Below are 112435 nucleotides of genomic sequence, written 5' to 3'. Positions count from 1 at the left end.
GCGGAATGCCCGCGTCATGTGGCTCTGGTCGGCGTAGCCCACGCCCGTGGCGATACTGGCCAGCGGCGCATCGCCGGCCAGGGCCAGCAGCGCGCGCCGCCAGCGCAGCTCGCCGCGCAGGGCCTGCGGCGCCTGGCCGTGGCTGCGCGCGAAGCTGCGGCTGGCATGCGCGAACGAGACGCCCAGGTCCGCGGCGATCTCGCCGACCGGCCGGTCGTCGCGCGCCAGCGCCTCGAGGAATGCGGGCTGCCAGCGCTGCAGCGGCCGCCGCGGCAGCGGCGCCGACGCCTCCAGGAGCGCGGGCAGGTGTTGCGGCGCGCGCAGCAGCAGCTCGCGCGCCTCGCGCGCATCCGGGGCGAGGAATGCGCCGGTCCCGCACCACACCGGCCCGGGCAGCTGCGCGTTCGCCACGCGCGCGCCGCCGCGGCCGAAGCGGTTGCCGTGGGCGTGCCAGGGCGGATGCACCACCAGGGTGCCGGGCTCGCAGTCCCAGGCCCCGTCGACGCTGCATTCCACGTGGCTGCCGTCGACCACCAGCGCGACGTAGGCAGCCCGGTGACGGTGCGTGGCCAGGGCGCCGCCGGCGTCGTGGCGGGTCTCGTAGCAGGGGCTGCACATGCCGCGGATCATCCCCCATGGCGGCGCCGGCGCCACCCTCCGGAAGTCACGGCCGGGCCCGGGCGAGGGGGCCAATGCGGGGCCGGACCCGAAAGTGCTGTAGAGTGCAGCCACTGTTCAAAGCGGGATCACGGTACATCGTGGCTCCGATGCGGTAGATCACCGGTTCCAGGGCCGTTGCCGGCCTTTCCAGACGATCCACTCCATCGCTTCGTGCTACCCCTTGCTCGATACAGTCCCGGCACCGCATTTCGCGGGCCGTGCTTCCCTCAATTGATCCAAGGAGTAACACCATGTCCGATCGTCAGACCGGTACCGTCAAGTGGTTCAACGACGCCAAGGGCTTCGGCTTCATCACCCCGCAGAGCGGCGACGACCTGTTCGTCCACTTCCGTTCCATCCAGGGCAGCGGCTTCAAGTCCCTGCAGGAAGGCCAGAAGGTCTCGTTCAAGGTCGCGCAGGGCCAGAAGGGCCTGCAGGCCGAGGAAGTCCAGGTCGAGTAACCGTCCAGCGACGCTTGCATCGCACCAGCGACACCGGGACCCCGGGCGGCGACGCCCGGGGTCTTTTGCTTGGCCTGCGGCCGCGAAGCCGAGACATCGTGCTCACCGGTCACCGAGTGCGTGGGGCGTCGCTTTCGGCGGGTTTCCTGTCCAGTTGGGTACGCATCCACTCCGGAAACTCGCGTTCCAGAAACGTCTTCCGGAAACGCGACTCGTCTTCGCTGCCGAGCCCGTCGCGGAGCGCGAATCGATACGTCCAGCTGACGAGGGTCCTGTCCGGCGCTGGTTGCGTGCGGACGAACTCACCCACGGCATACGCCACGTCGCGGAATTTCGGGCTGGTGTAGTTCCAGACCACATACCTGAAGCGTGACCCGGCGTCGCTGGATTCGGTAAGCAGTACTTCTTCGACGGCATGGGAGCCGTCGGTCTTGCAGACGAGTCTGCGTGCGCCGACGCTGCCGTAGGGGCCCTCCGAAAGCCTGTACGTGCCGCTGACGCCGGCCAAATGCTCGGTCGCGTCGATGCGCAGCGGCCGGTTGGCGGCCCGCATGACCGCTGCGAGGGGCTGGTCGATGACGTTCTCTTCCGTGACGCTCAGCAGTTCTTCGAATGGTGCGATATCGGGACGGGGAGGATCGACAAAGCCGGCGGGGGGCTCACACGCCGAGCCCGGGGCGGCGAACGACAGGCCGGCCAGCGTGAGGGCGATGACTCCGCGGTATTCCGGTTTGCGCATGCGAAGTATCTTAGGCAGACCCGGCGCCCCGTGACTATTCGCATATGAAGCGGAAGCGAACCGACTCGCTCGACCCCCGGAAAAAGCCCCAGCAGCGACGCTCGCGCTTGACCATCGACGCTATTTTCGAGGCGACCATTCAGGTTCTGCTCGCCAACGGGCTCGAAGCCATCACCACCGTGCAGATTGCCGACCGGGCGGGAGTTTCCGTCGGCTCGCTCTATCAGTACTTCCCGAACAAGCGCGCATTGCTGGCTGCCGTGGTCCAGCGGCACGTGGGCGAGGTGGTCGATGCCACGATCCAGGCCTGCCGGGCGGCACACGGAACCGACATTCGCGAGATGTGCGCGGCGATGATGTCCGCGTTCGTCGATGCCAAGACGCGCAGGCCGGAAGTGTCGCGAGCGCTTTATTTGCCCTCCGCAGCCGTCAATGCCGACGCCATCGTAAGAGAGGAATCGATCCGATGCGCGCAGGCCGTCCAGCAAATGCTGGTCACGGCGTGCGACGCTAGTTTCACGCAGGCGCCATTGGTCAGCAGAATACTGGTCGGCTCCATCGTGGCGCCCACACGGGCGGCCATCGAAGCGGGCGGCGATCGTGGAGACTTCGAGAGACTGAAGCTGCATCTCACCGCGCTCACCGTGGGTTACCTGAGAGAGGTGTCGGCAAAATGAAGCGGCCGCGCCCGCCAGGCATGAGAGGTCACGGCCAACGCACCCGGACCTGGGCACGGCGTTCCCTCGTCGCCGGACCCGTGGGGTGCGATGACTGCGCCCGGCCGATCTGCCAGACTGCGCGCCCTTCGCGACCCCGGCGGCGCCCCCGGCCATGCGCCTGAACAAGCACATCAGCGACACCGGCGCCTGTTCGCGGCGCGAGGCCGACCGCCTGATCGGCGCCGGCCGGGTGACGGTGAACGGCCAGCGCGCGCGGGTCGGCGCGGAGGTCGGCGAGGGCGATCTGGTCATGATCGACGGCCAGCCGCTGCAGCCGCGCGCGGCCGCCCCGGGCAAGCGCCGCCACGTCTACATCGCGCTGCACAAGCCGCCGGGCATCACCTGCACCACCGAGAGCGCGGTGAAGGGCAACATCGTCGACTTCGTCGACCACCGGGAGCGCATTTTCCCGATCGGCCGGCTCGACAAGGATTCGGAAGGCCTGATCCTGCTGACCAGCAACGGCGACATCGTCAACGCCATCCTGCGCGCCGAGCACAAGCTGGAGAAGGAATACCTGGTGACCGTGAACCATCCGCTCACCCAGGAGATCCTGCGCGGCATGGCCCGCGGCGTCCCCGTCCACGGGCAGCTCACCCTGCCCTGCCGGACCGGCCCGCTGGGCAAGTTCGGGTTCCGGATCACCCTGGTGCAGGGCCTCAACCGCCAGATCCGGCTGATGGCGGCGCACTTCGAACTGCGGGTGAAGCGGCTGGTCCGGGTGCGGATCGGCCCGGTCAAGCTGGCCCACCTCAAGCCCGGCCAGTGGCGCAACCTGACCGACGCCGAGCTGCGCGCGCTGCTGCCGGGCCAGGCGGCGTTCTGAGTCCGCATGCGCCGCCCGCCTTGACGGCCGGGTCACGCCGCAAGAACGATTCGTGCACCTGGCTAAACCGCAGGTGCGTCGCTCAGCGCGCCCGCCCTCCGCAACACGCACCGCTCACGCGGCGCAACGCAGCTTGGCGATCGGCAGACAGCCGATCAACCAGGAGCATCGCAATGACCAACGACAAGAATCGCGACCTGCACCGCGACACCAGCCACGACCCCGACCACGACGCCAACCGCGACCCGATCACCGGCACCCCGGGAGCACACCCCGTGGGCACCGGCGTGGGCGCCGCCGCCGGCGGCGTGGCCGGTGCCGCGGTCGGTTCGGTCGCCGGCCCCGTGGGCACCGCGGTGGGCGCCGCCGTCGGCGCGGTGGCGGGAGGCCTCGGCGGCAAGGCCGTGGGCGAGAAGGTGAACCCCACCGTCGAAGACACCTACTGGCGCGAGAACTACCAGAACGAGCCGTACCACAACAAGGAATTCGGCTACGACGACTACGCGCCCGCCTACCGCACCGGCTACCAGGCCCGCGAGCGTTTCGCCGACCGCAGCTTCGACGAGGCCGAACCCGAACTGCGCGCCGAGTACGAACGCGACCGCGGCGATTCGCGCCTGGACTGGGACGACGCCCGCAACGCCACCCGCGCCGCCTGGCACCGCGTGGAACGCGCCATCCCCGGCGATGCGGACCGCGACGGACGCTGATCCGGCCGGCCCCCGAGCGGTACCAACCCTGCTTCACCAGGAGGCCCCGCTTGCGGGGCCTCCTGCCGTCCGGGCGGCAGCGGTCCCGCGCAGCCGCCCGGCAACCTGCCCGCGCCACGACCGTTTCGCACCCCCTGCACGGGCGGCTCGTCACCCTGCTCCGCCCCACCGAGGAGGTCGCATGGCCAGCCGGATGTCGAGCGGCGCCCTGGGCAAACTGGCCGTCCGCCTGCGGTCGAGCTTCTGGTTCCTGCCCGCGCTGATGGTGCTGGCGGCGCTCGCCCTGGCGCCGGGGCTGATCGCGCTGGACCACCACCTCGGCAGCGGACCGGGCGAACGCTGGCCGGCGCTGTTCGCCATCGTGGATGCGGACGGCGCCCGCCAGCTGATGGCCACCATCGCCGGCTCCATGATCACCGTGGCCGGGGTGGTGTTCTCGATCACCATCGTCGCGCTGGCGCAGGCGTCCACGCAGTACACCCCGCGGGTGCTGCGCAACTTCATGCGCGACCGCGGCAACCAGATGGTGCTGGGCGTGTTCCTCGGCGTGTTCGCCTACTGCCTGGGGGTGATGCGCACCATCGGCGGCGACGACGGCGCCGACTTCGTGCCGCTGGTGGCGGTGACCGCCGGCCTGGCGCTGGCGCTGGTGGCGGTGGCCTACCTGGTCTTCTTCATTCACCACGTGGCCGCGTCGATCCAGTCCGGCCAGATCACCCGGGGCATCGCCGCCGACACCCTGGCCACGATCGACCGGGTCTTCCCCGACGCGCTGGAAGGCGAGGACACCCCGGCCGAGCGCGACCCTGACGGCGGCCTGCGCTGGCACCCGGTGGCGGCGCCGCAGATGGGCTACATCGTCAGCCTGGATCGCGACGCGCTGCTGGCGTTCGCGCGCGAGCGCGGCGTGGCGGTGCGCATGGAGCGCAGCCTCGGCGATTTCGCCAGTCCGGACCTGCCGATCGCCTGCATCGGCGCCGGCGAGCCGCCCGACGACGAGGCCAGGCGCTGCTTGGCCAGCCTGTTCGCCATCGACTCCTACCGCACCATCGAGCAGGACGTGGCCTTCGGCATCCGCCAGCTGGTCGACGTGGCGCTGAAGGCGCTCTCGCCCGGCATCAACGACACCACCACCGCGATCACCAGCCTCGACTATCTCTCGCTGATCCTGCGGCGCCTGGCCGGGCGCCGCATCGAGCCCCGCCCGATCCGCGACGGCGGCGCCCTGCGCGTGCTGCCGGCGGGGCCGGGGTTCGAGCGCCTGCTGGCGCTCACGTTCGATCAGATCCTGGAGAACGCGCACGGCAACACCGCCGTCCTGCTGCGCATGCTGCAGGCCATCGAGGAGGCGAGGAGCGGCACGGACTCGCCACGGCGGCAGCGCCTGCTCGACGACAAGCGCGCCGTGGTGGCGGAAGTTGCGCGGCGCACCGCATCGAGCGGCGATGCGCTGCGGCGGATCGAGGCGCAGCTGGCCGGGGCGGCGGGGGCGCGAGAGACGAACGGGGCGTAGCGGAGCGGATCGCTCGGCCGGGCGGGCAAACCCGACCCCGCTTTCGAAACCCGTCTGGCGCGGCGGTCAGCCGCCGCCGCGGTAGTCGCCGGCGCGCAGGGCGTTGACGCGGGCCATCAGGTTGCTGGCGGCTTGGTCGACGGCCTGCTGCAGGGCGGGGTTGCCGGCGACGAAGCCGGCCAGGTCCTCGGCGAACTGGGCGCCGTCCGCGTCCGAGGCCGGCGTGCGCAGCCCGCCGGTGTCGGGATCGCGCAGCGACTCCGGCAGCTCGACCGCACCGCTTCTCGCCGCGGCTTCCACGATCTGCACCGTCTGCGCCGCCACCAGCTCGCGGGCGAAGCCGGGCACCTCGTTCTCGAAGACCTGGGAGGCGTTGCTGGTGGGCCACAGCGCCTCGAGCAGCGCGCCTTCGACATGGGTGTTGTAGCCGGTGGCGAAGGCCGCGCGCGAGGCGCCGCCGGTGCCCAGGCCGATGCCGAAGCCGATGTAGTCGCTGATGACGTTCACGGCGTCCTGCCTGGCCTGGTGGTCGTTGTCGACATCGGTGGCGGCAATGGCATTGGCGCCGAACTGCGCCTGCACCAGCTCGGCGTCGATGTCGGCGATCTCGTCGGCCAGGTCTTCCAGGTCGATGTAGGGCGCGCCCTGCACGTCGGTCTCGCGCGGCGGGCCGTAGTCCTGCACCTGGGCGCGGTAGTGGTCGGTGGCGGCGTGGATCGCCTGTTCCCAGCTGTCGTAGCGCTCGGCCGGCACCATGAACGGCGGCGCGCCCTGCGGCTGGTCCAGGCGCAGCGGCGGGGTGCCGTCGGCGCCCAGCGCCGCCGTCATCAGGTTGGCGCCCGCGCCGGAATATTCGGCGCCGAGCCCGGCCAGGCGTTCGCCGAGCGGGGAGCTGGATGCCGGAAAGGCGGCGCTGCCTTCGCCGACGTTGAGGATCTCGCCCGGATAGGTCATGTAGAGCTGGCCGAGCGGCGCCTGCGCCCAATCGCCGACGCGGCCGTTGTGGGCGTGGCTGGCCAGCACCAGCGACTCGACCGCGGCGATCGCCGCCTGGTCGTTCGGATTGGTGGCCAGGTTGGTGCGCGGCGTATCGAGCACGGCACCGACCAGCGGCGAGATCACGGTGAGGCTGTCGGGCTTGATGCCCGGGTCGAGCAGGCGCTCGGCCACGCTGGCGTCGTGCGGGCCGTCGCCGCGGATGGCCAGCACCTCGGAAGCGGCCTGATTGCGGAGGATGCCGTGCAAGGCGGTGGCCCATGCCCCGGTGTTGTCCCAGCCGACATCGTGGCCGGCGGGCTTGAGCAGCGGCTCGCGATGCGCCGGCACCGGCAGGCTGCCTTCCGGGCGGTCCATGATCTGCGGCGGCTCGCCCTCCAGGAACACGTGCGCCCCCAGTTCGGCGGCGGTTTGCGGCGTGTAGTCGCCCCCGTTGAGCAGGATCGCCGCCAGCTCCGGGTCGAGCCCGCCGTCGGCGACGAAGCCGTTGTGACTGGCGATCTCCCGCACGAACGCGGCATCGATCGCGCCTTGCGGGCTGCGCGTGGCGGCACCGAGCGCCACGGCCAGCGACTGCAGCAGTTCGGTGGTGTCCCGGGTGACCTGCGGGTCGCTGCCGGGGAACTGCGTGTTCGGGATCTGGTCGACCGCGGCCACCAGCCGCGAGAAGCGCTCCGGCCCGAGCGCCTCGACGAAGCCGGCGGCGAACTCCGGATCGTTGCCCGCCTGCTCCAGCGCCGCGGTCAGGTCGCCGGAAAAGTGATCGACCAGCATCGGGATCTCGGTCGAGTTGTACTTCATGTTGGCGGGGACGAGTTCGGCGATCTCTTCGCCCGCCGCACGGCCGTCCTGATAGGAGGACGCCGAGGCCGGCGCCTGCTGGGGGAGCGCAAAGGTCTGCGTGGACGCGACGTGGTCGACGGGGATGCTCATGGTGGGGGCTTCCGAAGCAGGAGGGGGTCTGCCGCGCGCACGGTCCGGCGCGCGCGCCCATTGTTGTCGGCCCGGCCAGGGGCGACTACCTAGGGTTTTCCCCAGCCTCATCGGCGCCGGCGATGGCGTCCTCGGCGAAGCGGACCACCAGCCCGGCGCGGTCGTCGGTGGCCCAGATGGCGCCATCGGCGGCCACCGCCAGACCCACCGGCGAGCCCTGCGGCCGCACGCCCCGGCGCAGGCCCCAGCCCGGCGTCAGCACCACCGGCGTTGCCGCCGGGCCCGCGCCGTAGGCACGGAAACCCTGGCCGTACACCGGAAAGCGCGGGCGGGGGTCCGGCACCGGCACGCCGCGCGCGTCCACCGCGAAGCTGGCGATGCGACCGCCGACCGAGCGGTGGCCGTGCCAGCTCATCAACAACCGGCCCTGCAGCGCGGGAAACATCGCGCCCTCGTACCACAGCATGTCCAGCGGCGCCGCGTGCGGCGGCAGCAGCAGCGCGGGCGCCGTATGCGCGTCGGAGCGGCACCACGCGGCCTTCCCGGGCCAGGCCGGTGCCGGCTGCGCCGCATCGGCGCAGTACGGCCAGCCGTAGTGGCGGCCGGCCTCGATCACGTTGAGCTCCTCGAACGGCGCCCAGCGGCTGTCGAAGTCGTAGCTGTTCTCGGCCTGCAGCACGGTCCCCGACGGGTGCACCGCCAGCGCCAGCGAGTTCCGCAGCCCGCGCGCCAGCACCCGGTACTCGGGCGACCAGCGGCCATCGCCGCTGCGCGGGTACACCCGCAGGCTCGCGGCGTCCGCGGCGCCTTCGCTCTGCGCGCACAGGCCCGCCGCGGTCCGCGCCGCGGCACCCGCGCACTGGTCGCTGGGCGCGCCGACGTTGACCAGCAGATCGCCGCCGGGGAGGAACACGAACCTGGACAGGGGGTGGCGGTTGGCGTGCAGGCGGTTGTCGGGCAACCCGGTGACCACCGTCTCCACGCTCGCCGCCGGATCCTCGGCCGCCGGGTCGAAGCGGAAGATGCGGCTCATCTCGCCCACGTACACCCGGCCGTCCGGGCCGCGGGCGATCGCGTGCGGCAGGTGCAGGCCGTCGAGCACCCGCTCCACCGCGGCGGCCTCGCCGGGCCGGGTCCGCAGCCGCCACACCGCGCCGCGGGTGCCGTCCCACGCGCCCAGGTCGGTGACCAGCCAGGTCTCGGCGTCGAGCTGCAGCAGCGACCGCGGCAGCCGGACCGGGCGCGCCGGATCCTGCGTGGTGGGCCCGATCACCAGCCCTGCGCACATGCCGCGCAGCGTCTCGATCGCCAGGCGCGGATAGCCGCCGCACGGCGGCCCCTGCACGGCGTGGCGCTCGCGCGCCGCGCACGGCAGCACCGGGGACAGGCACAGGGCGATCAGCGTGCAGGCGAGGAGGCGGCGCATGTCAGCGGCCCTCGCGGCCCCAGCCCACTTCACGAGATCGCCCCACATTCGTGCCCTGCCGCTGCAATCGCGCGAAGCCATAGGCCTCGATCAAGGATTCCGCTGTGACTCCCCTGTCCTTGAAGTAGGCCGCTTGCGCCTGGACCAGGCTCGCGGCCTCGTCGTCTCTGCCCAGAGCGTATGCGAAGAGTGCTGGAAATCCCCAAGGAATCGCTCCAATCCAACCTGTCTGCTCGAAGTCCTCCACCGAGCAGACCAACGCCATCCGGCTCAACACTGGTTCCCTCAAGTGCGCAACCAGCTTGGCAGACGCCTCGGGGATGAACGTCGTGGCATCGACAGACCATTCGGAGGGTGCGTTTGGAGCGATCCGCTCCAAACGCACCATGAAATGACAATCGTCGTACCGGGGATAGCGCGGCGGATCGGAGCCGCCCCGCCACATCTGATCGAACATCAGCCCCACGTTGACGAAGAACGCTCCTTCGGAACCGCGATTCCAGCTCGACAGTTGAATCTGAATCAGCTGGCCCGTCCGGCCGCGGCGGCGGACGAATGTGAACGCCGTTTTCCGGAACGCTTCCTGCTTAAGCAGCGGCGCGACTTCCAGATTGACGATGGACTTGATGATCTCTTTTGACGCAAGCACCTTCGCCACCTGATCTCCAATCGCGGGCACGCCGAGCCCGCGCTTTCGCTCCCCTCTGATCGAGCGTTCCCTTACTGCGCCGCGCCTTCCAGGAAGCGGACCCGACCTTCCCCGCCCGCATCCAGGGCGTAGAAGCGGAACGCGTTGCCGACGAAGATCGCTTCCTTGTCCTCGGCCGGGATGGCGATCCGGTCGAGCGCGCGCGACAGCAGGACCGGATAGTTCTCCACGCCGGGCTCCTTGGCCAGCATCGACCAGTCCGAGCCGTACATCATCCTTTCGCGCACCACCGGTGTGGCGAGCGCCTGGGTCAGCCGCTCCAGCAGTGCCTCGTGACCGGCGCCGCTGGAAAGCAGACCGTCCAGGTAGCTGGTGTCGGCATACAGGCAGGGGTGAACCTCCATCAGCGCCGCCAAGCGGTCGGCCCAGCCGCGGGTATGCGCCGGCGTGCTGATGCCGCCGAAGTGGGCGATGCACACCTTGACCGCCGGGTCGCCGCCGCCGAAATACTCCGGGAACCGCTCGAACGTCCGCGCCCAGTTGTCGGGCCCGCCGAGCAAGGCCCTGGCCGCGTCGCCACCGGGCGAGTTGCTGGGCGAGCCGTGGGCCAGGATCGGCGCCCGGTGCCTGGCGCAGAGCGCGAAGAACCGCTCCATCATCGCGTCGAGCCTCGCGCCGGTCACGCGGGTGCCGCAGTCCAGGCGGCGCGCCATGCCGTCCGGGTTCTGCCAGGGCGAGAAGCCCATCGGCGGGTAGATCTTGAAGCCCAGGCAGCCGTACGTGGTGACGGCCCCTTCCATCAGATCGAAGTAGCCTTCGTCCACCGCCGCCCGCAGCGGGTTGAACGGGGCCAGGCAGCGGACCTGGTGATTCGTGGCCTGGGCAATCCGCGCCGAAAGGGCGATCTGGTCGGCGATGGGCGACGGCGTCGCCTCGCTGCAGCGGGCGGGCCCGATCCACAGGTCGAAGTCGACCATGGCCGGGGTGTACAGGCCGATCGGGCGTTCGCTGGAGCCGCCATGCAGGGCCATGAGCGTCATGGCGTTCTCGTAGCGGTAGCGCACGAACGTTTTCAGGAACGCCAGGATCGGCGCCGCCCCCGAGCGCGGCTTCAGCTCCTCGGTGACCAGGAAATTGGCCAGCTCCGGGTTGTCCCTTACGCCCTTGGCAAGCTGGTTCGAAGTGACGAACGCCGAGCCCGCCAGGCCGCTGCCGCGGATCGCCCGATCCTGGAGTTGCGCGTAGTCGTCGAAGAAGGCTTCGTAGGCATCCGGCTCCTCTTCGGCGATGGCCTCCCAGACTTCCCTGAACCGGTCGTCCGAGTCTTCCGCGGAGGCCTCCATCGCGTGCATGAACCGGCCCTGGGCCATCCACGCATCCGAGGGCGCCAGGGCCTGGGCGAGCGGCCGCCGCGCCAGCCATTTCATCTCCTCCCGCGCGGTGGGCGCGAACCGCTGGAACACCTTGGCCACCTTGCCCACCACGTAGCCCAGCGGGGAGTCGGGATTGGCCTTGGCCTCCACTTCGGAGACGAACGGCCCCACCAGCAGGTCGGAGGCGTTGAAGATGTGGCAATGGGCGTCCACGCCGCGGATGGCGTCCAGCGATGCGGTGGTCGCGCGCAACGCCTGCAACCCCGGGACATCGCCGCCTGCCTGCAACCCGGCGGCGCCGAGCCGCCCGAGCGCTCCCACGCCGCCAAGACCCATCACCCCGCCAAGCAACGCACGTCGCTTCATGGCCGTCCCCCTGCTCGCCTGCCCCCCCGGGCGGATACGCAATCAACGCACAAGGGCGGACCCGAGGCAATACTTCGAGGATTCGCGGTCGAAGCCGCGACCGGCTTCCGGCCGCATAGTTCCGGGCCCAGTCGATCCGTCAGCTCATTCCGAAGGACGGGGCCAGTTCACTTCGGAAGAACGGGGCGAAGAAGAACGGGGTGAAGCAAGGGGGCAGGTTCACTTTGCCCGCGGAAGAAACGCGCGGCGTAGCAGGGCCAGAAGTGAACCTGGCCCCGCTATCGATTCACTGCCGGGCGGACCGTGCGCGCCTTCCGGCGTTGCGTTGCGTCGTCGCGCGGCTCTGCGCGAACTCGGGGAAGGTCTCCGCGATCGGCGCCGCATCCGGCAAGATGTAGAACACCCCGCCGCGCTCGAACGTCGGGCGGATGATGCGCTCGTAGAACTCGGGCGAGACGTTGATGCAGCCATGGGTGACGCGGTTGTCGTCCGGCGAAGGCGAGGCGAGGCGTTCGGCGCGTCGCTCGGCCGGAACGCCGGTGGCGGTCGGGTGGATGGAGACCGAGGAATCGTAGTCCACCCACAGCACGCGCCCCGCGTCGATCGACGGACCGTACCCGCCCACGAAGCGGCCCGCAGGCGTGGTGCGATCCCGGCCCGGAATCTCGCCGAGCGCGAGGCCGGCGATGCCGGGGGCCGTGTGATCGCCGGTCGCCGAGCCGAAGAGCCCAGGGGCCGCGCCGCGAAGCCGGCCGTCGCCGCCGAACACCAGGATCTGTGCGGCGGCCTTGTCCATGACAGCGAACGGATAGCCTTGGTTGTCCTTGGCCGCGACCACCCAGCCCGCGAGCTCGATCACCGTGTCCGACACCTCCTGGCCCGGCGGAAGCTGGTCGACGGCGGCGACCGGTTGCGCGGCGGCCTCCTCGGCGCCGGCCACGCCGACACTCGCGAACGCCAGTGCCAACGCCAGCGCACCGTGAAGGCCGCGGATCGCAGGGTGTGTACACGTGCGGATGGGCGGTTCCTCGGAACGAAGACTTGGGGGAAGACAGGAAGCCCGGTGACCAGCACAGGCCACCGGGCCCTGGTTCAGGCCGTTCGGCGCGAATGGTGCAAGCGCGACTAGCCGCGCGGCACGCGGCGCGGCGCCGCTTCGAGCTGCTGGACGCGGCTTTCCATCTGATCCAGCCGCTGGTTGGCCTGCTGCGCGGACTGATTGGCGGATTCGGCGCTCTGGGCCGCGTTCTGCACCCGCGAGTCGAGTTGATCGAGACGCGAGTTGATCCCTGCAAACTCGTCATCGTAGGTGGCGCAGGCGCCAAGGCTCAGGGCGACGATCGCCACGCCGAGCGTACGCGCCATCGACAAATTTCGCTTGGTCGGGAACATTCGAATCTCCTTCGTCTGGGGTCTCGGAATATAGCGGCCTTTCCGCTGGCGTCACGGCCCGCCTTCAGTTGGCGTTCTGGTACATGGATGAATGGTGAAAATGCGGGAAACGGGAAGGTCCACGGCGGCCATGCCGGCGCACCGGTCAGGTGGTATAGGCCCAAACGTGCACGATCGCCGTTCCGGCGTCCTCGTGGATCACCATGACGTCGCGCGTCAGCGACCCGCTCTCCGTGCGGAAGACATCCTGCGCGGCGGAAACCTGCCCGGCGGCGGCCGTGTCGACGCCTTCGACAGGGGTCTGGAAGACGCGCTGCCCGGCCTTGAGCGGCGCATCGAAACCGGCGGCCTCGAGAAACGGCCGGACGCGCGCGGCGGGCATGCGCACGGCGAACGCGACCTGCCGGTCGATGCCGGCCTCGGCCCGGCTGCCGAGAAATTCCACGTCGCGGGTGAGCTGGAAACCTGTGCGCGAGAGCTCGGCTCGCGTGACATCGTCGACGAATCGTGGCTGCTGCACCGTGTCTGATCCGGTGGATTGGTGGGCGGTCGCGGCCGAAGGCGGCCGATCCGCGCAAGCGGCCAGGCCGGCCGCCCACAGCAGGCAGGCCAGCAGGCGGACCGACATCGTGGCGGGGCCCGCCGCAACGCCCGAAAGCGGGTGCGCCGGACTATAGCATCGCGGCCTGGTTCCCCCTTCGGGGCGGGCGGGCGTCGGCGCCATGAGGCGGGCTTCAGCGCCCGGGATCGCTCCGCTCGCCATCACGGTCGCCGGCCTCGGGAACGCCCGGGTTGCCGGTGCTGCCGCCCGCAGGGTCGTAGGTCGCGGTGTAGTTGCCCTCGCCGCTGGAACCGACGATGTCGTATTCCTGCGCAAGGCCGGCGGTGTGCAGCTCGCCCATCTGCTGGTCGGTGATGGTGACCGGACCGATGGTGGTCTGCTTGCCGCCGTCCCAGTTGTAGCGGTCGAAGACGTGGGTCTGGTAGCTCACCTCGGCCGTCGGCGGATCGCCGGGCGTCACCACCACCGTGCCGGTGACCGAATGCTGGATGCCGCCCATCGCATAGAACCAGTCGGCGCTCATGTCCTTGCCGATGTAGAAGCCCTGCCAGCCGCTGTCGAAAGCGATCGGCTCGCCGTAGCAGCCGTCGGCCACGGCCTGCTCGATCGCGGCGTTCACCTGGGCGTCGAGCTGCTGCTCGACGGACTGGCTGAACTGCGGCACATCGCGCGCGATGCGGGCGGGATCGACCGTGAGGTCCTCGCCGGAGTTGCCGAGATAATGGTCCAGGTGCCGCGCCGCGTTGGTGTAGCCGAGCGCGTCGGCGGCGGTCGCGGCCGCGCCGGCGACCTGTTCGAAAGCCACGTCGTCGCCGCGCGCGTACCAGGGCTGGCTGCCGTGCACGCCCGCGCCGGGATCGGTCTGCGGCTTGGCCGGGTAGCCGGGATTGGCTTCCGGACCGCACCCGCAGGTGGGCGCCGTGGCGGTGTCGGTGGGCGGGGGGGCAGCCTGTTCGCGAAAGGCTTCGATCGCGCGGCTGGCAACCGATCCGATATCCAGGCTCATGGTCGTGGCTCCGGCGCAGGGCGTTGCGACACCGCGAGCGTAGGGAGGGTCCGGAGCACGGTCTACCTCGGGGGGACCCTAGGATCCGGGGGGAACCCGGATCAGAGCGAACGGCCGGCCTTGAGCCGGCATCGTGGGCGATGGCGCGCAGCGAAGATGCGAGCGCGGCTAGATCGCAGCGATGGTCGAGCGACATCATTCCTTCAGAAGCTGGACGTAACGCTCGTACAAGTAAGTCTTGCCACGGAGTTTTTGAGCTAGGCGCACGCTTAGTCAAGCAACCATTAACAGCGGCCGGTGCAAATAAAGAACCCTTTCAACAACTGGTCATGGCGCAACCTGAATGGAGCGAGGGTCAGCAAGATCATGGAAAGCAGCTTGTGGGTTCGATTCACGGAAGGTCTCCTCGATTTGTTGCCCCGAGCGGAAAATCCTTCCTGGCACCGTTCTCGGAAGCCAGCCTGCTTCCGTGTTGGAGCGGGAGCGCCGGGAGCGACATTCGCTACCACCGGGCCACCGAGATACGCGCCAGGAACGTAGTTGCAAACCACTCCTGCGCGGTCAGGATGCGTCTGCCACGATCCTCCCACGGGTCTCGGACTATTGCCGACACTACTTGGCCGTTGCCGTGCGAGTCCCTGTCGAAGGTGACCGCTGTTAATACCATTGCGTGGCCCATAGAGCCGATGATGAGTGGCCTTCCGCCCGCCAGATCCTGGGAGGCCGTTATCGGATTCGCGGTAAACGAGTCGCCGGACACGCCAAACCTCCTTCCAAAATCGTCCTGCCAGGGACGGTTGAGGTTGGCGAGAATCTGGCCGGGATATCCAGGCATATTGACCAGGCTGCCCCAGGTCTCGCTGACGATCCTCTCCTGCGGAACCACGTAGCCGTAGTACCGGAACACCATCTCGATGCAAGCGGCCCAGCACCACTGACTGTTGCGCTGTTGTTTGGCGGAAATGAAAGCCAGCTGCGAGTTGAGACCCGCATGGCATCTTTGGACGCCCGGGTGCACCCACGGCCCACATTGCAGCTCCGCGTAGGCAGGGCTCATCGTTGAGACGGCACCGGCGCCGAGTACCAGCAAGAACTTCCTTCTGTCCATTGAAGAGTCCCTTAGTCCCGACGCGAGCGGAACCTCACCCGGAAGGTATGAGCTGTCGCCGACGACCTGGCCGGCGATGGCCCTTTGGCACCGGAGACGTTTGCGTCACTCCGGCACAGTGATCCGTTCGCAGGCCACGCACCGCTTGGCGGGATCCCTCTCGTATGATTCCGGCGTCGCGCCGTCCACGCCCAACCTGTCTGTCGTCGGGGTCGGCGCGCCCAACTGCGGCGCCGCTTCGTCGGTCGTCGGCGTCTGCACCAAGGCGCTGCTAGCAAGTGCGTCACCACTAGACGGAAATACATAGATGGCGATGCCGGAGCCTACCCGGGTGTACGTAGCGGTGCTGGTGCCTATTCCGAATGCAGACCCGCCGCTGGCCCAGGCGTTCGCAACACCCACACTACCGGCGTACTGGTTCCCCACTCCTTCGAGGAGAATCCCGTTCGCCCCCAGGGCTGCTGCCTCCTCCTTGAGACGCTCCATCACCTTGTTCGTTTTCTGCTGCTGGGTGAAGGCAAAGGAGGCGTTGTTGTTCGATTCTAGGACCGCAACCTTTTCAAACCTCGGCGGCGGATCCAGATAGACCTGAACTTGGTCAGGCGAGATCGGCGGGCGTCGTTCTCCGATAAGGACATGAGACGAAACACAACCGCACAGCATCAATGTTGTGAACGCGGCGATCAGAACTTTCATGGTGCCCCCCCTGCAGCCGATGAACTTGAATCCGCGGCTCGAGAGTCGCGCCGATGACCACACCTGTCAAGCAATCCAGCTACACGAGCCGCAACTGGGTTACTGCATGGCAGGTCCGGATCTGGGTGACGAGAGCGGTGCTGAAGGATCTCCCATCCCACTATATCTATCTAGTGTTCGCGATCTTTTGGCGGATCCGGATCCTTGCCTGGCGGGATGGTGTCCTTGCTTCGAATGCGACCATCGACCCCCTTGGTCGTCAACTCACCGCCACCCTGATTGCCCAGCATCCGGCGCCCCGCCTCCTCCGCTTCGCGCTGCGTTCGATGGACACTTGATGCCCGATCGGCGTCGTTGCGCTTGTTCTCCCAGGTCCCGTCGGCTCTCCGGGAGATGACCCGATCCCTTCCTTTGCTCATGGTCGACTCCGCGCGCAGGGTCTCCAACTACCTATAACGGCGACCAATGCACGCATCGGCCAACTTGATTGGCAGGCGAGCAAATCGCATTTGCACCGGCAGGCAAGTCTCAGCCACCAGATCGACCCAGACAGAACCAAATCTTCCCCGATCAATAACTTAAGATTGGTATCTAGACGTGCCTGCACGCGATCAGCCATTCCCTGCGCCCAGCACCCGACTACGCAGAAAAAGCCCCGCAGCGGTTTTTGTTGTCCCCAGCCCGGAACGGGTGCAAAGTCAGCCTAGCTAACGGGGAGATTCGGGGAGGGAGGCATGTCCAGCCACGAACTGCGCCTGGACCGCACGCTATTCAGTGATGATGTCGTCTCTAAGGCGGCACATCGGTACTCGAGTGACTTCTTCGTCGAGATACAAGTGGAAGGAACCTCGACCGTTGTTCGGTTGACGCCAAAGAACAACGTGGCCGATCAGCTGCGCGTGCTGGAGCGGTTCCACAACGATGTATTGGATGAGCGACTGCGCGACGTCGTCAAGAACGAGACGGCTGACCTGCAAGTTATCCTAATCAAGGCGGCACTGAGCGAATCCTTGTCTCGGCGAGACGGGAGTTCGAAATGAAGTTCGTGGCCCAAGAGCAGTTCTCGGGTAGTCATGGGTACCGGCTTCTCCCAATGCGATTTCGTCGGCTGCCTTGGGACGACGATCGCGTCTTCGTCTCCTCATTGGCAGGGGATTGGCTCATCCTCGACCGCAGCACCTTCGAACGGGTTGTCCGCAAGCAGATCGCCCATGACGATCCGCTACTGGCCGACCTGGAGGCTCGATATCTTGTTACGACAGATCTGGAACGTTCAACGCTGGCACCGCTGCTTTCGCAGTACCGTACGCGAAAGTCATATCTTCTTGACGGCCCCGCCTTGCACATCTTCGTAGTTTCCCTCCGCTGTCACCATACGTGCAGCTACTGCCAGGTGTCTCGGCAACAAACTTCCGCAACTTCCTTCGACCTCTCAGATGTCGCCTCTCATCACGCCGTAGATCGGCTGTTCGAGTGGCCATCGCCCTCCTTGACCATCGAGTTCCAAGGTGGCGAGCCCTTGCTTCATTTTGACCGCGTCAGGTCCATCACCGAGAGAATCATTGCCCGCAATCGCACCGAAAACCGGTCACTGCGATTCGTACTTGCGTCGACCCTGCACGACCTTACGGACGAGCAACTCGCCTTCATGAAAGATCATGCCTTCCAGCTGTCAACGTCGCTGGATGGCCCTGAGTGGCTGCACAACGCCAATCGCCCTCGCCCGGAGCGCGACAGCTACCGCCGCACGGTGGATGGAATCGAGCGCGGCAGGAGCACGCTTGGCGCGGATGCCGTGTCGGCACTGACCACACTGACGAGACGCAGCCTGGAAGCACCACAAGCCATCGTAGATGAGTACAAGAAGCAAGGGTTCCATTCGATCTCATTGCGTCCCCTCAGCCCGTATGGCTTCGCTGCCAGAACGCGCGACAGGAATGGATACCGGATCGCCGAGTTCCTAAAGTTCTACGACACGGCAATCGACCATCTTCTCAAGGTCAACCAGGCTGGCTTTGTGCTCGAAGAGTCCTACGCCAGCCTTCTGCTATCTCAGCTGCTAGGCCCCTTCTCCCATGGCTATGTCGACCTTCGCTCCCCCACCGGCGCGGGCCTGGGTGCCATCGTCTACGACTACGACGGCCGCGTATATCCTTCAGACGAAGCACGCATGCTCGCCGCCATGGGAGACCACGGCTTCGCGCTAGGCATGGTGAACGAGCCCATCGAAAACTGGCTGTCCTCGCCGGCCATGCAGCGCGTGATGGCGGCTGGTGTGGCCGAAGCACTACCCACCTGCAGCGATTGCGCCTATGTCCCGCTGTGCGGTGCGGACCCCGTCGACCACTATGCCCGACAAGGCGACGTCATCGGTCATCGGCCGAGCAGTGACTTCTGCCAGCGTCAGATGGGGATGTTCGACCTGCTGCTGTGCAAGTACGAGCTCGGCTCTCCTCAAGATCGAGCCACACTCGAGTCCTGGGCTTTCGCCCGTCAGGAACCCTCCGCCTATCAGGAAGCCGCTTGATGCTGCCGTTGGAAACCAAGGCCGAGTTCTCGAACTGGGTGCAGCCGGCACTGTTGAAGGTTGCGGATCTGGCGGAATTCGCCGCCGGCGCGCATCCGGTCGAACGCCTGATACTCGACCTGAGAGGTCTGGACCTGCAATCCGCCAGCCCCGCTCTTCTTTCGCTTCCTTGGGCTGGCTTCCTGGCTGCAGACAACCATGCCCTCCCGGACCAGCGCCCGGGGCTGTACCTTCTTGACGACCAACGGATCGTCCAGCCAGGCGATGTCGTCGAGACGCATCCTCAGCGGGGGCGGGTGTCCGTGCGCTATCGACGAGGAGACAATGCCAACGTTTTGTTCGCCACCGAGCGTTGCAACAGCTACTGCTTGATGTGCTCACAACCTCCGCGCCAGATCGCCGATGATTGGCGCGTACAACAGCTATGCGAGTTAATTCAACTGATCGATAGGAACGAGCCTTCCCTGGCTATCAGCGGTGGTGAGCCGACACTACTTGGCGGTGGTCTGGCACATGTGGTCGGGAGATGCGCGATCGATCTCCCGCAAACTCATCTGCATATCCTCTCGAACGGACGCCGGTGCAGCGAAGCGAACTTCGCAGATCAATTTCGCGATCTGCATCCTTCGCTGAGCTGGGGCATTCCGCTCTATGGGGATCACTACCGACTGCATGACTACATCGTGCAAAGCCGCGGTGCGTTCGCAGAGACGATTCGCGGCCTGTATGCCCTGGAAGCCGCGGGACAGCACATCGAGATCCGGGTCGTGCTGGTTCGGCCCACAGTCGAAAGATTGCGCGAGATCATGAGATTCATCCATCGCAACCTGCCTTTCGTCGAGCATGTGGCGTTGATGGGGATCGAACCGATTGGATTCGCCAAGGCCAATCATGGTTCGCTGTGGATCGATCCAGCAGACTACAGCGATACATTGGTGGACGCTGTCAGTCTGGCAGATCGCCGTGGACTCGCGGTCTCGTTGTACAACCTCCCGCTCTGCACTGTTCCACGATCACTGTGGCCGTTCGCCAGACGTAGCATCTCGAACTGGAAGCAGAACTATCTTCCAGCTTGCGACCCATGCGTTCTGAAGGAACGTTGCAGCGGCTTCTTCTCCTGGGTCACGCCAGACTGGACCAGTCGTGCGATCGCACCCGTTACCGAGGACTCATCATGTCTAGTGCATTGAAGATCGTGGGCAGTGCGCTTGGCGCAATCAACGGCGCCACGAGCGACGTACAGATCCAGTCACAGGATCTCGCTGCGCTCGCGGAGCTGGACGGCGGCTACGCGATCGTCTTGACGTCACCCTTGAATGCCGGCCTTTACAACCTGTACGCGCAGCATCGCTCGCACCGTAGCCACAGTTCGCATCGATCCCACAGCTCCCATCGTTCGCACTCGTCCGGCAGTGGCGGCTCCTATCGCTACACGGCCCCTCCGCCGCCACCTCCACCACCGCCGCTGTCCCCACCGAACAATTACCAATCGCCAACCAGCCGCCCAAGCACTACGGATACGACCAACCCATACTCACTGCAATCGCAACAGGCACGTCCAACCGCAGACCAGCTGCAGATGCTGATCATGCGAGTTCAAGCGGCGCTGTTTGCGCGAGGCTACGATCCTGGCGCCATCGATGGAGTCATGGGCGAAGGCACGCGATCGGCTTTGCGAAGGTTCCAGAGTGCTCACGGAGTTGCCGTCACGGGGACAATGACAACCGAGACTCTTACGGCACTTGGCGTCAGGATCGAATAGCCCGACAACTCGAAACTGCAAAAAGGTCGGGCCAAAAGGCAAAAAAATCAGTAGCCGTCATCAAACCGCCCCTACCGCGCCCGCCGTTCCGCGCGCTTCTCGTCCGGGCTCACCGGCGGCGGGGGCGGCCCTTTCTCGCGCTCCACCGTCTGCAGCCTGTCCGCGTGCCGGCACACCCAGCGCTCGGCCCAGGCCATGGCCAGCTCCAGCCGCGGCGCGCGGGCATGGCCGTGGCGCCAGCGGTGGCGGTTCACCGTGACCAGCCAGCGCCCGTCGAGGATCCGCTCCACGCCGGCCAGCTCCAGGCCGTCGCGGGCGCGGGTGATCCAGTGGCGGCCCCAGCGGTCGGTCACCCATGCGAAGTCTTCGGGAAGCATGCACGCCAGGGTAGCGACCGCTGTCGCGCGCGCCGCGACCGGCCAGGGCGGCCGTGGCCGCCCGAACCAGGTTTGCCGCTACTTCGGGGTGATGGTGCCCTTCCCGGTCCACACCGCGGCCTCGGCCACCCGTCTAGTTGCCCGGCCACGCGCCAGAAGCACTCGGCCAGCGCGCCAGGCCGCAGCGACGGACCCGGCGCGTCGTGGCCGCGCGGGCCGGCCAGCAGGGCCAGGAACCGCAGCTTGTCGCGTACCTGCAACAGGGCGAGGTGGGCGTCTTCGGACAGCAGATAACCCAATAGCGACAACAGGCATTGGTCAAAAGAACCGAATTGGAGCCGACCCGACGCGACAGAAGCGAACCTGACCCGCTCAGCTCTCCATGACTTGGGCCGAAAGTCGACTCCGACCCCTGTTTCCCGGAATCGCGCGGAACAGGGCCAGGTTGACCTGCCCCATTCTCCACGGCTCAGGCGACGTTCCAGCCCGTCACCGAGGGCGCGCCGAAAATCATCTCGGCCGGCAGATCGAAGATGAAGTAGGGATTGGGCATGGGCGGGCGGCTGGCCTGGTCGAGACGCGCCTGCTGTTCGCGCGTGAGCGCCACATCGAGCGACGCGATGTTCTGCGCCAGCTGCTCGGCGCGGCTGGCGCCGATCAGCACCGACGACACGCCCGGGCGCGTCGCCGCCCACGACAGCGCAACCTCGGCCATCGAGCGGCCGATCTGGTGGGCGACATCGCGCACCGCGTCGACCACGTCGAAGTTGCGCTCGGTGAAGAGCATGCCGCCGAACGGGTTGTCGCCATTCAGGCGGCCGTCGCTCTCGCCTTGCGACGACGCCTGCGCGCCCGCCTCGTTCGGCACCCGCGCGGCCCGCTCGGCGTGGGCAAGCATGTCGCGCCCGTACTTGCCGGTGAGCAGCCCGCCCGCCAGCGGGCTCCAGGGCACCAGGCCGAGGCCGAACGCGTTGCCGGCGGGCAGGATGTCCAGCTCCACGCCGCGGTCGATCAGCGAGTACTGGTACTGCAGCCCGATCGGCGCGGGCAGGCCGTGGGCCTGCGCCAGCGTCGCGATCCGCGCCACGTACCAGCCCGGGGTGTTGGAAAACCCGTAATGCAGGATCTTCCCGGCCCGCACCGCGTCGACCAGCGTCTGCAGCACCTCCTCGGGGGGCGTCACCCGGTCCCAGACGTGCATCCAGTACATGTCGATGTAGTCGGTGCGCAGGCGGGAGAGCGAGCCCTCCAGTCCCAGGCGGATGTTCTTGGCGCCGTTGCCGCCGGCCAGCGGCATCCCCGGCGTGCGCGGGAAGCCGGATTTCGTCGCCACGACCAGCCGGTCGCGCAGCCCGGCATCGGCGATGAAGCCGCCGAGCATCTGTTCGCTGCGCCCGGCCGAATAGATGTCGGCGGTGTCGACGAAATTGCCGCCGGCCTCGACGTAGGCGTCGAACACCGCGCGCGAGGCGGCCTCACCCGAGCCCCAGCGCTCGGTGCCGAAGGTCATCGTGCCCAGCGCGAGCGGGCTCACCAGCAGGCCCGAGCGGCCCAGGCTGCGGTAGTGGGTCAGATGCATGGGAACTCCGGTCTTCGTCGCCGGGGGGGGTGGCGACCCGGTGCAAGGCTACGCCCGGCCCCGCCCCGTGATTAGCCGTTGCGGACCGCACGGGCTTGTGAGCACACTGCAGCAATGCAACGCGGTGAACTCAATGATCTGCTGGCCTTCGCGGCGGTGGCGCGCGAGCGCAGCTTCACCCGCGCGGCGGCGGGGCTCGGCATGTCGCCCTCGGCGCTGAGCCACGCCATGCGCGCCCTGGAGGCACGGCTCGGCGTGCGGCTGCTTGCGCGCACCACCCGCAGCGTGGCGCCGACCGAAGCGGGCGAGCAGCTGTTCCGCTCGCTCGCCCCCGCCCTGGCGAAGATCGAGGACGGACTTGCCGCACTGGCCGAGTGGCGCGAAACCCCGGCCGGCACCGTGCGGATCACCACCATCGCCCACGCGGCGCAGATGGTGCTGGAGCCGAAGCTGCCCGCCTTCCTGCTGGCCAACCCGGACGTGCAGGTGGAGGTGAACATCGAGAACGGCCTGACCGACATCGTGGCCGACGGCTTCGATGCGGGCATCCGCTTCGGCGAGACCATCGAGAAGGACATGATCGCCGTGCGGGTCGGCCCCGACCTGCGCACGCTGGTCGTGGGCACGCCCGAATATTTCAAACGCCATCCCAAACCCCGGACGCCGGCGGATCTGCACCGCCATGCCTGCATCGGCTACCGCCTCAAGACCGCCGGAGGCCTGCTGCCATGGGAGTTCGAGCGCGGCGGACGGGAGATCAAGGTCCGCACGCGCGGCCCGCTCGTCGTCAACGAGATGCCGCTCGCCCTGGCCGCCGTGCGCGCCGGCGCGGGGCTCGGATACCTGCTGGAACACGACGTGGCCGACGACATCGCCTCGGGCCGCCTGGTCCAGGTGCTCGACGCCTGGTGCCCGGCCTTTCCCGGTTACCACCTCTACCATCCAAGCCGGCGGCAGACGCCACCGGCCCTCAGGGCCCTGATCGACGCGTTGAAAACCGGCTGATCGCCGTGCGACAGCACCCAGGCGTGGCCCGCGTCGGGCTTCGCCTTGCCGCACAGGCTGCCGCGTGCCGATCGCGATCCCAATCGGGCCGCGCTGTCGTCGCGCGAACGGGGGGAGTTGTTCAGGCCTTGCCGAGCGCGGCACGAGCGAACCTGATCCGCTCGGCTCTTCACGACTTGGCCGAGAAAGTCGACTCTGACCCCTGTTTCCAAGGTCCAGCAGCTGTGGAGAAAGTCTATTCCGCTCCCTTGTTGGGTCGCTTTCCGAGCAGCTCCAGCAGCGAGGCCACCATGCGATCCGGCGCGAGGGGATCGTGCGGGATGGCGATGTCGGGCCGCAGCCCGGCCATGGTGGCGTCGCCGTTCGGGCGGTAGATCACGTAGAGCGGCGCGAGCGCCTGCAGCCCGGTGCGGGGGAGCGGCACCAGGGTGATCTGGCCGGTCTGGTTGGCATTGCCGCCCGTGGTCTCGCCGGCCAGCCTGGCGATGCCCGCGTCGCGGAGCGTGGCGGCGAACACGATCGCCTGGGAGTACGTGTCCTGGCTGAGCAGCACGTACACCTCGCCCTTGAACGCGGCGCCTGCGGGGCGCGGCGCGATCGGTTCCGGAAACGGCACGCGAACGATGCTGCCGGTTTCGGCTTGCGGCGCGATCTCCCGGTTGCCGCTGGTGATCCTGGCCAGCAATGCCGATGCCGACGGGACCGGCTTGTCGACCAGGTAGGCCACCAGCTGGTCGCTGGTGTCGTGCGCGCCGCCCGGGTTGTCGCGGATGTCGAGCAGCAGGGTGGCTGCCCCGTTCGCCTCGATCGCGGCGAAGCTCTCGGCGAGGAACGTGGCGAACGCCTCCTTCAGGCCGGGGTGGAAGCTGCCCACGCGCAGCAACGCCACGCCTTCGGCCGGCATCGAAAACCCAAACGGCGGGGCATCCCGGCCGGCTTCGCTTCCCGGGCCCTCCCCGGCCGCGCCCGCGAACAGGAGATGGCGGGTGCGGCCCTCGTGCTCGATGCCCACGCAATACGCCCGCTGCGGCCCGAGCACCGTCCACAGGTAGCCCGGGAAGTTGAAGGCCAGCACCAGCCGCTGGACGCTCACCGTCTCGCCGCGCATGCGCGGCATCAGCGTGGCAAGCAGGGTGGGCACGTCGTGGCCATTGATCGAGACGATCCTGGCGTACGGCGGGAGCGCCGTGCCCGGCCCTGGCGTTGCAGAAGCGCGCAGGCCGCCGGCGCGATCGATGAAGACCTCGACCGGGAACCCCGTGGCGCCTTCGGCAAGGTCGGCTTCGTACCCGGCCACCGGGTGGCGCAGGCCGGTGTGCGCATCCCGGAAGTGCGGGTTGAGGCGCGCCATGGCCAGCCACGCCTGGCGCAGCGTCATGCCATCGTGCAGTTCCGCTTCGATGTCCGCCGCAACGCGCTGCAGCGCCGGCTGGTCGAACAGCAGGCCGGGGGCCGGGTGCGTGCGTGCCACCACGGCCCGGAACTCGGCAAGGTCCGCGCGCAGCGCGGCGACCTCATAGGCGGGCTCGGCGCCCTCCAGGGCCAGGCCGTAGCCCGCCTGCGGATCGCACGCCTGGGCGCCGGCGTAGGCCGGAACCTGGCCACCGATCACAAGGCACAGCAGCAGTCCAAGGCCTGTACGGCGCATACCCGGTTCCGGCAGTTGGGGCCTTCCCGGATGCTGCATGCAGCCCTCACGGGCCGCCCGTGCCGGAAGCCGGGGTGAAGGCCGGATGCGGGTCGAGTTCCGCGGCGCTCACGCACCCGAGCCAGGGGCGATGCGACGACAATGCGACTTTCGACGTGCCGGCGCTGCCGTTCGGTGGTCCGGTCAACGCTGTAGCGTGCTCAACCCTGCAGGCTCATCGGCTTGTCGCCGCCCGGCGGCAGGCCGTACAGCCGCCTGATCCAGTTGAGGAAGGCGCCGTACGGGCGGCCCGAGACCAACATGATGCAGGTGGCACCGAGAATGCCGAGCACCAGCCCGCGGCCGGAGGCGCCGCTGACCGCGATGATCGCCGCATAGATGGGCACCTGGAAGGTCACCAGCGCCAGGCTGTCCCAGAGGATGCGCGAGAGCCGTGTCGGCCGCGCGCGCCGCATCAGCCAGTCGCGCCACATGCCGTAGGGACGGCCCACGGGAATCATCAACAGCGCACCCAGCACGCGCGCATGCAGCACCTCTTCCCAACTCATACCGGACAGGTAGCGCTCGTTGAGCGCTCCGGTGACGGTGAAGAACAGCACCAGCGCCGTGGTGTCGGCGACGAACGCGCGTCCGCGCTGGCGCTGACCGGATGCAACCTCACTCATGTGACATGCCTGTCATGACGCTCGCGCCGGATGCGGAAGGACGTGGCGAGCTTCCCCGCTGCCGAGGCGGGGTCATGGAGGACAGCCGATGGCGCGATCGCTCATCTGTGTCGGAGACCGGATCACCCACGGCGGTGTCGTCGTCAGCGGGACGATCGCCACGGATATCCACGGCGGCGGAACAAAGGGGACGGAGGGGATTATTAATTACCTCCGTCCCCTTTGATTCGGCAGCGCGGGCTCAGCTGAGCACCACGAAATGCCGCAAGGTGAACACCACCAGCACCAACAATGCCGCCAGCGCAATGGCCAGCTGCTGATTGTCGCGCCGCGCGCCCATGCCGGCGACCGACAACGCCAGGATCGCGATGCAGTGCGCGAAATACTCCAGGCCGAGGCTCGCCAGATAGTCGGCACCCTTGAGCCACGTATCGAGGATGTCGACCGAGAACAGCAGCATCAGGATGCCGAAGAACCACACACGTCGCGACCGGAAGTAGTCGCCATAGCCGGCATATTCCTCCATCGAATCGGGGAACAGCAGCGCGCTCAGCAGGAAGTACAGGCTGGCGTAGAAGACCACGAACAGATAGGTGGCGAAGGTCCAGTAAGGCAGGTTCCGCAGGTGGAACTCGAACCACCAGAACCGCACGATCGCGGCCAGCAGAAACGCCACCCAGACCAGATGCGCCGGATAGATGCGGAACTTGCGCGGGTGCTGGATGAAGCGCGATACACCCACCAACAGCCGCGAGACCGCAAGGCCCAGCACCATGCCGAGGATAATGCGCACATGGGTAAACGCCGCCATGGCGTCGCGCTGGTACAACTGCAGAACCGCGTCGTCCAAGATCCGACTCCTCCATCATGCCAGCGCCATGCGGACGCCGCGCCCTCACTGTAATCCGGAGCCGACCATACCGGAAGGCAGCCGTCATTTCGGCTACCGCGCGGCGGGTTGATCGAAACGAAGGAACGGAGGGGATATCAATTACCTCCGTCCCATTTGATTGCTGTCAACGAGATGCCGCTCGCCCTGGCCGCCGTGCGCGCCGGCGCGGGGCTCGGATACCTGCTGGAACACGACGTGGCAGAGGACATCGCCGCGGACCGCCTGGTCCAGGTGCTCGACGCCTGGTGCCCGGCCTTTCCCGGTTACCACCTCTACCATCCAAGCCGGCGGCAGACGCCACCGGCCCCCAGGGCCCTGATCGACGCGTTGAAAACCAACTGAGTGCCGGACGCCAGCACCCAGGGAGGATCGGCGGGTTCCCCGGAGTCGGCACCCATCAGAGTTGCCGATCCACGTCTCGCATGCCGATATCGGCCGCGCGCCGGAAGGCGCTGGCCACCCGATCGCTTTCCCGCACCGGCACGCCCAAGCCCTCGAAGATGTCGCGCCAGTTGCGCACGGCACGCACGACGCGATCGATGATCCGTGCCGCATCCGGCGGCAGAAGACCGAACCGCCCTGCGCCGGCCAATGCATTGTCCAGCCGTGCCAGCCGGCCCTGCGGCCCGATCGACAGGTGCAGCATGCGCTCCTGCGCCACCTGCGGCTTGGGAACCACGTCGTACAGCGGGCTCAACCTCCAGCCGCCGCCTTCCGCATCGAAGAGGAAGGCATGGTTGCGCAGATGATCGTCGTCGTTGGACACAAGGATGTTGAATACCATCCGCGCAAACAGCTCCTTGCGGCCGGACGCGATCTGGCCGCTCACTCCGTGCAGGCCCATCGCATCCGAGATCGCCGCATAGCTGGAATCCGGCGAATCCTGTTCATGCAACGCCAGCAGCGTGAGCGCGCTGACCATGTGGCGGCGCCCGCAGCCGGTTTTCGATGACGCGGCGTCCCCAGGCGTCGGGTGTCGCATCACGCAACGCACCGAACATGGCCAGCCCGCCAGCGGGCACGCGCTCCTCGCCATTTCGCCCAGGCACCAGCGCCAACGCGATCGGATCGACCGGCAAGGCATTGGCGCGCGCCACGTAACGGCGGCCATAGGCAAAGGTCGAGGCCTGCACTTGCAGCCCCTGCTCGATCATCGTCAGGCGCCCGGCCGGGACAGCCTCCGTCTCGCCGGGCAGGTGGATGAAGACGGTGCGTTCGACCATGCTCAGAAGTCCAGGTCGTCGCGCTTGCCGGAGCGCGCGCGCTTGGCCCTGGTGGTGTCCAGCAAGGCGGCGGAGGCGGGGTCCCGCAGCATGCTGAACAGGGGCAACAAGCCCAGGCTCTCGAACACCGCCAACCAGCCGCCCAGCGAAACCTCGACTGCGCCACTCTCCATGCGCTTGAGCGTAGCCAAACTGATGCGCGCTCGCTCGGCCAAGCCTTGCTGCGTCCACGACCGTGCTAAGCGGGCCTGGCGGACCAGGGCACCGAGATGGGCTGCGGCGTTGATGGCCCCAGGTGTGGCGAAGTCAGCTTCTTTCCGACGCATGGCTCATATTTGATCCGTTATAGGTATAACGGCTTATTTATGAGCCTTGTACGCTCAAGAGACCGCACGGTCAAGTGGCGAGCTTTTGCGCAGGCGGCGTTCCTGCCCAGCTCCCACTGCAGCTGCACCAACGCATACGGATCGCACGGACCGCGGTGCCGGGCATCGTTGCCGAGCCCGGCACCGCGCCTGCCCCTCAGTGGCGGGTGGCCGCCTGTGGGCGCCAGCCCGCATCCGCGGGCGGGGGCAGCAGCGGCATGGCCGCATCGAACGCGGGGCCCCGCCCGGTGGGCACGCTGTAGACGGCCCGCTCTTCGCGTACGCGGTTGCGCGGCCCGGGCCGGTCGGGAAGGTACTGCGACGCCACCTTGTCCATGAGATCGCTTGCGGCCTCGGCCTCTTCGAAGATCGCATCGCCCAGCATCGTCAGCGTGCCGTCGGCCAGGTCGATGCGCTCGACGCCGAAGAGCAGGTCGCCGTAGGCGTGGAGCCGGTCGTGCAGGCGGTTGAGCGTGTCCAGCTGGTCCATGGTCATGCCGAAGACGAGGCGGTCTTCGGCGTTCGCCTCGGCGGCCTCCTCGTCCGCCGCTTCGTCCTCTGCCCCGGCGTCCTCTGCCTCGGCGTCAGCTGCTTCGGCGTCTGCCGCTTCGACGGCCACTGGCGGGTCTTTTGGCACCTCGGCCTCGTCGCCTGCCTGCAATGACTTGCGGTTGGCTACCTGCTTGGCCGGCCAGGTCGCCTCGCCCAGCACGCGTTCGGCCTGGTCGGCCAGCTGCTCCAGGCAGACGGCCAGTTCACCCCCGCTGATCTGCGGGCCCCATCCGGTCGATTCCTCGTCGTCCGTACGCGGCTGCGCCAGCTGCGACAGGAACACCATGTGCTCATGCAGCTTCTTGAGCCGGAAATGGCTTTCTTCCGGCAGGAAATAGCCCGTCATGCCCGGGTCGTTGGGTTCACGGTTCGACATCGTTGCCTCCTCCTTCCATGAAGTGCCCGTCCACCGCAAGGCGGCGACGGGAAGTCGGGAGGCTAGAAACCGCTACAAGTCGGCGGGCGTATTTCCCCGAAGGGTGTTGTATTAGCCGCCCTCCCGACGCAGGCATCGCGTCGGTCGTGCCCGCAGCAACACGGGCAAAAAAAACCCACCGATTTGACGGAGGTGGGAACCGCTTGTAGAGGAGTTTCTAGGCTCCTTGGGATCGAGTCTGCTACTTGCTTCGCGACGTGTCAAGCGATCAAAAATGCCTGGGAATCTGCTATTCGGAGCGTGAACAAGGCTCCGGCGTGAGGGGCTCAGGCCAGGCCGGCAACGTGACCTCGCGCGCCCGCATCACGCCGTTCCGGACGACCTCATAGACGTCCTCCAGCAGCATCCCCTGCGAGCACCAGACCTTGCCATTTTCGATACGCCAGTGTGGCTGCTGGCCGGCGCGATAGCCGGCGAGCATAGCGTCGGACAGATCGGATTCGAGCGCGATCTCCCGTTCGAACCTGAGCGGTCTCAGTTGCGGCGAGGGCGCTCCTTCGGGATCGCGGCGGATGTCGCCACACGCAGCCCATTGCCTGCCGACCGTGCGGTGGACCGGAATCGCCTGGTACTTGTGCAACCACGCATCGTCATCGGCGAGCGCCACGAACAGCAGGGCATGGCGGAAGCGCGCGAACCGTGGAAAACCGTAGTGGTCGGAGACACTGAACTCGATGACGTCACTCGGGTACGAGCCGACGATCCGGTCCAGCACCCGGTACCTCGCCGTGTAGAGCGCATCCATGTTGATGCAGGTGAGCTCGCCCGTCTCCTGAAATTCCTCGTCGCACGGATCCGGCGCCTCCTCCAAGGCGATCCGCTCTCCCACGAAGACGAACGTCTCAACCGGCTGCGGCTCGGCGGCTGCGCAGAGCGACGAGTAGCCGAGCCCTCCGAACAACAAGGCCAGCCCCATCCATGTACGAGTCATCTTCATTCTCCCGACCTCCGTTTCGTCACTCGTCGACCGCTGTCTCGCCCATGGCACATCAACCGGCCTTGGTCAAAAGAACCCAATTAGAGCCGACCTAGCGCGACAGAAGCGAATCTGACCACTCAGCTCTCCATGACTTGGGCGGAGAAAGTCGACTCTGACCCCTGTTTCGCTGCCGGCGCCCGCCCTTCCGCCCGCTTCTCGTCCGGGCTCAGCGACGGCGGGGACGGGCCCTTCTCGCGCTCGACCGTCTGCAGCCTGTCCGCGTGCCGGCACACCCAGCGCTCGGCCCAGGCCATGGCCAGCTCCAGCCGCGGCGCGCGGGCATGGCCGTGGCGCCAGCGGTGGCGGTTCACCGTGACCAGCCAGCGCCCGCCGAGGATCCGCTCCACGCCCGCCACCTCCAGGCTCTGACACAACTTTTTCAGAGGTCGTCACAGCCAATCCTTGAAGACACGTGCACTTATAAATCAATAAGTTATGTCTATCCAAGGCGTAGTGACACTAGCAGCAGTGTGGAACGAACGTTCACAGGGACGCCGCCGATACGTGGTTTTCCATTGAACTTTCCGTTACAACTGGTGCTCCAACCGACGTGCTGGGCAGCATCCCTCCGTAAGTGCGCCTCACTCCGCCTGAGCGCTGATCTCATATGACGCACCCACTCCTGGTCCATCCACCGCTCGTCGAAATCATTGCGGAAGTGCGTCTGGAAGATGATGGCGCACCCAGCAAGGGTGTAGGAGTTCAATTCACGATGCCGGATGACGCAAAGTTCGTCTCTTTCGGCATCGCAGTAGGCCACCAAGGCTATACAAACTTAGAGCGCCTCGTTCCTCCTGGCTTCCCTGTACCTCACGGCGCGGTGATCTACCGCTATAGAAGACCCAACGCCGAAGAGCCCACACTCTATCAGCTGGGGGCTGACGTGTTTACAGCGAACGCACTCCCGCCCTATGACAGCTGGACATCATTCCGGCCCCATGTCGTAAGTGGGCTGGAAGCAGCATTTGCCGTCGGCGTCTTGACGAAAGGCAGACGCGTTCGAGCGTCGCTCAAGTATGTAGACGCCTTCTCTGGGGAGTCGCTACTTGGTCGCACGCCGTCAGTCTTTCTTCAGGACCTATTGGGCCTGAATTATTCGATGCCAAAATGTATGGCCACTGATCGGGAACCGAGAACCCTTCGTTTTTCTACCGAGTCTTATTGCGCTGAAGATGCGATCTTCGCACTCGAAGCGGGCGCGGGCAAGAAAGACCAAGCGGATGCTGTGATCCTCAACACCACAGCCAGCTCTAGCTTGCGAGCCGAAACTGTCGAATCGATTTTAGAGAAGCTGGATGTGCTCCAGGCGCTACTGCACGACGCATTTTTGGAACTAATTGAGCGATTTCCAGGAGATCCTTCGTCGTGAATCCGACACCGTGGTTACCAACCCTAACAGGGCATTCTTTCTTCAAGGGCTCCAGCATCGTTGCAGCCAACCCCAGCCGCATACCTAGTGCGGCCTTCGAGACCCTTTCAATCGACCATTTTTCAGAAGCTGCAACTGCGTACTTCCCCCTTAGGCGAGCATCTGACCTCGTCACGTGGCGCCAATCGCCCACTTCGACTCGTCGAGCTAAAGAAAACGCGTTACTTTCGCGCATGCGAGACTTTGCCAAGCTTAGAGAGAACTGGGACGGGGAAGGAGCCCTGGCACCGAGCGCAGAGGCACTTGAGACGAGTTCTCGCGTAGCTGCGCTCCTGGGGAGCCTGCCTGAGATTGAAACTTCTCCAAATCCAAACGGTACGATTTCCATCTTCTTCGAGGTTCTTGGCGACACGTGTGAACTCGAGATCGGTAAGACACGATTCCGCTTTAGCAAAATCCCCGGCCCCCAAGGGGGCGAACTAAGCGGGACGGGCGGTGACCATGAAGAGCTGATGGCTCTCATGGATAGCGTTGTATCGGCTGTAGCCATGCAGCGTCAAGCCGACCGCTTATCGCAGGCTATGGAATGTTTTATCTGCGAAAGCGATTCAATGAGATCAATGCGGCAGGATATTCATTTTTCGTCTGAGTGGAGCGACGACATCCTAATTGGTGCGAAAATTTCAGTTTGAGGGACGGGCGTGCCCTATCCGGTCGAAATAGATGAGAACGAGCTGATCGTTAGGGTTGTTCGAAGTCCGTATCACCTGAACAAGAGCGAGAGCAGGCTAACTCCATCAGCATTCCGGCCTCCGCCGGGGCGTCGTGATCTGTCGGTCATTCGTTGGCGTTACACAATACCTGATGGGCGAGAGCTGAAGACCAAGATCCGCTCAATAGGAAACTGCGCAGAAGCACGATACAAAGGACTGGCAGCCCTAATCGCGTCAGAGTGTCTAGCTGCCAACGTGGAACTCGTCGATAGTCGAGAACAATTTCTCGGGCATGCAGACATCCTCATGCCCTATGCAGTGCCGAACCACGAGCCTGCTGATGGCAGCATTGCCGACACTCTCGCGGCAATTCGCGCCGCTCTACGAGATGCTGCCAAGTATCATCCGGACCCAGCCCCCGAAGCGCAGCTGTGGACGATTGATGAGCTACCACCGCCATGCGACCAGTCGCCCATCCGTTCTATCTGAGACGAAGCATTATCAAAAGCAGCTACTTGATTATTCGCCGGTATGTGACATTTCCGGGTCGTAAATAGCGCCACTTTCTTCGTCGAGTTTCAGAGCAACTTTGCCTTTTGCGCCCTCATGACTTTTAACTAAACTGACCTCAACCTCACGTGATAATCCCATGCCCTCTTTCAAATTCGCCAAAGAATTTTCGTACTCACGATGACATAAAATTACTTTGCCTGCGACGTCCGCGAGATCACGCCAGGATCCAATATCAAGCAAGGAAGGGCGCCGATTGGCACCCAGATCTAAATTAGACCCCAAAGCCAAGGTGATCAGTACCGCAACTTTCTCCTGTTTAGCAAAATCGGACAAAGCTAGAGAAATCTCACGCTCCTGACCGCCCTTGTCCGTGTATTCAATTCCATCAATCACTAAGATCTCTGCGCCGGTTCCCCGAAGCCTATCCAAAGTGTTCATTAGATCTTGCGCTGATCGCACCGGATCATCGTCAATCGTAACGTCTGCATCTTTAAGTATTCTTACCGCAGAAGTCACTCGACTCCAATCTTCTTCTTCCAGCTGTCCGCGACTAAAGCGGGCTCGAGATATTACCCCTAAGCTGCAAAGCAGACGATTCGCATACTGAGTGGCACTCAAGCGCTGGCTCAGTATAATTGATTTCTTTTTCTTGTCCTTCATGGAAGCCTGAAAAGAGACGACAGCGAGCGCGAGTTCTACCTGTCCGTGCTCGGGCCTACTTGCTAGCAATGTCATCTCGTCTTTCTCAAGTCCGTTTGTAAGATTATCCAAGGCAGGTATGCCAAACGGCACGTCGCCAAGATACTTTGACTCGGAAAACCTCGTTGCCAAACTGTCAAAAGAATCAGCTAGTCGCTGGTTCAACGCTTTTGAGCTAAAGACGTTGCGCTCACTCTGCCCTTGGAAAGGATCACGAAGGAGGCGCCTTATTCCTTTTGCTACGCTGAGCCATGCTTCATCCGGATCAGACCAAGCCGTCACGGCTTTGGCATCAATTGGCAGCATAAGGAGTTTTGCGAATGGGGTTCCGCTCCAATCTGTAGGTCTTACTACAATTGGAACTACTGCTGCCCGCCTATTCTGGTGTCTCTCTAGCGCTACCCGAAGCTCCTTTGTGTAGCAGTAATCGGAAGCAATGAAGTCTGGAGAGATCAATAGCAACACTACGTCCGCAGTCTTCAGCTGCGACATGATCACTTCGTCAAGCTCCTCGCCTGGCAGAACTCGGTGGTCAGACCAAATTTCAAGTTCACCGAGTCTTACTGCAGTGGAAAGTGCGGCTTCAAGGGCGGCGCGATGCTGCTCATCCTTGTGAGAGTAGCTCACGAGAACTCTTCTAGCACTCATGTAAATCTATCACCCACACTTCGAATACCCACAATTCAAACAAGTCGCACACCCATCCATCAGCACCACGGCCTTGGTGCTGCACTTGTGGCACATGGTGGCGGACGGCGGGAACGAGGCGCCCTCGCCGGTCACGGCGATGTCCTCGGGGTGGTCGTCGGCGGGTTCGGGCGCGGCGGCGGCCCGGTCGCTTATTTCAGCGTTTTTTTTTGACTGGGCTTCGAACTGGCGGCGCTTCTCGGCGATGAGGGCGCGGGTGGTGTCGCTCATCTCGGGGTCGTGCATCATGCCGATGGACTTCAGGTGGTCCTCGACGATGTTGCCCAGCTCGGCCACCAGGCTGGGCATGTACACGCCGCCGGCCTTGAAGTAACCGCCGCGCGGGTCGAACACGGCCTTCATCTCCTCCACCAGGAAGGTGACGTCGCCGCCCTTGCGGAACACGGCGCTCATGATGCGGGTGAGCGCCACGATCCACTGGAAGTGCTCCATCGACTTGGAGTTGATGAAGATCTCGAACGGGCGGCGCTGCTCGTGCTCGGTGCCGGCGTTGAGCACGATGTCGTTGATGGTCACGTACATGGCGTGCTCCACCAGCGGGGACTTGATCTTGTAGGTGCTGCCGATCAGCACTTCCGGGCGCTCGATGCGCTCGTGCATCTGGATGACGTTGTCCTCGGCGCCGGCGGCCAGTTCCGCTTCGGCGGCTTCGCGGCTCACGGAGGCGGTGGGCACGTCCTTCACCTTGTCTTCGGGGGTGACGACGGCGTAGCCCTTGATTTTCTTGTCGATCCTGACGGCCATTGCTGATCTCTTGCGGTTGCGGTGGGGCGGTGACGGGGATGGCGGGCGGGGTTGGTGTGCGGGCCCCCGGCCCAACCCCTCCCCCGCGGGCGGGAGAGGGGCTTTGGCGCGGTTACTTGCTTGCGGACTTCTTGGCGGCCTTGCGCGGGGCGGCCTTCTTCGCCGCCGCCTTCCTGGCCGGGGCCTTGCGGGCGGCGGCCTTCTTGGCGGGCGCCTTGCGGGCGGCGGTCTTCTTGGCCGAGGCCTTCTTCGCCGGCGCCTTCCTGGCGGTGGTCTTGCGCGCCGCGGTCTTCTTGCTGGCGGCCTTCTTCGCCGTCTTCTTGGCGGTCTTCTTGGCGGTGGCCTTGCGCGCGCCGGCGGCGCGGGTGGCGGCGGCCTTCTTGCCGGCGGCCGAGCGCTTGGCGGCCTTCTTGGCGCGGGTGGCCGCGGCCTTCTTGCCGGCCGCCTTGCGGGTGGCCTTCTTGCCGGCCTTGGTGGCGGCGGCCTTCTTGCCGGCGCCCTGCTTCTTCAGCGCGGCGCCTTCGGCGGCGGCGCTGGCCTTGGCCTTGGTGAGGCTCTTCTTGGCCTTGCTCACGCGCTTGCTGACGGTCTTGCCGGCCTTCTTCGCGGTCTTGCGCGCGCTGGCCACCGCCTTGCTCACGCGCTCGGCCACCGTGCTGCCGACCTCCTGCGCCTTCTCGGCCACAGCCTCGGCCGCACCGGCGATGGTCGCCGTCACTCCGTTACCGTTGCTCATCGGGTTTTCCTCGTCGTGTTCCGGGCACTGTTGCCCGTGAAGCGGAATGTAGCGCGAAGTTTGGGCGGTGTATGCAAGGGGCGTGGCGGGGGCTCTGGTTCCCACCCCCGCTGCCGGGCGCGGGAGACGGGGTTCGCCGCGGGCGGGGGCTGCGTGGCCGTCCCCGCCCCGGCCCCGCACCCGCTGCGCGGGAGCGGGGAGCCAGGGTCAGAACTTGCCGTAATAGCCTTCCTTCAGGGCGTCGAACAGGTTGGCGGCGCTGTGCACCTCGCCGTCGTATTCGATCTGCTCGTTGCCCTTCACCTCCACCACTTCGCCGTCCTCCAGCTCGAAGCGGTAGGTGGTGTTCTCCAGGTCCTTCTCCTTGACCAGCACGCCCTGGAAGGCGGCCGGGTTGAAGCGGAAGGTGGTGCAGCCCTTCAGGCCCTGGTGGTAGGCGTAGGTGTAGATGCTCTTGAAGTCTTCGTACGGGTAGTCGGTGGGCACGTTGGCGGTCTTGGAGATGGAGCTGTCCACCCATTTCTGCGCCGCGGCCTGCACGTCCACGTGTTCCTTGGGGCTGATGTCGTCGGCGGAGATGAAGTAGTCCGGCAGCTGCGCCTCGGGCTGGTCCGCGTAGGGCATGGCCTTGGGGTTCACCAGGTGCCGGTAGGCCAGGAGTTCGAAGGAGAACACGTCCACCTTCTCCTTGCTCTTCTTGCCCTCGCGGATCACGTTGCGGCTGTAGTGGTGGGCGAACGAGGGCTCGATGCCGTTGCTGGCGTTGTTGGCCAGGCTGAGGGAAATGGTGCCGGTGGGGGCGATCGAGCTGTGGTGGGTGAAGCGGCTGCCGGTCTCGGCCAGCGCGTCCACCAGCTCGGGGGCCACCGTGGCCACCTGCTGCATGTAGCGCGAGTACTTGGCGTGCAGCACCTTGCCGGGGATCTCCTGGCCCGCCTTCCAGCCGTCGGCGGCCATCTCCGGGCGCTTGCGCAGCATCTCGGCGGTCACGGTGAAGCGCTCCTCCATGATCGGCGCCGGGCCCTTCTCCTGCGCCAGCGCCAGGCCCATCTCCCAGCCGGCCACGGCCATCTCGCGGGCCACCCGCTCGGTGAACGCGCAGCTCTCCTTGGAGCCGTACTTCATCTTCAGCATGGTGGCGGTGCTGCCCAGGCCCAGGAAGCCCATGCCGTGGCGGCGCTTGCGCATGATCTCGTCGCGCTGCTGCTGCAGGGGCAGGCCGTTGATCTCCACCACGTTGTCCAGCATGCGGGTGAACACGCGCACCACTTCCTTGTATTCCTCCCAGTCGAAGCTGGCCTGGTCGGTGAAGGGGTTGCGCACGAACTTGGTCAGGTTCACCGAGCCCAGCAGGCAGGCGCCGTAGGGCGGCAACGGCTGCTCGCCGCAGGGGTTGGTGGCGCGGATGTTCTCGCACCACCAGTTGTTGTTCATCTCGTTGACGCGGTCGATCAGGATGAAGCCGGGCTCGGCGTAGTCGTACGTCGAGACCATGATCATGTCCCACAGGTGGTGGGCGCGGATCTTGCCGTACACCCGGCAGGCCACCAGGCCGTCGTCGCGGACGATGTAGCCCGCATGCTGCGGCCACTCCTTCCAGATCACCTTGTCGGCATCGGCCAGGTCCACGTCGCCGGCCTCCTTGTCGCTGATCGGGAACACCAGCGGCCAGTCGGCGTCGTTCTCCACCGCCTCCATGAAGCCGTCGGTGATCAGCAGGCTGAGGTTGAACTGGCGCAGCCGGCCGTCCTCGCGCTTGGCGCGGATGAAGTCCTTGGCGTCGGGGTGGCTGATGTCGAAGGTGCCCATCTGCGCGCCGCGGCGGCCGCCGGCGGAGGACACGGTGAAGCACATCTTGTCGTAGATATCCATGAACGACATCGGCCCGGAGGTGTACGCGCCGGCGCCGGCCACGAACGCGCCCTTGGGGCGCAGGGTGCTGAACTCGTAGCCGATGCCGCAGCCGGCCTTCAGGGTCAGCCCGGCCTCGTGCACCTTCTCCAGGATGCCGTCCATCGAGTCGCCGATGGTGCCGGAGACGGTGCAGTTGATGGTGCTGGTGGCCGGCTTGTGCTCGAGCGCGCCGGCATTGGAGGTGATGCGGCCGGCGGGGATGGCCCCGCGGCGCAGCGCCCACAGGAAGCGGTCGAACCAGTACTTGCGCTTCTCCGGGTTGGGCTCGGCATCGGCCAGGGCGTGGGCCACGCGCTGGTAGGTGCCGTCGATGTCGGCGTCGACCGCTTCGCCCTGCTTGGTCTTGAGGCGGTACTTCTTGTCCCAGATGTCGGCGGACGCCGGCTGCATCGGAATCTCCGTTGCCGGGTCCTGCTTCACCGCCTCCAGACGAACCGTGCTCATGCTGCTTGTCTCTCCTGCGTTTGCGGCGGGTCGTGCCCGCCCTGTCGTTATTGTCGGTACCGGCGCGGGGCGGCGACGGCAAAGCGGCGGCGGCGTGCGTTACGCCCCGCGCAAAACCCGGATTTTCGTGGTGTCGGTCACGCCCGTCCGCATCCGGCGCCACCCCCATGGCCACTGGACCTTTCCAAGCGAATCCCCATCACTTGGGCCACGTACATGCCGACAACCCCAAGATGTAGTGGCGAACGGGGGCTCAAGCTACGCCCGGTGGTGGCGGAAGTCAACTCCACTTCGGGCCCAAACGCCCGATCGGCGGTTTCGCCGCCGTTGAGCCCCGTTCAGGCAGGATAGGCGGGTCGCCGGCGCGTTCCGCGGCCGCCCTTGAAGGGGTCGGCGCGTGCCGCATTTCACGTCTCAGCCACCGTCACTACGGGATAACCAGCCCTCCATGCGTCCCCTGCCCACCCTCCTCGCCCTCGTCGCTGCGGCCGCGTTCGGCGGCCTTGCCGCGGTCGCCATCGGCGACGGCCTGCGCGCACCCGCCCAGGCCCAGGACGCCCCCGCCCCGGTCTTCAACACCCCCGCCGCCACGCCCGCCGGCGCCCGCGAGGTGCCGCCCGGCCTGGTCGGCGGCGCCGCGCTGCCGATGGCTGTGGACGGCCAGCCGATGCCCTCGCTGGCGCCGATGCTGCAGCGGGTCACCCCGGCGGTGGTCAGCGTGAACAACAAGCGGGTGGTGCGGGTCAGCCCGTTCGGCAACGACCCGTTCTTCCGCCGCATGTTCCCGGAGCTGAGCCAGGAGCGCATCGCCCAGTCGCTGGGCTCGGGGGTGATCGTGGACGCCGCGCGCGGCTACGTGCTCACCAACCACCACGTGATCCAGGACGCCGACGAGGTCACCGTCACGCTCGCCGACGGGCGCACCCTGGAGGCCGAGTTCCTCGGCTCCGATGCCGAGACCGACGTGGCGCTGATGCGGGTGCAGGCCGACGGCCTGACCGAGGTGCCGCTGGCCGACAGCAGCATGCTCAGCGTCGGCGATTTCGTGGTGGCGGTGGGCAACCCGTTCGGCGTGGGGCAAACGGTCACCTCCGGCATCGTCTCGGCGGTGGGCCGCAGCAACATCCCCGGGGTGGGCTTCCAGAACTTCATCCAGACCGACGCCAGCATCAACCCGGGCAACTCCGGCGGCGCGCTGGTCAACCTGCGCGGCGAGCTGGTCGGCATCAACACCGCCAGCTTCAACCCGCGCGGCAGCGAGGCCGGCAACATCGGCCTGGGCTTCGCCATTCCCTCCAACCTGGCCGGCAGCGTGATGCGCCAGCTGATCGCCACCGGCGAGGTGCGCCGCGGCACCCTGGGGGTGGACACCCAGACCGTGGACGCGCGCCTGGCCGAGGGCCTGGGCCTGGAAGCGCCGCGCGGCGCGGTGGTGACCCGGGTGCACCCGGGCTCGGCCGCGGCCGAGGCGGGGCTGCAGACCGGCGACGTGATCGTGGGCGCCAACGGCCAGCGCGTGGACAACAGCGAGAGCCTGCGCAACATCCAGGGCCTGCAGGCCATCGACACGCCGGTGACGCTGCAGCTGCTGCGCGACGGCCGCCCGCTGGAGATCACCGCGCGGCTGCGCGAGGTGCCGCACGACGGCGCCAGCTACGACGCGCGCCTGGCCGGCGCCACCCTGGCGGACCTGCCCGAGGCGCTGCGCCGCGCCAGCAACCGCGTCAGCGGCGTGCTGGTGGAGGCGGTGGAGCCGGGCAGCCGCGCGGCGCGCAACGGGCTGCGCGCCGGCGACGTGATCCTGGCCGCCACCGGCGGCCAGTTCCACGACCTGGCCGGGTTCCGCGCGGTGCTGTCCAACGCCCCCGACGAGGTGGTGCTGCTGGTGCAGCGCGGCCGCAGCCAGGGCCAGGTGCAGCTGCGCTAGGCGGCTGGCCGGGGCCGGGCACCGGATCATCACCCGGCACGCGCCATCCTTGCGCCACGCACGACCGATCCATCCCCAGTTCAGTACCACGCGTTTGACCCAACGAATGAGCAGGACGAGTTGAGCACCAGCACGCGACACCGGCGCCACGCCCACGCGGGCACGCCGCCGGCCCGACCCCCGACAACACAGCAGGAGACACCGCGATGAGCCCCACCTCCACCGACAACGTGAAGAACAGCCTCGGCGAAGCCGGCAGCCGCCTGAAGCAGGCCGCGCACGATGCCGGCGACGCGATCAAGGGCGCCGCCGACGTGGCCGGCGACGAGCTGCGCCTGGGCAAGGCCAACGTGAAGGCCGACCTGGCCGACAGCGCGCTGTCCGGCCTGTCCGCGCTGGAAGGCCTGGGCGAGGCCGGCCGCGAGCAGATGGACCTGGTGCTGGACAAGGGCCGCGACCTGGTCGACAGCGCCGCCGACCTGATCCGCGAGCGCCCGCTGGCCTCGTTCGGCGTGGCCTTCGCCGCCGGCTGGATCATCGCCAAGCTCGCCCGCAGCAAGTAAGCCGGCGCCGCGGGGAAGGCAGTGACCGAGCAGCCACGCGACCAGCCCGGCGCGCCGGCCGGCGGCGACGCCGGCGCCGGCAAGCCGCCGCACCTGGACGAGAGCGTGCGCCGGGTCGGCAAGGCCGGGCGCGCGCTGCTCGGCTCCGGCCGCGAGACCGGCCGCGCGCTGCGCAAGCTGGTGGCCGCGGACCTGGCGCTGGCGCGCGGGGCGCTGGGCCGGGCGCTGTTCTGGGCCGCGGTGGGGATCATCTTCGGCGCCTCGGCCTGGCTGCTGGTGATGGGCGCCACCGTGGCGGTGCTGCAGGCGGCGGGGCTGTCGTGGCTGGCCTCGATCGCGATCGCCGCCGGCATCAGCCTGGCGGTGACCGGGCTGGCCGCCTGGCGGGTGTTCGTGTACTTCGAGATGGCCACGCTCAAGGCCAGCCGCCGCCAGCTGGCGCGGCTGGGGCTGTTCGACGAGGGCCCGGACGACGACGAGGACGGCGATCCGCCCGCGCCGCGTTCGCATGCGGTGCCGGCGGCCGGGCCCGCTGCCGCCGCGCCGCCGGCCCCCACCGGGGGCGCCGTGCCATGACCATCAAGTCGCTCAAGCGCCGGCTGGCGCGCGCCGAACTGCTGGCCGACGGCCGCATCACCCAGACCCGCGAGGGCTACCACGGGCTGCGCCGGCAGTGGCGCGAGGCGTGGACCCCGGGGCGGATCGTGGTGGCCGGGCTGCTGGCCGGCTTCGCCGCCGGCCGGTCCGCGCCGGAGCGGGCGGTGAAGCAGCTGGGCCGGATCGGCAAGCAGATCGGCGACCCGCGCTGGCTGCGGCTGGTCAGTTCCATCGCCGGCCTGCTCACCTCGATCCAGGCCACGGTGGCCGCGGCGCGCGCCAAGGACGCGGCGCAAACCGCCGACGACGCCGCCGACGATGCCGCCGACGACGCGCAGCAGGCGAATCAGCACGCTGCCCCGGCCGGCACGGCCGATGCCGCGGCGCGGCCCGCCGAAGGCATGGAGGGCGGCGCGCCTGCCGGCGCCGGCGCGCAGCCGGGCCGGGCGGCACCGCCCCACGGCGCCGGCGCGGCTGCACCCGCGCCGCAGGACCGCCGCCGGCCGGACCCGAGCTGGGACAGCCAGCCGGCGCCGGCCGAAGCGGCCACCGACGTGTCCGAGCGGTGAGCGCCCGGCCGGGGCCGCGGGCGTGAGCGCGCCGCTCGCCGCGGCCAAGCACGACGACGCCCCGCCCCCGCCGCCGCGGCCGCGCGCGCCGGTGTCGGTGGTGGTGCTGGCGGCGCTGGCGTTCGGCTACACGCTGTGGGCGGCGCAGGGCGTGGTGGTGCCGGTGCTGCTGGCGATGTTCTTCGCGCTGGTGGGCAACCCGATCCTGCGCGCGCTGCGGCGGGTGTGGATCCCGCGCTTCGTCGGCGCGCTGCTGGTGCTGGCGCTCGGGCTGACCGCCACGGTGCTGCTCGGCCGCCAGCTGGTGGTGCCGGCCAGCGAATGGATGCAGCAGGTGCCGCGCGAGCTGCAGGTGCTCACCCCCAAGCTGAAGGAGATGGCGGCGCCGATGCAGCGCGCCAACGAGGCCGCGCGCACCTTCGCCGAGGCCACCGACGGCAGCGGCACCCACCGCGTGCAGATGGTGACCATCCGCGAGAACGATCCCTGGAAGCGGCTGTCGGCGACGCCGCGGCTGCTGGCCTCGGTGCTGGCGGTGGTGCTGCTGACGTTCTTCTTCATGGTCTACGGCGAGAGCCTGCAGCGGCACGCGATCGCGCTGCTGCCGCACCGCCACCAGAAGCGGCTGACGGTGGGGATCCTGCAGTCGATCGAGATGGAGATCTCGCGCTACGTGCTCACCATCACGGTGATCAACATGCTGCTGGGCGCGGCCCTGGCCGGGGTGCTGGTGTGGCTGGGCATCGCCCCGCAGGAGGCGCTGCTGTGGGGCACGATCGTGGCGCTGCTCAACTACGCGCCGTACGTGGGCCCGGCGATCGGCGCGGTGCTGATGCTGCTGATGGGCTTCGTGACCTGGAACGAGGTGGGGCCGTCGCTGCTGCCGGTGATCATCTACGTGGCCCTGCAGACGCTGGAGGGGCAGCTGCTCACGCCGATCATCCTCGGCCGGCGGATGGCGCTGTCGCCGTTGATCCTGATCCTGGCGCTGATGCTGTTCGGGTTCCTGTGGGGCATCCTCGGCCTGCTGCTGGCGGTGCCGCTGCTGGCCTGCGCCAAGCTGGTGCTGACCCGCATCGAGGGCCTGGAGGGCTGGGCGCGGCTGCTGGAGTAGCCGGCCGCCGCAACTCCCCATGGTGGAGGGCCCCCGACGCTGCCTTTCCCGTGGGAGCGGCCCATGGCCGCGAAGGCCGCGGGTGGCTCCGGCCGGGTCGGCGGCGCTGCCGGGCATGGCCGGCAGCGCCGGCTTTCGCGTGCACGGCACGCTCCTACGGGGGGGCGGTGCGCTTGCCCCGCACCGGCGGCGAACGCGGTTGCGGTCTGCGGCCTGCGCGGCGGGGTGGCGGGGGGTGGGCGGTACAATGCCGCGGTGACCTTCCCCGTCCGCGCCATCACCCTCGATCTCGACGATACCGTCTGGCCCTTCGCGCCGATCGCCGCGCGCATCGAACGGGTGCTGGACGACTGGCTGCGGCAGCACGCGCCGCGCACCGCCGCGCGCTATCCGCTCGAGGCCATGCGCGCGCTGCGCGAGCGGGTGTTCGCCGAGAACACCCATTTGCTGCACGACTTCACCGCGCTGCGGCGCATGGCGCTGGAACAGGCGCTGCGCGACAGCGGCGACGACGTGGCCCTGGCCGAGCCGGCCTGGGAGGCGTTCTACGCCGCGCGCAACGAGGTGGAGTACTACCCCGACAGCCTCGAGGCGCTGCGGCGGATCGCCGCACGGGTGCCGGTGGCGGCGCTCACCAACGGCAACGCCGACCTGGAGCGGATCGGGATCGCGGAGCATTTCGCGTTCCGGCTGACCTCGCGCGAGCACGGCAAGGCCAAGCCCTCTGCCTGCATCTTCCACGCCGCCTGCGCGCGCCTGGACTGCGCGCACGGCGAGGTGCTGCACGTCGGCGACCACATCGAGATGGACGTGGCCGGCGCCGCGCGCGCCGGGCTGCGCAGCTGCTGGATCAACCGCGAAGACCGCAGCTGGGAACACCCCGAGCTCGCCCCCGACCTGCAGTTCGACAGCCTGGCCGCGCTGGCCGACTGGCTGGATGCGCACGCCGCCCCCACCCCCGACAGGACCGCCCCCGCATGAGCTTGCCGACCGGATTCGTCCCCCCCGATGCCGCCGACGCGCCGCGCGCGCTGCACCTGGTCGATGCGGCGGGCCTGGGGGCCTGGTGCGACCGCCAGGGCGAGGCGACCGCGCGCTGGGCGCGCTCGCAGGGCTGGGATGCCTCGCCCGGCAGCGTGCTGCTGCTGCCCGGCGACGACGGCGCCGCGGCCGCCGCCGCGATCGGCATCGGCGACCGGCTCGATCCGTTCTCCTACGCGCACGCGCCGATGGCGCTGCCGCCCGGCGACTGGCGCCTGGCCGAAGACGACGCGACCGCGGGCGAGGCGCGCAGCGCGCTGCTGGTCGGCTGGGGCCTGGGCAGCTACCGCTTCGACCGCTACAAGCAGGCGCCGCGCGCGCCGGCGCGGCTGGTGGCCGAACCGGACGCCGAGAGCGTGGACCTGGTGACCGCGTGCTGCCGGGTGCGCGACATGGTCAACACCCCGACCGAGCACATGGGCCCGGAACAGCTCGAGGATTTCGCCCGTGCGCTGGCCGAAGCGCACGGCGCGGCGTTCGAGAGCATCGCCGGCGACGCGCTGCTGGCGCGCAACTTCCCCGCCATCCACGCCGTCGGCCGCGCCTCGCACCGGGCGCCGCGGCTGCTGCAGCTGAGCTGGGGCGAGGCCGGCGCCCCGCACCTGGCGCTGGTCGGCAAGGGCGTGTGCTTCGACACCGGCGGCCTGGACATCAAGCCCGCCGAGGGCATGCGCAACATGAAGAAGGACATGGGCGGCGCGGCGCACGCGCTGGCGCTGGCCGGGCTGGTGATGGCGCGCAGGCTGCCGGTGCGGCTGACGGTGCTGGTGCCGGCGGTGGAGAACGCGATCGGCCCGGACGCGTTCCGCCCGGGCGAGGTGATCGCCACCCGCAAGGGGCTGTCGGTGGAGATAGACAACACCGACGCCGAGGGCCGGGTGGTGCTGGGCGATGCGCTGGCCTACGCCGGCGAGCTGGAGCCGGCGCTGGTGCTCGACTTCGCCACGCTGACCGGCGCGGCGCGGATCGCCCTGGGCCCGGACCTGCCGGCGCTGTACAGCAACGACGACGCGGTGGCCGCGGCGTGGCTGCAGGCCGGCGAGGCGCAGCGCGACCCGCTGTGGCGGATGCCGCTGTGGCGCCCGTACCTGCGCTACCTGACCAGCCGCATCGCCGACCTGGCCAACGCCGGCTCGCGCATGGCCGGCTCGGTGACCGCGGCGCTGTACCTGGAGCGCTTCGTGCCGCCGGGCACCGCCTGGGCGCACCTGGACGTGTACTCCTGGAACGACAACGACCGCCCCGGCCGCCCCGCCGGCGGCGAGGCGCAGGCGCTGCGCGCCGCCTGGGCGATGCTCAAGGCACGTTACGGCTGAGTTGCCGGTGGCGGCGCCCGGCAGCCACCGTACCTTCTCGCTGCTGGACCGGTGGCGCCGATCCGGCGCCGCGCTGCTGGCGCTCGCGCTGTGCGGCTGCACCAGCCTGGCCGACCGCATCGTCGAACCGCGCAGCGTGCCGCTGGTCGATTCCGCGCTTGCCGCGCAGGTCCAGCGGTCGCTCGGGATCGAAACCGGGCGGCACCGCCCCGCCGGCGGCCCTGTGCTGCAGTATCTCGAGGTCGCGCCGCGCGACTACGGTCTCGAGTATCGCTATACCCGGACCGCCCGCGGGGCGGCATTCGAATTCGCGACGCGTTCGCGGCCTGCACACGGCCACCCGCAGCCGCCCCGCCGCGGCACCGTCGTGCTCTTGCACGGGTGGGGCCTGGACAGCAGTTCGATGCTCGTCTGGGCGCTGCATCTGGCCGAAGCGGGATGGCAGGGCATCGCGGTCGACCTGCGCAACCATGGCGGGTCCGGCCGGGCGCCGGCCGGCTACGGCCCGCGCGAAGGCGAGGATGTCGCCGGCCTGGTTCGAACGCTGCTCGGCAATGGAACGATCCGTGAGCCGGTGTTCCTGCTGGGCGTGTCCTACGGCGCGGTGGCCGCGCTGCACGCGGCCGCGGACCCGCAGGCGCCGGTGGCCGGCGTGGTGGCCTTCTCACCCTACGCCAACGCGGCCGAGGGGATCGCCGACATGGTGCGGGGCCTGGCAACGATGCACGGCGAGAGCCTGCGGGTGCGGCTGGCCGCGGGGCTCGGGCGCTACGACGCGGCGCGGACGGCTTCGGCGATCGCGGAAGCGGGGCGCCGCCTCGAACTGGACCTCGCGGCGATCGACGTGCGGCGCCCGGTCGCCGCCGGCGACGCATGCATGTTGATGGTTCACGGTGACGCGGATGGATTCTTCGCAATGGAGGACGTGCGTTCGCTCGCCGACGCCTCCGCGCGCGCCCATCTGCTGGAACTGCCGGGCGAGCACCATTTCAGCCTGCCGATGCGCGCGGACTGGCTGGCCATGCCGGTCGCTGAGTGGATGGCGACGGCCGCGGCGGGCGAGTGCCGCCCGGCGACGCTGCCGGCACCCCCGGGAGTGCCAGCCCCGTAGGACGGATCCGACAGGCAACTGCGCCCGCGGAGGCGAAGTGCGCCCAGGGCGATCCGGGCCGCGAGCGTACGGGCGGATGGGCCGCACCCGGTAGGCGCGTGCCATGCACGCGAAAGCCGGCGCGGTGGGCCATGCCGGCAACCGCCGCCGGCCCGGCCGGAGCCCGCCGCGGCCTTCGCGGCCATGGCCGCTCCTACCGGGCCCCCGGTGGGCCCGCGGGGTCAGGCGGGCAGGTCGAACAGCAGCAGGTCGGCGGGGGCGTCGTCGCCCTCGACGCCGGCGATGTGCAGTTCGCCGGCTTCCCCGGCCCAGCCGATCGCATCGCCGGCGGCCAGGCGCTGGCGCGCGACGTTCACCTGGCCGCTGGCCAGATGCAGCCAGTAGCGGCGCGCCGGGTCCATCGCCCAGGTCAGCGATTCGCCGGCGCCCAGCTGCGCGCCGCGCAGCCAGGCCTGTTGGCGGATGGCGATGCTGCCGTCCTCGCCCTCGGGCGAGGCCAGCACCGCCCAGCGGCCGCGGCGCGCGGCCGGGTCGAAGGCGCGCTGCTGGTAGGCCGGCTCGGCGTTGAGGCGGTCGGGCTGGATCCAGATCTGCAGGAAGTGCACCGGCTCGGCGTCCGAGCCGTTGTACTCGCTGTGCTCGATGCCGTGGCCGGCGCTCATCCACTGCACTTCGCCCGGGCGCAGCACCCCTTCGCCGCCGCCGCTGTCGCGGTGCGCGAGCGCACCGGACAGCACGTAGCTGAGGATCTCCATGTTGGCGTGCCGGTGCGGGGCGAAACCGCCGCCCGGCTGCACCCGGTCCTCGTTGATCACCCGCAGCGCGCCCCAGCCCATCCACTCCGGGTCGTGGTAGTGGCCGAAGGAGAAGCTGTGGCGGCTGTCGAGCCAGCCGGCGGCGACGTGGCCGCGGTCGGCGGAGCGCCTGAGGGTGTGCATGGCGGCGCCTACTCCGCGCCGGCTTCGCCCTCGGGCGCCGGCACCATCGCCTCGGTGGTGATGCGCAGCTCCACCTCGTCGCTGACGTTGGGCGCGTACATGCCCAGGTCGAAGTCGCTGCGCTTGAGGGTGGTGGTGGCGTCGAAGCCGATCGCCTCGCGCTTGGTCATCGGGTGCGGCTTGGCGGCGTTGAGGGTGGCGTCGAGCACCACCGGCCGGGTGATGCCCTTGATGGTGAGGTCGCCGGCGACCTTCAGCCGGCCCTCGCCCGCCGGCTCCACCGCGGTGCTGCGGAAGGTGGCCTCGGGATGGTTGGCGGCGTCGAAGAAGTCGTCGCTGCGCAGGTGCTCGTCGAAATCCTCCACGTGCGAGTTCAGCCCCGACATCGGCAGGGTGACCCGGACGCTGGACGCGGCGACGTCGTCGGCGTCGTAGACGATCGCGCCGTCGGCCCCGCCGAAGTGCGCGATCGGGTTGGAGAAGCCGAAGTGGCTCCACTGCGCCACCACGTCGGTGTGGTTGGGATCGATCCGGTAGGTGACCGGTGCGGCGAAGGCGGGGGCCGCGGCCAGCGACAGGGCGGCGGCGAACAGGGCGGTCTTGAACGAACCGGAAGAGCGGAGGGGCTGCATGGCGGGTGGCTCCAGGGGATTGACGACCGGTGGAAGGACGGCTGCGGTGCAGCCGGGACGCGCTGGATTCGGGAGAGTGTGCTGCAAGCGGCCCGGCCGGGGAACGGGCCGGGCGGCCGGATCACTCGATGCGGCAGGCCTCGTCGAAGGACAACCGCGGCGAACGCTCGAAGATGCTGGCCGGGTCGCCCCTGCCCAGGTTGACCAGGAAGTTGGAGCGGATCGAGGTGCCCTTGAAGAACGCCTCGTCGACCTTGGCGGCATCGAAGCCGGTCATCGGCCCGGTGTCCAGGCCGAGCGCGCGCGCGGCCAGGATCAGGTACGCGCCCTGCAGGGTGCCGTTGCGGAAGGCGTGGTCGCGGCGGTTTTCTTGCGGGCCCTCGAACCAGCTCTTGGCGTCGGTGTGCGGGAACAGGTAGGGCAGCTTGAGGTGGAAGTCGAGGTCGTGGCCGACGATGACCACCACCGGCGCCTCCATGGTCTTCCTGCGGTTGCCCTCCGCCAGCGCCGGCTCCAGCCTGGCCTTGGCCTCCTTCGAGCGCACGAACACGAAGCGCGCGGGGGACTGGTTGGCGCTGGTCGGGCCCCATTTCAGCAGCTCGTAGAGCTGGCGCAGGGTGTCGTCGCTCACCTCGCCGCTGAAGCGGTTGTAGGTGCGCGCGGTGCGGAACAGGCGGTCGAGCGCGGTGTCGTCGAGCACGTCGGTCATGGTGTTGGGTGTCCTGGCGCGGCGCGGCCGCTCGGGATGGACCAGTGTAGAGTTCCACCGGTGAACTCGCAGCCTTGACTCCGGAACGGATGGTCGCAACCGTGGAACAACGCAGGGCGGGGCCCGGGGGATTGGCGCCGCGGGCGCAATGCTGGACGCTGACCGACGGCCACGCGGGCAACGCGCGCCAGGCGAGCGCGCTGGCGGCGGCGCTGGGGCTGGCGGCGCGCGACTGGCTGTTGGAGCCGCGGCCGCCCTGGGGCTGGGCGGCGCCGCGGCTGCTGCCGGGAAGCGAGCACGCGTTCGGCGCCGGCTTCGCCCGGGCGCAGGCCGCGCCGCCGGCGCTGGCGATCGGCTGCGGCCGCCAGGGGGCGCTGGCCACGCGGCTGCTGCGCGCGGCCGGGGCGCGCACCGTGCAGATCCTCGACCCGCGCCTCGATCCGGCGCACTGGGACCTGGTGGTGGTACCGGAGCACGACGCCCTGCGCGGCGCCAACGTGGTCACCCTGCTCGGCAGCCTGCACCCGGTCGACGACGCCTGGCTGACCGCCGCGCGCACCGCATTCCCGGCGCTGGCCGAACTGCCGCGCCCGCGCACCGCGCTGCTGCTGGGCGGCAGCAGCCGGCACGCGCGCTTCGACCGGCTCGCGTTCGAGGCGCTGGCCTCGATGCTGCGCACCGCGCTGGCGCAGGACGGCGGTAGCGTGCTGGCCACCACCTCGCGGCGCACCCCGCGCGACCTGTGTGAATCGCTGCGCCGGCACTACGCGGGCAGTGGCGGCGTGGCGCCGGGCGCGATCTGGACCGGCCCGGACGACGGTCCCAACCCCTACCCCGGCCTGCTCGCCTGGGCCGACCGCATCGTCTGCTCGCCGGACTCGGTGAACATGATCTCCGAGGCCTGCGCCACCCACGTGCCGGTGTTCGTGTTCGACCCCGCGCGCGTGGCCGGCCGGCCGCGCCGCTTCCTCGACGTCCTGCTCGCCCGCGGCCGGGTGCGCACGATGGACGCGACGCTGGCGCCGTACGAGGTCGAACCCCTGCGCGAGACGGCGCGCGTGGCTGCCGAGGTGCGCGCGCGGCTGGGGCTACCGGTATCGACTGCCCCGTCCCCATAGGACTTGCGCGTCGGGTCGACGCCAACGGCCCGCTCGGCGGCATCTCCCCGCAGCGCCTCCGCAGGAGCGTGCCATGCACGCGAAAGCCGGCGCGGCCGGCCGGTGCCGGGAATCACCGCGCACCCCATCGAAGCCTCCCGCAGCCTTCGCGGCCATGGGCCGCTCCTACGAATCTGCGGCGATCTGCTCCAGGCGGGCCTGGATCTCCTCCTCCGGTATCCAACGCCGGCGCACCATCACCCCGGCGCGTCTGCGCACATCGTCGATGTCGTCGGAAGGGTTGACTTGGAGCAGGGTCGGGCCGGCGCGGCGCCCGGGCCACACGCCTGTACTCCTCGCTCGGCTACTCGTCGCCAACGACTATGCAAGGAGACGGACGCAAACAGCGTGACCCGATGCTTCTTGGCGCCCGTTCTGGTGGGACAGGTCCAAAACACCGCACGCAGGTCGTATTTGTGGTGCGGCGCATGTTCGGTCACTAGGGTCGGTTGAGGCGCAGCGAATGCCCATTGCTCGTCGGATACGCTGGTCGGATACGGCTTGTGATCTGCCGGGTTCTCGCGCTTGTAGCGCTGGCCGTCCGGGCCGTACCAGAACCGGGTTCGGCTGCCGTTGCCCAACCGGACCTCGTGAGCCTTGTCGTCCAGGTCGTAGTGCACGGTGCGGTCGTTGGCGGTGCCTGAGCGTCGCGGCTGGTCTGGTTGCCGCGCGCGTCGTAGTGGTGTCAAGCCGGTCGTAGCTCTGCGCCAGCATGGTCTGATTGACGGTGACGCCATTGCGCATCGCCAGCTTGGCGCTGGTGAACGGGTTGAGGTTGTCGTAGGCGAAGGCCGCGTGCCGCTGCAGCATCCAGAACAGCAGCATCTACCTCTAGTCCCTCGGATGGCATATAACGGCCACTCTTTCCCCAAGCGGCATGACCTGTTCAGGGCCCCACGCAAACCATCTGCCACTTTGCTTAACCACGACTATGCTGCGGTTTTCCGAGTCAAGAATCTGAATCATCACCAAGCGCCCCTTCGAATCCCTCACTACCTGCGCTTCCGCATCGTCGAGCAGGCCTAGCGTTTCCGGGTCTACTCCCAGATCTACCGAAGCTCCACCTCGTCCGAACGGGTACTTTATGGCGTGACCAGTCCCGAGATCCCAATTTTCATAATTCTCATCAAACCATGTTACTAGTTTCTCCGTTCCAACTCGCTCCAATTTTTCGTGCACTTCGACGCAGTCATTCACCCTCTTCTTGCCTACTATCCCTACGACCAGAAAGATGAGAATGACGCCTAGAATAAGCGCTCCGAGAACGCCAACAAGCCTATTCATCGCCGCCTCCACGAAGATAGTACGCATGCCCAAAATTGGCCCATCGATTCGCATGCTGGATTTGTGCAATATTTCTTGTGGAGAAATCCCCCCCTGCGACACCTGCGGCGAACTGCGCCGTGTTCCAAGTCCTGATTGCTTGGCGCATAGCTCCTGCGGATTCGCCCCGGGCCGCCCACGACATTCCCTGCATCATGTAGTTAATATCATTTCCGTTGTGCAAGCCTGAGTACCCACCTGGCATGCCACTTATGTCGAACACCTCTCCCATCCAGTTACTAAATGTGGACGTATCCCCTCTTGACCCTCGCATTAGGTCCATAAACTGATAACGAGACATTTTGCTATATTCGCCTTCAACGCTCTGGTAGTAAGCTACCTCATACATATTGTGCTCAGCGAGCACCCCTAAATCAGAGGCCCCAAGCGGAATCACCCTTCCTGGATGCGCTTCTCTGAACTCGTCAACTCGCGCACGGATTGCATTGACTCGGCGCAGCCTTTCCGCGCGAGCCTGGTGGTTTTCTTCGTTGAACGCCCGGCTGAAAGCAGCCGTAATCGCCCCGTTCGCAAACTTCCCACCCGACAGCTTCGCCGCCGTCCCGCCCAGCGCGGCAGCAGCCGCGATTCGGGCCCCGGCATAGCTCGGCGCACGGCCTCCAATCTGATCAATGCCCGGCGCAAACACTTGTGTCACACCCGCACTGGCAAACCCGTGCCCGAACTTGCCACCTTGCAGCGTAGACATAACTCCACCAGTTGCACCATGGGCGATCACCTTGGCACCGTAAGCTCCTGAGCTTAGCCCAGAGCCAAAGACACCCGTGCCCGCCTCGCCAGTAACTCCGGCAAATGCTTCACCTACTCCATAGAATGCGGCAGCAGAAAATGCCCCCCAAAGGGCGCCTTGCCACGTTCCAGTGGCGACATACCCAGAAGCGGCGCCGAAGGCCATTGCCATACCCAGCTTGGCAAACGTGCCACCATCCAACCCGCCAGTCACGTAAGTTCCGACCACGGCGATGACAATCCCCAGCACCTTCCGCCAGCTAATCATCCCCGTCGGATCGGTATAGACCAACGGGTTGTTGAACACATACGTATACGCGTTCCACCCCTGCATGTTCCCCGGCGCCTGGATCACCGGGTCCGGCTGCAGGAAGCGGTGCAGGGTCGGGTCGTAGATCCGGCCGTTCATGTGGATCACGTCCAGGCCGTCGAGGTGCTCGTGGCCGGTATAGCCGCGCGGGGTGATCGCGGCGGCGGTGCCGGCGGCGGTGGGGTCGGTATAGCTGCGCCTGGATCCGTAGGCGCGATAGTCCTGGCTGTTCTGTACCGCGCCGCTGGCATCGGTGATGCGCACCACGCTGCCGAGGTGGTCGTGGAACAGGTAGCGGTTGGTCGCGGTGCTGCCGACGATGGTCTGCAGCATGACGCCGGCGATGTTGCGCTTGATGGTGGTGGCGGCGCCCTCGGTGACGATCTCGACGTTGCCGATGTAGAGCGTGCGCCGGCCGTTCTGGTCCTCGCGCTTGTAGCGCTGGCCGTCCGGGCCGTACCAGAACCGGGCGCGGGTGCCGTTGCCCAGCCGGACCTCGTGGGCCTTGTCGTCGAGGCTGTAGTGCACGGTGCGGTCGTTGGCCGTGCCTGGCGCGTCGCGGCTGGTCTGGTTGCCGCGCGCGTCGTAGTAGTAATGCATGTCGCGGTATTGGGCGACCCGGTGCGGGTTGGCGCCGGTAGTGTTGCCGCTGCCGTAGCCGCTGTTGCCGTCGCCCAGGCCGCAGCCTGCACGTCCGTCGTAGACATAGTTGTGGTTGCCGCCGTCCTCGTCGCGCCGACATGGGTTGCCCAGCCGATCGTAGCTCTGCGCCAGCATGGTCTGGTTGACGGTGACGCCGTTGCGCATCGTCAGCTTGGCGCTGCTGAAGCGGTTGAGGCTGTCGTAGGCGAAGGTCTCGAGGTAGCGGCTTTCCTTGCGCTGGGTGCTGAGGTTGCCGGCCATGTCCCAGCCGTAGGCCTCGTCCACCAGGTTGCAGGTGGTGGCGTTGCCGGCGCAGATGCGCGCGAGCCGGCCGGTGTTGGCCCAGTACTCCCGGTTCACCGCCAGAGCGTCATCCTGGCCGCGGCGTTCGCGTACCGGATTGCCCCAGGCATCGGTTTCCAGCAGGTGCAGCACGGTACGCGAAGCCGGATTGGTGGACACGGTACTGCCCGGGCACCCGGTATTGCCGGACGTCTCCGAGCTGGGACACACGGCGGCGGCGTGGCCACGCGCGTTGTACTGCGTCATGGTCCAACGGCCGCTAGCGTCCTGGCTTTTCCAGACCTGCCCCAGCGGGTTGTACACGGTGGTGGCTGGGTAGTTGGTGCCGTCGATCACCGTCGTGGCGCCCACCGGCCGCCCCAGGCTGTCATAGGCATAGCTGCGGCTGTAGCTCAGCGCGGTGCCCGTCTGCCCCTGCCAGGCGAGGTACGTGCCCCAGATCGTCTCGTTGGCCGGCTGACCACGGCCGTTGGCGGCCGTGTCGAAGTTGAAGGTCGACCGCGACTCGATGGTCCCGTCCGCGGTCTTGACGATGCGCCGCCAGACCCGGCCACGGCCGTCGACCTCGTTCTCGATGCGGTTGCCGACGCTGTCCTGCTGGGCGATCAGCTCACCCAGGGCGTTGTATTCGAAGTGCGTCGTGCCGGAGTCTGGATCGACCTGCCGGATCTTCCGGCCAGCGGCGTCGTAGTAGAACGTGTTGCGGATCTGGCCCCGTCCGGAATCCCGATGGACGTAGTAGAGACTGCCGTCCGCGTAGTAGCTGTAGACCGTCTCGGTGCCGATCGCGTCGGTCACCTTGGTCAGCTCGCCCAGGCCGTTGCGGGTCTGGGTGGTGGCCTTGCCGCGCTGGTCGGTCACGGTGGTCGCCAGGCCCGCATAGGCGGTCTGGACGGTGCTGGTGTCCGCACCGGTCACCAGAGTGGGACGCCCGAGCGCGTCGTAGGTGGTGGTGTTCCAGGCGCGCCCGGCGGTGCACACGTTCGCGGCAACCGACGGGCCCACGCCGCCTGCCGTGCTCGCGGTGCCCGCTAGGAAGAACGGATTGGACACGCGCCGCGGCCGGCCGGCCGCGTCGTAGTCTGTGCAGACCGCGGACGCGTCCTTGTCGCTCACTCCTACGTTGAAGCTTTGGGTTGCCTGCAGGATGGGGCGACCCAGCGCGTCGAAGTAGGTCCACTGCACCGGCGCCGCCTCGGCAGCGACCTGCTGGCGGAACTTGGCGCCGGCCGGACAGGTGATGGTGCCCCCACACCAGCGGTAGTGGGTGCGGCTCTCCACGCCGCCGGCCGGGTCGCCTGGGGTGCTTCCAGGCACCGTCTCCACCCAGGTGTAGAACGGACGGCCGAAGCTTCCGGTCACGGCAAGGGTATCGACGCCGTTGACATCATAGGCCTGGGTGACGTCGCCGAAGATGTTCCGCGCGACCACGGTCTGGGTCTTGATCTCGATGCTGCCGGCGGCGGACTGGAACGGCTCGTAGGTGGCCAGCGCGTAGCGCCCGCGGCTGTCGAAGGTGGTGCGCGAGTAGCGGTGCACCGTCTGCAGGTTCGCCGGGCGGAAGGTGAAACCGCCCGTGGTGCAAGGCGAGACCGGCGCCGCGCAGGTCACCGTCTGGATCACGTTGCCGAAGGCGTCGCGGGTGTATTCCTTGCGGATATCCTGGTCGGCGCCTGCGTCGCGCTGCGAGCGCTCGACCCGCAACAGACCGGTCACCGGCCCAGTGCCCGTGTCGTAGGCGAAGTCCGCGGTGCGCACCACATCGGCACGGCTCGGGCGGCGATGGGTGACGGTGCTGCTGGTCATCCGCCCCAGGCGCCAGAGAGCGGCGTTGTCGGAGTAGGCGTTCTGGGTGATGACGGTGGACATCGGCGACGACGCCGTGCCGGTGTGGGTATCCACCGAGGTGGTGATGACGTTCCCGTAGGCGCCGTAGTCGAACGTGGTCACGACCTTGCTGGTGGTGGCGCCGGTGAATGGGTCGCGCAGCGTCTCCTCGGTGCCGAGCGTGCGCACGTGGAGGGGCCGCTGCACGCCCGGCGCGAACAGAGCCACCCCGGCACCGATGTCGCCATCCGCCTCCCACTCGTGGGTGCTCGTTGAGAACACCGATCCGCCCACGCTGGGGAAGCCCTGTCCCGGGGTGGCGAAACACGCGTCGGTGATCGCGCCCCCGCCTAGGCATGCCGGCACGGCATAGGTCTGCCCGGCAACGACGCGCTTGTTGGTGGACGTCGGCATGCCGATAAAGGGAAAGTTCTGCGCGTAGTTGGTACCGACGACCACATAGCCACCCACCTGGTTGGGATCGTAGGTGACGATCTGCCGGAACCCGAGAAACCCCCGCCCGCCTGCCTGAACCTTGGCACCGGTATAACGGTAGTGCACCGTCGCCATCGCGTTCGGCGCACCGGCCTGCGGCGAGCTGCTGGACACCCGGGCCACGGCATAGATCGGCGCCAGCAGATCCATCACCGGCGACCCGCGTCCCCAGTTGTTCGCTCGCGAACCGCTATCGCGGCGATGCAGGTCCTTGTTGGTCAACGGCGCCAGAAGGATGTTGGTCTGCGCGCCCAGTCCGTTGGTGATCCGGGTGATCGCGTCGCGCGGCGCGTGGCGGCTGTTGCTCCTCGAGACGTAGACGGTGGGGTTGTTCTGCAGGCGCAGCGACATGAAGTCGACGTGGCCGTCGCCGTCGAGGTCGGCGAATAGCGGCGTCATCGCGCCTGGATCGCACCCGCTGCCTTCGCAGATCCGGGCATTGCCCCCGGGAAGCAGGACCGACGAAGCGAATCCACCATTGGGTTGCGCATGGCGCACGTAGTAGACCTTGTTGCTGCCGTACGCGCCGACGTGCAGCATGTCCGTGCGACCATCGCCGTTGACATCCGCGAACCTGACCTGGTCTCGATAGTCGCTCACGGGAAGAGAGCCGCCGGACATCAGGCCGCGCCCGGTGTTGACCCGATGATCCCACTCACTGCTGGCATTGAGTCGCGACGCGACGTCGGTCAGGCCGTCCCCATTGAAGTCGGCGAGCACGACCGCGTGCGCGTCCCCGGCGACGGTGCCGTAGTTGCGGGCGATGATAGTTCCGGTGGCCGGGACCTCCACCGTCATGGCATGCAGGCGCCTCGCCTGGCGGTGCCTCCAGCAGGGGTCGGCCTTGGTGTTGAAGGACCCTTTTCCCGACTCGCACTCCGGCTCGAAGGTCCACTCGTCGTAGGTGGTGGTGACGGCGAACAGCAGGTCGGACGATGCGTCGCCGTTGAAATCGGCCAGCTGTGCGAAGCCCGTCTTGGGGGTCGGCCCTACGGCGACGAACCGTTCGCAGTTCTGTGTATAGGGATCGCCATCGCAGAGCATGGGCCCAAGCGATGCGGCATCGATCTGAATCAGCCGCTCGGCCCCCCAGGCGAAACCGCTTCCCTGCCGGGTCATCAGCCGCGCTCGCGGCGCGCCGGCGGAGACGTACACGATGTCTATCAATCCATCGCCGTTCAGATCGGCCAAATGTAGAGTGCTGGGCGAGAGCGGTACGTCGGCGATGAGGTTCTGACTGGTGCTGAACGCCGTCCCGGTGGACCGGTACAGGCGCCAGTTCTGCCCGCTTGGGCCCGCCACCAGCAGGTCGTCGCGGCCGTCGCCATCGTAATCGACGAGATGCCAGGCGCCCTCGTCGCGCTGGCTGATGTCCGCCGGCAAGCAAACGCTGCTCCACCCTTCGAACGTGGGCCGTCCAGAGGCATCGAGGCGCGACAGGCCGGTCACGATCCAGTTGGTCGAACACCCCGAACTCGATCCGCGCAGGTAGACGAAGTCGGGACGCCCGTCGCCATCGATGTCACCCTGCTTGAACCCGAGCAGGCTGCTCGTATCCGTAGCCAGGTTCGCCGGCTTCTCGACCGAGGCGAATTCGTGCTTCCCCAGGCTCCACTCGAACGTGGTCGGGGCCATGCACACCGCGGCGCTGCTGTCACGGCACTCCTGCAGGCCGACCAGCTGGTCCATCTGCGAGCCCGAAGCGCTTGTCGCATAAGTCAGCACGTAGTACCGCGCCTGGTTTGCGACGGCGCAGCCGCTTGCCGCCGAGGCGCAGGATGTGATGCTGGTCAGGCGATAGCGTTGGGTATGGGTACTGCCCCCCGCCTGATATCCGAAACCCCACTTGGACGAAGGCAGCGCGGTGTAGTTGAAGACGATCTTGGCATAGGGGGCGAGCGCGCTGCCCGACTGGCCGGTCAGCACCGTCTTGCCGGTATAGCGGACTTCCTGCAGCAGATGCTCGGAAGATCCGGCCGCAGTCCCCGGGTTCTCCAGGTAGGTGTAGTCGATGTAGTTGCCGGTGGAGTCCTGGAACCGGGTCTGCGCCCACACCAATGCCTTGGCGGTATGCCCGGGTGCATTGGTCTGTACGTATCCGTCCGGGCGATTGGCCGTGGCGTCGGAACTGCGGTCGCCGTACCACGAGGTCGACCCGTCCTTCCTTGCCACGGTGAAGAAGGCCGGGCCATTGCTGCCACCACTCGGGGTGTAGGCGCACACGCGCTGGAAGGATTCGATCTCGGTACGCAGCGTCTGCACCGACATCCCGGAGACCGCCGGGCACGCGGCCCCTCCCGTGCCCGGCACCAGGCGCTGGCCATCGAGGCAGAACCGGTCGGTCGCGGTGTAGTTGATCGGCACTGGATTGCCGTCGACCGGTACGCCGCCGCTGACGAAATCCCCCGCTTCGCGGGTGGCGCGGCACCGGCTGATCGCCGACAGACCGCCGATCGACCAGCCCTTGCCCAGCGGGCCGTATCCGCCCTGGCTGGAGTAATTGAGGGAAAGCTGCGGCACCACCCCAGCGGTACCGGGGACGGCGTAGATCGGCACGGAGTAGGTCGCCGCTCCGGATTCGTCGACCCGGAACTCCGCCGCCGTCGCTGCGACTTCGTCGGAATCGGAATCCGCCACGATGGCGGTGGAGGCGCCACCGCCTCCGGGGTCCGCGAGCGCCTGCGACAGCCGCAAGGCGATCTGCCACATGACCAGGAACACGAATGCGACAAGCACGAACGCCGGCGCCTTCGCGCGGCGCGACGGCCCTATCATCATCGTCATTGTGGCGGCTCCCCCCGAAACCGCAGGGCGCGCACTCCGGGCGCGCCTGCCTCCATGCCACTGCTGTCCCTGGCGTCGATCGCCGTGTCAGGCCCGTCCCGGGAAACGGGTCGGAACCGCAGTGTCGTCGTGCGTGTTTACTCCCGGGATCCGGGGATCGTCAACAAGATTCTTCGCCCCTGCCAGGCTCGTCGATCCGGCACCGGTGGGAAGGCTCTATAGCTGTGGTATGCCCATCGGCCCCATCGAGCCCCCTACCCTTGCGACACGGGCAGCCCCAGGTCCTTCCACGCGTTGCGGATCGCGGCGCGCGCCGCGGCCAGGGCCGCCGACTCCGGCACCAGCCGGCGGCGGCGGTCCAGGCTGCGTTCCAGGCCCAGCGCCAGCAGGGTGGCGTGCGCCTGGATCAGCGCATCGGCGGTGGCGGTGTCCAGCAGCCCCGCCTCGGAGAGCGCCTGCAGCAGCGCCGGCGTGGCGCGCGGCGCCAGCAGCGCGGGGTGCGCGTGCGCTTCGCGCAGCACCAGGTACTGCAGCAGGAACTCGAGGTCGACCAGCCCGCCCTCGCCCTGCTTCAGGTCGAACCCCCCGGGGCCGCTGCGGTCCAGTTCGGCGCGCATCCGCGCACGCATCTTCGCCACCTCCGTGCGCAGTTCGGCCGGATCGCGCGGCCGCGCCAGCGCGGCGCGGCGCACCTCGCCGAACTCGCGGCACAGCGAGTCGTCGCCGGCGACGCAGCGCGCCCGCACCAGCGCCTGGTGCTCCCAGGTCCAGGCGCGCTCGCGCTGGTACTCGCCGTAGCTGGCCAGCGACGAGACCAGCAGGCCGCTGGCGCCGTCCGGGCGCAGGCGGATGTCGACCTCGTACAGCCGGCCGGGGCCGGTGACGGTGCCCAGCAGCGCGACGATCTTCTGCGCCAGGCGCGCGAACCAGCGCGCGGCATCGAGCGGGCGGGCGCCGTCGGACTGGGCTTCGCCGGCGGCGTCGTAGAGGAACACCAGGTCGAGGTCGGAGCCGATGCCCAGCTCCTCTCCGCCGAGGCTGCCGTAGCCGAGCACCGCGAAACGCGCGCCCTCGATGCCGCCGTGGGCGTTGCGCAGCTCGCGCTGCGCCAGTTCCAGCACCACCGCGACCACCGCATCGGCCAGCCACGCCAGCTGGCGGGTGCTGTCCTGCGCCGGCTGGCGGCCGTCGAGCGTGGCCAGGGCGATGCGGAAGCTGAGCGCCTGGCGGGTTTCGTTGAGCGCGAACAGCACCGCTTCGAGGTCGCCGCGCTTGAGCGCGGCGCGGCAGGCGGCGTCGAGCTGGTCGCGGCGCGGCAGCGGCCCCTCGGCGCGCGCGTCGAGCAGTTCGTCGAGCAATAGCGGGTGCGCGGCGACGCGTTCGGCCAGGAAGGCGCTGCGGGTGACCAGGTCGATCAGCCGCGCCAGCGCCTGCGGCTGTTCGTCCAGCAGCGCCAGGTAGCTGACCCGGCGCAGGATGTTGTGCACCAGCGCCAGCAGCCGGCGCACCGCCTGCAGCGGGCGCTCGGCCGGGGCGCTGGCCTGCAGCAGCACCGGCATCACCCGGTCCAGGCGTTCGCGGGCGCCATCGGAGAGTTCGCGCACGCTCGGCGAGCGCACGAAATCGCGCAGCGTGGCGTCCACCTGCGCGGGCTCCGCGAAGCCCGCCGCGTCGAGCACCGCGGCATCGCCGCCGTCCGGCAGCGCGCACCAGTACGCGGCGATGTCGCTGTCGACCGCAGGCTGCTGCCCGCGCTGCGCCAGCAGCGCGGCGAACTCGTCGGCGACCCGCGCGCGGTGGGCGCGCAGCTCCCGCTGCAGGGCGTCCCAGCCGTCGAACCCGAGGCCATGGGCAATGCGTGCGCGCTCCAGCGGATCGCTCGGCAGCACGTGGGTCTGCGCGTCGCGCAGCATCTGCAGGCGGTTCTCCAGCCTGCGCAGGAAGCGGTACGCCGCCGCCAGCGCCCCGGCGCTGTCGGCGGGGATCTGGCGCGCGTCGCGCAGCGCGCGCAGCGCCGGCTGCAGGCGGCGCTCGCGCAGGGCGGGCTCGTGGCCGCCGCGGATCAGCTGCAGCACCTGGGCGAGGAATTCGATCTCGCGGATGCCGCCGGCGCCGCGCTTGATGTCGTGCTCCAGCTCCTTGCGCGCGACCTCCGCGGCGATCGCGGCCTTCATCCCGCGCAGGCCGTCGAGCGCGCCGTAGTCGAGATAGCGGCGGTAGACGAACGGGCGCAGCGCGGCGAGGAAGCGCGCGCCGGCCTCGAGGTCCCCGGCCACCGGGCGCGCCTTCTGCCAGGCGTAGCGCTCCCAGTCGCGGCCCTCGCGCTGGAAGTACTGCTCCATCGCCGCGAAGCTGAGCGCCACCCGGCCGGCGCCGCCGAACGGCCGCAGCCGCAGGTCGACCCGGTGGCAGAAGCCGTCGGCGGTGATCTCGTCCAGCAGTTTCGCCAGGGCCTGGCCGAGGCGCGCGAAATACTGCTCGGCGGCGAGCGGCCGGGGGCCGTCGCTCTCGCCTTCCTCGGCGTAGCCGTAGACCAGGTCGACATCGGAGCTGAAGTTGAGTTCCTCGCCGCCGAGCTTGCCCAGGCCGAACACGACGAGCTGCACCGGCGCCCCTGCGGCATCGCGTACCAGGCCGTGCCGCGCCGCGAATTCCTCCTCCAGTGCGGCGAGGGCCAGCTGCAGGCAGGCGTCGGCCAGGCGGGTGGTGCCGAGCAGGGTGTCGTCGACGTCGTCGAGGCCGAGCACGTCGCGCCACACCAGACGGGTCGACGCGGCGGCGCGGTAGCGGCGCAGCGTGGCGCTCCAGCCGGCGCGGTCGCCGGCGCCCAGTTCCGGTCGCGGCAGGGGCGCCTGGCCGTCGTCGTCCAGCAGGCGCAGCAGCAGCGCCGGCTGCCGCGCCAGGGTGTCGATGGCGAAGTCGCTGGCCAGGGCGACGCGGCGCAGGCGCCCGGCGGCGCCGGCATCGTCGAGCCGGGCGGCCCGGTCCCCCAAGGCCTCGCGCAGCCGGGCGAGGGCGCGCGCCGGGATCGAGTCCAGCTCGGAGGGAAGAACGACGTCTGCGGCCATGCGCCGATTGTGGCATCCGGCGTTGCCGGGCCGGCCGGAGAGCGCCGGCAAAAAAAAGCCCGCGACCGGTAAACCGGTAGCGGGCTTTGCTCCCTCCCCCACGTCGGGTGCGGGGCAATCGTGAACGAAGTGTTAGCCGGGTTGCACGCTGCAGTGCAAAACGATACTTGGCGGTACACGAAAGCGCGATGCGGGCCGTGCGCGACTGCAAACGTTTACAGCACGTAGCGCCGCGGCATCACGACAAAAGCGATGCAATCGGAGAGTGGTGCGTCCGGCCCGCGAGCGGCTTCCAGCGACGCCTTGCAGCAGCGGCCGCAGCGCGCCGGGCGCGCGAAATTCGGCAGCACAGATCCGCAGCAACCGGCGCCCTCGCAGGAGCGTTGCCATGCACGCGAAGGCCGGCGCGGTGGCAAGGCCCCCAATCACCGCTCGCACGGCCGGAGACTCGCACCGTCGCGACCGCCACTCTCGCCCCGGCCGTTGCGGCCTTGGCCGCGCCTACCGGGGTCGCGGCCCGCGGCGGAGGTCGCGGAGAATCTCCTGCGCGGCGTTGCGCCCGGGCAGGCCGGTGACGCCGCCGCCCGGGTGGGTGCCCGAACCGCACAGGTACAGCGCGTCGAGCGCACCGCGATAGTCGCCCTGCCCCAGCAGCGGCCGCGCCGAGAACAGCTGGTCCAGCCCCAGCGCGCCGTGGAAGATGTCGCCGCCGACCAGCCCGAACTCGCGCTCCAGGTCCAGCGGCGACAGCGCGCGGTAGCCGAGCACGCTGCGCCGGAAGTTGGGCGCCACCGCGTCGACGGTGTCGATCATCAGTTCCGCGACCGCGGCGCGGTGCGCGTCCCAGCCGCCATCGACCTGCGGGTGCACGTGCTGGCAGAACAGGCTGGCGACGTGCTGGCCCGGCGGCGCCAGGCTGTCGTCCAGGGTCGAGGAGATCACCAGTTCCACCACCGGCGCGCGCGACCAGCCCGGGTTGTGCGCCTTGGACTTGGCATCGAAGTACGCCCGCTCGAAATAGCCCAGCGACGGCCCGATCAGGATGCCGCTCTGGTGATGCGGCTGCAGTGCGGTGCCGGGCGCGGCGGTGAAGTCCGGCAGCTCGGCCAGCGCCACGTTCATCCGGAACGTGCCGGAGGCGCAGCGGTAGCCGGCGATGCGCTGCGCGGTGTCCTCGTCGAGTCGCCCCTGCGGCACCAGGCGCTGATAGAGCAGCTTGGGGTTGAGGTTGGAGACGATGGTGGCGGCGCGCAGCTCGCGGCCGTCCTCCAGCGCCACGCCGACCGCGCGGCCGCGTGCGCCCTCGCCGGGTTCGACGAGGACCTGCGCCACCGCCGCGCCGGTCTCGATGCGCACCCCGCGCGCCTCGCATTCGGCGGCGATCGCCGCGCTGATCGCGCCCATGCCGCCGATCGCGTGGCCCCACACCCCCGACTTGCCGTTGACCTCGCCGAACACGTGGTGCAGCAGCACGTAGGCCGAGCCCGGGCTGTAGGGACTGGCGAAGTTGCCGACGATGGAGTCCCAGCCCAGCGCCGCCTTCAGCGGTTCCGACTCGAACCAGCCGTCGAGCAGGTCCCCGGCGGACTTGGCGAACAGATCCAGCAGGTCGCGGCGGCCGCGCATGTCCAGCCGCCGCAGCTGTTTCGCGGTCGCGTATCCGGCCAGCCAGTCGGCCAGGACGAACCGGTCCGAGACGTTCGGCGGCGCGCGCAGCATCAGCTCGCGCAGCACCGCCACCACGCGCTCGAGCATGGCGTGGTAGGCGGGTAGCCGCTCGGCGTCGCGTGGCGACCAGCGCGCCACCTCCGCCTGGGTGTGTTCGCCGCCGAGACGGAACGCGCGCCCGCCGGGCAGCGGCAGGAAGTTGGCATAGGGCCGCTCGACCACGCGCAGGCCGTGCTCGGCCAGGCGCAGGTCGCCGATCACCCTGGGATTGAGCAGGCTGACGGTGTAGCTGGCGGTGGAGTTGCGGAAGCCGGGGTGGAACTCCTCGGTGACCGCCGCGCCGCCGACCACGCCGCGGCGCTCGAGCACGGTGACGCGCAGCCCGGCCGCGGCCAGGTAGGCGGCGCAGACCAGGCCGTTGTGGCCGCCGCCGATGATCAGGACGTCGGGGGTTTGCTGGCTCATGCCGCTCCTTCTCGATGAGCGTGTCAGTCGGCGGCCGGGGGCCGCCCGGCCAGCATCCGCTCCACCAGGTCGGCGAGCGCGGCGGCGGCGCCGGGCCGGCCGAGCGCGGCGGCGGCCTGTGCGGCGCGCTGCAGGCGCGCCGGCTCGGCGAACAGCCCGTCCAGCATCTCGGCCAGCGACTGCGCGGAAAGTTCCGGCTCCGGCAGGCACCAGCCGACCCCGGCTGCCGCCAGCGCCTCGGCGTTGCGGCGCTGCTCCAGGCGCGAGCCGCCCTGCGGGATCGGCACCAGGATCGCCGGGCGGCCGACCGTCAGCAGGTCCGCGGCGGTGGTGGCGCCGGCGCGCGTGATCACCAGGTGGGCATCGCGCAGGCGCGCGCCCATGTCGTCGAAGAACGGCTGCACCTCGGCGTGGATGCCGGCAGCGGCCAGGCGCGCCGCGATCTCGCCGGCGTCCTCGCCCTTGTACTGCAGCGCCAGGCGCAGGCGCGCGCGTACCGGCTCCGGCAGCATCAGCAGCGCCGGTGGCACGATCTCGCCGAACACCCGCGCGCTCTGGCTGCCGCCGACCACCAGTAGCCGCAGCGGCGCGTCCGGCGCCAGCGGAGGATACGGCGCACGCGCCTCGAGAATCGCGCGGCGCACCGGGTTGCCGGTCTCGACGATCCGCGCCGGGTCGAAACCCTCCGCGCCTTCGATGCCCGGGAACGAGGTCGCCACGCCGGAGGCGAAACGCAGCAGCTGCCGGTTGGCCAGGCTCAGCCGCGTGGCCTGCTCGTGCAGCAGCAGCGGCAGACCGAGGCTGCGCGCCGCCAGTGCCGGCGCGAAGCTCGGATAGCCGCCGAAGCCGACCATCAGCGCCGCACCGCGGCGTTTCAGGTCGCGGCGCGCCTGCGACGCTGCGCGCGCGATGGTGGCGACGGCCGCGAGCTTGCCGCCGATGCCGCCGGCCAGGCTGCGCGCCGGGAGCACCACGTGCGGCAGCCCTTCCAGGGCCTGCGTATAGGCGGCGCCGCGGCGTTCGGTGTAGATCACCGCTGCGTGACCGCGCGCGAGCAGCTCGCGCGCGAGCGCTTCGGCCGGAAACAGGTGGCCGCCGGTGCCGCCGGCGGCCAGGGCGATGGTGGCGGGCGGTGGCGTCGGGCGCAGCATCTTCGCGTTCCGCGGAAAACCAGGGAAGCGACTATAAGCGAAGCGCAACAGAGACATCGCCGCACTCCGCCGGTGCTGCCGCAGGCTCGACATGGCAGCGGTCGACGCGATGCCGCGCGCGATGCGGCTGCTGCCCGGTTGATACCAGCATCACGACCGGCCCCGTAACCTCGATCGCCCTTCCCGAACCCGCTGCACGGGAACGCAGCAGCGAAGCGAGAGGCCGATCGTGGTATCGCCCGCGCACGAACACGCCTTCCTCGGCAACGGCCGGGGCGCCGCGCTGGTCGACTGCCGCGGCGCCATCGACTGGCTGTGCCTGCCCCGCTTCGACTCGCCGGCCTGCTTCGCCGCGCTGCTGGGCCGGCCTGAGCACGGCGGCTGGTGGCTGGCGCCTGCAGGGGGTACGGCCCGGACTCGCCAGCGCTATCGCGGCGATACCCTGATCGTGGACACCGAAATGGAATGCGGCGACGGCCGCGTGGTGGTGTCCGACTGCATGCCGACCGACCGGGACTGCGCGGAACTGGTGCGGGTGGTGCACGGGACTGCCGGACGGGTGCGGATGCGTTCCCGTTTCCGGCCGCGCTTCGGCTACGGGCGCCAACGGCCGGAATTCGCGCGCCGCGGCGGCGTCGTGCTCGCATCCGGCGACGACCAGGCCGTGGCGCTGGATGCGTCGGTCCCGCTGCGGATCGAGGAGGACGGCGAGGTGATCGCCGAATTCGATATCGGCCCGGGCGAACGCGTCACCTTCGCGATGACCCTGGACGCCCGCTCGCCGCCGGACCCGCCGCTGGACCCGGAGGCCGCGCTCGAGAGCTGCCACCGCTGGTGGTGCGACTGGGCCGCGCGCTGCCGCTACGAGGGTCCCTGGCGCGACGCAGTGGTGCGCTCGCTGCTGACCCTGAAGGGGCTGATCTACGAGCCCAGCGGCGGCATCGTCGCCGCCCCCACCACATCGCTGCCGGAAGTGCCGGGCGGGGTGCGCAACTGGGACTATCGCTATTGCTGGCTGCGCGATGCGGCGTTCAGCCTGCTGGCACTGCTCGGCACCGGCTACCGCGACGAGGCGCGGAAGTGGCGCGACTGGCTGGTCCGGTCGGTGCGCGACGATCCGTTCACGATGCATGTCCTGTATCGGGTGGACGGCAGCACCGAGCTGGAGGAACGCGAACTGGACTGGCTGCCCGGGCATCGGGATTCGCGCCCGGTCAGGATCGGCAACGGCGCCAGCGCCCAGCTGCAGCTGGACACGCGGGGGCAGGTCATGGACGTGCTGCATCTGGCCCGGCAGAGCGGGCTGGAGATCGCCGACGAGGCCTGGGACCTGCAGGTGGCGCTGCTCGACGAGTTGACCGAGCGCTGGCGCGAGCCGGACCACGGCATATGGGAAATGCGCGGCGATCCGGCCCACTTCGTCCATTCCAAGGCGATGGCGTGGGTGGCGTTCGATCGCGGGCTGCGGGCCGCGCGCGAACGCCGGGTGGACGGCCCCACCGATGCCTGGCGGCGCACCTGCGAGGCGATCCGCGAGGACATCATGCGCCACGGTTTCGATCGCGAGCGCGGCGTCTTCGTGCAGCGCTACGGTGCGCCCGACCTGGATGCCAGCCTGCTGCTGTTGCCGCTGGTCGGCTTCGTCGCGCCCGACTCGCCGGAGGCGCGAGCCACCACCGAGGCGATCCGCGGCGAACTCTGCCTCCCGGACAGCGGCGGGCTGCTGCGCCGCTACCGCAACGACATCGAGGTCGACGGGCTGCCTGGGCACGAGGGGGCGTTTCTGCCCTGCTCGTTCTGGCTGGTCGACAACCTGGCACTGAGCGGGTGCCTGGACGAGGCCAAGGCGCTGTTCGAGCGCCTGCTGACGCTGCGCAACCACGTCGGCCTGCTGGCGGAGGAGTGGCATGCCGAACATGGCGTGCTGGGCAACCTCCCCCTGGCGCTGACCCATGTCGGCCTGGTCAACAGCGCGCGGATCCTGGCCGACGTGCAGCGCGGCCAGGGGCGCCCGTCCGTCCCCACGCGCTCCGACGAGGGCGCCGAAGCGCTGCTCGCCGAACAGGAGCCGCACCGCGGCAGCCGCTCCTGAGGCCACGGCGCTTTTCCCTGGAGGACCACCTCATGCACCCATCGTCGGATCCGCCCGGCCGCCGGACCTGGGTCATTCCGGAAGGCTACATTCCGCAGGACGACGACGGCGGCGAGCAGGACCCGCGCTTCAGGGGCCATGAAACCGCCTGCGTGCTCAACTGCGGCGACCGCGACGCCAGCCTGGCCATCACCCTGTACTTCGCCGACCGCGAGCCGGCCGGTCCTTACCGGGTCCGCGTACCCGCGCGACGCACGCTGCACCTGCGCTTCAACGACCTGGACGATCCCGAGCCGGTGCCGCGCGAAACCGACTACGCCAGCGTCATCGAGTCCGACGTGCCGGTGGTGGTCCAGCACACCCGGCTCGATTCCCGGCGACAGGCGCTGGCGCTGTTGAGCACGATGGCGTGGTCGACATGAGCCAGGGCTCCCGGCCGGAGGTGGTCGTGGTGACGGGCGCATCGGCCGGGGTGGGCCGCGCGGTCGCTTGCGAGTTCGCGCGCCACGGCGCGCGCGTGGGGCTGATCGCCCGCGGCCACGAACGCCTGCAGACGGCCGCAGCCGAAGTCCGCACGCTGGGCGGCCAGGCGTGTCCCGTGGTTGCCGACGTTGCCGACGCCGATGCGGTGGAGGCGGCGGCCGAGCGCATCGAAGAGGAGCTCGGCCCGATCGGCGTCTGGATCAACTCCGCGATGGTGACGGTATTCGCGCCGGTGTCGGAGGTGAGCGCCGAGGAATATCGGCGCGTCACCCAGGTCACCTATCTGGGGACCGTGCACGGCACCCTCGCCGCGATGCGGCGGATGCGCGCGCGCAACCGCGGCACCATCGTCCAGGTGGGCTCGGCGCTGGCCTACCGCGCGATCCCGCTGCAGTCGGCCTACTGCGCGGCGAAGTTCGCCGTCCGCGGGTTCACCGACTCGCTGCGCGTCGAACTCATGCACGACCGCTGCGCGGTGGACCTGGTGATGGTGCAGCTGTCGGCGTTCAACACCCCGCAGTTCGACTGGGCGCGCAACAAGGTCGGCGAACGCGCGCAGCCGGTGCCGCCGATTTTCCAGCCGGAACTGGCCGCGCGCGGGATCCGCTACGCCGCCTACGCCGGGCGCAGGGAAGTTTGCGTGGGCTGGCCCGCGGTCAGGACGATCTGGGGCAACAAACTGGCCCCCTGGGCGGCTGACCTGAAGCTGCGCAAGGCAGGCTACGAGGGCCAGACCACCGGCGAACCGCAGCCCGCCCGGCCGGGGAACCTGTTCGATCCGCCCCCGGGCGACCCGGGTGCGCACGGACGTTTCGACGACACGGCACGCGACGCCAGCCTGCAGCTGTTCTGGACCATGCACCGGGCGCCGATTGCGGCTGTGCTCATTGCAACGGTGCTCGCCTCCGCTGGGTTGGCGTGGTGGGCGGTCTCCTAGCGCCGACCGGTTCACGACGGCGCAGACTTCGGATGGACAGGGGCCTCTCAACTCGGTTGCGTCGCTGACGGCCTCGCCCGCGCCGGGGCTGCTGCCGAGCAACGCCGCACCGCCGGAAGGCCTCGCGCACTCGCACCGGAGAAGTGCGGACCGTTGTGGCGGCAAGGATGCCGTAGCCGCCCATGCGGGTCCGACGGTCGCTGGCCTGGGCCATGGTGGCCGCGCAAGCGGATCTGCGGGCGTGCTGGGAGCGTTCTGGTTGGGAGGGTTCCGAGTGCAGGGGAGAGTGGGTGCCGGGGCGGTCGCGTTTTAGCGGCGATCTGGTTCCAGGGGTTCCGGTGTTCTGGGCGTAGGGCGGCGGCGTGCTTCGCCGGTTTCACAGCTGCGAGTGCGAAACGTTCTCCGTTTCGAACATCCCCTCTCGCCGCCACAGGACCAACGCAATGAACCCCGCCGAATCCGGAAGTACCGAGCTGTTCGTCCAGCACATCGCCTGCGTCAACAACGCAGGCTTCGTCATGTGGTTCGAGATCGAGCGGGCGCGGGACAACGCCACCGCCGGCCACAGTGGCAGATACCCGATCAACCAGAGCAGGCGCCTGGATGCGGCCGGACTGGAATTTCCGGCACCCCCGCTGAAAGTGGGCGATCTGATCCATCCGCGCGTGCATGCGATCGCCGGTCGGACCGAACGCGGCCCCGCGGTGCGCTACGCCCCCAACGGCCAGACCGCGACGTTCGCCGTGACGGGAACCACCCTGCTGTATTCGATCCAGCCGGCATAAGGGGCGCCGCCATGACCCCGTCCCTCTCCGGTACTCCCGCGCAGTGGCTGCGCGCCAATGACAACCTACTGGTGCGCTTCGGCCTCAACGTCGCCGACGCCGACGCCAGGCGCCGCAACGAGGGCGCAAGCATCGAGATGCTCACCGATGCGCATCTGAACCTGGCCCCGGACCGGCTGTTTCGGAATGTGGTCGCGGTGAGCCGCGGCGCGGCGCTGTCGATCCAGATCCGCTCGCGGGCGCAGGTCGGTTTCGGCTTCCGGATCGCAACCGACGCCGGACCGATCGTCGATCGGCTGTACGCCGTCGATCGACCCGACGCCGAGGGCCACCGCACGGCGACCGTGCGCCGCTTCCAGCACCAGAACCACCTGATTACCGTCGACCGGATGCGCGACCGCCTCGGCGACAGCCACGACCTGGGTGCGCTGCAGCGGCTGTGGGGCTGCGATATCCATGCCTGGGCGGTACTCCAGTATCTGGACCCGATCGCCGGGCGGGTCTTCAACGCAGACCACCCGCGCTTTCCGCCGGCACCAGCGGCCGCCGCCGCCCGGTCCCTGCGCTCCGGGGCGATGCCCGCGGCGGCAGCGGTCACCGCCGCGGGCGAACGCTCGCTGGGCGTCAATGCCGGCGTGGTCTGGGCCGACGGCGCAGCCGAGCAGCAGTTCGAACGCATCGACGTGCAAGACGAGGACGGCCCCGAGGACCCCATCGGTCGGCTGCGTCTGCACTTCTTCGTGGTCGATGCCGACTGATCGGCGCGGTCCGTCCCTTCCCACTCCTGCCGGCCCGCTGCCGGCAACCGATCGAGACACCAGCATGCTCATCACCATCGCTTTCGAAGGCGCCACCGGTCGCAATATCATCCTGCGCCTCGAGCCAGGCGATTCACTGCAGCGGGCCCGCGAGCTGCTCGTCGCCAGGACCGGGATGCGCCCTGCCGAACGGTTCCTGCTCGGCGATGCCGGCCTCGACCCTGCACTCGAGCCCGACACGACCGTGGGCGAGCTGATCGGCGAGGGCAACACGCTCCAGGTCCGGCCCCTGCCCGAGAAGCCGCGAGAGCCCACACCGGACACACGCGAACCGGTCAAGCCCACCAGGCCCGACATCGCGCCGCGGACACTGGACTGGGGACTGACCAGCGGCGCCATCGCACCGGATTTGCTCGCGGGCTTGAACAGCGTCATCGGCGATACCGCCATCGAGACGCCCGAAGAGTTCGAACTGCTTCCGCTGGACGTGGTCAAGGCCATGTTCACCGCACGGCGACTCAACCGCGGGCTGCGCATCGGGCCAAACTCGAGCGCAAGCGATTTCGGCGAGCGCTCACCCGAAGCACCGGTGGTCTACATCCACGACGACCGCGCGCCGCATTCGGGCAGCGCCGCCTTCCCGGTCGACTGGTTCGCAAGCGCCACCGCCAGCAGGCATCTGCACGAGTTGCGCCAGCGCGGCATCCACGTTGCGAACGCCTCCGGCAGTCTGGCCGGCTTCGGGCTCGATGCCCGGTACCGGCAGGACCTGGAACAGCTCAGACGCGGCGAGGTCACCACCATCCACCTGCTGGATCAGCTGGTGGTGGCCAAGGTGGTGCTGTCGATGCATCCGGAGGACGACCTGCGCGTCTCCGACAGTCTGGTGCGCGCGGTCGAACGCGCCCTGGCCAGTCGTGGCGGTCGCCAGGAGCAGTACCGGGCACTGCATGAGCAGGTGTTCCGGTCGTTCGGCTACTTCTTCCCTTGCGAGGTCCTGCTCGGCGGCATGCGCATCCGCACCCTGGAGGTACGCACCGAGGACGTCGAGGAGCAGACCCAGTTCCTGCGGCAGTTCGAGTTCGGCGCTGCCGCCGACGTGCAGACCTCCAAGGGCCGCCTGGTCGCCGACGTGGGATACGGCCAGTCCAACACCGAGTTCAACAGCAACCGCCACATCACCCAGCTCCGGCAGGAGCGCATTCGCCCGATCGGCGGCAGCGCGAGCATGGGATTGGCCAACGATCAGGGCAAATGGGTGCAAAGCGTCGCGTCGGTGAGGTTCTGGGACGTCATCGAGAACCGGCATCTGGTCCCGATCACGCGTTTCCTGCCGGAGCCGCTGGCGCAGCGATGCGACAGCATCATCGACGAGCTGGCGCATACCGACATCACCCGCAACTTCACGATCCTCGACATGCGCGCCTACGTCGCGTCCGCCAACAGGGCGCTGCTCCGCGACCTGCTCTGATCCGGCTCGCCACCACACACGCGTCGTCCCCCGCTCCACCGCGCCCCAGCGCCTTCGCTTGCGCCGGGCGTCACTGCCCTCCCACCCTTTGATACGGAGATGCCCACATGAACACCTACCGATCCCTCCCCCTGCTCGCCGCCATCGCGCTGGTCGTCGGCGCCGGCCACGCCGGAAACTCCGTGAGCGACCCGGCGGCCAAGATCGTCCGCGGATTCAACGGCGCCGCACCGTGCAACGCCAAGGCGATCGGCGCAGGCTCGTCGCCCGCTGCCGACCCCGATGAAGACATGTCCAACCTCAGCGTCAGCTGCAGCGACGATCGGAACGTGACCTTCAGCCAGCTTCGACAGCCGCTGCCCAACGCCCATGCGTGCGTCACCACGCTGGGGGATCTTCGCGCTCAGCGACGCGCGGTCGCGGTGGTGAAGGACCCGACCGACGACAATCCGTACCACTGCGTGCTCTCGACGATCACCCCCAGGGAATTCGTCAGCGGGTCGCGCTACCAGCCGTAAGCTCCGGCGCAGCCACCTTCCCCCGCGCTGGGGAAAGAACAAAAAACGCCCCGCATTGCTGCGGGGCGTTTCTGCCTGCGACTGCGGGCGGGGGCGCCCCCGGTCCGGCCCTTTCCCGCGAGCGGGAGAGGGAGACGTCCGGAGGGCGCCCGGCCGGATCAGAAATCCATGCCGCCCATACCGCCCATGCCGCCCATGCCGCCGCCGCCACCGCCGGCCGGCTCTTCCTTCTTCGGCAGCTCGGCCACCATGGCCTCGGTGGTGATCATCAGGCCGGCGATCGAGGCCGCGTTCTGCAGCGCCGAACGGGTGACCTTGGTCGGGTCCAGGATGCCGAACGCGATCATGTCGCCGTACTCGCCGGTCGCGGCGTTGTAGCCGTAGTTGCCTTCGCCGCTGCTGACCTGGTTGAGCACCACGCTCGGCTCCTCGCCGCAGTTGGCGACGATCTCGCGCAGCGGGGCCTCCATGGCGCGCTTGGCGATGTTGATGCCGTGGTTCTGGTCCTCGTTGGCGCCCTTCAGCTCGCCCAGGGCCTGCAGCGCGCGGATCAGGGCGACGCCGCCGCCCGGCACCACGCCCTCCTCGACCGCCGCACGGGTGGCGTGCAGGGCGTCCTCGACGCGGGCCTTCTTCTCCTTCATCTCGATCTCGGTCGAGGCGCCGACCTTGATCACCGCCACGCCGCCGGCCAGCTTGGCCACGCGCTCCTGCAGCTTCTCGCGGTCGTAGTCGGAGGAGGTCTCCTCGATCTGCGCCTTGATCTGCTTGATGCGCGACTCGATGCCGGAGGTCTCGCCGGCGCCGTCGATGATGGTGGTGTTCTCCTTGGTCACCTGCACCTTCTTGGCGCGGCCCAGGTCGTTGATGGTCGCCTTCTCCAGCTGCAGGCCGACTTCCTCGGAGATCACGGTGCCGCCGGTCAGCACGGCCATGTCTTCCAGCATCGCCTTGCGACGATCGCCGAAGCCCGGGGCCTTGACGGCGCAGACCTTGACGATGCCGCGGATGGTGTTGACGACGAGCGTGGCCAGGGCCTCGCCCTCGACTTCCTCGGCGACGATCAGCAGCGGCTTGCCGGCCTTGGCCACGCCCTCGAGGACGGGCAGCAGGTCGCGGACGTTGGAGATCTTCTTGTCGTGCAGCAGGATGAAGGGATCGTCCAGCTCGGCCGACATCGACTGCTGGTTGTTGATGAAGTACGGCGACAGGTAGCCGCGGTCGAACTGCATGCCCTCGACCACGTCGAGCTCGTTGTCGAGCCCTGAGCCTTCCTCGACCGTGATCACGCCTTCCTTGCCGACCTTCTTCATCGCATCGGCGATGATGGTGCCGACGGACTCGTCGGAGTTGGCCGAGATGGTGCCGACCTGGGCGATGGCCTTGTCGTCGGCGGTGGGCTTGCTGATGTTCTTGAGCTCCTCGACGGCGGCGATCACGGCCTTGTCGATGCCGCGCTTGAGATCCATCGGGTTCATGCCGGCGGCGACCGCCTTCATGCCCTCGCGGATCAGCGCCTGCGCCAGCACGGTGGCGGTGGTGGTGCCGTCGCCGGCGATGTCGGAAGTCTTGGAAGCGACTTCCTTCACCATCTGCGCGCCCATGTTCTCGAACTTGTCGGCCAGCTCGATCTCCTTGGCCACGGACACGCCGTCCTTGGTGATCGTGGGGGCGCCGTAGCTCTTCTCGAGCACGACGTTGCGGCCCTTCGGGCCGAGCGTGGCCTTGACGGCATTGGCGAGGGCGTTGACGCCGCGCAGCATCTTGGAGCGCGCATCCTCACTGAAGCGGATTTCTTTGGCAGCCATGTTTGGGACTCCGGTATTCGTGATTGGTGATTCGTGATTCGTGATTCGTGGAAGCTGGAAGGGCGTGACTCGGGGGTGTGGAGGTGGCCGTTGGCGAAAGCCGCTCTGACGAGCTACCAATCACCCATCGCGAATCACGCCTCGGCGTCAGCCGAGGATCGCGAAGATGTCGTCCTCGCGGACCACCAGGTAGTCGGTGCCGTCGAGCTTGACCTCGGTGCCGCTGTACTTGCCGAACAGCACCTGGTCGCCGGCCTTGACCTTGGGGGCGCGCACGGTGCCGTTGTCCAGGGCCTTGCCCTCGCCCACGGCGACCACTTCGCCGCGGATCGGCTTTTCGGTGGCCGAATCGGGGATCACGATGCCGCCAGCGGACATCTTCTCTTCCTCGGTACGCTTGATGACCACGCGGTCGTGCAGCGGCTTGATATTGCTCATATCGATCCTCGTTAAGTGATTGATCGGGTTGAAAAAATTTCGGAGACTCCAGCACTCTCCCATGGGGAGTGCCAAGCTCGGGCGGACGACAAAACCCGGCGCGGGCCGGGATGCAGCCAAGATGGGACCGCGCCGCGGGCTTTCAAGGCCCGATGAAGAAAAAATTTTAGGGCGCCCGGGCGGGCGCGGGAACTCAGAAGCGCCAGGCGGCGACCAGCATGGTCTCGCCGTCGTTGGGCTGGTCCAGGCTGGCGTTGGAGATGTGGCGGCCGAGCAGCGAGAAGCGGCCCCAGCGCCAGCCGGCGGTGGTGACGAACTGGGGGTCGCCGGACAGGGCGTCGGTCTCGCCGGCCTGGGCGCCGACCCCGAAGCCCAGGGTCAGGCCGTTGTCGGTGCGCTCGTAGCGCAGCCCGGCGTGGGCGACGGTGACCTCGTCCTCCAGGTCGTAGCGGGTGTCGTCGCGTCCGCGCACGTGGATCGCGCCCAGCTCCCAGCGCAGCACCGCGCTGGACAGGGGCCGAAATTCGGGCAGCCAGGCCACCGAGGCCACCGCGGTGGTCTCGTTGTCGCGGGTGGCGGAGGCGCCCGCGGCGACCTCCACCTGTGCCTGGGCCCGGGCGGGGGCGAGCAGGGGCAGGGCGGCGAGGAGCGCGAGCGACAGCAGGTGGGACTTGGACATGGCAGGGCGGCGATGAACGGGCCGCACAGCTTAAACCGGCGCCGCCGCGGACGGCAGGCCGGCGCGTTCCGTGGCCGCCACGCTGCGTTTCGCGGCGGCGGCCGCTGCCCGGTCGGATACCCTATACCGCCCGCCCGGAGCCCCAGCCTTGCCCGCCCTGCTCTGCCTGTGCGCCTGTCCCGACCGCGACGCCGCCGACCGCATCGCCACCGCCCTGGTGGAAGAGCGCCTGGCCGCCTGCGTCAACGTGCTGCCGGGGGTGCGCTCGGTGTACCGCTGGGAAGGCGCGCTGCAGCGCGACGACGAGGTACTGCTGCTGGCCAAGACCGCGCCGGGCCGGCTGCAGGCGCTGATCGCGCGGGTGGTCGCGCTGCATCCCTATGAACTGCCGGAGGTGATCGCGGTCGAAAGCGCCGGCGGGCTGCCCGCCTACCTCGACTGGGTCGCCCTGGAGACCGCCGTGGAGCCGCAGGCTTGAAGCCGCCCCTGCCCCGTTGGCGGCGCACCGCCGCCGCGCTGCTCGGCCTGTGCGCAGTGCTGGCCGCGCCGGCCTGGGCCGCCGTCGACCCCGACGACCTGCTGCCGGTCGACGAGGCGTTCGCCCTGGACGCGCGTGCGCCCAGCCGCGAGCGCATCGAGATCCGCTTCCGGGTCGCCGACGGTTACTACCTGTACCGGCACCGCATGGCGGCCGCGGCCGAGGGCTTCGACGCCGCGGGCCTGCGGCTGCCCGACGGCGAGCGCCATACCGACGAGTTCTTCGGCGAGGTCGAGACCTATCGCGGTGCGCTGGAGGCGAGCCTGGAGGGCAGCGCCCCGGCCGGCGCCGATGCGCTGTCGCTGGAAGTGAAGTTCCAGGGCTGCGCCGATGCCGGGGTGTGCTACCCGCCGCAGACCCGCACCGTGCGCGTCGCCCTGCCGGCGGCGGCAGCGGCCGGCGACGCTGCGGCCGGCGGCCGCTTCGCCGCCCTGGGCCGTGCGCTGGGCGCGGGGGGCGGGCAGCCGCCGGGCCTCGCCGGCCTCGCGGCGCAGCCGCTGCCGCCGGAACGCGCGTTCGGCTTCGAGGCCATCGCCGGCGATGGCGACGCCATCCTGATGCGCTTCACGCCGGCGCCCGGCTACTACCTGTACCGCGATCGCAGCGAGTTCCGCATCGCCGGCGACGCCGGCATCGCCGCGGGCGCGCCGCGCTGGCCGGCCGGCAGCGACCACCACGACGAATACTTCGGCGAGGTGGTGGTGTATTTCGAGCAGGTGCACGTGCCGCTGCCGCTGCGCCGCAGCCACGGCGACGCCGCCGAGGTCGCGCTCACCGCCACCTTCCAGGGCTGCCAGGACGAGGGCATCTGCTACCCGCCGATGACGCGCACGGTGACGGTGGCGCTGCCTGCGGCCACCGTCCCGGCCGGCGCCGAACCGCCGCCGGCTGCGGCCGGCGCCGCCGCCGGCGGCGATGCGGCCCCGGCGGCCGCTCCGGACGCGCCCCGGAGCCCGGCCGGGCAGACCGGCGGATCCGTCCCGGCCCTGGCCGCGAATTCCACCGGCGCGGCCGCAGCCGGCGGCGCGGCGACCGTGCCACCGGGCGGGGCCGCCCCCGAGGCCGAGCTGGCCGACGACAGCCGCCTCGCCGCGGCGCTGGCCGGACCCGACCGGCTGCTCACCCTGCTCGGGTTCTTCGGCGCCGGCCTGCTGCTGGCGTTCACGCCCTGCGTGCTGCCGATGATCCCGATCCTGTCGGGGCTGATCGCCGGCGCCGGCACCCGCCTGGGCACCGGCCGCGCACTGCTGCTGTCGTTCGTCTACGTGCTGGCCAACGCGCTGGTGTTCACCGCCGCCGGGGTGGTGGCGGCGCTGCTCGGCGCCAATCTGCAGATCGCGTTCCAGACGCCGTGGATCGTCGCCCTGTTCGCGCTGCTGTTCGTGGCGCTGGCGCTGTCGCAGTTCGGGCTGTACGAGCTGCAGCTGCCGGCCGCGCTGCGCGCGCGCCTGGGCGCGCTCACCGATCGCCAGCGCGGCGGCTCGCTGGCGGGGGTGGCGGCGATGGGCGCGCTGTCGGCGCTGATCGTCGGCCCCTGCGTGGCCCCGCCGCTGGCGGCGGCCGTCCTCTATATCGGCGAGAGCGGCGATCCGGTGCTGGGCGGCACCGCGCTGTTCGTGCTGGCCATGGGGATGGGCCTGCCGCTGCTCGCGTTCGGGGTGGCGGCGGGGCGCGGGCTGCCCACCAGCGGACCCTGGATGGTCGGGGTGCAGCGCGTGTTCGGGCTGGTGTTCCTGGGGCTGGCGGTGTGGATGCTCTCGCGGATCGTGCCGGGCCCGGTGACCCTGGCGCTGTACGGGCTGCTGGCGCTGGCCGCGGCGGCCTGGGCGTTCACCGCGACCCAGCAGACCCCGCGCGCGCGGCTGCTGGCGCGCTTCGCCGGCCTGGTGCTGGCGGTGGTCGGCGCCGCGCAGCTGCTCGGCGCGCTCGGCGGCGGCCGCGATCCGCTGCAGCCGCTGGCGGGGGCCCTGGGCGGCGCGCCGCTCCAGGCGGAACTGCCGTTCCGCACCATCAAGACCGTCGCCGACCTCGACCGCGAGGTCGCCGCGGCGCAGGCCGCCGGCCGGCCGCTGATGTTCGACTTCTATGCCGACTGGTGCGTGGCCTGCAAGGAGATGGAGAAGTACACCTTCACCGAGCCGGAGGTGCACCAGGCGCTGGCCGGGTTCGTGCTGCTCAAGGCGGACGTGACCGCCAACGATGCCGAGGACCAGGCGCTGATGCGCCGCTTCGGGATCGTCGGGCCGCCGGCGACGCTGTTCTTCGTCGGTGGCGAGGAACGGCGCGCGCTGCGGCTGTTCGGCTTCGAGAAGGCGCCGCTGTTCGCGGCGCGCGTGCGCCGCGCGGCGCCGACGGCGGAGGCGCGCTGATGCGCGGAAGTACCAAGGTGGTGCTGGTGGCCGTGACCGCCGGCGCGCTGGGGGTGGCGGCCAGCCTGCTCACCACCGGGCCCGGGCCGCTGCTGCGCACCGAACCCGGCCAGCGCCTGGCGCAGCGGGTGCTGCAGGCCGACGCGCCCGCGCCGCCCGCGGGCGTGGCAGTGGCCGAGCGCGGCGGAGCGGTGCCCGCATTCGAGGTGGCCGCGCTCGATGGCGGCCGCTTCGTGCTGCCGGACGATTTCGCCGGGCGGCCGCTGCTGGTGAACGTCTGGGCGAGCTGGTGCGGGCCGTGCATCGAGGAGATGCCGGAGCTGGACCGGTACGCCCGCGCCCAGGGCGCGGACGGCACCCGGGTGCTGGGCATCGCCCTGGACGAGGCCGACGCGGTGCGCGGCTTTCTCGAGCGGGTGCCGGTGAGCTACCCCTTGGCGATCGACGCGCCCGGCAACGCCGACGCCGGCGTGCGCCTGGGCAACCCGCGCGGGGTGCTGCCCTACTCGGTGCTGGTCTCGGCCGATGGCCGGGTGCTGAAGCAGCGGATCGGGCCGTTCGCGCACGGCGAGATCGACGCCTGGGCGCGGCCCTGAGCCCTGGCGCACGTGCGGGCCGGGCGCCGGAAGGGCCGACCCGAAACTCAAACGACCGCTTAAATTCGCCGAAGATCGGCGAACTGGACACCAAACCGCGGTTGCCGCAGACTGCGCGCCTGTTTGCGCCGGTCTCCGCATGGCCCGATTGCTGCTCCTGCATGGTCCCAACCTCAACCTGCTCGGCACCCGCGAGCCGGAGGTCTACGGGCGCACCACGCTGGCGGAGATCGACGCGGACCTGGCGCGCCGCGCCGCCGACGCCGGCCACACCCTGGACAGCCTGCAGTCCAACGCCGAGCACGTGCTGGTGGAGCGGGTGCAGGCGGCCCGCGACGACGGCACCGCCTTCGTCCTGATCAATCCCGCGGCCTTCACCCACACCTCGGTGGCCCTGCGCGACGCGCTGGCGGCGGTGGCGATCCCGTTCGTCGAGATCCACCTCTCCAACCCCCACGCCCGCGAGCCGTTCCGGCATACCAGCCATTTCAGCGACCTGGCGGTGGGCGTGATCTGCGGTTTCGGCGCCGACAGCTACCGCTACGCGCTCGACGCGGCGCTGGCCCGCCTGCCCGGGGGCCCGGCATGAGCGACAGTCCCCGTATCCGCCTCGCCCCGCTGGCCGCGCGCCCCGCGCCGGCCGCCTGAGCCCGCCCTTCCCGACCGAGAACCACGAGGCCCGCCATGGACCTGCGAAAAATCAAGAAGCTGATCGACCTGCTGGAGGAATCCAACCTCTCGGAGATCGAGATCAAGGAGGGCGAGGAGTCGGTGCGCCTGTCGCGCATGCCCACCGGAACGGCGACCGCACATGCGGTCGCGCCGCCGCCGCCACGCCCCGAGGCGGCGATGCCGATGCAGTCGCCGGTCGAGGCCGCCACCGGCGGACGCGCCCCGGCCGACCCCGGCGATGCCGCGCCGGCCGCGGACGGCCATACCGTCAAGTCGCCGATGGTCGGCACCTACTATGCCTCCCCGTCTCCCGACAAGCCCGCCTTCGTCAGCGTCGGCCAGAGCGTCAAGGCCGGCGAGACCCTGGGCATCATCGAGGCGATGAAGATGTTCAACCCGATCGAGGCCGACGTGTCCGGCACCGTGGTGGCGATCCTCTGCGAGAACGGCCAGCCGGTGGAGTTCGACCAGCCGCTGTTCGTGATCGGCTGAAAGAGCGGGGACTGGTGATTGGTGATTCGCAGGAGCGCCCCCACCACCGCGCCCGTCCCAACGCCTTGATCAGGACCATCGAAGACAGCCGCAGCGACGTCCGCGAGGATGCCGCCCTCTACGAATCACCAATCGCGAATCACCAATCACGGCCTTCCCATGCTCGATAAAGTCGTCATCGCCAACCGCGGCGAAATCGCGCTGCGCATCCTGCGCGCCTGCCATGCGCTCGGCATCCGCACGGTCGCGGTGCATTCGACCGTCGACCGCAACCTCAAGCACGTGGCCATGGCCGACGAGTCGGTCTGCATCGGCCCGGCGCCGTCGGCCCAGAGCTACCTCGACATGCCGGCGATCATCGCCGCGGCCGAGGTCACCGACGCCCAGGCGATCCATCCCGGCTACGGTTTTCTCAGCGAGAACGCCGACTTCGCCGAACGGGTGGAGCAGTCCGGCTTCGTCTTCATCGGCCCCAAGGCCGAGACCATCCGCCTGATGGGCGACAAGGTGGAGGCGATCCGGGCGATGAAGGAGGCCGGGGTGCCGTGCGTGCCCGGCAGCGGCGGCCCGCTCGGCGAAGATGCCGAGGCCAACATCGCCATCGCCCGCGAGATCGGCTACCCGGTGATCGTCAAGGCCGCCGGCGGCGGCGGCGGCCGCGGCATGCGCGTGGTGCATACCGAGGCGGCGCTGTCGGCCGCGGTGTCGACCACCAAGCAGGAAGCCAAGGCCGCGTTCGGCAACGACATGGTCTACATGGAGAAGTTCCTGGAGAATCCGCGCCACGTCGAGATCCAGGTGCTGGCCGACGGCCAGGGCAACGCGATCCACCTGGGCGAGCGCGACTGCTCGATGCAGCGCCGCCACCAGAAGGTGGTGGAAGAGGCGCCCGCGCCCGGAATCAGCGAGGAGCAGCGCGCCGCGATCGGCAAGGTCTGCGTCGAGGCCTGCCTGCGCATCGGCTACCGCGGCGCCGGCACCTTCGAGTTCCTGTACGAGGACGGACGCTTCTATTTCATCGAGATGAACACCCGCATCCAGGTGGAGCACCCGGTCACCGAGATGGTGACCGGGATCGACCTGGTGCGCGAGCAGCTGCTGATCGCCGCCGGCCGGCCGCTCTCGATCCGGCAGGAGGACGTGGTGCTGCGCGGCCACGCCATCGAGTGCCGGATCAACGCCGAGGACCCCGACAGCTTCATGCCCTCGCCCGGCCTGATCCAGCACTTCCACGCCGCCGGCGGGCCCGGCGTGCGGGTCGATTCGCACATCTACGAAGGCTATCGGGTGCCGGCCAACTACGACTCGATGATCGGCAAGCTGATCGTCCACGGCGCCGACCGCGAGCAGGCGATCTGCCGGATGCGGGTGGCGCTCAACGAGATGGTGATCGACGGGATCCGCACCAATATCCCGCTGCAGCAGCGGATCATGCGCGACGGCGGCTTCCAGGCCGGCGGCCGCAACATCCACTACCTGGAGAAGCGCCTGGCCGAGCGCCGCGACAAGTCGCTGGCGATCGGTTGACGGCCGCGCCCGGCGGGGCGCGGCCGCGCCGCCGTCAGCGGAACTCGACCGGTCCGGCCGGGGTCTCGACCGCCGGCTCCACCGGCACCAGCTGCAGCGCGCCTGCGGGTTCGGCCAGCTCCGGGGCGGGCACGCGCGTGCCCGGCACCAGCCGCACGCCGGCGGCCGAGGCCTGGCTGACCACGGTCACGTACTCGCTGGAGCCGTCCGGCCAGATCACCTTGAAGGTGCTGCCCGGCGGCAGCGACGAGAACGGCGCGCCGCTCTGCGCGCGATAGACCGCGGCGATCTGCGCCGCCCCGCTCATCCGCACCTCCGCCGGCGCGTCGATGGTGGTGATCGCGACCTGCGACAGCTCCCGGTAGTTGTCGTTGAGCGCATCGATCATCACCCCGGCCGCGGTGACCGAATAGGCGACGAACAGCAACACCCAGAAATAGAACTTGATCCTGTGCACGAAGCGCTTGTTCTTCATTTCAACATTTCTCCCTCGCCCGTCAGCAGCGAGTCAACCATGGCATCGACGACCTCCGCCCCCTGTCGCGGAATCGCGCCTTCATACACGAACGTCTCGAAATCCTCGGCCGGGTCCTGCGGGCAGACCCCGCCATTGGCGCAATAGTTGGTCATCAGCGCCCCCCCGGCGCCGCAATCCTGCCCCAGCTCGCACGCCGCCAGCTGCCAGGCCAGCTCGGCGAACTGGTCGCCCGCCACCATACCGTCATAGGCGGCATCGCCGCTGGCGAGCACGCCCATCGCCGGCGCCAGCGCGACATACGCTTCCGGATCGGCCGAGCGCTGCACGCGCGCGGCGAGGTCGCGGCGGTAGGCCGGCGCCTCGTCCAGCGGCTCGCCGGCGGCCAGCAGCGCCGCCTCGGCGGCGAGGCTGCCCGCTTCCGCCGCCTCCCGCCGCTGCACCAGGATCATGGTCGGCTCCAGCCCATCGCGCGGGCCGAAGCGTCCGCAGCGCCGGCTGACCCGTTCGCGCGCCGCGACCATGGTGTCCGAAGCGCGCAGCCTCATGCGCCCGAACAGGTCGGTGTCGTTGGCGTAGCCGCCCGGGTCGCCGGCGTAGGGCGCGCAATACTCGTGGATCCGGCTGACCAGCCACATCGCCTCGGCATCGCCGGCGCGCGCCGCCGGCAGCAGCGACTGCAGGTACAGATGGAGATCGTCGGCCCGTTCGAACGAGGCGCGCAGCGATTCGCGACGCGCCTGCGCCACGGTGGCGGCCGTTGCCGGGGGCGGCGACAGCGCCGGGGCGGAGCCTGCGAAGCCGGTCGCCTGCGGCACCGCGCCAGCCTCCGGCTGCGCGCCGGCCGGAGCCTCTCCGGGCCGGGGATCGCTTCCGGCACGCAGCCACAGGGCCAGCCCGGCCAGCAGCGCCAGCACGGCGAGGGCGATCAGGGGTTTGCTGGCGGACATCGGCATATGGGTCCACGGCATCCTGGCCGGCCGCGAGTGAACCCGGCCGGTCGCCGTCAGTACTCCGGACACTGGCCGAACTCCTCGCTGCGCATTCCGGGCATTCTCTCCTGGGTCGGCCCTGGCGCACCAGTCGCTCCCGGCGGCCGGCGCCTGCGCAAGGCCCGATCGACAGGATCGGGACATCCGGCCGGCGGAGGTTGCGCATGGCGCCCGCGGGTTCACATCCTAGTGGAACCGGGCCCCGCGCGCGCGGCCGCACGCCGGTTCCGCGACGGCGCGCACTTTACGCGCGCAGCACCGCACCGCACCATGCAACCAGTCAAACCGCGCGGATGCCATGCCGTATCTGGAACTGTCGCTGCGCTGCAGCGAGGACGAACACCCGCGCTACGAGCGCGCGCTCGAGGACATCGGCGCCCTGGCGGTGACCCTGGTCGATGCCGATGCCGGCACCGCCGACGAGCACGCCATCCTGGAGCCCGGCGTGGGCGAGACGCCGCTGTGGACCACCCTGCGGTTGAGCGCGCTGTTCCCGCACGATGCCGACGCGTTGCTGCTGCTGTCGGCGCTGGAGGCCTTCGACCCCGCGCTCGACTGGGGGCGCACCGAGTTCCGCAACGTCGAGGACCAGGACTGGGAACGCGCCTGGATGGACCGGTACGCGCCGATGCGGTTCGGCGCCCGTACCTGGATCGTTCCGTGGAACAGCGAGATGCCCGCCGGCGCCGACGACCAGGACGCCGCGGTGGTGCGGCTGGATCCGGGGCTGGCGTTCGGCTCGGGGACCCATCCGACCACCTCGCTGTGCCTGCAGTGGCTCGACGCACTCGCCGCGGCCGGGGAGCTGCAGGGCCGCGAGGTGCTCGACTACGGCTGCGGCAGCGGCATCCTGGCGCTGGCCGCGCTCAAGCTCGGCGCCGCCGGCGCGCTCGGCATCGACAACGACCCGCAGGCGCTGCAGGCCAGCGCCGACAATGCCCGGCGCAACGGCGTCGATGCCCGCCTGCGGCTGGCTTCGCCGCAGCAGGCGCCGGCCGGGACCTTCCCGGTGGTGGTCGCGAACATCCTCGCCGCCGCGCTCGACGCGCTCGCCGACGACCTCGCCGCGCGGGTCGCACCGGGCGGCCGGCTGGCGCTGTCGGGCGTGCTCGACGGCCAGCAGGAGGAACTGCTGCGGCGCTACCGGCCCTGGTTCGAATCCCTGGCGGTCGCGCACGAGGGCGACTGGGTCCGCATCGATGGCGTGCGCCGCCGCTAGATGTTCATCAACTGCCCCAACTGCGCCGCACTGGTGGCCACCGACCTGGCCACCGACCTGCCGCCCGAACGCTGCCCGCGCTGCGGCTTCGCGCTGCGCGAGCCGGCCACGGCTGCGCCAGCCCCGCAAGCGCCGCCACCGCCGACCCCTGCCGCATCGGAATCGGCGCCGCCCACCCCTGCTGCACCGGCTCCGCCGCCCGCCCACTCCATCCCGCCAGCGCGGCCGGCGGCCGCGGCCGGCGCGGTGCCGTTCGTCGCGTTGAAGCCGCCGTCTCCGCCGGTGCCCGCACCCGGATCGCCCGCCGCGACTGCGCCGGCACCGCCAGCCGCGGTGCCGGCCGGCGCCCCGGCCGCGGTGGACACCGGCGAGGACGGTCGCCCCCCAACGACCCCGGCGGTGGACGATCCCGGGCGCGCGCCGGAGCGACCGGACCCACCGCCGCCTGCCGCCGAGGCGCCACGGGCGGTCGCCCACGGCCGGCCGGCGCCGAGCTTCGCGCAGCGCCGCCGCCATGCCGGCCAGGCGGTGCGGCACCGCTGGCCGGCGCTCGCGGCCATCGCCGCGCTGGCATCGCTGCTGGCGCTGCAGCTGCTGCTCGCCGACCGCGAACGCCTCGCCGCCGATCCGCAGTGGCGGCCGCTGCTCGCCCGGCTCTGCGGCACGCTCGGCTGCGCGCTGCCGCCGTGGCGCGAGCCGCAGGCGATCGCCCTGCTGCATCGGGATGTCAGACCGCACCCGCAACGCCCCGGGGTGCTGCGCGTCAGCGCCACGATCCGCAACGATGCGCGCTGGACCCAGGCCTGGCCGCAGCTGCAGCTGCGGCTTACCGACGTCGATGGCCGCCCTCTCGGCGAACGGCGCTTCCTCGCGCACGAGTACCTCGCCGCCGCACCCGCGTCCGGGGGCATGTCCAGCGGACAGCGCGCCACCATCCGCATGGACGTCCTGGAACCCTCGCCGCACACGGTGGCGTTCGATTTCGAGTTCCACTGAGCGTGGCGGCGGCGATCTTGCACTGCGGCTTGGCGCATCCCCGCCCGGCGGGCTAGACTCCCTCCCCCCGCCGACAGCCCCGGACGCCATCGGACGCTGGCGCCCCGGCGCCGTGGCGGTCGCAGCCGCACGGACACGATCTTGAACGCCGCCGAACGACCCGATCCCAGCAATCGCTCCGGCCAGCGCACACCGCTGCGCGACCACGTGGCCAACTCGGTGCGGCGCTATATCGGCGATCTCAACGGCAGCGGCACCGACAACCTGTACGAGATCGCGCTGCGCGAGCTGGAGATTCCGCTGTTCGTCGAGGTGTTGAACCACTGCGAGGGCAACCAGAGCCGGGCCGCGTCGATGCTCGGCATCCACCGCGCCACCCTGCGCAAGAAGCTGCGCGACTACGGGCTGAGCTGAGCGCCGCCGGCGGCACCCGCCGCGGCAGGGCGATGCGGCGCGGACGCTATAATTCCGCCCCCGCACCCGACGCCCGCCCATGACTGCCGACCGACTGCCCGTGCGCCGGGCGCTGCTGTCCGTCTCCGACAAGACCGGCCTGATCGAGCTGGCCCGCGCGCTGGCGGAACGCGACGTGGAACTGCTGTCGACCGGCGGCACCGCGCGCGCGTTGCGCGAGGCCGGGCTGGCGGTGCGCGAGGTCTCCGAAGTCACCGGGTTTCCCGAGATCATGGACGGCCGGGTCAAGACCCTGCACCCGAAGATCCATGGCGCGCTGCTCGGCCGCCGCGGCACCGACGACGCGGCGATGGCCGAGCACGGCATCGCCCCGATCGACCTGCTGGTGCTGAACCTGTACCCGTTCGAACGGGTCGCGTACCGTCCGGATGCCGGCTTCGGGGAGATCATCGAGAACATCGACATCGGCGGCCCGGCGATGCTGCGCGCCGCGGCCAAGAACTTCGCCCATGTGGCGGTGGCCACCGATCCGGCGCAGTACCGCGGGCTGCTCGCCGAACTCGACGACAACGCCGGCGCGCTGACGGCGTCCACCCGCTATGCGCTGGCGGTGGCCGCGTTCAACCGCGTCGCCCAGTACGACGCGCGCATCAGCGACGTGCTCTCGTCCATCGCCGAGCCGTCCGATGCCGGCGCGGCGGGCCGCGCCGCATTTCCGGCGCAGAGCAACGGCAGCTTCGTCAAGCTCATGGACCTGCGCTATGGCGAGAACCCGCACCAGCAGGCCGCGTTCTACCGGGACCTGTGGCCGGCGCCCGGCACCCTGGCCACGTTCTCGCAGCTGCAGGGCAAGGAGCTGTCCTACAACAACATCGCCGATGCCGATGCGGCCTGGGAATGCGTGCGCCAGTTCGACGCGCCGGCATGCGTGATCGTCAAGCACGCCAACCCCTGCGGCGTGGCCGTCGCCGGCGGCTGCGGCGAGGCCTACGAGCGCGCCTACGCCACCGACCCCACCTCGGCCTTCGGCGGCATCCTCGCCTTCAACGCCACCCTGGACGCGGCCACCATGCGCGGCATCCTCGAGCGCCAGTTCGTCGAGGTGCTGATCGCGCCGGACTACGAGGAGCAGGCGCTGGCGCTGGCGCGGAAGAAGGCCAATGTGCGGGTGCTGCGCATTCCCCACGGCGGGGGGCGCAACGGAATCGATGTGAAACGGGTCGGCTCCGGCCTGCTGATGCAGACCGCCGACATCCGCGAGGTCGGCCGCGACGAACTCACGGTGGTCAGCCGGCGCGCGCCGGAGCAGCGCGAGCTGGACGACCTGCTGTTCGCCTGGCGGGTGGCCAAGTACGTCAAGTCCAACGCGATCGTCTACGCCCGCGACGGCCGCACCATCGGCGTCGGCGCGGGGCAGATGAGCCGGGTGGTCAGCGCACGGATCGCGGCGCTCAAGGCCGAAGAGGCCGGGCTCGAGGTCCGGGGCTCGGCGCTGGCCAGCGACGCGTTCTTCCCGTTCCGCGACGGCATCGACGCCGCCGCAGCCGCCGGCATCGGCGCGGTGATCCAGCCGGGCGGCTCGATGCGCGACGCCGAGGTGATCGCCGCAGCCGACGAGCACGGCATCGCCATGGTCTTCACCGGCGTGCGCCATTTCCGGCACTAGGGCCCCGTTGATCCGATGACCCTGCTGCTCTTCCTCGGCGGCCTGGCCGCCCTGCTCGGCGGCGCGGAGATGCTGGTGCGCGGCGCCTCGCGGCTGGCCGCCGCGACCGGGCTGTCGCCGCTGGTGATCGGCCTGACCGTGGTCGCGCTCGGCACCAGCGCCCCGGAGCTCGCAGTCGGCATCGGCGCGGCGCGCAGCGGAGTGGCCGACCTGGCGGTGGGCAACGTGGTGGGCAGCAACATCACCAACGTGCTGCTGATCCTCGGGCTGAGCGCGGTGATCGCCCCGCTCACCGTGTCGCGGCAGCTGATCCGCCTCGACGTGCCGGTGATGATCGTCTGCTCGGTAGCGGTGATGCTGCTGACCCTGGACGGCCGGCTGTCGCGGATCGAGGGTGCGGCGCTGTTCGCCGCCAGCCTCGGCTACCTCGGCCTGCTGCTGTGGCTGGCGCTGCGCGGCGACGATGCCGAGGACGACCAGGCGGAGCGCGCCAAGGTCCCGCGCGGCCCGGCCAGCCGGGCGATCGACCTGGCGCTGGTGGCCGCCGGGCTGGCGCTGTTGGTGGCCGGCGCCGACTGGCTGGTCGAGGCCGCCACCGGCGTCGCCGCGGCAATGGGGGTGAGCGAGCTGGTCATCGGCCTGACCGTGGTGGCGGTGGGCACGTCGCTGCCCGAGATCGCCACCTCGCTGCTGGCGATGCTGCGCGGCGAGCGCGAAATGGCGGTGGGCAACGTGGTCGGCAGCAACGTGCTCAACCTGCTGCTGGTGCTGGCGCTGACCGCGGCGATCTCGGCGCAGGGGCTGGCGGTCGGCGACGCGGTGATCCGCTTCGACCTGCCGGTGATGACCGCGGTGGCGCTGGCCTGCCTGCCGATCTTCTACACCGGGCACTGCATCCGGCGCTGGGAGGGCGCGGTGTTCCTGGGCTACTACGGCGCGTACCTGGCCTACCTGCTGCTGGACGCCGCCGGCCACGACGCACTGCCCGCCTACAGCGCGGTGATGATGCGCTTCGTGGTGCCGCTGACGGCATTGACCCTCGGTATGCTGGTGCTGCGCTCGCTGCACTACCGCCGCGCGCGGGCGCGCGAACTGCAAGGAGACGGACGATGAAGGTACTGGTGATCGGCGCGGGCGGCCGCGAGCACGCCCTGGCGTGGAAGCTGGCGCAATCGGCGGGCGTGGACGAGGTGCTGGTGGCGCCCGGCAACGCCGGCACCGCAGCCGAGGAAAAATGCCGCAACGTCGAGATCGGCACGGGCGACCTGGACGGGCTGCTGTCGCTGGCGCGGCGCGAGGGCGTGGCCTTCACCGTGGTCGGGCCGGAGGGGCCGCTGGTGGCCGGGATCGTCGACCGCTTCCGCGAGGCCGGCCAGCGCATCTTCGGCCCGAGCGCCGCCGCCGCGCGGCTGGAGGGCAGCAAGGCCTACGCCAAGGATTTCCTTGCCCGCCATGGCATCCCCACCGGCAGCTACCGGGTCTTCACCGGGGCCGAGGCGGCGCTCGAGCACGTGCAGGCGCATGCCGAGAACAGCGGCGGCGCGCCGATCGTGATCAAGGCCGACGGGCTGGCCGCCGGCAAGGGGGTGATCGTGGCCATGACCCTGGCCGAGGCCGAGGCGGCGATCACCGACATGCTCTCCGGCTATGCCTTCGGCGAGGCCGGGGCGCGGGTGGTGGTGGAGGAATTCCTGGAGGGCGAAGAGGCCAGCTTCATCGCCATGGTCGACGGCGGGCACGCGCTGGCGATGGCCACCAGCCAGGACCACAAGCGCGTCGGCGATGGCGACACCGGGCCCAATACCGGCGGCATGGGCGCCTATTCGCCGGCGCCGGTGGTGACGCCGGAGGTGCACCAGCGGATCCTGCGGGAGGTGATCGAACCGACCGTGCGGGGAATGCGCGAGGACGGGGTGCCGTTCACCGGCTTCCTCTACGCGGGGCTGATGATCGCCCCGGACGGCAGCCCGAAGGTGATCGAGTTCAACGTGCGCTTCGGCGACCCCGAGACCCAGCCGATCATGCTCCGGCTTCGTTCCGACTTCGCCGCCCTGGTCGAGGCCGGCATCGACGGCCGCCTGGACCGGATGCGGGCCGACTGGGATCCGCGCGCCTCGCTCGGCGTGGTGATGGCGGCCGAGCGCTATCCGGGCAAGCCGCGCACCGGCGACACCATCAACTCCTGGGACGTGCCCGAGCCGGAGGACACCAAGGTGTTCCACGCCGGCACCCGCATCGAGGGCGAACACGTGGTCACCGCCGGCGGCCGGGTGCTGTGCGTGTGCGCGCTCGGCGATACCGTGGCCGCGGCGCAACAGCGCGCCTACTCCGCCGTGGCCGGCATTTCCTGGGCCGGCGAGTTCCACCGCCACGACATCGGCTGGCGCGCGATCGAGCGCGAACGCGCCGGGCAGGGGTAGCGCGCGCCGGCTACACTCCGGCCCAGACCGAGCGGAGGCCGCATGGCGCAGGACAAGCCGAATCGACCAGCGGCCCCCGGGGCACGATCCGGCGACGCGCCCACGACGGCGCCGGCCGGGCCACGGGCGCAGCCCGCGGCCCCGGCCACCCACAGCCAGTTCGGGCTGCTGCGGCAGCGCCGGTTCCTGCCCTACTTCACCGTGCAGGCGCTGGGCGCCTTCAACGACAACGTGTACCGGCAGGCGATCATCGGCCTGTTGTTCTATCTGGGCATCAGCAGCGAGGACCGCACCCTCTACACCAACCTGGCGCCGGCGCTGTTCATCCTGCCGTACTTCCTGTTCTCGGCGATCGCCGGCCAGGTTGCCGAGCGCATGCAGAAGCAGCGCCTGATCGTGATCACCACGGCGATGGAGATCGCGATCATGTCGCTGGCGGCGATCGGCTTCCTGACCCAGAACATGCCGGTGCTGCTGGTGGCGCTGTTCTGCACCGGGGTGCAGTCGACCCTGTTCGGGCCGGTCAAGTACTCGATCCTGCCGGCGGTGCTCAAGCCGGAGGAGCTGACCGGCGGCAACGGCCTGGTCGAGATGGGCACCTCGATCTCGATCCTGGTCGGGATGATCTACGGCGGCCTGGTGTTCCAGCTGGCCGGCAGCTGGGGGCCCGAGGCCGCCGCCGCCTCGGTGGTGGCGCTGGCGGTGGCCGGCAACCTGGTGGCGCGGACGATCCCGCGCATCGACGCCGGGGCCCCGGAGCTGAAGGTGCACTGGAATCCGATCCCCGAGTCGTGGGCGATCTGGAAACTCACCCGCCGCCAGCTGGCGGTGCGCAACGCGATCCTCGGCGTGTCCTGGTTCTGGTTCGTGGGCACCGTGCTGACCGCGCAGCTGCCCACCTACGCCGAGATCAACCTGGGTGCGCCCGAGCGCAGCACCAGCCTGTACATCTTCGCGCTGGCGCTGTTCTCGGTGGGCGTGGGGATCGGTTCACTGCTGTGCGAGAAGCTCTCGATGCGCACCGTCGAGATCGGACTGGTGCCGCTGGGCGCGTTCGGCATGAGCGCCTGCATGCTCGACCTGTACCTGGCGCGCAGCGGCGCGGCGCCGGCGACCGGCCTGGCCATCGCCGAGTTCCTGGCCGCCCCCGGCGGCTGGCGCATCGCCGCCGACCTCACCGGCATCGGCTTCTTCGCGGGGCTGTTCATCGTGCCGCTGTTCGCGCTGATCCAGAGCCGCACGCCGGGCAACGAACTGTCGCGGGTGATCGCCGGGCTGAACATCCAGAACGCCGCCTTCATCGTCGCCGCGGCGGTGCTCGGCGTCGCGGTGCAGCGCCTGCTCGGCTGGAGCATCCCGCAGGTGTTCCTGGCGCTGGCGATCGCCAATGCCGTGGTGGCGATCTACATCTTCACCATCGTGCCCGAATTCCTGATGCGCCTGCTCAGCTGGATGCTGGTGCGGGCGCTGTACCGGCTGCGCGTGCACGGCGTGGAAGCGCACGTGCCGGACGAAGGCCCGGGCCTGATCGTCTGCAACCACGTCAGCTACATGGACGCGCTGATCCTGGCGGCCAGCATCCCGCGCCCGGTGCGCTTCGTGATGTACCACCGCATCTTCCGGATCCCGGTGCTGCGCTGGATCTTCCGCACCGCCAGGGCGATCCCGATCGCGCCGGAAAGGGAGGATCCGGCACTGATGCGGCGCGCCTTCGAGGAGATCGACCGCACCCTGCTGGAAGGCGAACTGGTGGCGATCTTTCCCGAAGGGCGGCTGACCGCCGACGGCACGATCGCGCCGTTCCGCAACGGGGTGGAACGGATCCTGGAGCGCAGGCCGGTGCCGGTGGTGCCGATGGCGCTGCGCGGCATGTGGTCGAGCATGTGGAGCCGGCAGGATTCGCGGCTGCGGCGGGCGCGGCTGCCGCGCCGGTTCCGCGCCCACGTGGAGGTGGCCGCCGCCGCGCCGGTCGATGGCGCCGGCGCCACCGCGGCGGATCTGGAAGCCAAGGTACGGGAACTGCGCGGCGAGCGCGCCTGACCGGGTCCGGACGTGCGGGTTCAGCCCACCCAGCCGGCGACCACGAACACCGCGATCAACGCCAGCCACAGCAGCAGGATCCGCCACACCAGGCTCATCGCGTCGCGCAGCTCGGGCAGCGGCCCGACCGCCAGCGGTGCCGGCACGCCGCTGCCGGCGTAGTCGTCGACCTCCTCGGCCAGCTCGCCGCGCACGCTGGCCTGCGCCAGCGTCTCCAGGAACCGCGAGCCCAGCGCGAACGCCGCGCCGCCGGCCTGGCGCCAGGCGCCGACCACCACGTCGAAATTGCCGACCAGCGCCAGCGAAGCCGCCAGCAGCTGGTCGACCGGCCAGTCGAGCGCCGCCAGCAGCCGCCGCGCCCCGGCGGCGGTGGCCTCGGGCAGCGCCGCCGAGGCCTCGCCCTGCGCCGCCAGCGCCGCCAGCCGGTAAAGCAGCGCGCCGGCCGGCCCCAGCAGGAGAAACCAGAACAGCACCCCGAACCAGCGGGTCCGGGCGCTGCGGAACGCCGCCGCCACCAGCGCGCCCCCGGCCAGCGAGGGCGCCTGGCCCCGGGGCCACAGCCGCGCCGCCGCCGCATGGCGCTCCGCGGCATCCGGCGCTTCCAGCACCGCCTGCACGTCGAGGTCGAGGTCGCGCGGTCCCCAGCTGTAGAACAGCACCGCCACCCCGAGCAGCAGCGCGGGGAAGCCGAACATGCGCTCGTCCAAGGCGACCTGGAACAGCGCCAGCAGCAGCACCGGCGGGACCAGCGCCACGGCGATGCCGAACGGCCCGCGCCACACGCTCCGCTGCGGGAAACGCTCGTCGAGCCAGCGCAGCCAGCCCGCGTACCAGTCGAACTGGCGCAACGACGCCGCCAGCGCCGGCGCCACATGCCCGAGCACCAGCGCCACGACGACCGCGAGCAGCGTGGCGAACATGCCGCGAGTGTAGCGGTACGGCGCCCGGTCCGGCCGCAACGCCCGACCGGCGGACCGGGGGCGCGCGGCAATCGCTCCCCGGACTCGCCGGTCCCGGCGCGTCCCGCCCCGCCCGCCCTCGCGAGGCGCATCCGGACCCGGCGCGGCCGGCGCCGTCAGCCGGGGCTCAGCGCCGCTCCCACCACCGTTCCACCAGCCAGCGCGAAATCGAGATCCGCGGCGAGAGCAGCAGGCCGTCGTCGCGGGTCTCGCCGCGCAGCGCGGCGCCGACCTGTTCGCGGGTGAACCAGCGCGCGTCCTCGAGCTCGTCGTTCACCACCGGCTCGTCGGGTTCGGCATCGGCCTCGAACCCCAGCATCAGCGAGCCGGGAAACGGCCACGGCTGCGAGGCCAGGTAGCGGCTGGCGCGCACCCGCACCCGGGATTCCTCGAACACCTCTCGCGCGACCGTCTGTTCCAGGGTCTCGCCGGGTTCGACGAAGCCGGCCAGCACCGACCAGCGCCGCGGCGGCCAGCCCGCCTGCCGCCCCAGCAGCAGCCGCTCGCCGTCGCTGACCGCGACGATCACCGCCGGGTCGGTGCGCGGGTAGTGCTCGAGGCCGCAGGGCGCGCAATGGCCGAGCCAGCCGGCGCGGGCGAAGCGCAGCGCACCGCCGCAGGCGCCGCAGTGGCGCTGCCGAGCGCGCCAGTGCAGCACCGCGCGCGCCTGGGCGAAGGCGGTGGCTTCCATGACCGGCCAGGCGGCCGCGGCGGTGCGCAGGTCGATCCGCTCCGGCGCCGCCGCGGCCAGCTCGCCGGCGGGCAACGCGAACCAGCCCTGGCCGCCGTGCAGACCGAGGAACACCGCCGTGGCCGGATCGACCGTCGCCAGCGCCGCCGCCGGCGGAGGATACGGCTGCCGTTGCGCATCGGCCAGGGCGCAACCGTCGTCGTCGAGCAGCAGCACGCGCGCGCGCGGCCACAGCGCGGCGATCGCCGCGGCGTCGTTGCGCAGGTGTTCGGCGCGATCGAGCGCGCCCCCGACGAAGGCGAATGGCATGCGGCAATGATCGCATGCCGCTGCCGGAGGCGGACTACACGGTGAAGCTGCTGCCGCAGCCGCAGGTGGTCTTCGCGTTGGGATTGCGGATCGTGAACTGCGCGCCGTGCAGGCTCTCGACATAGTCCACCGCCGAGCCCATCAGGTACTGCAGGCTCAGCGGATCGACCAGCAGCACCACGCCGTCGGTGTCGACCGCCAGGTCCTCGTCGGCCTGCTCCTCGTCGAACTCGAACCCGTACTGGAAGCCGGAACAGCCGCCGCCCTGGATGTAGACCCGCAGCTTCAGCGCCGGGTTGCCTTCCTCGGCGATCAGCTCGCGCACCTTCGCCGCCGCGGCCGCGGTGAAGTCGATCGGGCGTGGCAGGCCCTGGTAGCCGATGGGGGCGTTCGAGGTGGTTTCCATGCGCTCAGGATGGGGGCCGCGCGCCCGCCGTTCAAGCGTCGGGGGCAGAACGCCCTGTCGCTTCGGCCCAGGTGAAGGACTGCTCGACCGCGGCCGCCCCGGCCGGGTCGAGGTGCGCGCTCACCCGCACCGGCACGAAGCCCTTCGGCAGCAGGATGTCGCCCTTCAGCTGCTGGAAGTACTTGAACGAGTACTCGACCCCCGGCGCGTCGTGCTGCTGGCGCAGGTCCACCCAGTCCAGGCGCTCGAGCTTGCCGTCGCGGGTGCCTTCCACCGACAGCTCCAGCGCGCCGCGGCTGACCGCGCCCCGGTTGAGGTTCTGGGTGAGGGTGGCGGTGAAGTGCCAGACGCCGTCGCCACTGGGCTGCAGATGCAGCTCGTGCACCGCCAATCCGCGCCGTTGGGCGGTGGAGCCGACGAAGCGTTCGTAGAAGGCGACGTCGGCGCGCAGCCCGGCGATCTCCTCCTCCCGCTCGGTCAGCGCCCCCTGCAGCTCGCGGTTGGCCTCGCGGCTGATCTGGTCCGAGCGCGACAGGGTGGTGACGCGCTGCTCCAGTTCGTCGATCTGCGCCTGCTGGGCGCGGATCCGCGCCTGCGGATCGCCCGGGGCATCGCCGCGCAGCACCGTCACCGCGCCCCACAGGCCGAATCCCAACGACAGCGCCAGCACCCCCAGCAGCACCTGGGTCCAGCGCGCGTGAGGATCGGAGTGGGCGGGGTCGCTCGCAACGGGAGCGGGGGCGGCGGGCGCATCGGACCGGCCGGGTGGCGACGCGTCGTTCATTGCGATGGTATAGCCAGCGCGCCGAGCGGTCGTCAACTCACCGGTGCACCGCGGTTCGCCCGCATTCACCGCCGCGCCCGGCGCGGCCTTGCCTATACTTCCCGCGGGCGCCGATCGGCGCCGCCCGCTGGAGCGCACATGTCCGAGGCCCATCTGTTCGCGATCGGCGTACTGCTGGCGTGGCTGGCCGGGATCCGCGTGTACCTGACGGTCTTCGGGGTCGGCCTGGCCGGCGCGCTGGGCTGGCTGGAGCTGCCGCAGGCGCTGCAGGCCACCAGCTCCCCCTGGGTGCTGGGCGTGTCCGGGGTCCTGGCGGCGGCGGAGTTCTTCGCCGACAAGATCCCCGGTGTCGATTCGGCCTGGGACCTGCTCCAGACCCTGGCCCGGGTGCCGGCCGGCGCGTTCCTGGCGGCCGCAGCGCTGTCGCCGGACGGCCAACTCGGCGCCGGGATGCTGGCGACCGGCGCGGGCGTGGCGCTGACCAGCCACGTACTCAAGTCGGGCACCCGGGCGCTGCTCAATACCTCGCCCGAGCCGCTCAGCAACTGGACCGCCTCGGCGGGCGAGGACGCGCTGGTGGTCGCCGCGCTGGCGCTGACCTTCAGCCATCCGTGGCTGGCGCTGGGCCTGGTGGCTTCGGTGGCGCTGCTGGTGATCGCCGGCTTCTGGTGGCTCTGGCGGCGCCTGTTCAGGCGCAGCCCCCGGCCCGCCTGAGCGCGCCCGCGCCCGATTGCGGCGCGGCGCACGGAAGGGCGTCACCGCCTTCGCGCATAATCGGCGGTTCCGCAAGCCCAGGGCCCGCCGCGTGCCAGTCTGGAATGCTCCTGAAGGCGCCTCCCCGGCAGGGGCCGCCGCCGCCGGTGCGGCCGCGGCGACCGCCGGTCGCGGCCGGCAGTTGCCTGCGCTGCCCGATGGCGGCACAGTCGCACGGATGGGGAAGGCTGACGATCCGCGGCGCGCCGAGTTTCCACCGGCGCAGTACTGGCGACGCTGGGGCGCGGACGCGCCGGCCCCGGTGCTGCCGCTCGAGGACGGCGCCGGACTGCCCGAGGAGGCGCTGTTGCTGCCGGCCGCGGCGCGCCCGCCCGCCGCAGCCGCCGGCGAGCCGCCCTACCGGGTGCTGATCGTCGAGGACGACCGTAGCCAGGCGCTGTTCGCGCAAAGCGTGCTGCACGGCGCCGGCATGGAGGCGCAGGCGGTGTCGGACGCCGCCCAGGTGATGGCGGCGCTGGAGGCGTTCTCCCCGGACCTGGTGCTGATGGACCTGCACATGCCGGCCATGGACGGCGCCGAACTGACCGACATGATCCGCGGACACGCCACCCACGCGCACCTGCCGATCGTGTTCCTCACCGGCGACCCGGACCCGGAACGCCAGTTCGAGGTGCTGGAAATCGGCGCCGACGATTTCCTCAGCAAGCCGGTGCGTCCGCGCCACCTGGTGGCCGCGGTCGAGAACCGGATCAAGCGCGCACGCCAGCTGCGCGTGCAGCGCCGGACCGAGCCGGCGCCGCCCAGCGGCGGGCTGCAGACCCGCAACGCGATGCTGCAGCGGCTGGCCGCGGCGGTGCCCGGCGACGACGAGGGCGGCGGCGGCGGCGCACTGTTCATGCTCGAGATCGACGGCGTGCCCGCGCTGCGCGACCGTATCGGCTACGCCGCGCTGGAGTCGGTGCTGACCGAGGCCGGGCGCCAGGTCGCCGCACTGGCGGACGGCCACCATGCGGCGCGGCTCAACGACAACACCTTCCTGATCCATGCGGCGCAGGCGCCGGAAGACATGCTGGGCTGGGCGCGGAGGCTGCGCGACGGGCTCGGGCGCCACGGCTTCGAGGTGGCCGGCGAGCCGCTGCGGCTGCGGGTGCGGGTCGGCTGCACCGCGCTGGGGCACGGCTTCGCCGACGCCGGCAGCGCGATGTCGGCGGCCGAGCAGGCGCTGCGCGCCTCGCGCGCCGACCCGATCGGCATCGCCGCCTACCAGCCCCCGGCCAGCGAGGAGATCGCGGCGAGCAGCGGGCTGGCCGACATGATCGTCGAGGCCCTGGCCGGCAACCGCCTCGAACTGGCCTACCAGCCGATCGTCGCGGTTGCCGGCGGCGACGAGGCCCAGTACCAGACGCTGCTGCGGCTGCGCGACGCCGAGGGCGAGCTGCATACCGCAGGGCAGATCCTGCCGGCGGCCGAGTCGGCGGGGTTGCTGCACGAGATCGATCGGCAGGTGCTGGAACTGGCGCTGGCGCTGCTGGCGCGGCAGCAGGCGCGCGGTGCACCGGTGCGGCTGTTCGTCTCGCAGTCCCCGCGCAGCCTGGCACGGGACGGCCATGCCGCGTGGCTGCTGGCGGAACTGGAGACCCAGCGCGTCGACGGTTCCTCGCTGGTGCTGGACGTGCGCCAGGACGACGCCCTGATCCATGCCGTCTCGCTGCAGGAATTCTGCTCGGACATGGTGCCGGCGGGGGTGCAGCTGTGCCTGAGCCAGTACCGCCCCGGGGAGGACATCAATCCGCTGATCGCGCAGCTGCCGCTGAGCTTCGTGCGCCTGGCGGCGGATTTCTCCAGCCGGCTCGGCGAAAGCGCCGTGCGCGACGAGATGCGCGACGCCATCGAGCGCGCGCACCGCCTCGGCATGCAGGTCATCGGCCAGCAGGTCGAGGACCCGCAGGCCGCCGCCACGCTGTGGATGAGCGGCATCGACTACATCCAGGGCAACCTGGTGCAGCAGGTCGCCGGCGACCTGGACTTCGATTTCCACCATTCGGTGTTGTAGCGGCATGGCCACGTTGACAAGGACCCGTCCCTCCGCATTGATGCTCCGCTGGCTGGCGCTGGGCGCCGCGTCCGGCGCCGCGGTGATGCTGCTGCTCGACTTCATCGGCATGGCCGGGCCATGGCAAGGCATCGCCCTGGTGCTGGTGCTGCTGACCACCTTCGCCATCAGCGCCACCATCTACGTCATGCAGGCGCGCGAGCGCGACCTCGACGAGGCCGAAGACCTGGCGCGCCGCAACGAGGCCGAACGCGCGGAACTGCAGGAACAGCTCGAACGCCACACCCAGCTCGAACAGCAGCTTCGCCAGGCCAAGCAGGCCGCGGAGTCGGCGGTGATGGCCAAGGGCGAGTTCCTGGCCACCATGAGCCACGAGATCCGCACGCCGCTCAACGGCATCGTGCCGATGCTCGACCTGCTGATGCACGCGCGGCTGCAAGCCGACCACGGCGAGCTGGTGCGCACCGCGTACGCGTCCTCGCAGCAGATGCTGCGCATCGTCGACGACATCCTCGACTACTCCAAGCTCGAGGCCGACAAGCTCGAGCTGGAGATCACCAGCTTCAACCTGCGCGAGCTGCTGGAAGGCGTGCTGCAGCTGATGGAGCGCCCGGCGCAGAGCAAGGGCCTGCGCCTGAGCCTGCACATCGATCCTTCGGTGCGCCTGCCGGTGCGCGGCGACCCGGTCCGCATGCGCCAGATCCTGGGCAACCTGGTGAGCAACGCGGTCAAGTTCACCGAGCGCGGTTCGGTGACGGTGAACGTGCGGCGCATCGGCGAGACCACGGCCCAGCACCAGCTGCGCTTCGAGGTCCGCGACACCGGCATCGGCATCTCGCAGGCGGCGCAGGGGCGCCTGTTCCAGGCGTTCAACCAGGCCGACGCCTCCACCACCCGTCTCTACGGCGGCACCGGGCTGGGGCTGGCGATCTCCAAGCGCATCGTCGAGCTGATGAACGGCCGCATCGGGGTGCAGTCGGAGAGCGGACAGGGCGCGACGTTCTGGTTCGAGGTGCCGCTGCTCAAGGTGTACGGCGACATGCCGACCCAGGAGAAGCTCGGCGACGGCGGCCGCCTGCTGCTGCTCAGCGCCGACCCGCGCCTGCGCCTGCGCCTGTCGATGCTGCTGCCCAACTGGGGGCTGCGGGTCAGCGCCGTCGAGACCACCCAGGAGGCGCTCAACCGGCTGCGCGCGGCCGCCAGCCAGGGCGCACCGTGGGCGTACTCGATCGTGCTCGCGGACCTGGCCGGCATGCGCCACACGGCGCTCGCCCTGCACCGCAACCTCGGCCGCCAGAGCGTGTACGGCGAACTCAGGCTGGTGTGCCTGTACGGAGACGACGAAGTGCCCGAAGAGCTGCGCAGCAGCGCCACCGTACTCAGCCGCCAGGCGCCGGATGCGGATCTGCGCGCGGCGCTGATCGGGGAGGTGGATGCCGACGCAGAAGCCGACGCAACGGCCGCCGACGCGGCCGCGCGGCAGCCGCCGGCGGCGTCCGCCCCGGCGTCCCCGGTCGACGCCGGCCCCGCCGAGACCAGCCCCGGCAGGAGCTTCGCGCGCAGCCCGCGGGTGCTGCTGGTCGAGGACAACCCGGTCAACCTGATGGTCGGGCAGCGGCTGTTGTCGATGCTGGGCATCACCTGCGACACCGCCGGCAACGGCGAGGCCGCGCTGATGCGGATGTCGGCATCGCGCTACGACATCGTGCTGATGGATTGCCAGATGCCGGTGATGGACGGCTACACCGCGACCCGGCAGTGGCGCGAGAGCGAGGCGGCCGCGGGCAGCCGCCACCTGCCGATCATCGCGATGACCGCCAACGCCATGGCCGGGGACCGCCAGAAGTGCCTGGATGCGGGCATGGACGACTACCTGCCCAAGCCGGTGACCCGCAGCGAACTCGAGCGCTGCCTGCACCACTGGTGGAATCCGGAACAGGTCGGGGCGATGGCCGAGGCCGAGCCCGGGCCCGAACCGGAAGCCGATATGCAGCCCCCCGAGACCGCCACCGGGTCCCCGGAGGCCGGCGCGCCAGAGGCCCCCGGCCAGCCGCCGCAGCACATCGAGGAAGGCATCGAGGACATCGTGCTCGCGACGGAGGCCGCCGAGGCGCTTCCGGAAGCGGCCGGAAGCCGCGACGCGCTGGAAACCGAGACCGTGCTGGCAGAAGCCGAACGGGCCCTGGCCACCATCCCGTCCGGTGCGATGCCGGCGCCGCGTTCCGCCCTGGGCGCGCCCGCTGCCCCGCCCTCGATACCACCCGGTTCCGCCGCCCCGGCCATCCCGAAAGCCCCCCCCGGGGCGGCCCCGCGGCCCGCAACGATGCCGCCGGCACCCGCCGCCTCCGAGCCGGGCGCCACCGCGCTGGCGTGGCCGGGCACGGCCGCGGCCGCGTCGGCGGCACGCGCCGCGGCCGCGTCGGCGGCACGCGCCGCGGTCGGTCTGCAGCCCAGCGGCGCTGCGCCGGCGGCCGCGGCGCGATCGGTTCCGGCGGGCCTGCAGGCGCCACCCCGGCCAGCCGTGCCCACCGCGCCGGCGAGCGCCACCGGGCAGCCGGCGGCGCCGGCGCGGCAGGCCGCCCCGGCGGGGCCTGCGGCGGCCTCTCCTGCCGCCACTGCCGCGCCGCCGATCCCGCCGCGGCCGCCGCTACTGCCGGTGATCGACCAGGAAGTGCTCGAAGAACTGCGCTCGATGCTCGGCGACGAGGTCGACCGGCTGATCGACGTGTTCCTGGAGGACACGCCGCGCCTGCTGGCGCGGCTTGAGATCGCCGCGTCCGGGCCGGATTACGATGCGCTGCGCGACGCCGCGCATTCGCTCAAGTCGTCCAGCGCCAACCTGGGGGCGATGATGCTGTCGGCCGCCGCCAAGCGCATCGAACACGGCGCCCGCGAGGGCAACCTGGCGCGCCCGGCGGTGGCGGTGGCGCTGGTGACCAACGAGTTCGCGCGCGCGCGGCGCGCGCTCAGGTCCGGTAGCCGCGCCGCCAGCTGACCCCGCCCCGGGCCCGGCGCCCTCCGCTGGCGGAGCCGCCACCGCGCAGGATCGGCCCATGGCGAAGGCCGGCGCAGTCGCTTGCGCGAAAGCCGCCCCCCGTCCGGTGCCACCCGCGACCTTCGCGGCCAGGGGCCGCTCCCGCCGAAGCGACGGCACGGCGGAAGATGGCCGGGAGCGGCTGCGTCCGGTTCAGTCGTCGTGCTCGCCGACGCCGCTCTGCAGGTAATTGTGCTCGCCGATCCGGCCGAACAACTCGAGCTGGGTCTCGATCCAGTCGACGTGCTCCTCCTCCGACTCCAGGATGTCGGCGAAAAGCTTGCGGCTCACGTAGTCCTGCACCTGTTCGCAATGGGCGATCGCCTCGCGCAGCAGCGGGATGCCCTCGAGTTCGAGCGCGAGGTCGCACTCCAGCACCTCGCGCGGACCTTCGCCGATCTTCAGCTTGCCCAGCGCCTGGAAGTTGGGCAGCCCTTCGAGGAACAGGATGCGTTCGGAGAGCATGTCGGCATGCTTCATCTCGTCGATCGATTCCTCGTATTCGTGCTTGGCCAGGGCCAGCAGCCCCCAGTTCTTCAGCATCTTGGCGTGCAGGAAGTACTGGTTGATCGCGGTCAGCTCGTTGTAGAGCGCCTTGTTGAGGAATTCGATGACCTTCGTGTCGCCTTTCATGGCCGTCTCCGGGAACTGGATCGGCCACCACTCTAGCGCCGCCGGCAGATGCATGACGGAACGGGAATCGTGCGCATTTCACCCGGCAAGCGGTGTGGCCGGCCTGCGGAAGCGAACAGCGGCGGCGGCCGGGATCAGGCGGCGCGATCGCGCAATGGGTGGGCCGCGGATCGCCCGGGAGGATCGGGCCGCCGCGCTCAGGCGGCGCGCGCCACCGCGAGCAGCGGCAGGTCGAGTTCCCGCGGCGGCAGGGCAGGCTGCGCCCGTTCGAGCACCTCGGTGGCCGCCTCCACGCAACTGCCGCAGCAGGCGCCAACGCCGGTCCGCATGGTCAACTCGGGCAGGCTGGAACAGCCCGCCTCGGCGGCCTTGCGGATGTCGCTCTCGGTGATGCCGTTGCAGAGGCAGACGTACACGTTGATAAGGCGGGTCGGGCGTGGGAGCCAATTGCGCCAGAAACGCGAATGATTGTCAATTAACAGGCCGGAACGCCGTGGATCAGTTGTGGCCGCGATCGCCCAGCTTGCCGTTGGCGCCGCCCGGCCCGCCGCTGCCCCCGCGCACCCGGCCCCGCGGCCGCTGGCGCCGCGGACCGTGGCGCTGCGGATCGATCTTGACGAAGGGGACCGCCTGCGGGCCGGCCACCTGCCGCGCGAACGGCGCCAGGTGGCGCAGCGCGTTGGCGTAGACGCCGCGCTTGAAGGTCACCACGTGCTCCAGCGGGTACCAGAAGTCGACCCAGCGCCAGTGGTCGAACTCCGGCTTCTCGGTCAGGTCCAGGCGCAGGTCGGCATCGTCGCCGGTGAACTGCAGCAGGAACCACACCTGCTTCTGGCCGATGCAGACCAGCCGGTCGCTGCGCCGGATCGCCCGCTGCGGCAGCCGGTAGCGCAGCCAGCCCGGAGTGACGCCCAGCACCGCGACGTGGCCCGGCTGCAGCCCGGTCTCCTCGTTGAGTTCGCGATACATGGCCTCGAGCGGGGTCTCGTCGGTGTTCATGCCCCCCTGCGGGAACTGCCACCCGTCGTGGCGCACCCGCCGGGCCCAGAAGACCCGCCCGTCGGGATGCATCAGCACGATGCCGACATTCGGTCGATAGCCGTCCGGATCGATCACGATGCGGACTCCGGAAATTTCACTGCATTCGACTCTGCCACGGCGGGGGGGAAGCGACAAGCGCGGCCCGCCGCCGTTGACGGAGGGCCCGCCCGCATGGACAATTCCCGGTTCGCCGCGCCCATGCGTGCGGCCCGTGGCTATGTAGCTCAGCCGGTTAGAGCACAGCACTCATAATGCTGGGGTCGGTGGTTCGAGTCCACCCATAGCCACCATCTGCCAGATCAGGCGCCGGCGGTTTCACCCACTCCGGCGGTTTCGCCGTCCACCGCGCTCGCGAGCCGCCGACAGTGCGTGGCGGTGGCGTCGTCGACAGGAAAGCAGCATTCGACGTGCAGCTCGGCCAGGGTCACGTCGCGCGGCACCGCGAAGGTGGTGATGGTCGAGAAGAACCTCAGTTCGATGTCGTCGCGCCTGAGTACCGTGGTCAGCAGGGGCGAAGGCGCGGTGGACAGATCGCGGACGCGCCAGTGCGCCGGTACGCCCGGGTAGCCCAGCGCCTCTTCCAGCAACGCCCTGGCCGCCCGGTCGGTCGGCGTGGATGCGACGTGGTCGTGCAGGTGGTGGATGATCTCGCGGGCGACCTCTTCCCAATTGGCGAGCGCCGGACGCAGGTCGGCGGGATCGAAGAACTGGCGGACGATGTTGCGGTGGGCGCTGGACCTGCCGCCGAGCACGAAGCGGTTCACCCGCTCCGCGCCGCCGTTGGCGGACAGCACGCCCCAGTGGCGGTTGATGACGAACGCCGGGTACGGCTCCTGCTGCGCCAGGATGAACTCGATCGCGCGCTGCATTCCGGCCAGCTCCGGCGCGCCCAGCGGGCTCTCCGGATACCCCGGCGCATAGCCGGCCGCCAGCAGCAGGGCGTTGCGTTCGCGCAGCGGCATCTCGAGCGCGTCCGCGATCCGGGCAAGGGTGTCGCGGCCCGGTTGCGCCCTGCCGGTCTCGACGCAGCTCAGATGACGGGCCGAGATCCCCGCCGAGATCGCCAGATCGAGCTGGCTGAGCCGGCGCGCGGCGCGCCATTCGCGCAGCAGGTTGCCCACCGGGGCGGTCGGGCGGCGGGCGGCGCGTCTGTCCATGCGGCGAGGATACGGCGGGGGGACGGCGCACGGCCATGACCCTGCAGGTCATGGCAATGCGATCCGGGCGGTCATTGCCCGGGCGCGATTCGTCGCCCAGCATCCGTGCTCCCCAACCATCGGACAGGCAACCCATGCCCAACCAGAAAGACAAGGCCCGACTGTTCCGGTCCCTGCACGCGGGCGAGCGGCCCCTGCTGTTGTTCAACGTGTGGGACGCCGGCAGCGCGAAGGTGGTCGCCGACGCCGGCGCCGACGCACTGGCGACCGCCAGCTGGGCCGTGGCTGCGTCCCACGGCCTGGCCGACGGCGAGCAGGTTCCGCTGCAGGCGGTGCTGGACAACCTCACCCGGATCGTCGCGGCCACCGACCTGCCGGTCAGTCTGGATCTGGAAAGCGGGTATGGCCGGACCGCGGCCGCGGTCGGCCTCACGGTCGAGCGGGCGATCGCCGCCGGAGCGGTCGGCTGCAACCTCGAGGACAGCCGTCCCGAGGATGGCGCACTGCGGGATCCGGCCGAGCAGGCCGAACGCCTCGCCGAAGCGCGCCGCGCCGCCGAAACGTCCGCGATTCCGCTCTTCATCAACGCGCGAACCGACGTCTTCTTCGCCAGGCCCGCCGAAGACCACGACGCGTCGATGGTCGAGGACGCCCTGCGGCGCGCCGAGCTCTACGCGAAGGCCGGTGCCGACGGGCTGTTCGTCCCCAACCTCACGGACGTGCGCCTGATCGAAACCCTGGCGAGGGCCTCGCCGCTGCCGGTCAACATCATGGCCGGTGCATCCGCGCCCGCGGCGGCGCGCCTGGCCGGGATCGGGGTGGCGCGCATCAGCCACGGCCCCGGTCCGTACCTCGCCGCGATGCGCGCATTGGCCGAAGCGGCCAGGGCCGCGCTGGCTCCACCCCCGGAGTGAGCGCGACTTCGGCTCCTCTCCGGGCAGCGGACCCCGCCGGTGCCATCCCGGTATCGGCGGGCTGCGGCGCGGTCCCGCCGCGACGGCGCCGGGGTTTTCGGCCATCATTGCCGCCATGGACATCTTCAAGGTCTTCACCATCGAGGCCGCGCACCGGCTGCCGAACGTGCCGGAGGGGCACAAGTGCTCGCGGCTTCATGGCCACTCGTTCCGGATCGAGATCCACGTGTCCGGCGAGCCGGGCCCCGAATCCGGCTGGGTGATGGATTTCGCCGACCTCAAGGCAGCGTTCCGGCCGCTGTACGAACGCCTGGATCACCACTACCTCAACGAGATCGAAGGGCTGGAGAATCCGACCAGCGAACGCCTGGCGGCCTGGATCTGGGAGCGGCTGCGTCCCGCGCTGCCCGCGCTGAGCGAGGTGGTGGTGCACGAGACCTGCACGTCGGGATGCCGCTACCGGGGGGCATGACCTGGAGCGAGTTCGGGCCGGCCGGCGACGGCCCGCAGCGCGGGCCCCGGCCTCCGGACCGTTGACGGCTCGCGGCGTTTCCGGCGCGCCGGGGCGGTGCGGGTTTTCGCGGGCATGGCCCGCTTCGCCACGAGCCGGGGCTTCCAACCCGCTGATCCCAAAGGGATCCTGAACCGATGGGCGCCGTTCGTCGGCCTGATGTTGCAATGCAGCAAAGCCCCGCATATGCTGCACCGCACAAACCCGGCACCCCTGCCGGACCATCGAAGCAGGAAACCGCCATGTATCAGTTCAACGAGCAGTTCAGCACCGCCACCCGCCAGTTCGCCGACACCGCCGCCCAGGTCAACCAGCTGGCCCTGGAGAACGCCGAGAAGGTGTTCGGCCTGCAGATGAGCATCCTGGAGCAGAACGCCAACGCCGCCTTCGCCTTCCTGGGCGAGGTTGCCGAGGTGCGCGACATCGACGGCTACAAGGCCGTGCTGCCGAAGGGCGTGCAGGTCGCGCGCGAGAACATCGAGCGCAGCATCAACGCCGGCCAGGAGGCGTTCGCGCGCACCCTGAAGACCAACGAGGCGATCGCGCAGATCTCCAAGGGTCAGTTCGACGTCGCGACCGAGCAGGTCCGCGACGCCGCCACCAAGGCGACCAAGGCCGGCCGCAAGGCCTGAGCCACCCGGCTCGCGCCGGATTTCAGCGGAGCGCCGCCTCCTCCCTCTCCGGGAAGCGGCGCTGCCTGAACCCAAACCCGGCCGCGCAAGCGGCCGGGTTTTTTTCGTTCTTCGCCGATAGCCGGCCGCCTGTCGGGTTCGCGCAGCAACGGTGTCCGCCTGAAAGCCGGCGCAGTGTCCCGCGGGATTCACGCCATCTGGCGATGCGGCGATGCAAGGTGTCGCCGGGACCGGTGCGCGATATGCTCGATCGCGACATGCAGATGCACGCCACAACGCCTTCCGACGAGACGAAGATCCAGGCGCAGCCCGCGCCGGTGAGCCGGCGGCGCGAACTGCAGGTGTTCCTGTTCCTCACCGTGGTGCTGTTCCCCGTGCTCGCGGTGCTGCTGGTGTCAGGGTTCGGATTCGTGGTCTGGATCTGGCAGATGATCTTCGGCCCCCCGGGCAGCTGAGCGGATGACCGCCGCGGCCGGTGCCCGTACCGACGAGCTGCACATCGCCAGCCTGGTGGTGCAGCACCGGGTGGAAGCGCGTGCGGGGCTGCACGCCGCGGCCGCCGGCATCGGCGGCCTGGAGATCGCGATCCCCGGCGACCACCGCAGCGTGCTGCTGCAGGAAAGCCCCGATACCGCCGGCCTGATGGACTGCATCGACCGGTTGCGCGCCCTGCCCGGCGTGCTCAACGTCAGCCTGGTCTACCACCACGCCGAAGCGCGGGCCTCGCTGGAGCAGCCCGCCCCCGACCACAGCCCCGGAGCGCCGCATGGCCACGCGTCGTGAATTCATCCGCACCTCCGCCGTCGCCGCAGCGGCCGCCGCCGCGGGCATGCCGGGGGCGGCCAGCCTGGCAGACGTCACCCGCGAGGGCGACGTCGCCGGCCTGAAGTGGAGCAAGGCCCCGTGCCGCTACTGCGGCACCGGCTGCGGCATCAACGTGGCGGTGCGCGGCGGGCGCGTGGTGGCCACGCACGGCGACGTGCACGCGGAGGTCAACCGCGGGCTCAACTGCGTGAAGGGCTATTTCCTGTCGAAGATCCTGTACGGCGCCGACCGCCTGGAGACCCCGCTGCTGCGCAAGCGCGGCGGCGCGTACCACAAGGACGGCGAGTTGACCCCAGTCGGCTGGGACGAGGCCTTCGACGTGATGGCGGCGCAGTTCAAGCGCGTGCTGAAGGAGAAGGGGCCGACCGCGGTGGGCATGTTCGGCTCCGGGCAATGGACGGTCTGGGAAGGCTATGCCGCCAACAAGCTGCTCAAGGCCGGCTTCCGCAGCAACAACATCGATCCCAACGCGCGCCACTGCATGGCCTCGGCGGTGACCGGCTTCATGCGTACCTTCGGCATGGACGAGCCGATGGGTTGCTACGACGACATCGAGGCCGCCGACGCGTTCGTGCTGTGGGGTTCGAACATGGCCGAGATGCACCCGATCCTGTGGACCCGGGTGACCGATCGCCGGCTCTCCAATCCGCACGTCCGGGTGGCGGTGATGTCGACCTACGAGCACCGCAGCTTCGAGCTCGCCGACATCCCGATCGTCTTCAAGCCGCACTCGGACCTGGTGATCCTCAACTACATCGCCAACCACATCATCGGCAGCGGGCGGGTCAACCGCGACTTCGTCGACCGCCACACCCGCTTCCGCCAGGGCAACGACGACATCGGCTACGGGCTGCGCCCGGATCATCCGCTGGAGACGAAGGCGAAGAACGCCGGCGACGCCAATGGCGGCACCGACATCGACTTCGAGGCGTTCGCGCGCTTCGTCGCGCCGTACACCCTCGAGCGGGCCGTGGAGATGACGGGCGTCGAACGCGACTGGCTGGTGCGGCTGGCCGAACTCTACGCCGAGCCGAAGACCAAGGTGATGTCGTTCTGGACCATGGGCTTCAACCAGCACACCCGCGGCACGTGGGCCAACAACATGGTCTACAACCTGCATCTGCTGACCGGAAAGATCGCCACCCCCGGCAACAGCCCCTTCTCGCTCACCGGGCAGCCGTCGGCCTGCGGCACCGCGCGCGAGGTGGGCACCTTCAGCCACCGCCTGCCGGCGGACATGCTGGTGGCCAACCCCGAGCACCGCCGCCACGCCGAGGAGATCTGGCAGATCCCGCACGGCATCGTCCAGGAGAAGCCGGGCTACCACGCGGTCGAGCAGAACCGCATGCTCAACGACGGCAAGCTCAATGCCTACTGGGTGATGGCCAACAACAACATGCAGGCGGCGGCCAACCTGCTCGGCGAGGGCTTCCCCGGCTACCGCAACCCGGAGAATTTCATCGTCGTCTCCGATCCCTACCCCACCGTGACCGCCCAGGCGGCCGACCTGGTGCTACCGACGGCGATGTGGGTCGAAAAGGAAGGGGCCTACGGCAACGCCGAGCGCCGCACCCAGTTCTGGCACCAGCTGGTCAGCGCGCCGGGCCAGGCGCGTTCGGACCTGTGGCAGCTGATGGAGTTCTCGAAGCGCTTCACCACCGACGAGTGCTGGCCGGAAGAGATCCTGGCGGCCAATCCGGAGTTTCGCGGCCGTACCCTGTTCGAGGTGCTGTTCCGCAACGGCAAGGTCGACCGCTTCCCGGTCGAGGACATCGAGCCCGGCTACGACAACGACGAGGCCGCGGCGTTCGGCTTCTACCCGCAGAAGGGATTGTTCGAGGAATACGCCGAGTTCGGCCGTGGCCACGCCCACGACCTGGCGCCGTTCGACACCTACCATCGCGAGCGCGGGCTGCGCTGGCCGGTGGTGGACGGCAAGGAAACGCGCTGGCGCTACCGCGAGGGCGCCGACCCCTACGTCAAGCCCGGTACCGGTTTCGAGTTCTACGGCAACCCCGACGGACGCGCGGTGATCTGGGCGCTGCCCTACGAACCCCCCGCCGAGTCGCCGGACGAGGAATACGACCTCTGGCTGGTCACCGGACGGGTGCTGGAGCATTGGCACTCCGGCTCGATGACCATGCGCATTCCCGAGCTCTACCGCAGCTTTCCCTCGGCGGTGATCTTCATGCATCCCGACGACGCCCAGGCGCGCGGGCTCAAGCGCGGCGACGAGGCACGGATCGTGTCGCGCCGCGGCGAGATGCGCAGCCGCATCGAGACCCGCGGCCGCAACCGCATGCCGCGCGGGGTGATCTTCGTCCCGTGGTTCGACGCCGCCCAGCTGATCAACAAGGTCACCCTCGACGCCACCGACCCGATCTCCAAGCAGACCGACTTCAAGAAATGCGCCGCCAGGGTGGTGCGCGCCTGAGGCGCGCGCCTGCGGACCAGACGACCACCAGGAGTCCACGATGCGCATCGCCGTCCCGTCGCTTCCGATCCTGCTGTCCGCCGCGCTGCTGCTCGCCGGCTGCGACTGGGCGCCGTCCAAGTCGGAGCCCGAGCTGGCCCCGCCCTCCCCGCCGATCAGCGCGCGCGGCAACCCGTCCCGCGACATCGACGGGCTCCGCCGCCACGTGCCGATCGACGTCGAGGTCAGCCCGCTGCCGATGGCGCGGGTGGAGAACTTCGACGTGCGCCGCGGACGCGCCTACCCGATGCAGCCGCCGACGATCCCGCACAGCATCGACGGTTACCAGGTGGACCTCAATTCCAACCGCTGCATGCTCTGCCACGCGCGCGCCAACGCCCCGCAGTTCCAGGCGCCCGAGGTCAGCGTGACCCACTACATGGACCGCGACGACCAGTTCCTGGCCACGATCTCGGCGCGGCGCTACTTCTGCCTGCAGTGCCACGTGACCCAGACCGATGCGCAACCGCTGGTCGCCAACGAATTCGTCGACATCGATACCCTGCTGCAGCGGGAACGCCGGGAATGAAGCGGCTGCGTTCCCTGGGGCGCAGCCTGCAGCCCTGGTGGCGCACCCTGCGCTCGCCGAGCCTGCATTTCAGCCTCGGCTTCCTGACCCTCGGCGGATTCCTCGCCGGTATCGTCTTCTGGGGGGGCTTCAACACCGCGCTCGAAGCCACCAACACCGAGACCTTCTGCGTCAGCTGCCACGAGATGGAGGACAACGTCTACGAGGAGCTCAAATCGACCATCCACTACAGCAACCGCTCCGGGGTCCGAGCCACCTGCCCCGACTGCCACGTACCGCACGACTGGACCGACAAGATCGCGCGCAAGATGCAGGCCTCCAAGGAAGTCTGGGGCAAGATCTTCGGCACCATCGACACCGAGCTGAAGTTCCGCGAGCACCGCCGCGAACTGGCCGAGCACGAATGGGCGCGGCTGAAGGCCAACGACTCGCTGGAATGCCGAAACTGCCACGACTACGACTCGATGGACCTCACCCGCCAGGCCAGCCGCGCCGCGTGGATCCACCAGCAGTACCTGGGCACCGGCGAGCTGACCTGCATCGACTGCCACAAGGGCATCGCCCATCGCCTGCCGGACATGACCGGCGTGTCCCAGGGCGGCCTGGAATGACCACGCCCGGCGCAGGGCCGGGCGTGGTCGAGTCACTCGCGCGGTGGCGGTTCGGCCGGCGGCCCGGCGGCAGCCGGCCGCGCTTGCGCGAACTCCGGCGCGGGCTCGTCTAGCCGATCGCCCAGCACCCGGCGCACGGTGACGAAGAACACCGGGATCAGCAGCAGGCCGAGGAAGGTGGCGAACAGCATCCCGCCGATCACCCCGGTACCGAGCGCGTGGCGGGCGTTGGCACCGGCGCCGCTCGACAGCGCCAGCGGGGTGACGCCCATGATGAACGCGAACGAGGTCATCAGGATCGGCCGGAAGCGGAGCCGCGCCGCCTCCACCACCGCGTCGCGCAGGGTGCTGCCCTCGGCGCGCCGCTGCACCGCGAACTCGACGATCAGGATCGCGTTCTTCGCCGCCAGCCCGATCACCGTCACCATGCCGACCTTGAAGAAGATGTCGTTGGACAACCCGCGCAGCATGGTGAACAGCACCGCGCCGAGGATGCCCAGCGGCACCACCATCAGCACCGAGACCGGGATCGACCAGCTCTCGTAGAGCGCCGCCAGGCACAGGAACACCACGACCACCGACAGCACCAGCAGCAGCGTGGCGGTGTTGCCGGCGATGATCTCCTGGTACGACAGGCCGGTCCAGTCGTAGCCGAACCCTGCGGGCAGGTCCTGCTCGACGATGCGCTCCAACGCCGCCATGGCTTCGCCGGAGCTGCGGCCCGGCGCCGGCGAACCGACGATGTTGACCGCCGAATAGCCGTTGTAGCGGGTCAGGGCGGGCGCGCCGGTGGTCCACTCCGCCGTCACCACGTTGCTGAGCGGGACCATCGCGCGGCTGCCGTCCTCGCCGACCACCGGGGTGTAGAACCGCGCCAGCGAGCCGGGATCGGTGCGGAACGGCGCATCGGCGCGCATGTTCACCCGCTTGACCCGGCCGTCGGCGACATAGTCGTTGACGTACACCGGCGCCAGCATCAGCTGGATCGCGCTGTAGACGTCGTTGACCGACAGCCCCATCGCCTGCGCCTGCACGCGGTCGACGTGGAGCCGAAGCTGCGGCGCGTCCTCCAGCGTGTTCGGCCGCACCCCGGCGAGCGCCTCGTTCTGCGCCGCGCTGGCCAGCAAGGTGTCGCGCGCCTCGGCCAACGCCTCGCGGCCGGCGCCGGCGCGATCCTGCAGGTACATGTCGAAGCCGCCGAACTGGCTCAGGCCGCGTACCGTCGGCAGGTTGACCACGAAGATGCTGGCGTCGCGCACCGACGCCAGCGCCCGGTTGGCGCTCTGGATGAACTCCGCCGCGCTGACGTCGCGCTCGCTCCAGTCCTCGAGCCGGATGAATGCCATGCCGACGTTCTCGCCGCGGCCCACGAAGCTGAAGCCCGCGACCTGCATCATCCCCTCGAACCCCTCCACCTGCTCCAGGGTGCCGCGAACCTGCTCGAACACGGCCTGGGTGCGCTGCAGGGTGGAGCCGGGCGGGAGCTGCACGATCGCCAGCGCGTAGCCCTGGTCCTCCTCGGGCACGAAGCTCCCCGGCAGGCGCACGTAGAGCACGCCGCAGACCACCGCCAGCGCCGCGAAGACCGCCATCCACCGCGGCGCGTGCCGAACCGCGCTGGCGATGTGGCCGACGTAGGTGCGGTTGACGCGGTCGTACCAGCGGTTGAAGGTGCGGACGACCACGTTCTGCTTCTTCTCGCCCTCGGCCGCGTGCTGCTTGAGAAAGGTCGCGCACAGGGCCGGGGTGAAGCCCAGCGCGAGAAACGCCGAGAACCCCATCGCCACCGCGATGGTGATCGCGAACTGCTTGTAGATCTCGCCCGAGGCGCCGCCCTGCAGCGCGCTGGGGATGAACACCGCCGCCAGCACCACGGTGATCGCCACCACCGCGCCGGTGATCTGGCCCATCGCCTTGATCGTCGCCTCGCGCGCCGGCAGCTTCTCCTCGGCCATGATCCGCTCGACGTTCTCGATCACCACGATCGCGTCGTCGACCACGATGCCGATCGCCAGCACCATCGCGAACAGCGTGAGCTGGTTGACGGTGTAGCCGATCATGCTCAGGCCGAGGAAGGTCCCCAGCAGCGCCACCGGGATCACCAGGGTCGGGATCAGGGTGGCGCGGAGGTTCTGCAGGAACAGCAGCATCACCAGGAACACCAGCACCACCGCCTCGGCGAGGGTCTTGAGCACCTCCTGGATCGAGATCCGGACGAAGGTGGTGCTGTCGTAGGGTGAAAACCAGCTCACGCCTTCCGGGAAGCTCGCTTGCAGCTCGTCCATCCGGGAGCGCACCGCCTCGGCCACGGTGAGGGCATTGGCGCCCGGCTGCAGCTGGATCGCGAAGGCGCCGGTCGGCCGGCCGTTGAAGCGGGTATCGAAGCCGAATCCCGACGCGCCGGTCTCGATCCGCGCCACGTCGGCCAGGCGCACGGTGGAGCCGTCGGCGTCGGCCCGCAGCACGATGTCGCCGAACTGCTCGGGCGTGCTGAAGCGCCCCTCGGCGGAGACCGTGGCGGTGAAGCCCTGACCCTCCGGCGCCGGATCCGAGCCGAGCGCGCCGGCGGCGAACTGCACGTTCTGCCCGCGCACCGCGGCCAGCACCTGGCTGGCCGACAGGCCGTAGCCCTGCAGCCGGTCGGGATCCAGCCAGATGTTCATGGCGTACTCGGAACCGAACTGCTGGGTGCTGCCGACGCCGGGCAGCCGCGCGATCTGCTCGAGCACCCGGGTGCCGATCAGGTCGTTGAGCGCGTTGCGGTCGACGTTGGGGGTCTCCGAGCGCAGCGCCACCACCATCAGGAAGCCCGCGTTGGCCTTGGCCACCACCACGCCCTGCTGGGTCACCTCGCTGGGCAGTCGCGGCGTGGCCAGCGAGACCTTGTTCTGCACCTGCACCTGGGCGATGTCGGGATCGGTCCCGGTCTCGAAGGTCAGGGTGACGCTGGCGCCGCCGGAGGCGCTGGAACTGGAACTGAAGTACAGCAGGTTGTCGATGCCGGTGAGCTGCTGCTCGATCACCTGGGTGACCGCGCGCTCGGTGGTCTGCGCGTCGGCGCCGGGATACGTGGCCGATACCGTCACCTGCGGCGGGGCCACGTTCGGATAGGACTCCACGCCCATGTTGAGCACGGCGATAATGCCGCTCAGGGTGATCAGGATCGAGACGACCCAGGCGAAGACCGGGTGGTCGATGAAGAATCTGGGCATGGCCGGTCAGTCCCCGGAGTCCGGCGGCGGCGCCGCCGCCGCGGCGTCCGCGTCTCCGGCCGCGGGGGCGTCCTCGCCCCCCGCCTGCGTCCCGTCGGCGTCCCCGGGGGCCGGCTC

106 protein-coding genes, 1 tRNA gene and 1 pseudogene (1 of these 108 only partly in view) are annotated in these 112435 nt (G+C 69.7%); 55 read left to right on the top strand and 53 right to left on the bottom strand.

Features of this window, described 5'->3' with window-relative positions; all coding sequences use genetic code 11:
* On the bottom strand, positions 1 to 618 hold the 5' portion of the coding sequence (locus QFW77_RS18590; RefSeq protein WP_280576368.1) for a helix-turn-helix domain-containing protein. Its footprint begins 93 nt before the window's first position; the window shows 618 of its 711 coding nt (coding positions 1-618); its start codon is at positions 616 to 618; the stop codon falls past the left edge of the window.
* 293 nt (positions 619 to 911) lie between these two features.
* On the opposite strand from QFW77_RS18590, the gene QFW77_RS18585 reads away from it, so the two are divergent.
* Positions 912 to 1121, top strand: coding sequence for a cold-shock protein (locus tag QFW77_RS18585; protein ID WP_280576367.1), 210 nt, complete (start codon positions 912 to 914; stop codon positions 1119 to 1121).
* A 109-nt stretch (positions 1122 to 1230) separates the two neighbouring features.
* On the opposite strand, the gene QFW77_RS18580 is transcribed toward QFW77_RS18585, so the two are convergent.
* Entirely contained in the window at positions 1231 to 1860 is a 630-nt protein-coding gene (locus QFW77_RS18580) for a hypothetical protein (protein ID WP_280576366.1), read from the bottom strand.
* 107 nt (positions 1861 to 1967) lie between these two features.
* On the opposite strand from QFW77_RS18580, the gene QFW77_RS18575 reads away from it, so the two are divergent.
* The 4 genes from QFW77_RS18575 to QFW77_RS18560 all read left to right on the top strand — a co-directional run bounded on the left by QFW77_RS18575 (position 1968) and on the right by QFW77_RS18560 (position 5628).
* On the top strand, positions 1968 to 2537 hold the full coding sequence (locus tag QFW77_RS18575; RefSeq protein WP_280576365.1) for a TetR/AcrR family transcriptional regulator: 570 nt from the start codon (positions 1968 to 1970) through the stop codon (positions 2535 to 2537).
* Between the two features lie 154 nt (positions 2538 to 2691).
* Positions 2692 to 3405 (top strand): pseudouridine synthase, encoded by a 714-nt coding sequence (locus tag QFW77_RS18570; RefSeq protein WP_280576364.1) that lies wholly within the window; start codon positions 2692 to 2694, stop codon positions 3403 to 3405.
* A gap of 173 nt (positions 3406 to 3578) precedes the next feature.
* A complete protein-coding gene (locus QFW77_RS18565) occupies positions 3579 to 4115 on the top strand; it encodes a glycine zipper domain-containing protein (protein ID WP_280576363.1) in 537 nt (178 codons plus the stop codon).
* 181 nt (positions 4116 to 4296) lie between these two features.
* The gene (locus QFW77_RS18560) at positions 4297 to 5628 is read left to right on the top strand and encodes a DUF2254 domain-containing protein (RefSeq protein ID WP_280576361.1); all 1332 of its coding nucleotides are present in this window, start codon (positions 4297 to 4299) and stop codon (positions 5626 to 5628) included.
* 66 nt (positions 5629 to 5694) lie between these two features.
* Here the strand turns inward: QFW77_RS18560 and QFW77_RS18555 are convergent, their stop codons facing one another.
* The 11 genes from QFW77_RS18555 to QFW77_RS18505 form a co-directional block, all read right to left on the bottom strand.
* Positions 5695 to 7557 carry a hypothetical protein gene (locus tag QFW77_RS18555; protein ID WP_280576360.1) on the bottom strand — a complete coding sequence of 621 codons (1863 nt, stop codon included), beginning with the start codon at positions 7555 to 7557 and terminating at the stop codon, positions 5695 to 5697.
* An 85-nt stretch (positions 7558 to 7642) separates the two neighbouring features.
* Positions 7643 to 8983: a PQQ-dependent sugar dehydrogenase gene (locus QFW77_RS18550; protein ID WP_280576359.1), complete on the bottom strand. Its 1341-nt coding sequence runs from the start codon at positions 8981 to 8983 to the stop codon at positions 7643 to 7645.
* A 1-nt stretch (position 8984) separates the two neighbouring features.
* Positions 8985 to 9641, bottom strand: a complete 657-nt coding sequence (locus tag QFW77_RS18545; protein ID WP_280576358.1) for a DUF4304 domain-containing protein — start codon at positions 9639 to 9641, stop codon at positions 8985 to 8987.
* Positions 9642 to 9703: 62 nt separating this feature from the next.
* Positions 9704 to 11371 carry an amidohydrolase family protein gene (locus tag QFW77_RS18540; protein WP_280576357.1) on the bottom strand — a complete coding sequence of 556 codons (1668 nt, stop codon included), beginning with the start codon at positions 11369 to 11371 and terminating at the stop codon, positions 9704 to 9706.
* A 286-nt stretch (positions 11372 to 11657) separates the two neighbouring features.
* Positions 11658 to 12338, bottom strand: a complete 681-nt coding sequence (locus QFW77_RS18535; RefSeq protein WP_280576356.1) for a hypothetical protein — start codon at positions 12336 to 12338, stop codon at positions 11658 to 11660.
* 158 nt (positions 12339 to 12496) lie between these two features.
* Positions 12497 to 12763 carry a hypothetical protein gene (locus QFW77_RS18530; RefSeq protein WP_280576355.1) on the bottom strand — a complete coding sequence of 89 codons (267 nt, stop codon included), beginning with the start codon at positions 12761 to 12763 and terminating at the stop codon, positions 12497 to 12499.
* 145 nt (positions 12764 to 12908) lie between these two features.
* Positions 12909 to 13487: a hypothetical protein gene (locus tag QFW77_RS18525; RefSeq protein WP_280576354.1), complete on the bottom strand. Its 579-nt coding sequence runs from the start codon at positions 13485 to 13487 to the stop codon at positions 12909 to 12911.
* 10 nt (positions 13488 to 13497) lie between these two features.
* Positions 13498 to 14331 carry a hypothetical protein gene (locus tag QFW77_RS18520; RefSeq protein ID WP_280576352.1) on the bottom strand — a complete coding sequence of 278 codons (834 nt, stop codon included), beginning with the start codon at positions 14329 to 14331 and terminating at the stop codon, positions 13498 to 13500.
* Positions 14332 to 14833: 502 nt separating this feature from the next.
* The gene (locus QFW77_RS18515) at positions 14834 to 15421 is read right to left on the bottom strand and encodes a C39 family peptidase (protein WP_280576351.1); all 588 of its coding nucleotides are present in this window, start codon (positions 15419 to 15421) and stop codon (positions 14834 to 14836) included.
* A gap of 123 nt (positions 15422 to 15544) precedes the next feature.
* Positions 15545 to 16135, bottom strand: coding sequence for a hypothetical protein (locus QFW77_RS18510; protein ID WP_280576349.1), 591 nt, complete (start codon positions 16133 to 16135; stop codon positions 15545 to 15547).
* Positions 16136 to 16305: 170 nt separating this feature from the next.
* Positions 16306 to 16554 carry a DUF2188 domain-containing protein gene (locus tag QFW77_RS18505; protein ID WP_280576348.1) on the bottom strand — a complete coding sequence of 83 codons (249 nt, stop codon included), beginning with the start codon at positions 16552 to 16554 and terminating at the stop codon, positions 16306 to 16308.
* Between the two features lie 315 nt (positions 16555 to 16869).
* Here QFW77_RS18505 and hxsD point away from each other — a divergent pair, with 315 nt between their 5' ends.
* Genes hxsD through hxsA form a run of 4 tightly spaced genes read left to right on the top strand, consistent with a single transcriptional unit; the run spans position 16870 to position 20424 of the window.
* Positions 16870 to 17175, top strand: coding sequence for a His-Xaa-Ser system protein HxsD (gene hxsD / locus QFW77_RS18500; RefSeq protein WP_280576347.1), 306 nt, complete (start codon positions 16870 to 16872; stop codon positions 17173 to 17175).
* Positions 17172 to 18662, top strand: a complete 1491-nt coding sequence (hxsB, locus tag QFW77_RS18495) for a His-Xaa-Ser system radical SAM maturase HxsB (RefSeq protein ID WP_280576344.1) — start codon at positions 17172 to 17174, stop codon at positions 18660 to 18662. The genes hxsD and hxsB overlap by 4 nt, the downstream gene beginning before the upstream one ends.
* Positions 18662 to 19852, top strand: a complete 1191-nt coding sequence (gene hxsC / locus QFW77_RS18490) for a His-Xaa-Ser system radical SAM maturase HxsC (protein ID WP_280576343.1) — start codon at positions 18662 to 18664, stop codon at positions 19850 to 19852. Before hxsB ends, hxsC begins: the two co-directional genes overlap by 1 nt.
* A complete protein-coding gene (gene hxsA / locus QFW77_RS19195) occupies positions 19744 to 20424 on the top strand; it encodes a His-Xaa-Ser repeat protein HxsA (RefSeq protein ID WP_425603385.1) in 681 nt (226 codons plus the stop codon). The genes hxsC and hxsA overlap by 109 nt, the downstream gene beginning before the upstream one ends.
* A gap of 71 nt (positions 20425 to 20495) precedes the next feature.
* On the opposite strand, the gene QFW77_RS18485 is transcribed toward hxsA, so the two are convergent.
* The 3 genes from QFW77_RS18485 to QFW77_RS18480 form a co-directional block, all read right to left on the bottom strand.
* Positions 20496 to 20777: a hypothetical protein gene (locus QFW77_RS18485; RefSeq protein WP_280576341.1), complete on the bottom strand. Its 282-nt coding sequence runs from the start codon at positions 20775 to 20777 to the stop codon at positions 20496 to 20498.
* Positions 20774 to 21100, bottom strand: a complete 327-nt coding sequence (locus QFW77_RS19190; protein ID WP_425603384.1) for an XAC0095 family protein — start codon at positions 21098 to 21100, stop codon at positions 20774 to 20776. Before QFW77_RS19190 ends, QFW77_RS18485 begins: the two co-directional genes overlap by 4 nt.
* 170 nt (positions 21101 to 21270) lie before the next feature.
* Positions 21271 to 22380 carry an aldo/keto reductase gene (locus QFW77_RS18480; RefSeq protein WP_280576340.1) on the bottom strand — a complete coding sequence of 370 codons (1110 nt, stop codon included), beginning with the start codon at positions 22378 to 22380 and terminating at the stop codon, positions 21271 to 21273.
* Positions 22381 to 22494: 114 nt separating this feature from the next.
* Here QFW77_RS18480 and QFW77_RS18475 point away from each other — a divergent pair, with 114 nt between their 5' ends.
* Positions 22495 to 23385, top strand: a complete 891-nt coding sequence (locus tag QFW77_RS18475; RefSeq protein ID WP_280576339.1) for a LysR family transcriptional regulator — start codon at positions 22495 to 22497, stop codon at positions 23383 to 23385.
* A 235-nt stretch (positions 23386 to 23620) separates the two neighbouring features.
* Here the strand turns inward: QFW77_RS18475 and QFW77_RS18470 are convergent, their stop codons facing one another.
* The 3 genes from QFW77_RS18470 to QFW77_RS18460 all read right to left on the bottom strand — a co-directional run bounded on the left by QFW77_RS18470 (position 23621) and on the right by QFW77_RS18460 (position 26548).
* Complete coding sequence (locus tag QFW77_RS18470; RefSeq protein WP_280576338.1) at positions 23621 to 25033, bottom strand: S41 family peptidase; 1413 nt, start codon at positions 25031 to 25033, stop codon at positions 23621 to 23623.
* A 200-nt stretch (positions 25034 to 25233) separates the two neighbouring features.
* The gene (gene alaE, locus QFW77_RS18465; protein WP_280576337.1) at positions 25234 to 25698 is read right to left on the bottom strand and encodes an L-alanine exporter AlaE; all 465 of its coding nucleotides are present in this window, start codon (positions 25696 to 25698) and stop codon (positions 25234 to 25236) included.
* Between the two features lie 241 nt (positions 25699 to 25939).
* On the bottom strand, positions 25940 to 26548 hold the full coding sequence (locus QFW77_RS18460) for a hypothetical protein (protein ID WP_280576335.1): 609 nt from the start codon (positions 26546 to 26548) through the stop codon (positions 25940 to 25942).
* A gap of 108 nt (positions 26549 to 26656) precedes the next feature.
* Between QFW77_RS18460 and QFW77_RS18455 the strand changes: the two genes are divergently transcribed.
* Positions 26657 to 26932: a LysR substrate-binding domain-containing protein gene (locus tag QFW77_RS18455; protein ID WP_280576334.1), complete on the top strand. Its 276-nt coding sequence runs from the start codon at positions 26657 to 26659 to the stop codon at positions 26930 to 26932.
* A 55-nt stretch (positions 26933 to 26987) separates the two neighbouring features.
* Here the strand turns inward: QFW77_RS18455 and QFW77_RS18450 are convergent, their stop codons facing one another.
* The 6 genes from QFW77_RS18450 to QFW77_RS18425 form a co-directional block, all read right to left on the bottom strand.
* A complete protein-coding gene (locus QFW77_RS18450; protein ID WP_280576333.1) occupies positions 26988 to 27512 on the bottom strand; it encodes a type II toxin-antitoxin system HipA family toxin in 525 nt (174 codons plus the stop codon).
* On the bottom strand, positions 27478 to 27813 hold the full coding sequence (locus tag QFW77_RS18445; RefSeq protein ID WP_280576332.1) for a hypothetical protein: 336 nt from the start codon (positions 27811 to 27813) through the stop codon (positions 27478 to 27480). The genes QFW77_RS18450 and QFW77_RS18445 overlap by 35 nt, the downstream gene beginning before the upstream one ends.
* Positions 27814 to 27815: 2 nt before the next feature.
* Positions 27816 to 28139, bottom strand: a complete 324-nt coding sequence (locus tag QFW77_RS18440) for a helix-turn-helix domain-containing protein (protein ID WP_280576331.1) — start codon at positions 28137 to 28139, stop codon at positions 27816 to 27818.
* Between the two features lie 196 nt (positions 28140 to 28335).
* A complete protein-coding gene (locus QFW77_RS18435; RefSeq protein WP_280576330.1) occupies positions 28336 to 29106 on the bottom strand; it encodes an XAC0095 family protein in 771 nt (256 codons plus the stop codon).
* Positions 29107 to 29395: 289 nt separating this feature from the next.
* Positions 29396 to 30103: a hypothetical protein gene (locus QFW77_RS18430; RefSeq protein ID WP_280576329.1), complete on the bottom strand. Its 708-nt coding sequence runs from the start codon at positions 30101 to 30103 to the stop codon at positions 29396 to 29398.
* Between the two features lie 119 nt (positions 30104 to 30222).
* Positions 30223 to 30519 carry a hypothetical protein gene (locus tag QFW77_RS18425; RefSeq protein ID WP_280576328.1) on the bottom strand — a complete coding sequence of 99 codons (297 nt, stop codon included), beginning with the start codon at positions 30517 to 30519 and terminating at the stop codon, positions 30223 to 30225.
* Positions 30520 to 30752: 233 nt separating this feature from the next.
* Between QFW77_RS18425 and QFW77_RS18420 the strand changes: the two genes are divergently transcribed.
* From QFW77_RS18420 to QFW77_RS18410, 3 genes are read left to right on the top strand one after another with little or no spacing between them, the layout of a single operon-like run.
* On the top strand, positions 30753 to 31514 hold the full coding sequence (locus tag QFW77_RS18420) for a TIGR04255 family protein (protein ID WP_280576327.1): 762 nt from the start codon (positions 30753 to 30755) through the stop codon (positions 31512 to 31514).
* Positions 31511 to 32206 carry a hypothetical protein gene (locus QFW77_RS18415; RefSeq protein WP_280576326.1) on the top strand — a complete coding sequence of 232 codons (696 nt, stop codon included), beginning with the start codon at positions 31511 to 31513 and terminating at the stop codon, positions 32204 to 32206. Before QFW77_RS18420 ends, QFW77_RS18415 begins: the two co-directional genes overlap by 4 nt.
* A 9-nt stretch (positions 32207 to 32215) precedes the next feature.
* Positions 32216 to 32716, top strand: a complete 501-nt coding sequence (locus QFW77_RS18410) for a hypothetical protein (protein ID WP_280576324.1) — start codon at positions 32216 to 32218, stop codon at positions 32714 to 32716.
* Positions 32717 to 32746: 30 nt separating this feature from the next.
* Here the strand turns inward: QFW77_RS18410 and QFW77_RS18405 are convergent, their stop codons facing one another.
* The 4 genes from QFW77_RS18405 to QFW77_RS18390 form a co-directional block, all read right to left on the bottom strand.
* Complete coding sequence (locus tag QFW77_RS18405) at positions 32747 to 34066, bottom strand: DnaB-like helicase C-terminal domain-containing protein (RefSeq protein WP_280576323.1); 1320 nt, start codon at positions 34064 to 34066, stop codon at positions 32747 to 32749.
* 30 nt (positions 34067 to 34096) lie between these two features.
* Positions 34097 to 34891 (bottom strand): TSCPD domain-containing protein, encoded by a 795-nt coding sequence (locus QFW77_RS18400; RefSeq protein ID WP_280576322.1) that lies wholly within the window; start codon positions 34889 to 34891, stop codon positions 34097 to 34099.
* A gap of 112 nt (positions 34892 to 35003) precedes the next feature.
* A complete protein-coding gene (locus QFW77_RS18395) occupies positions 35004 to 35627 on the bottom strand; it encodes a hypothetical protein (protein WP_280576321.1) in 624 nt (207 codons plus the stop codon).
* A 207-nt stretch (positions 35628 to 35834) separates the two neighbouring features.
* Positions 35835 to 37985: an adenosylcobalamin-dependent ribonucleoside-diphosphate reductase gene (locus QFW77_RS18390; RefSeq protein WP_280576320.1), complete on the bottom strand. Its 2151-nt coding sequence runs from the start codon at positions 37983 to 37985 to the stop codon at positions 35835 to 35837.
* 448 nt (positions 37986 to 38433) lie between these two features.
* On the opposite strand from QFW77_RS18390, the gene QFW77_RS18385 reads away from it, so the two are divergent.
* The 8 genes from QFW77_RS18385 to QFW77_RS18350 all read left to right on the top strand — a co-directional run bounded on the left by QFW77_RS18385 (position 38434) and on the right by QFW77_RS18350 (position 46223).
* Positions 38434 to 39912, top strand: coding sequence for a Do family serine endopeptidase (locus tag QFW77_RS18385; RefSeq protein ID WP_280576319.1), 1479 nt, complete (start codon positions 38434 to 38436; stop codon positions 39910 to 39912).
* A 206-nt stretch (positions 39913 to 40118) separates the two neighbouring features.
* On the top strand, positions 40119 to 40475 hold the full coding sequence (locus QFW77_RS18380; protein ID WP_280576317.1) for a hypothetical protein: 357 nt from the start codon (positions 40119 to 40121) through the stop codon (positions 40473 to 40475).
* Between the two features lie 21 nt (positions 40476 to 40496).
* A complete protein-coding gene (locus QFW77_RS18375; protein WP_280576316.1) occupies positions 40497 to 41051 on the top strand; it encodes a phage holin family protein in 555 nt (184 codons plus the stop codon).
* Positions 41048 to 41641, top strand: a complete 594-nt coding sequence (locus QFW77_RS18370) for a hypothetical protein (RefSeq protein WP_280576315.1) — start codon at positions 41048 to 41050, stop codon at positions 41639 to 41641. Before QFW77_RS18375 ends, QFW77_RS18370 begins: the two co-directional genes overlap by 4 nt.
* A gap of 22 nt (positions 41642 to 41663) precedes the next feature.
* Complete coding sequence (locus QFW77_RS18365) at positions 41664 to 42755, top strand: AI-2E family transporter (RefSeq protein WP_280576314.1); 1092 nt, start codon at positions 41664 to 41666, stop codon at positions 42753 to 42755.
* A gap of 255 nt (positions 42756 to 43010) precedes the next feature.
* Positions 43011 to 43736, top strand: coding sequence for an HAD family hydrolase (locus QFW77_RS18360; RefSeq protein ID WP_280576313.1), 726 nt, complete (start codon positions 43011 to 43013; stop codon positions 43734 to 43736).
* Complete coding sequence (locus QFW77_RS18355; RefSeq protein ID WP_280576312.1) at positions 43733 to 45112, top strand: leucyl aminopeptidase family protein; 1380 nt, start codon at positions 43733 to 43735, stop codon at positions 45110 to 45112. The genes QFW77_RS18360 and QFW77_RS18355 overlap by 4 nt, the downstream gene beginning before the upstream one ends.
* Before the next feature lie 7 nt (positions 45113 to 45119).
* Positions 45120 to 46223 (top strand): alpha/beta fold hydrolase, encoded by a 1104-nt coding sequence (locus tag QFW77_RS18350; protein ID WP_280576311.1) that lies wholly within the window; start codon positions 45120 to 45122, stop codon positions 46221 to 46223.
* Between the two features lie 221 nt (positions 46224 to 46444).
* Here QFW77_RS18350 and QFW77_RS18345 read toward each other — a convergent pair whose 3' ends face one another.
* The 3 genes from QFW77_RS18345 to QFW77_RS18335 all read right to left on the bottom strand — a co-directional run bounded on the left by QFW77_RS18345 (position 46445) and on the right by QFW77_RS18335 (position 48502).
* A complete protein-coding gene (locus QFW77_RS18345) occupies positions 46445 to 47161 on the bottom strand; it encodes a pirin family protein (protein WP_280576310.1) in 717 nt (238 codons plus the stop codon).
* A gap of 8 nt (positions 47162 to 47169) precedes the next feature.
* The gene (locus QFW77_RS18340; protein ID WP_280576309.1) at positions 47170 to 47793 is read right to left on the bottom strand and encodes a YceI family protein; all 624 of its coding nucleotides are present in this window, start codon (positions 47791 to 47793) and stop codon (positions 47170 to 47172) included.
* Between the two features lie 121 nt (positions 47794 to 47914).
* On the bottom strand, positions 47915 to 48502 hold the full coding sequence (locus QFW77_RS18335) for a malonic semialdehyde reductase (protein ID WP_280576308.1): 588 nt from the start codon (positions 48500 to 48502) through the stop codon (positions 47915 to 47917).
* Between the two features lie 101 nt (positions 48503 to 48603).
* On the opposite strand from QFW77_RS18335, the gene QFW77_RS18330 reads away from it, so the two are divergent.
* Positions 48604 to 49620, top strand: coding sequence for a mitochondrial fission ELM1 family protein (locus QFW77_RS18330; protein WP_280576307.1), 1017 nt, complete (start codon positions 48604 to 48606; stop codon positions 49618 to 49620).
* A gap of 165 nt (positions 49621 to 49785) precedes the next feature.
* Here the strand turns inward: QFW77_RS18330 and QFW77_RS18325 are convergent, their stop codons facing one another.
* The 6 genes from QFW77_RS18325 to QFW77_RS18300 all read right to left on the bottom strand — a co-directional run bounded on the left by QFW77_RS18325 (position 49786) and on the right by QFW77_RS18300 (position 64445).
* On the bottom strand, positions 49786 to 49944 hold the full coding sequence (locus tag QFW77_RS18325; protein ID WP_280576306.1) for a hypothetical protein: 159 nt from the start codon (positions 49942 to 49944) through the stop codon (positions 49786 to 49788).
* 546 nt (positions 49945 to 50490) lie between these two features.
* Positions 50491 to 50970 (bottom strand): hypothetical protein, encoded by a 480-nt coding sequence (locus QFW77_RS18320; protein WP_280576305.1) that lies wholly within the window; start codon positions 50968 to 50970, stop codon positions 50491 to 50493.
* Positions 50936 to 58093: an FG-GAP-like repeat-containing protein gene (locus tag QFW77_RS18315; protein ID WP_280576304.1), complete on the bottom strand. Its 7158-nt coding sequence runs from the start codon at positions 58091 to 58093 to the stop codon at positions 50936 to 50938. Before QFW77_RS18315 ends, QFW77_RS18320 begins: the two co-directional genes overlap by 35 nt.
* Before the next feature lie 254 nt (positions 58094 to 58347).
* Complete coding sequence (gene glnE, locus QFW77_RS18310; RefSeq protein WP_280576302.1) at positions 58348 to 61161, bottom strand: bifunctional [glutamate--ammonia ligase]-adenylyl-L-tyrosine phosphorylase/[glutamate--ammonia-ligase] adenylyltransferase; 2814 nt, start codon at positions 61159 to 61161, stop codon at positions 58348 to 58350.
* Positions 61162 to 61662: 501 nt separating this feature from the next.
* Positions 61663 to 63294, bottom strand: a complete 1632-nt coding sequence (locus tag QFW77_RS18305) for a phytoene desaturase family protein (RefSeq protein WP_280576300.1) — start codon at positions 63292 to 63294, stop codon at positions 61663 to 61665.
* Between the two features lie 23 nt (positions 63295 to 63317).
* Positions 63318 to 64445 (bottom strand): UDP-N-acetylglucosamine--N-acetylmuramyl-(pentapeptide) pyrophosphoryl-undecaprenol N-acetylglucosamine transferase, encoded by a 1128-nt coding sequence (locus QFW77_RS18300; protein WP_280576299.1) that lies wholly within the window; start codon positions 64443 to 64445, stop codon positions 63318 to 63320.
* A 229-nt stretch (positions 64446 to 64674) separates the two neighbouring features.
* Between QFW77_RS18300 and QFW77_RS18295 the strand changes: the two genes are divergently transcribed.
* The 7 genes from QFW77_RS18295 (at position 64675) to QFW77_RS18265 (ending at position 71489) form a co-directional block, all read left to right on the top strand.
* Entirely contained in the window at positions 64675 to 66537 is a 1863-nt protein-coding gene (locus tag QFW77_RS18295; protein WP_280576297.1) for a glycoside hydrolase family 15 protein, read from the top strand.
* 32 nt (positions 66538 to 66569) lie between these two features.
* Positions 66570 to 66959, top strand: a complete 390-nt coding sequence (locus tag QFW77_RS18290; RefSeq protein WP_280576294.1) for a sensory rhodopsin transducer — start codon at positions 66570 to 66572, stop codon at positions 66957 to 66959.
* Complete coding sequence (locus QFW77_RS18285) at positions 66956 to 67957, top strand: SDR family oxidoreductase (protein ID WP_280576292.1); 1002 nt, start codon at positions 66956 to 66958, stop codon at positions 67955 to 67957. Before QFW77_RS18290 ends, QFW77_RS18285 begins: the two co-directional genes overlap by 4 nt.
* 443 nt (positions 67958 to 68400) lie before the next feature.
* Complete coding sequence (locus tag QFW77_RS18280; RefSeq protein ID WP_280576290.1) at positions 68401 to 68742, top strand: hypothetical protein; 342 nt, start codon at positions 68401 to 68403, stop codon at positions 68740 to 68742.
* 11 nt (positions 68743 to 68753) lie between these two features.
* Complete coding sequence (locus QFW77_RS18275) at positions 68754 to 69500, top strand: hypothetical protein (RefSeq protein WP_280576289.1); 747 nt, start codon at positions 68754 to 68756, stop codon at positions 69498 to 69500.
* Positions 69490 to 70971, top strand: coding sequence for an MACPF domain-containing protein (locus tag QFW77_RS18270; protein WP_280576287.1), 1482 nt, complete (start codon positions 69490 to 69492; stop codon positions 70969 to 70971). The genes QFW77_RS18275 and QFW77_RS18270 overlap by 11 nt, the downstream gene beginning before the upstream one ends.
* A 107-nt stretch (positions 70972 to 71078) precedes the next feature.
* Positions 71079 to 71489 (top strand): hypothetical protein, encoded by a 411-nt coding sequence (locus QFW77_RS18265; RefSeq protein WP_280576285.1) that lies wholly within the window; start codon positions 71079 to 71081, stop codon positions 71487 to 71489.
* 158 nt (positions 71490 to 71647) lie between these two features.
* Here the strand turns inward: QFW77_RS18265 and groL are convergent, their stop codons facing one another.
* The 3 genes from groL to QFW77_RS18250 all read right to left on the bottom strand — a co-directional run bounded on the left by groL (position 71648) and on the right by QFW77_RS18250 (position 74414).
* The gene (groL, locus tag QFW77_RS18260) at positions 71648 to 73297 is read right to left on the bottom strand and encodes a chaperonin GroEL (protein ID WP_280576283.1); all 1650 of its coding nucleotides are present in this window, start codon (positions 73295 to 73297) and stop codon (positions 71648 to 71650) included.
* Positions 73298 to 73444: 147 nt separating this feature from the next.
* Positions 73445 to 73735, bottom strand: coding sequence for a co-chaperone GroES (gene groES, locus QFW77_RS18255; protein WP_280576281.1), 291 nt, complete (start codon positions 73733 to 73735; stop codon positions 73445 to 73447).
* A gap of 193 nt (positions 73736 to 73928) precedes the next feature.
* Entirely contained in the window at positions 73929 to 74414 is a 486-nt protein-coding gene (locus QFW77_RS18250; RefSeq protein WP_280576280.1) for an acyloxyacyl hydrolase, read from the bottom strand.
* Positions 74415 to 74562: 148 nt separating this feature from the next.
* On the opposite strand from QFW77_RS18250, the gene cutA reads away from it, so the two are divergent.
* The 6 genes from cutA to accC all read left to right on the top strand — a co-directional run bounded on the left by cutA (position 74563) and on the right by accC (position 80608).
* Positions 74563 to 74892, top strand: coding sequence for a divalent-cation tolerance protein CutA (gene cutA, locus QFW77_RS18245; RefSeq protein ID WP_280576279.1), 330 nt, complete (start codon positions 74563 to 74565; stop codon positions 74890 to 74892).
* Positions 74889 to 77321: a protein-disulfide reductase DsbD gene (locus tag QFW77_RS18240; protein ID WP_280576278.1), complete on the top strand. Its 2433-nt coding sequence runs from the start codon at positions 74889 to 74891 to the stop codon at positions 77319 to 77321. Before cutA ends, QFW77_RS18240 begins: the two co-directional genes overlap by 4 nt.
* Entirely contained in the window at positions 77321 to 77917 is a 597-nt protein-coding gene (locus QFW77_RS18235) for a TlpA family protein disulfide reductase (protein ID WP_280576277.1), read from the top strand. Before QFW77_RS18240 ends, QFW77_RS18235 begins: the two co-directional genes overlap by 1 nt.
* Before the next feature lie 139 nt (positions 77918 to 78056).
* Entirely contained in the window at positions 78057 to 78506 is a 450-nt protein-coding gene (gene aroQ / locus QFW77_RS18230) for a type II 3-dehydroquinate dehydratase (RefSeq protein ID WP_280576276.1), read from the top strand.
* Positions 78507 to 78601: 95 nt separating this feature from the next.
* Entirely contained in the window at positions 78602 to 79081 is a 480-nt protein-coding gene (accB, locus tag QFW77_RS18225) for an acetyl-CoA carboxylase biotin carboxyl carrier protein (protein WP_280576275.1), read from the top strand.
* 159 nt (positions 79082 to 79240) lie between these two features.
* Positions 79241 to 80608: an acetyl-CoA carboxylase biotin carboxylase subunit gene (gene accC, locus QFW77_RS18220; RefSeq protein WP_280576273.1), complete on the top strand. Its 1368-nt coding sequence runs from the start codon at positions 79241 to 79243 to the stop codon at positions 80606 to 80608.
* A gap of 124 nt (positions 80609 to 80732) precedes the next feature.
* Here the strand turns inward: accC and QFW77_RS18215 are convergent.
* Positions 80733 to 81083 (bottom strand): annotated as a pseudogene (locus QFW77_RS18215) (hypothetical protein); the annotation flags it as partial.
* On the bottom strand, positions 81080 to 82033 hold the full coding sequence (locus QFW77_RS18210; RefSeq protein ID WP_280576272.1) for a hypothetical protein: 954 nt from the start codon (positions 82031 to 82033) through the stop codon (positions 81080 to 81082). The pseudogene QFW77_RS18215 and the gene QFW77_RS18210, both read right to left, overlap by 4 nt.
* 340 nt (positions 82034 to 82373) lie before the next feature.
* Here QFW77_RS18210 and prmA point away from each other — a divergent pair, with 340 nt between their 5' ends.
* Complete coding sequence (gene prmA / locus QFW77_RS18205; RefSeq protein WP_280576271.1) at positions 82374 to 83294, top strand: 50S ribosomal protein L11 methyltransferase; 921 nt, start codon at positions 82374 to 82376, stop codon at positions 83292 to 83294.
* Here prmA and QFW77_RS18200 read toward each other — a convergent pair.
* A complete protein-coding gene (locus tag QFW77_RS18200; RefSeq protein WP_280576269.1) occupies positions 83291 to 83659 on the bottom strand; it encodes a hypothetical protein in 369 nt (122 codons plus the stop codon). The two genes, prmA and QFW77_RS18200, sit on opposite strands and share 4 nt — an antisense overlap.
* Before the next feature lie 34 nt (positions 83660 to 83693).
* On the opposite strand from QFW77_RS18200, the gene QFW77_RS18195 reads away from it, so the two are divergent.
* From QFW77_RS18195 to QFW77_RS18170, 6 genes are all read left to right on the top strand, one after another.
* Positions 83694 to 84290, top strand: a complete 597-nt coding sequence (locus QFW77_RS18195; RefSeq protein ID WP_280576267.1) for a DUF3426 domain-containing protein — start codon at positions 83694 to 83696, stop codon at positions 84288 to 84290.
* Between the two features lie 141 nt (positions 84291 to 84431).
* A complete protein-coding gene (fis, locus tag QFW77_RS18190; RefSeq protein WP_180677332.1) occupies positions 84432 to 84704 on the top strand; it encodes a DNA-binding transcriptional regulator Fis in 273 nt (90 codons plus the stop codon).
* A gap of 79 nt (positions 84705 to 84783) precedes the next feature.
* A complete protein-coding gene (gene purH, locus QFW77_RS18185; protein ID WP_280576265.1) occupies positions 84784 to 86370 on the top strand; it encodes a bifunctional phosphoribosylaminoimidazolecarboxamide formyltransferase/IMP cyclohydrolase in 1587 nt (528 codons plus the stop codon).
* Between the two features lie 15 nt (positions 86371 to 86385).
* A complete protein-coding gene (locus QFW77_RS18180) occupies positions 86386 to 87483 on the top strand; it encodes a calcium/sodium antiporter (RefSeq protein WP_280576264.1) in 1098 nt (365 codons plus the stop codon).
* Positions 87480 to 88790: a phosphoribosylamine--glycine ligase gene (purD, locus tag QFW77_RS18175; protein WP_280576263.1), complete on the top strand. Its 1311-nt coding sequence runs from the start codon at positions 87480 to 87482 to the stop codon at positions 88788 to 88790. Before QFW77_RS18180 ends, purD begins: the two co-directional genes overlap by 4 nt.
* A 42-nt stretch (positions 88791 to 88832) precedes the next feature.
* Positions 88833 to 90830, top strand: a complete 1998-nt coding sequence (locus QFW77_RS18170) for an MFS transporter (RefSeq protein WP_280576261.1) — start codon at positions 88833 to 88835, stop codon at positions 90828 to 90830.
* 20 nt (positions 90831 to 90850) lie between these two features.
* Here the strand turns inward: QFW77_RS18170 and QFW77_RS18165 are convergent, their stop codons facing one another.
* The 4 genes from QFW77_RS18165 to QFW77_RS18150 all read right to left on the bottom strand — a co-directional run bounded on the left by QFW77_RS18165 (position 90851) and on the right by QFW77_RS18150 (position 93979).
* Entirely contained in the window at positions 90851 to 91750 is a 900-nt protein-coding gene (locus tag QFW77_RS18165) for a hypothetical protein (protein WP_280576256.1), read from the bottom strand.
* Between the two features lie 166 nt (positions 91751 to 91916).
* Positions 91917 to 92789 (bottom strand): NAD(+) diphosphatase, encoded by an 873-nt coding sequence (gene nudC / locus QFW77_RS18160; RefSeq protein ID WP_280576254.1) that lies wholly within the window; start codon positions 92787 to 92789, stop codon positions 91917 to 91919.
* A gap of 34 nt (positions 92790 to 92823) precedes the next feature.
* On the bottom strand, positions 92824 to 93195 hold the full coding sequence (gene erpA, locus QFW77_RS18155; RefSeq protein WP_280576252.1) for an iron-sulfur cluster insertion protein ErpA: 372 nt from the start codon (positions 93193 to 93195) through the stop codon (positions 92824 to 92826).
* 31 nt (positions 93196 to 93226) lie between these two features.
* Complete coding sequence (locus tag QFW77_RS18150; RefSeq protein ID WP_280576251.1) at positions 93227 to 93979, bottom strand: DUF6776 family protein; 753 nt, start codon at positions 93977 to 93979, stop codon at positions 93227 to 93229.
* Between the two features lie 138 nt (positions 93980 to 94117).
* Here QFW77_RS18150 and QFW77_RS18145 point away from each other — a divergent pair, with 138 nt between their 5' ends.
* From QFW77_RS18145 to QFW77_RS19065, 3 genes are all read left to right on the top strand, one after another.
* A complete protein-coding gene (locus QFW77_RS18145) occupies positions 94118 to 94693 on the top strand; it encodes a DUF4126 domain-containing protein (protein ID WP_280576250.1) in 576 nt (191 codons plus the stop codon).
* A gap of 217 nt (positions 94694 to 94910) precedes the next feature.
* Positions 94911 to 96746, top strand: a complete 1836-nt coding sequence (locus tag QFW77_RS18140) for an EAL domain-containing protein (RefSeq protein ID WP_280576249.1) — start codon at positions 94911 to 94913, stop codon at positions 96744 to 96746.
* A gap of 40 nt (positions 96747 to 96786) precedes the next feature.
* Positions 96787 to 99741 (top strand): hybrid sensor histidine kinase/response regulator, encoded by a 2955-nt coding sequence (locus tag QFW77_RS19065; protein ID WP_331487975.1) that lies wholly within the window; start codon positions 96787 to 96789, stop codon positions 99739 to 99741.
* A gap of 192 nt (positions 99742 to 99933) precedes the next feature.
* On the opposite strand, the gene bfr is transcribed toward QFW77_RS19065, so the two are convergent.
* The 3 genes from bfr to QFW77_RS18115 form a co-directional block, all read right to left on the bottom strand.
* Positions 99934 to 100413: a bacterioferritin gene (bfr, locus tag QFW77_RS18125; protein WP_280576247.1), complete on the bottom strand. Its 480-nt coding sequence runs from the start codon at positions 100411 to 100413 to the stop codon at positions 99934 to 99936.
* A gap of 197 nt (positions 100414 to 100610) precedes the next feature.
* A complete protein-coding gene (locus QFW77_RS18120; protein WP_280576245.1) occupies positions 100611 to 100829 on the bottom strand; it encodes a bacterioferritin-associated ferredoxin in 219 nt (72 codons plus the stop codon).
* An 82-nt stretch (positions 100830 to 100911) separates the two neighbouring features.
* A complete protein-coding gene (locus tag QFW77_RS18115; protein ID WP_425603381.1) occupies positions 100912 to 101529 on the bottom strand; it encodes an RNA pyrophosphohydrolase in 618 nt (205 codons plus the stop codon).
* 138 nt (positions 101530 to 101667) lie between these two features.
* Between QFW77_RS18115 and QFW77_RS18110 the strand changes: the two genes are divergently transcribed.
* Positions 101668 to 101744 (top strand) — tRNA-Met (locus QFW77_RS18110).
* A gap of 9 nt (positions 101745 to 101753) precedes the next feature.
* Here QFW77_RS18110 and QFW77_RS18105 read toward each other — a convergent pair.
* Entirely contained in the window at positions 101754 to 102611 is an 858-nt protein-coding gene (locus QFW77_RS18105) for a helix-turn-helix domain-containing protein (RefSeq protein ID WP_280576244.1), read from the bottom strand.
* 134 nt (positions 102612 to 102745) lie between these two features.
* Here QFW77_RS18105 and QFW77_RS18100 point away from each other — a divergent pair, with 134 nt between their 5' ends.
* The 8 genes from QFW77_RS18100 to QFW77_RS18065 all read left to right on the top strand — a co-directional run bounded on the left by QFW77_RS18100 (position 102746) and on the right by QFW77_RS18065 (position 109106).
* The gene (locus tag QFW77_RS18100; protein ID WP_280576243.1) at positions 102746 to 103525 is read left to right on the top strand and encodes an isocitrate lyase/PEP mutase family protein; all 780 of its coding nucleotides are present in this window, start codon (positions 102746 to 102748) and stop codon (positions 103523 to 103525) included.
* Between the two features lie 115 nt (positions 103526 to 103640).
* Positions 103641 to 103997 carry a 6-carboxytetrahydropterin synthase QueD gene (gene queD, locus QFW77_RS18095; RefSeq protein WP_280576241.1) on the top strand — a complete coding sequence of 119 codons (357 nt, stop codon included), beginning with the start codon at positions 103641 to 103643 and terminating at the stop codon, positions 103995 to 103997.
* A gap of 281 nt (positions 103998 to 104278) precedes the next feature.
* A complete protein-coding gene (locus tag QFW77_RS18090) occupies positions 104279 to 104668 on the top strand; it encodes a phasin family protein (protein WP_280576240.1) in 390 nt (129 codons plus the stop codon).
* 242 nt (positions 104669 to 104910) lie between these two features.
* On the top strand, positions 104911 to 105123 hold the full coding sequence (gene napE / locus QFW77_RS18085; RefSeq protein ID WP_345782119.1) for a periplasmic nitrate reductase, NapE protein: 213 nt from the start codon (positions 104911 to 104913) through the stop codon (positions 105121 to 105123).
* A 4-nt stretch (positions 105124 to 105127) separates the two neighbouring features.
* Complete coding sequence (locus QFW77_RS18080) at positions 105128 to 105451, top strand: chaperone NapD (protein ID WP_280576239.1); 324 nt, start codon at positions 105128 to 105130, stop codon at positions 105449 to 105451.
* On the top strand, positions 105435 to 107927 hold the full coding sequence (napA, locus tag QFW77_RS18075) for a periplasmic nitrate reductase subunit alpha (RefSeq protein WP_280576238.1): 2493 nt from the start codon (positions 105435 to 105437) through the stop codon (positions 107925 to 107927). The genes QFW77_RS18080 and napA overlap by 17 nt, the downstream gene beginning before the upstream one ends.
* 40 nt (positions 107928 to 107967) lie before the next feature.
* Complete coding sequence (locus QFW77_RS18070) at positions 107968 to 108495, top strand: nitrate reductase cytochrome c-type subunit (RefSeq protein ID WP_280576237.1); 528 nt, start codon at positions 107968 to 107970, stop codon at positions 108493 to 108495.
* Positions 108492 to 109106, top strand: a complete 615-nt coding sequence (locus QFW77_RS18065) for a cytochrome c3 family protein (RefSeq protein WP_280576236.1) — start codon at positions 108492 to 108494, stop codon at positions 109104 to 109106. The genes QFW77_RS18070 and QFW77_RS18065 overlap by 4 nt, the downstream gene beginning before the upstream one ends.
* Before the next feature lie 32 nt (positions 109107 to 109138).
* On the opposite strand, the gene QFW77_RS18060 is transcribed toward QFW77_RS18065, so the two are convergent.
* On the bottom strand, positions 109139 to 112318 hold the full coding sequence (locus QFW77_RS18060; RefSeq protein WP_280576235.1) for a multidrug efflux RND transporter permease subunit: 3180 nt from the start codon (positions 112316 to 112318) through the stop codon (positions 109139 to 109141).
* Between the last annotated feature and the right edge of the window lie 117 nt (positions 112319 to 112435).

The organism is Luteimonas endophytica (assembly GCF_029887875.1).
GTDB lineage: Bacteria > Pseudomonadota > Gammaproteobacteria > Xanthomonadales > Xanthomonadaceae > Luteimonas > Luteimonas endophytica.
The sequence above is the reverse complement of the archived record's forward strand: the minus strand, read 5'-3'. Positions and strand labels throughout refer to the sequence as shown.

Excerpts from the sequence above, each read along its gene's own strand:
- QFW77_RS18585 (WP_280576367.1), top strand. The coding sequence starts at position 912 with ATGTCCGATCGTCAGACCGGTACCGTCAAGTGGTTCAACGACGCCAAG.
- QFW77_RS18580 (WP_280576366.1), bottom strand. The coding sequence starts at position 1,860 with ATGCGCAAACCGGAATACCGCGGAGTCATCGCCCTCACGCTGGCCGGC.
- QFW77_RS18570 (WP_280576364.1), top strand. The coding sequence starts at position 2,692 with ATGCGCCTGAACAAGCACATCAGCGACACCGGCGCCTGTTCGCGGCGC.
- QFW77_RS18565 (WP_280576363.1), top strand. The coding sequence starts at position 3,579 with ATGACCAACGACAAGAATCGCGACCTGCACCGCGACACCAGCCACGAC.
- QFW77_RS18560 (WP_280576361.1), top strand. The coding sequence starts at position 4,297 with ATGGCCAGCCGGATGTCGAGCGGCGCCCTGGGCAAACTGGCCGTCCGC.
- QFW77_RS18555 (WP_280576360.1), bottom strand. The coding sequence starts at position 7,557 with ATGAGCATCCCCGTCGACCACGTCGCGTCCACGCAGACCTTTGCGCTC.
- QFW77_RS18550 (WP_280576359.1), bottom strand. The coding sequence starts at position 8,983 with ATGCGCCGCCTCCTCGCCTGCACGCTGATCGCCCTGTGCCTGTCCCCG.
- QFW77_RS18540 (WP_280576357.1), bottom strand. The coding sequence starts at position 11,371 with ATGAAGCGACGTGCGTTGCTTGGCGGGGTGATGGGTCTTGGCGGCGTG.
- QFW77_RS18530 (WP_280576355.1), bottom strand. The coding sequence starts at position 12,763 with ATGTTCCCGACCAAGCGAAATTTGTCGATGGCGCGTACGCTCGGCGTG.
- QFW77_RS18525 (WP_280576354.1), bottom strand. The coding sequence starts at position 13,487 with ATGGCGCCGACGCCCGCCCGCCCCGAAGGGGGAACCAGGCCGCGATGC.
- QFW77_RS18520 (WP_280576352.1), bottom strand. The coding sequence starts at position 14,331 with ATGAGCCTGGATATCGGATCGGTTGCCAGCCGCGCGATCGAAGCCTTT.
- QFW77_RS18510 (WP_280576349.1), bottom strand. The coding sequence starts at position 16,135 with ATGAAAGTTCTGATCGCCGCGTTCACAACATTGATGCTGTGCGGTTGT.
- QFW77_RS18505 (WP_280576348.1), bottom strand. The coding sequence starts at position 16,554 with ATGAGCAAAGGAAGGGATCGGGTCATCTCCCGGAGAGCCGACGGGACC.
- hxsD (WP_280576347.1), top strand. The coding sequence starts at position 16,870 with ATGTCCAGCCACGAACTGCGCCTGGACCGCACGCTATTCAGTGATGAT.
- hxsB (WP_280576344.1), top strand. The coding sequence starts at position 17,172 with ATGAAGTTCGTGGCCCAAGAGCAGTTCTCGGGTAGTCATGGGTACCGG.
- hxsC (WP_280576343.1), top strand. The coding sequence starts at position 18,662 with ATGCTGCCGTTGGAAACCAAGGCCGAGTTCTCGAACTGGGTGCAGCCG.
- hxsA (WP_425603385.1), top strand. The coding sequence starts at position 19,744 with ATGCGTTCTGAAGGAACGTTGCAGCGGCTTCTTCTCCTGGGTCACGCC.
- QFW77_RS18480 (WP_280576340.1), bottom strand. The coding sequence starts at position 22,380 with ATGCATCTGACCCACTACCGCAGCCTGGGCCGCTCGGGCCTGCTGGTG.
- QFW77_RS18475 (WP_280576339.1), top strand. The coding sequence starts at position 22,495 with ATGCAACGCGGTGAACTCAATGATCTGCTGGCCTTCGCGGCGGTGGCG.
- QFW77_RS18470 (WP_280576338.1), bottom strand. The coding sequence starts at position 25,033 with ATGCGCCGTACAGGCCTTGGACTGCTGCTGTGCCTTGTGATCGGTGGC.
- alaE (WP_280576337.1), bottom strand. The coding sequence starts at position 25,698 with ATGAGTGAGGTTGCATCCGGTCAGCGCCAGCGCGGACGCGCGTTCGTC.
- QFW77_RS18450 (WP_280576333.1), bottom strand. The coding sequence starts at position 27,512 with ATGGTCAGCGCGCTCACGCTGCTGGCGTTGCATGAACAGGATTCGCCG.
- QFW77_RS18445 (WP_280576332.1), bottom strand. The coding sequence starts at position 27,813 with ATGGTCGAACGCACCGTCTTCATCCACCTGCCCGGCGAGACGGAGGCT.
- QFW77_RS18440 (WP_280576331.1), bottom strand. The coding sequence starts at position 28,139 with ATGCGTCGGAAAGAAGCTGACTTCGCCACACCTGGGGCCATCAACGCC.
- QFW77_RS18435 (WP_280576330.1), bottom strand. The coding sequence starts at position 29,106 with ATGTCGAACCGTGAACCCAACGACCCGGGCATGACGGGCTATTTCCTG.
- QFW77_RS18430 (WP_280576329.1), bottom strand. The coding sequence starts at position 30,103 with ATGAAGATGACTCGTACATGGATGGGGCTGGCCTTGTTGTTCGGAGGG.
- QFW77_RS18420 (WP_280576327.1), top strand. The coding sequence starts at position 30,753 with ATGACGCACCCACTCCTGGTCCATCCACCGCTCGTCGAAATCATTGCG.
- QFW77_RS18400 (WP_280576322.1), bottom strand. The coding sequence starts at position 34,891 with ATGGCCGTCAGGATCGACAAGAAAATCAAGGGCTACGCCGTCGTCACC.
- QFW77_RS18395 (WP_280576321.1), bottom strand. The coding sequence starts at position 35,627 with ATGAGCAACGGTAACGGAGTGACGGCGACCATCGCCGGTGCGGCCGAG.
- QFW77_RS18390 (WP_280576320.1), bottom strand. The coding sequence starts at position 37,985 with ATGAGCACGGTTCGTCTGGAGGCGGTGAAGCAGGACCCGGCAACGGAG.
- QFW77_RS18385 (WP_280576319.1), top strand. The coding sequence starts at position 38,434 with ATGCGTCCCCTGCCCACCCTCCTCGCCCTCGTCGCTGCGGCCGCGTTC.
- QFW77_RS18380 (WP_280576317.1), top strand. The coding sequence starts at position 40,119 with ATGAGCCCCACCTCCACCGACAACGTGAAGAACAGCCTCGGCGAAGCC.
- QFW77_RS18370 (WP_280576315.1), top strand. The coding sequence starts at position 41,048 with ATGACCATCAAGTCGCTCAAGCGCCGGCTGGCGCGCGCCGAACTGCTG.
- QFW77_RS18355 (WP_280576312.1), top strand. The coding sequence starts at position 43,733 with ATGAGCTTGCCGACCGGATTCGTCCCCCCCGATGCCGCCGACGCGCCG.
- QFW77_RS18345 (WP_280576310.1), bottom strand. The coding sequence starts at position 47,161 with ATGCACACCCTCAGGCGCTCCGCCGACCGCGGCCACGTCGCCGCCGGC.
- QFW77_RS18340 (WP_280576309.1), bottom strand. The coding sequence starts at position 47,793 with ATGCAGCCCCTCCGCTCTTCCGGTTCGTTCAAGACCGCCCTGTTCGCC.
- QFW77_RS18335 (WP_280576308.1), bottom strand. The coding sequence starts at position 48,502 with ATGACCGACGTGCTCGACGACACCGCGCTCGACCGCCTGTTCCGCACC.
- QFW77_RS18320 (WP_280576305.1), bottom strand. The coding sequence starts at position 50,970 with ATGCGTACTATCTTCGTGGAGGCGGCGATGAATAGGCTTGTTGGCGTT.
- QFW77_RS18315 (WP_280576304.1), bottom strand. The coding sequence starts at position 58,093 with ATGACGATGATGATAGGGCCGTCGCGCCGCGCGAAGGCGCCGGCGTTC.
- glnE (WP_280576302.1), bottom strand. The coding sequence starts at position 61,161 with ATGGCCGCAGACGTCGTTCTTCCCTCCGAGCTGGACTCGATCCCGGCG.
- QFW77_RS18305 (WP_280576300.1), bottom strand. The coding sequence starts at position 63,294 with ATGAGCCAGCAAACCCCCGACGTCCTGATCATCGGCGGCGGCCACAAC.
- QFW77_RS18300 (WP_280576299.1), bottom strand. The coding sequence starts at position 64,445 with ATGCTGCGCCCGACGCCACCGCCCGCCACCATCGCCCTGGCCGCCGGC.
- QFW77_RS18290 (WP_280576294.1), top strand. The coding sequence starts at position 66,570 with ATGCACCCATCGTCGGATCCGCCCGGCCGCCGGACCTGGGTCATTCCG.
- QFW77_RS18285 (WP_280576292.1), top strand. The coding sequence starts at position 66,956 with ATGAGCCAGGGCTCCCGGCCGGAGGTGGTCGTGGTGACGGGCGCATCG.
- QFW77_RS18280 (WP_280576290.1), top strand. The coding sequence starts at position 68,401 with ATGAACCCCGCCGAATCCGGAAGTACCGAGCTGTTCGTCCAGCACATC.
- QFW77_RS18275 (WP_280576289.1), top strand. The coding sequence starts at position 68,754 with ATGACCCCGTCCCTCTCCGGTACTCCCGCGCAGTGGCTGCGCGCCAAT.
- QFW77_RS18270 (WP_280576287.1), top strand. The coding sequence starts at position 69,490 with ATGCCGACTGATCGGCGCGGTCCGTCCCTTCCCACTCCTGCCGGCCCG.
- QFW77_RS18265 (WP_280576285.1), top strand. The coding sequence starts at position 71,079 with ATGAACACCTACCGATCCCTCCCCCTGCTCGCCGCCATCGCGCTGGTC.
- groL (WP_280576283.1), bottom strand. The coding sequence starts at position 73,297 with ATGGCTGCCAAAGAAATCCGCTTCAGTGAGGATGCGCGCTCCAAGATG.
- groES (WP_280576281.1), bottom strand. The coding sequence starts at position 73,735 with ATGAGCAATATCAAGCCGCTGCACGACCGCGTGGTCATCAAGCGTACC.
- QFW77_RS18250 (WP_280576280.1), bottom strand. The coding sequence starts at position 74,414 with ATGTCCAAGTCCCACCTGCTGTCGCTCGCGCTCCTCGCCGCCCTGCCC.
- QFW77_RS18235 (WP_280576277.1), top strand. The coding sequence starts at position 77,321 with ATGCGCGGAAGTACCAAGGTGGTGCTGGTGGCCGTGACCGCCGGCGCG.
- aroQ (WP_280576276.1), top strand. The coding sequence starts at position 78,057 with ATGGCCCGATTGCTGCTCCTGCATGGTCCCAACCTCAACCTGCTCGGC.
- accB (WP_280576275.1), top strand. The coding sequence starts at position 78,602 with ATGGACCTGCGAAAAATCAAGAAGCTGATCGACCTGCTGGAGGAATCC.
- accC (WP_280576273.1), top strand. The coding sequence starts at position 79,241 with ATGCTCGATAAAGTCGTCATCGCCAACCGCGGCGAAATCGCGCTGCGC.
- QFW77_RS18210 (WP_280576272.1), bottom strand. The coding sequence starts at position 82,033 with ATGTCCGCCAGCAAACCCCTGATCGCCCTCGCCGTGCTGGCGCTGCTG.
- prmA (WP_280576271.1), top strand. The coding sequence starts at position 82,374 with ATGCCGTATCTGGAACTGTCGCTGCGCTGCAGCGAGGACGAACACCCG.
- purH (WP_280576265.1), top strand. The coding sequence starts at position 84,784 with ATGACTGCCGACCGACTGCCCGTGCGCCGGGCGCTGCTGTCCGTCTCC.
- QFW77_RS18180 (WP_280576264.1), top strand. The coding sequence starts at position 86,386 with ATGACCCTGCTGCTCTTCCTCGGCGGCCTGGCCGCCCTGCTCGGCGGC.
- purD (WP_280576263.1), top strand. The coding sequence starts at position 87,480 with ATGAAGGTACTGGTGATCGGCGCGGGCGGCCGCGAGCACGCCCTGGCG.
- QFW77_RS18170 (WP_280576261.1), top strand. The coding sequence starts at position 88,833 with ATGGCGCAGGACAAGCCGAATCGACCAGCGGCCCCCGGGGCACGATCC.
- QFW77_RS18165 (WP_280576256.1), bottom strand. The coding sequence starts at position 91,750 with ATGTTCGCCACGCTGCTCGCGGTCGTCGTGGCGCTGGTGCTCGGGCAT.
- nudC (WP_280576254.1), bottom strand. The coding sequence starts at position 92,789 with ATGCCATTCGCCTTCGTCGGGGGCGCGCTCGATCGCGCCGAACACCTG.
- erpA (WP_280576252.1), bottom strand. The coding sequence starts at position 93,195 with ATGGAAACCACCTCGAACGCCCCCATCGGCTACCAGGGCCTGCCACGC.
- QFW77_RS18150 (WP_280576251.1), bottom strand. The coding sequence starts at position 93,979 with ATGAACGACGCGTCGCCACCCGGCCGGTCCGATGCGCCCGCCGCCCCC.
- QFW77_RS18145 (WP_280576250.1), top strand. The coding sequence starts at position 94,118 with ATGTCCGAGGCCCATCTGTTCGCGATCGGCGTACTGCTGGCGTGGCTG.
- QFW77_RS18140 (WP_280576249.1), top strand. The coding sequence starts at position 94,911 with ATGGGGAAGGCTGACGATCCGCGGCGCGCCGAGTTTCCACCGGCGCAG.
- QFW77_RS19065 (WP_331487975.1), top strand. The coding sequence starts at position 96,787 with ATGCTCCGCTGGCTGGCGCTGGGCGCCGCGTCCGGCGCCGCGGTGATG.
- bfr (WP_280576247.1), bottom strand. The coding sequence starts at position 100,413 with ATGAAAGGCGACACGAAGGTCATCGAATTCCTCAACAAGGCGCTCTAC.
- QFW77_RS18105 (WP_280576244.1), bottom strand. The coding sequence starts at position 102,611 with ATGGACAGACGCGCCGCCCGCCGCCCGACCGCCCCGGTGGGCAACCTG.
- QFW77_RS18100 (WP_280576243.1), top strand. The coding sequence starts at position 102,746 with ATGCCCAACCAGAAAGACAAGGCCCGACTGTTCCGGTCCCTGCACGCG.
- queD (WP_280576241.1), top strand. The coding sequence starts at position 103,641 with ATGGACATCTTCAAGGTCTTCACCATCGAGGCCGCGCACCGGCTGCCG.
- QFW77_RS18090 (WP_280576240.1), top strand. The coding sequence starts at position 104,279 with ATGTATCAGTTCAACGAGCAGTTCAGCACCGCCACCCGCCAGTTCGCC.
- napE (WP_345782119.1), top strand. The coding sequence starts at position 104,911 with ATGCTCGATCGCGACATGCAGATGCACGCCACAACGCCTTCCGACGAG.
- QFW77_RS18080 (WP_280576239.1), top strand. The coding sequence starts at position 105,128 with ATGACCGCCGCGGCCGGTGCCCGTACCGACGAGCTGCACATCGCCAGC.
- napA (WP_280576238.1), top strand. The coding sequence starts at position 105,435 with ATGGCCACGCGTCGTGAATTCATCCGCACCTCCGCCGTCGCCGCAGCG.
- QFW77_RS18070 (WP_280576237.1), top strand. The coding sequence starts at position 107,968 with ATGCGCATCGCCGTCCCGTCGCTTCCGATCCTGCTGTCCGCCGCGCTG.
- QFW77_RS18065 (WP_280576236.1), top strand. The coding sequence starts at position 108,492 with ATGAAGCGGCTGCGTTCCCTGGGGCGCAGCCTGCAGCCCTGGTGGCGC.
- QFW77_RS18060 (WP_280576235.1), bottom strand. The coding sequence starts at position 112,318 with ATGCCCAGATTCTTCATCGACCACCCGGTCTTCGCCTGGGTCGTCTCG.